Annotated in this window: 104 protein-coding genes, 1 tRNA gene, 1 other RNA gene and 1 pseudogene; 48 read left to right on the top strand and 59 right to left on the bottom strand. The window is 69.8% G+C overall.

Annotated features, from left to right (window positions below; genetic code table 11):
- Positions 1-517: 517 nt before the first annotated feature.
- Positions 518-1,645, bottom strand: coding sequence for a hypothetical protein (locus tag AC4F3Q_RS12530; protein WP_491040244.1), 1,128 nt, complete (start codon positions 1,643-1,645; stop codon positions 518-520).
- A gap of 964 nt (positions 1,646-2,609) precedes the next feature.
- On the opposite strand from AC4F3Q_RS12530, the gene AC4F3Q_RS12525 reads away from it, so the two are divergent.
- The 7 genes from AC4F3Q_RS12525 to AC4F3Q_RS12495 all read left to right on the top strand — a co-directional run bounded on the left by AC4F3Q_RS12525 (position 2,610) and on the right by AC4F3Q_RS12495 (position 8,895).
- Positions 2,610-3,704 (top strand): hypothetical protein, encoded by a 1,095-nt coding sequence (locus AC4F3Q_RS12525; RefSeq protein ID WP_491040243.1) that lies wholly within the window; start codon positions 2,610-2,612, stop codon positions 3,702-3,704.
- 256 nt (positions 3,705-3,960) lie between these two features.
- Entirely contained in the window at positions 3,961-5,643 is a 1,683-nt protein-coding gene (locus tag AC4F3Q_RS12520) for an AAA family ATPase (protein ID WP_491040242.1), read from the top strand.
- Positions 5,643-6,092: a hypothetical protein gene (locus AC4F3Q_RS12515; protein WP_491040241.1), complete on the top strand. Its 450-nt coding sequence runs from the start codon at positions 5,643-5,645 to the stop codon at positions 6,090-6,092. The genes AC4F3Q_RS12520 and AC4F3Q_RS12515 overlap by 1 nt, the downstream gene beginning before the upstream one ends.
- On the top strand, positions 6,089-6,298 hold the full coding sequence (locus AC4F3Q_RS12510) for a DUF2997 domain-containing protein (protein ID WP_491040240.1): 210 nt from the start codon (positions 6,089-6,091) through the stop codon (positions 6,296-6,298). The genes AC4F3Q_RS12515 and AC4F3Q_RS12510 overlap by 4 nt, the downstream gene beginning before the upstream one ends.
- A complete protein-coding gene (locus tag AC4F3Q_RS12505; RefSeq protein ID WP_491040239.1) occupies positions 6,282-7,157 on the top strand; it encodes a helix-hairpin-helix domain-containing protein in 876 nt (291 codons plus the stop codon). The genes AC4F3Q_RS12510 and AC4F3Q_RS12505 overlap by 17 nt, the downstream gene beginning before the upstream one ends.
- Positions 7,102-7,788, top strand: a complete 687-nt coding sequence (locus AC4F3Q_RS12500; protein ID WP_491040238.1) for a 4Fe-4S single cluster domain-containing protein — start codon at positions 7,102-7,104, stop codon at positions 7,786-7,788. Before AC4F3Q_RS12505 ends, AC4F3Q_RS12500 begins: the two co-directional genes overlap by 56 nt.
- A 189-nt stretch (positions 7,789-7,977) precedes the next feature.
- Complete coding sequence (locus tag AC4F3Q_RS12495) at positions 7,978-8,895, top strand: DUF3375 family protein (RefSeq protein WP_491040237.1); 918 nt, start codon at positions 7,978-7,980, stop codon at positions 8,893-8,895.
- 202 nt (positions 8,896-9,097) lie between these two features.
- On the opposite strand, the gene AC4F3Q_RS12490 is transcribed toward AC4F3Q_RS12495, so the two are convergent.
- From AC4F3Q_RS12490 to AC4F3Q_RS12415, 16 genes are all read right to left on the bottom strand, one after another.
- Positions 9,098-10,480, bottom strand: coding sequence for a hypothetical protein (locus tag AC4F3Q_RS12490; protein WP_491040236.1), 1,383 nt, complete (start codon positions 10,478-10,480; stop codon positions 9,098-9,100).
- Positions 10,481-10,654: 174 nt separating this feature from the next.
- Positions 10,655-12,226 (bottom strand): methyl-accepting chemotaxis protein, encoded by a 1,572-nt coding sequence (locus tag AC4F3Q_RS12485; RefSeq protein ID WP_491040235.1) that lies wholly within the window; start codon positions 12,224-12,226, stop codon positions 10,655-10,657.
- Between the two features lie 109 nt (positions 12,227-12,335).
- Positions 12,336-13,007, bottom strand: a complete 672-nt coding sequence (locus AC4F3Q_RS12480) for a DUF5701 family protein (RefSeq protein ID WP_491040234.1) — start codon at positions 13,005-13,007, stop codon at positions 12,336-12,338.
- A gap of 77 nt (positions 13,008-13,084) precedes the next feature.
- Positions 13,085-13,783: a type II toxin-antitoxin system HipA family toxin gene (locus tag AC4F3Q_RS12475; RefSeq protein ID WP_491040233.1), complete on the bottom strand. Its 699-nt coding sequence runs from the start codon at positions 13,781-13,783 to the stop codon at positions 13,085-13,087.
- Positions 13,770-13,916 (bottom strand): hypothetical protein, encoded by a 147-nt coding sequence (locus AC4F3Q_RS12470; RefSeq protein WP_491040232.1) that lies wholly within the window; start codon positions 13,914-13,916, stop codon positions 13,770-13,772. The genes AC4F3Q_RS12475 and AC4F3Q_RS12470 overlap by 14 nt, the downstream gene beginning before the upstream one ends.
- Positions 13,913-14,200, bottom strand: a complete 288-nt coding sequence (locus tag AC4F3Q_RS12465) for a helix-turn-helix domain-containing protein (RefSeq protein WP_491040231.1) — start codon at positions 14,198-14,200, stop codon at positions 13,913-13,915. The genes AC4F3Q_RS12470 and AC4F3Q_RS12465 overlap by 4 nt, the downstream gene beginning before the upstream one ends.
- 162 nt (positions 14,201-14,362) lie before the next feature.
- The gene (locus AC4F3Q_RS12460; protein ID WP_491040230.1) at positions 14,363-14,752 is read right to left on the bottom strand and encodes a hypothetical protein; all 390 of its coding nucleotides are present in this window, start codon (positions 14,750-14,752) and stop codon (positions 14,363-14,365) included.
- Positions 14,753-14,764: 12 nt separating this feature from the next.
- Positions 14,765-15,391 carry a nucleotidyltransferase domain-containing protein gene (locus tag AC4F3Q_RS12455; RefSeq protein WP_491040229.1) on the bottom strand — a complete coding sequence of 209 codons (627 nt, stop codon included), beginning with the start codon at positions 15,389-15,391 and terminating at the stop codon, positions 14,765-14,767.
- A gap of 32 nt (positions 15,392-15,423) precedes the next feature.
- Positions 15,424-16,254 (bottom strand): ECF transporter S component, encoded by an 831-nt coding sequence (locus AC4F3Q_RS12450; RefSeq protein WP_491040228.1) that lies wholly within the window; start codon positions 16,252-16,254, stop codon positions 15,424-15,426.
- Positions 16,251-17,942 (bottom strand): ABC transporter ATP-binding protein, encoded by a 1,692-nt coding sequence (locus AC4F3Q_RS12445; RefSeq protein ID WP_491040227.1) that lies wholly within the window; start codon positions 17,940-17,942, stop codon positions 16,251-16,253. Before AC4F3Q_RS12445 ends, AC4F3Q_RS12450 begins: the two co-directional genes overlap by 4 nt.
- Positions 17,939-19,081 (bottom strand): energy-coupling factor transporter transmembrane component T, encoded by a 1,143-nt coding sequence (locus AC4F3Q_RS12440; RefSeq protein ID WP_491040226.1) that lies wholly within the window; start codon positions 19,079-19,081, stop codon positions 17,939-17,941. The genes AC4F3Q_RS12445 and AC4F3Q_RS12440 overlap by 4 nt, the downstream gene beginning before the upstream one ends.
- Before the next feature lie 5 nt (positions 19,082-19,086).
- Positions 19,087-19,812 carry a hypothetical protein gene (locus tag AC4F3Q_RS12435; RefSeq protein ID WP_491040225.1) on the bottom strand — a complete coding sequence of 242 codons (726 nt, stop codon included), beginning with the start codon at positions 19,810-19,812 and terminating at the stop codon, positions 19,087-19,089.
- A complete protein-coding gene (locus AC4F3Q_RS12430; RefSeq protein WP_491040224.1) occupies positions 19,812-20,903 on the bottom strand; it encodes a prenyltransferase/squalene oxidase repeat-containing protein in 1,092 nt (363 codons plus the stop codon). Before AC4F3Q_RS12430 ends, AC4F3Q_RS12435 begins: the two co-directional genes overlap by 1 nt.
- Before the next feature lie 97 nt (positions 20,904-21,000).
- Positions 21,001-21,711, bottom strand: a complete 711-nt coding sequence (locus AC4F3Q_RS12425; RefSeq protein ID WP_491040223.1) for a lysoplasmalogenase family protein — start codon at positions 21,709-21,711, stop codon at positions 21,001-21,003.
- 77 nt (positions 21,712-21,788) lie between these two features.
- Positions 21,789-22,778: a GNAT family N-acetyltransferase gene (locus tag AC4F3Q_RS12420; RefSeq protein ID WP_491040222.1), complete on the bottom strand. Its 990-nt coding sequence runs from the start codon at positions 22,776-22,778 to the stop codon at positions 21,789-21,791.
- Between the two features lie 43 nt (positions 22,779-22,821).
- Positions 22,822-24,948, bottom strand: a complete 2,127-nt coding sequence (locus AC4F3Q_RS12415; protein WP_491040221.1) for a DNA gyrase/topoisomerase IV subunit B — start codon at positions 24,946-24,948, stop codon at positions 22,822-22,824.
- Between the two features lie 145 nt (positions 24,949-25,093).
- Between AC4F3Q_RS12415 and AC4F3Q_RS12410 the strand changes: the two genes are divergently transcribed.
- Complete coding sequence (locus tag AC4F3Q_RS12410; protein WP_286189404.1) at positions 25,094-25,318, top strand: DUF7455 domain-containing protein; 225 nt, start codon at positions 25,094-25,096, stop codon at positions 25,316-25,318.
- 235 nt (positions 25,319-25,553) lie between these two features.
- Here the strand turns inward: AC4F3Q_RS12410 and AC4F3Q_RS12405 are convergent, their stop codons facing one another.
- Both AC4F3Q_RS12405 and AC4F3Q_RS12400 read right to left on the bottom strand, forming a co-directional pair.
- Positions 25,554-27,089 (bottom strand): RNA polymerase sigma factor, encoded by a 1,536-nt coding sequence (locus tag AC4F3Q_RS12405; RefSeq protein WP_491040220.1) that lies wholly within the window; start codon positions 27,087-27,089, stop codon positions 25,554-25,556.
- A gap of 228 nt (positions 27,090-27,317) precedes the next feature.
- Entirely contained in the window at positions 27,318-28,406 is a 1,089-nt protein-coding gene (locus AC4F3Q_RS12400; protein WP_491040219.1) for a DUF4192 domain-containing protein, read from the bottom strand.
- A 144-nt stretch (positions 28,407-28,550) separates the two neighbouring features.
- Here AC4F3Q_RS12400 and AC4F3Q_RS12395 point away from each other — a divergent pair, with 144 nt between their 5' ends.
- Positions 28,551-29,657 (top strand): polyprenyl synthetase family protein, encoded by a 1,107-nt coding sequence (locus AC4F3Q_RS12395; RefSeq protein WP_491040218.1) that lies wholly within the window; start codon positions 28,551-28,553, stop codon positions 29,655-29,657.
- A gap of 19 nt (positions 29,658-29,676) precedes the next feature.
- Here AC4F3Q_RS12395 and AC4F3Q_RS12390 read toward each other — a convergent pair whose 3' ends face one another.
- Positions 29,677-30,084: an Rv2175c family DNA-binding protein gene (locus AC4F3Q_RS12390; RefSeq protein ID WP_168447259.1), complete on the bottom strand. Its 408-nt coding sequence runs from the start codon at positions 30,082-30,084 to the stop codon at positions 29,677-29,679.
- 86 nt (positions 30,085-30,170) lie between these two features.
- Between AC4F3Q_RS12390 and pknB the strand changes: the two genes are divergently transcribed.
- Positions 30,171-32,255: a Stk1 family PASTA domain-containing Ser/Thr kinase gene (gene pknB / locus AC4F3Q_RS12385; protein WP_491040217.1), complete on the top strand. Its 2,085-nt coding sequence runs from the start codon at positions 30,171-30,173 to the stop codon at positions 32,253-32,255.
- Between the two features lie 109 nt (positions 32,256-32,364).
- Here the strand turns inward: pknB and AC4F3Q_RS12380 are convergent, their stop codons facing one another.
- From AC4F3Q_RS12380 to AC4F3Q_RS12370, 3 genes are all read right to left on the bottom strand, one after another.
- Positions 32,365-33,714 (bottom strand): class II 3-deoxy-7-phosphoheptulonate synthase, encoded by a 1,350-nt coding sequence (locus tag AC4F3Q_RS12380; protein WP_491040216.1) that lies wholly within the window; start codon positions 33,712-33,714, stop codon positions 32,365-32,367.
- Positions 33,711-34,928 (bottom strand): pyrophosphate--fructose-6-phosphate 1-phosphotransferase, encoded by a 1,218-nt coding sequence (locus AC4F3Q_RS12375; protein WP_168447257.1) that lies wholly within the window; start codon positions 34,926-34,928, stop codon positions 33,711-33,713. The genes AC4F3Q_RS12380 and AC4F3Q_RS12375 overlap by 4 nt, the downstream gene beginning before the upstream one ends.
- Positions 34,929-35,021: 93 nt before the next feature.
- Positions 35,022-35,816: a lysophospholipid acyltransferase family protein gene (locus tag AC4F3Q_RS12370; protein ID WP_434060845.1), complete on the bottom strand. Its 795-nt coding sequence runs from the start codon at positions 35,814-35,816 to the stop codon at positions 35,022-35,024.
- Positions 35,817-35,875: 59 nt separating this feature from the next.
- Here AC4F3Q_RS12370 and AC4F3Q_RS12365 point away from each other — a divergent pair, with 59 nt between their 5' ends.
- A complete protein-coding gene (locus tag AC4F3Q_RS12365) occupies positions 35,876-36,442 on the top strand; it encodes a hypothetical protein (RefSeq protein ID WP_491040215.1) in 567 nt (188 codons plus the stop codon).
- Positions 36,443-36,501: 59 nt separating this feature from the next.
- Here the strand turns inward: AC4F3Q_RS12365 and AC4F3Q_RS12360 are convergent, their stop codons facing one another.
- Complete coding sequence (locus AC4F3Q_RS12360) at positions 36,502-37,452, bottom strand: ROK family glucokinase (RefSeq protein ID WP_168447256.1); 951 nt, start codon at positions 37,450-37,452, stop codon at positions 36,502-36,504.
- A 265-nt stretch (positions 37,453-37,717) separates the two neighbouring features.
- Here AC4F3Q_RS12360 and AC4F3Q_RS12355 point away from each other — a divergent pair, with 265 nt between their 5' ends.
- From AC4F3Q_RS12355 to AC4F3Q_RS12345, 3 genes are all read left to right on the top strand, one after another.
- Positions 37,718-39,532: an AMP-dependent synthetase/ligase gene (locus AC4F3Q_RS12355; protein WP_491040214.1), complete on the top strand. Its 1,815-nt coding sequence runs from the start codon at positions 37,718-37,720 to the stop codon at positions 39,530-39,532.
- A 101-nt stretch (positions 39,533-39,633) separates the two neighbouring features.
- Positions 39,634-41,604 carry a DEDD exonuclease domain-containing protein gene (locus AC4F3Q_RS12350; RefSeq protein ID WP_491040213.1) on the top strand — a complete coding sequence of 657 codons (1,971 nt, stop codon included), beginning with the start codon at positions 39,634-39,636 and terminating at the stop codon, positions 41,602-41,604.
- Positions 41,604-41,885, top strand: coding sequence for an Lrp/AsnC family transcriptional regulator (locus tag AC4F3Q_RS12345; protein WP_168447254.1), 282 nt, complete (start codon positions 41,604-41,606; stop codon positions 41,883-41,885). Before AC4F3Q_RS12350 ends, AC4F3Q_RS12345 begins: the two co-directional genes overlap by 1 nt.
- A 106-nt stretch (positions 41,886-41,991) precedes the next feature.
- On the opposite strand, the gene trpD is transcribed toward AC4F3Q_RS12345, so the two are convergent.
- A complete protein-coding gene (gene trpD / locus AC4F3Q_RS12340) occupies positions 41,992-43,032 on the bottom strand; it encodes an anthranilate phosphoribosyltransferase (RefSeq protein WP_491040250.1) in 1,041 nt (346 codons plus the stop codon).
- Positions 43,033-43,053: 21 nt separating this feature from the next.
- Positions 43,054-43,482, bottom strand: coding sequence for a response regulator (locus AC4F3Q_RS12335; RefSeq protein ID WP_491040212.1), 429 nt, complete (start codon positions 43,480-43,482; stop codon positions 43,054-43,056).
- Between the two features lie 293 nt (positions 43,483-43,775).
- On the opposite strand from AC4F3Q_RS12335, the gene ctaE reads away from it, so the two are divergent.
- The 6 genes from ctaE (at position 43,776) to AC4F3Q_RS12305 (ending at position 49,084) form a co-directional block, all read left to right on the top strand.
- Positions 43,776-44,435, top strand: coding sequence for an aa3-type cytochrome oxidase subunit III (gene ctaE, locus AC4F3Q_RS12330; protein WP_168447251.1), 660 nt, complete (start codon positions 43,776-43,778; stop codon positions 44,433-44,435).
- Between the two features lie 47 nt (positions 44,436-44,482).
- On the top strand, positions 44,483-45,265 hold the full coding sequence (gene qcrC / locus AC4F3Q_RS12325) for a cytochrome bc1 complex diheme cytochrome c subunit (protein WP_491040211.1): 783 nt from the start codon (positions 44,483-44,485) through the stop codon (positions 45,263-45,265).
- Positions 45,262-46,287, top strand: a complete 1,026-nt coding sequence (gene qcrA, locus AC4F3Q_RS12320) for a cytochrome bc1 complex Rieske iron-sulfur subunit (RefSeq protein ID WP_491040210.1) — start codon at positions 45,262-45,264, stop codon at positions 46,285-46,287. The genes qcrC and qcrA overlap by 4 nt, the downstream gene beginning before the upstream one ends.
- On the top strand, positions 46,284-47,966 hold the full coding sequence (gene qcrB / locus AC4F3Q_RS12315; protein ID WP_491040209.1) for a cytochrome bc1 complex cytochrome b subunit: 1,683 nt from the start codon (positions 46,284-46,286) through the stop codon (positions 47,964-47,966). The genes qcrA and qcrB overlap by 4 nt, the downstream gene beginning before the upstream one ends.
- Positions 47,967-48,125: 159 nt before the next feature.
- Entirely contained in the window at positions 48,126-48,749 is a 624-nt protein-coding gene (locus tag AC4F3Q_RS12310) for a superoxide dismutase (RefSeq protein ID WP_491040208.1), read from the top strand.
- A gap of 134 nt (positions 48,750-48,883) precedes the next feature.
- Entirely contained in the window at positions 48,884-49,084 is a 201-nt protein-coding gene (locus AC4F3Q_RS12305; RefSeq protein ID WP_491040207.1) for a hypothetical protein, read from the top strand.
- 87 nt (positions 49,085-49,171) lie between these two features.
- Here the strand turns inward: AC4F3Q_RS12305 and AC4F3Q_RS12300 are convergent, their stop codons facing one another.
- The 3 genes from AC4F3Q_RS12300 to ctaC are packed head-to-tail and all read right to left on the bottom strand — an operon-like array spanning position 49,172 to position 52,298.
- Entirely contained in the window at positions 49,172-49,570 is a 399-nt protein-coding gene (locus tag AC4F3Q_RS12300) for a cytochrome c oxidase subunit 4 (RefSeq protein ID WP_168447246.1), read from the bottom strand.
- Positions 49,567-51,378, bottom strand: coding sequence for an aa3-type cytochrome oxidase subunit I (gene ctaD / locus AC4F3Q_RS12295; protein ID WP_168447245.1), 1,812 nt, complete (start codon positions 51,376-51,378; stop codon positions 49,567-49,569). Before ctaD ends, AC4F3Q_RS12300 begins: the two co-directional genes overlap by 4 nt.
- Positions 51,378-52,298 (bottom strand): aa3-type cytochrome oxidase subunit II, encoded by a 921-nt coding sequence (gene ctaC / locus AC4F3Q_RS12290; RefSeq protein WP_491040206.1) that lies wholly within the window; start codon positions 52,296-52,298, stop codon positions 51,378-51,380. The genes ctaD and ctaC overlap by 1 nt, the downstream gene beginning before the upstream one ends.
- Before the next feature lie 190 nt (positions 52,299-52,488).
- Here ctaC and AC4F3Q_RS12285 point away from each other — a divergent pair, with 190 nt between their 5' ends.
- Together AC4F3Q_RS12285 and AC4F3Q_RS12280 are read left to right on the top strand one after the other, a co-directional pair.
- Positions 52,489-53,670, top strand: coding sequence for a cysteine desulfurase family protein (locus AC4F3Q_RS12285; protein ID WP_491040205.1), 1,182 nt, complete (start codon positions 52,489-52,491; stop codon positions 53,668-53,670).
- A complete protein-coding gene (locus AC4F3Q_RS12280) occupies positions 53,667-53,894 on the top strand; it encodes a sulfurtransferase TusA family protein (protein WP_491040204.1) in 228 nt (75 codons plus the stop codon). The genes AC4F3Q_RS12285 and AC4F3Q_RS12280 overlap by 4 nt, the downstream gene beginning before the upstream one ends.
- A 90-nt stretch (positions 53,895-53,984) precedes the next feature.
- On the opposite strand, the gene erpA is transcribed toward AC4F3Q_RS12280, so the two are convergent.
- Positions 53,985-54,335, bottom strand: a complete 351-nt coding sequence (gene erpA, locus AC4F3Q_RS12275) for an iron-sulfur cluster insertion protein ErpA (RefSeq protein WP_168447241.1) — start codon at positions 54,333-54,335, stop codon at positions 53,985-53,987.
- 143 nt (positions 54,336-54,478) lie between these two features.
- Positions 54,479-55,672 carry a glycerate kinase gene (locus AC4F3Q_RS12270; protein WP_491040203.1) on the bottom strand — a complete coding sequence of 398 codons (1,194 nt, stop codon included), beginning with the start codon at positions 55,670-55,672 and terminating at the stop codon, positions 54,479-54,481.
- Positions 55,673-55,740: 68 nt separating this feature from the next.
- Between AC4F3Q_RS12270 and nadA the strand changes: the two genes are divergently transcribed.
- The 3 genes from nadA (at position 55,741) to AC4F3Q_RS12255 (ending at position 58,200) form a co-directional block, all read left to right on the top strand.
- Positions 55,741-56,952 (top strand): quinolinate synthase NadA, encoded by a 1,212-nt coding sequence (nadA, locus tag AC4F3Q_RS12265; RefSeq protein WP_491040202.1) that lies wholly within the window; start codon positions 55,741-55,743, stop codon positions 56,950-56,952.
- 68 nt (positions 56,953-57,020) lie between these two features.
- Positions 57,021-57,551: an acyl-CoA thioesterase gene (locus AC4F3Q_RS12260; protein WP_491040201.1), complete on the top strand. Its 531-nt coding sequence runs from the start codon at positions 57,021-57,023 to the stop codon at positions 57,549-57,551.
- 40 nt (positions 57,552-57,591) lie between these two features.
- Positions 57,592-58,200: a DUF3043 domain-containing protein gene (locus AC4F3Q_RS12255; protein ID WP_168447238.1), complete on the top strand. Its 609-nt coding sequence runs from the start codon at positions 57,592-57,594 to the stop codon at positions 58,198-58,200.
- Between the two features lie 94 nt (positions 58,201-58,294).
- On the opposite strand, the gene AC4F3Q_RS12250 is transcribed toward AC4F3Q_RS12255, so the two are convergent.
- Genes AC4F3Q_RS12250 through AC4F3Q_RS12235 form a run of 4 tightly spaced genes read right to left on the bottom strand, consistent with a single transcriptional unit; the run spans position 58,295 to position 60,339 of the window.
- On the bottom strand, positions 58,295-58,513 hold the full coding sequence (locus AC4F3Q_RS12250) for a hypothetical protein (protein WP_491040200.1): 219 nt from the start codon (positions 58,511-58,513) through the stop codon (positions 58,295-58,297).
- A complete protein-coding gene (locus AC4F3Q_RS12245) occupies positions 58,510-59,520 on the bottom strand; it encodes a quinone-dependent dihydroorotate dehydrogenase (protein WP_491040199.1) in 1,011 nt (336 codons plus the stop codon). Before AC4F3Q_RS12245 ends, AC4F3Q_RS12250 begins: the two co-directional genes overlap by 4 nt.
- A gap of 29 nt (positions 59,521-59,549) precedes the next feature.
- On the bottom strand, positions 59,550-59,981 hold the full coding sequence (locus AC4F3Q_RS12240; protein WP_491040198.1) for a hypothetical protein: 432 nt from the start codon (positions 59,979-59,981) through the stop codon (positions 59,550-59,552).
- Between the two features lies 1 nt (position 59,982).
- The gene (locus AC4F3Q_RS12235; protein ID WP_168447234.1) at positions 59,983-60,339 is read right to left on the bottom strand and encodes a hypothetical protein; all 357 of its coding nucleotides are present in this window, start codon (positions 60,337-60,339) and stop codon (positions 59,983-59,985) included.
- A gap of 86 nt (positions 60,340-60,425) precedes the next feature.
- Between AC4F3Q_RS12235 and AC4F3Q_RS12230 the strand changes: the two genes are divergently transcribed.
- A complete protein-coding gene (locus AC4F3Q_RS12230) occupies positions 60,426-61,892 on the top strand; it encodes a leucyl aminopeptidase (protein ID WP_491040197.1) in 1,467 nt (488 codons plus the stop codon).
- Between the two features lie 90 nt (positions 61,893-61,982).
- Here AC4F3Q_RS12230 and AC4F3Q_RS12225 read toward each other — a convergent pair whose 3' ends face one another.
- A complete protein-coding gene (locus tag AC4F3Q_RS12225; RefSeq protein ID WP_168447232.1) occupies positions 61,983-62,336 on the bottom strand; it encodes an oxidoreductase in 354 nt (117 codons plus the stop codon).
- 135 nt (positions 62,337-62,471) lie between these two features.
- On the opposite strand from AC4F3Q_RS12225, the gene lpdA reads away from it, so the two are divergent.
- From lpdA to AC4F3Q_RS12210, 3 genes are all read left to right on the top strand, one after another.
- Positions 62,472-63,857, top strand: coding sequence for a dihydrolipoyl dehydrogenase (gene lpdA, locus AC4F3Q_RS12220; protein ID WP_491040196.1), 1,386 nt, complete (start codon positions 62,472-62,474; stop codon positions 63,855-63,857).
- A gap of 30 nt (positions 63,858-63,887) precedes the next feature.
- On the top strand, positions 63,888-65,639 hold the full coding sequence (sucB, locus tag AC4F3Q_RS12215) for a 2-oxoglutarate dehydrogenase, E2 component, dihydrolipoamide succinyltransferase (protein ID WP_491040195.1): 1,752 nt from the start codon (positions 63,888-63,890) through the stop codon (positions 65,637-65,639).
- A 103-nt stretch (positions 65,640-65,742) separates the two neighbouring features.
- On the top strand, positions 65,743-66,648 hold the full coding sequence (locus tag AC4F3Q_RS12210; protein ID WP_491040194.1) for a TIGR01777 family oxidoreductase: 906 nt from the start codon (positions 65,743-65,745) through the stop codon (positions 66,646-66,648).
- Here the strand turns inward: AC4F3Q_RS12210 and AC4F3Q_RS12205 are convergent.
- A complete protein-coding gene (locus AC4F3Q_RS12205) occupies positions 66,632-68,275 on the bottom strand; it encodes a hypothetical protein (RefSeq protein WP_491040193.1) in 1,644 nt (547 codons plus the stop codon). The genes AC4F3Q_RS12210 and AC4F3Q_RS12205 overlap by 17 nt on opposite strands.
- Before the next feature lie 67 nt (positions 68,276-68,342).
- Positions 68,343-69,392, bottom strand: coding sequence for a Gfo/Idh/MocA family protein (locus tag AC4F3Q_RS12200; protein WP_491040192.1), 1,050 nt, complete (start codon positions 69,390-69,392; stop codon positions 68,343-68,345).
- A 33-nt stretch (positions 69,393-69,425) separates the two neighbouring features.
- Between AC4F3Q_RS12200 and lipB the strand changes: the two genes are divergently transcribed.
- The 3 genes from lipB (at position 69,426) to AC4F3Q_RS12185 (ending at position 71,971) form a co-directional block, all read left to right on the top strand.
- Positions 69,426-70,097 (top strand): lipoyl(octanoyl) transferase LipB, encoded by a 672-nt coding sequence (lipB, locus tag AC4F3Q_RS12195; protein WP_491040191.1) that lies wholly within the window; start codon positions 69,426-69,428, stop codon positions 70,095-70,097.
- 105 nt (positions 70,098-70,202) lie between these two features.
- Positions 70,203-71,204, top strand: a complete 1,002-nt coding sequence (gene lipA / locus AC4F3Q_RS12190; RefSeq protein ID WP_491040190.1) for a lipoyl synthase — start codon at positions 70,203-70,205, stop codon at positions 71,202-71,204.
- Between the two features lie 20 nt (positions 71,205-71,224).
- The gene (locus AC4F3Q_RS12185) at positions 71,225-71,971 is read left to right on the top strand and encodes a DUF4191 domain-containing protein (protein WP_491040189.1); all 747 of its coding nucleotides are present in this window, start codon (positions 71,225-71,227) and stop codon (positions 71,969-71,971) included.
- An 87-nt stretch (positions 71,972-72,058) separates the two neighbouring features.
- Here AC4F3Q_RS12185 and AC4F3Q_RS12180 read toward each other — a convergent pair whose 3' ends face one another.
- Complete coding sequence (locus AC4F3Q_RS12180) at positions 72,059-72,493, bottom strand: RDD family protein (protein WP_491040188.1); 435 nt, start codon at positions 72,491-72,493, stop codon at positions 72,059-72,061.
- Positions 72,494-72,677: 184 nt separating this feature from the next.
- On the opposite strand from AC4F3Q_RS12180, the gene glnA reads away from it, so the two are divergent.
- Positions 72,678-74,102, top strand: a complete 1,425-nt coding sequence (gene glnA, locus AC4F3Q_RS12175; RefSeq protein WP_491040187.1) for a type I glutamate--ammonia ligase — start codon at positions 72,678-72,680, stop codon at positions 74,100-74,102.
- Positions 74,103-74,234: 132 nt separating this feature from the next.
- Positions 74,235-75,395 carry an AI-2E family transporter gene (locus AC4F3Q_RS12170; RefSeq protein ID WP_491040186.1) on the top strand — a complete coding sequence of 387 codons (1,161 nt, stop codon included), beginning with the start codon at positions 74,235-74,237 and terminating at the stop codon, positions 75,393-75,395.
- Here the strand turns inward: AC4F3Q_RS12170 and AC4F3Q_RS12165 are convergent.
- Positions 75,383-78,454, bottom strand: a complete 3,072-nt coding sequence (locus AC4F3Q_RS12165) for a bifunctional [glutamine synthetase] adenylyltransferase/[glutamine synthetase]-adenylyl-L-tyrosine phosphorylase (RefSeq protein WP_491040185.1) — start codon at positions 78,452-78,454, stop codon at positions 75,383-75,385. The genes AC4F3Q_RS12170 and AC4F3Q_RS12165 overlap by 13 nt on opposite strands.
- A 16-nt stretch (positions 78,455-78,470) precedes the next feature.
- Positions 78,471-79,808, bottom strand: a complete 1,338-nt coding sequence (locus AC4F3Q_RS12160; RefSeq protein ID WP_168447220.1) for a glutamine synthetase family protein — start codon at positions 79,806-79,808, stop codon at positions 78,471-78,473.
- A gap of 94 nt (positions 79,809-79,902) precedes the next feature.
- Between AC4F3Q_RS12160 and AC4F3Q_RS12155 the strand changes: the two genes are divergently transcribed.
- A complete protein-coding gene (locus tag AC4F3Q_RS12155; RefSeq protein ID WP_491040184.1) occupies positions 79,903-81,543 on the top strand; it encodes an NAD+ synthase in 1,641 nt (546 codons plus the stop codon).
- A gap of 55 nt (positions 81,544-81,598) precedes the next feature.
- Entirely contained in the window at positions 81,599-82,444 is an 846-nt protein-coding gene (gene panB, locus AC4F3Q_RS12150) for a 3-methyl-2-oxobutanoate hydroxymethyltransferase (RefSeq protein ID WP_168447218.1), read from the top strand.
- Positions 82,445-82,507: 63 nt separating this feature from the next.
- On the opposite strand, the gene AC4F3Q_RS12145 is transcribed toward panB, so the two are convergent.
- Both AC4F3Q_RS12145 and AC4F3Q_RS12140 read right to left on the bottom strand, forming a co-directional pair.
- Entirely contained in the window at positions 82,508-83,479 is a 972-nt protein-coding gene (locus tag AC4F3Q_RS12145; RefSeq protein ID WP_491040183.1) for a DUF6636 domain-containing protein, read from the bottom strand.
- A complete protein-coding gene (locus AC4F3Q_RS12140) occupies positions 83,472-83,672 on the bottom strand; it encodes an SPOR domain-containing protein (protein ID WP_350308779.1) in 201 nt (66 codons plus the stop codon). The genes AC4F3Q_RS12145 and AC4F3Q_RS12140 overlap by 8 nt, the downstream gene beginning before the upstream one ends.
- 57 nt (positions 83,673-83,729) lie before the next feature.
- Here AC4F3Q_RS12140 and map point away from each other — a divergent pair, with 57 nt between their 5' ends.
- Complete coding sequence (gene map / locus AC4F3Q_RS12135) at positions 83,730-84,605, top strand: type I methionyl aminopeptidase (RefSeq protein WP_491040182.1); 876 nt, start codon at positions 83,730-83,732, stop codon at positions 84,603-84,605.
- Entirely contained in the window at positions 84,602-85,369 is a 768-nt protein-coding gene (ppgK, locus tag AC4F3Q_RS12130; RefSeq protein WP_168447214.1) for a polyphosphate--glucose phosphotransferase, read from the top strand. Before map ends, ppgK begins: the two co-directional genes overlap by 4 nt.
- Positions 85,370-85,428: 59 nt before the next feature.
- On the opposite strand, the gene AC4F3Q_RS12125 is transcribed toward ppgK, so the two are convergent.
- From AC4F3Q_RS12125 to rnpB, 3 genes are all read right to left on the bottom strand, one after another.
- On the bottom strand, positions 85,429-85,806 hold the full coding sequence (locus AC4F3Q_RS12125; protein WP_491040181.1) for an STAS domain-containing protein: 378 nt from the start codon (positions 85,804-85,806) through the stop codon (positions 85,429-85,431).
- A gap of 118 nt (positions 85,807-85,924) precedes the next feature.
- Entirely contained in the window at positions 85,925-86,281 is a 357-nt protein-coding gene (locus tag AC4F3Q_RS12120; protein ID WP_491040180.1) for a hypothetical protein, read from the bottom strand.
- Positions 86,282-86,380: 99 nt separating this feature from the next.
- Positions 86,381-86,749: RNase P RNA component class A (rnpB, locus tag AC4F3Q_RS12115), an RNA gene on the bottom strand.
- A 113-nt stretch (positions 86,750-86,862) separates the two neighbouring features.
- Between rnpB and AC4F3Q_RS12110 the strand changes: the two genes are divergently transcribed.
- Positions 86,863-87,645 carry a YaaA family protein gene (locus tag AC4F3Q_RS12110; protein ID WP_491040179.1) on the top strand — a complete coding sequence of 261 codons (783 nt, stop codon included), beginning with the start codon at positions 86,863-86,865 and terminating at the stop codon, positions 87,643-87,645.
- A gap of 12 nt (positions 87,646-87,657) precedes the next feature.
- Here the strand turns inward: AC4F3Q_RS12110 and AC4F3Q_RS12105 are convergent, their stop codons facing one another.
- A complete protein-coding gene (locus AC4F3Q_RS12105) occupies positions 87,658-88,398 on the bottom strand; it encodes a zinc ribbon domain-containing protein (RefSeq protein WP_491040178.1) in 741 nt (246 codons plus the stop codon).
- Positions 88,399-88,513: 115 nt separating this feature from the next.
- Positions 88,514-89,377 carry a Nif3-like dinuclear metal center hexameric protein gene (locus AC4F3Q_RS12100; RefSeq protein ID WP_491040177.1) on the bottom strand — a complete coding sequence of 288 codons (864 nt, stop codon included), beginning with the start codon at positions 89,375-89,377 and terminating at the stop codon, positions 88,514-88,516.
- Between the two features lie 65 nt (positions 89,378-89,442).
- Here AC4F3Q_RS12100 and AC4F3Q_RS12095 point away from each other — a divergent pair, with 65 nt between their 5' ends.
- From AC4F3Q_RS12095 to AC4F3Q_RS12080, 4 genes are all read left to right on the top strand, one after another.
- Positions 89,443-90,822 (top strand): sensor histidine kinase, encoded by a 1,380-nt coding sequence (locus AC4F3Q_RS12095; RefSeq protein ID WP_491040176.1) that lies wholly within the window; start codon positions 89,443-89,445, stop codon positions 90,820-90,822.
- Positions 90,815-91,492, top strand: a complete 678-nt coding sequence (locus AC4F3Q_RS12090; protein WP_491040175.1) for a response regulator — start codon at positions 90,815-90,817, stop codon at positions 91,490-91,492. The genes AC4F3Q_RS12095 and AC4F3Q_RS12090 overlap by 8 nt, the downstream gene beginning before the upstream one ends.
- Positions 91,493-91,647: 155 nt before the next feature.
- A complete protein-coding gene (locus AC4F3Q_RS12085) occupies positions 91,648-92,583 on the top strand; it encodes an ABC transporter ATP-binding protein (RefSeq protein WP_491040174.1) in 936 nt (311 codons plus the stop codon).
- Complete coding sequence (locus tag AC4F3Q_RS12080; RefSeq protein ID WP_168447194.1) at positions 92,580-93,722, top strand: ABC transporter permease; 1,143 nt, start codon at positions 92,580-92,582, stop codon at positions 93,720-93,722. The genes AC4F3Q_RS12085 and AC4F3Q_RS12080 overlap by 4 nt, the downstream gene beginning before the upstream one ends.
- Positions 93,723-93,761: 39 nt before the next feature.
- Here the strand turns inward: AC4F3Q_RS12080 and AC4F3Q_RS12075 are convergent, their stop codons facing one another.
- A complete protein-coding gene (locus AC4F3Q_RS12075) occupies positions 93,762-94,613 on the bottom strand; it encodes an SDR family NAD(P)-dependent oxidoreductase (RefSeq protein ID WP_491040173.1) in 852 nt (283 codons plus the stop codon).
- Between the two features lie 28 nt (positions 94,614-94,641).
- Positions 94,642-95,478 (bottom strand): aldo/keto reductase, encoded by an 837-nt coding sequence (locus AC4F3Q_RS12070; protein ID WP_491040172.1) that lies wholly within the window; start codon positions 95,476-95,478, stop codon positions 94,642-94,644.
- Positions 95,479-95,614: 136 nt separating this feature from the next.
- Here AC4F3Q_RS12070 and AC4F3Q_RS12065 point away from each other — a divergent pair, with 136 nt between their 5' ends.
- Positions 95,615-96,043, top strand: coding sequence for a ScoMcrA-related endonuclease (locus AC4F3Q_RS12065; RefSeq protein ID WP_491040171.1), 429 nt, complete (start codon positions 95,615-95,617; stop codon positions 96,041-96,043).
- Positions 96,044-96,137: 94 nt separating this feature from the next.
- On the opposite strand, the gene AC4F3Q_RS12060 is transcribed toward AC4F3Q_RS12065, so the two are convergent.
- Entirely contained in the window at positions 96,138-96,770 is a 633-nt protein-coding gene (locus AC4F3Q_RS12060; protein WP_491040170.1) for a DUF3060 domain-containing protein, read from the bottom strand.
- Between the two features lie 352 nt (positions 96,771-97,122).
- On the opposite strand from AC4F3Q_RS12060, the gene AC4F3Q_RS12055 reads away from it, so the two are divergent.
- A complete protein-coding gene (locus tag AC4F3Q_RS12055; protein ID WP_491040169.1) occupies positions 97,123-97,398 on the top strand; it encodes a hypothetical protein in 276 nt (91 codons plus the stop codon).
- Positions 97,399-97,487: 89 nt separating this feature from the next.
- Here AC4F3Q_RS12055 and AC4F3Q_RS12050 read toward each other — a convergent pair whose 3' ends face one another.
- The 3 genes from AC4F3Q_RS12050 to AC4F3Q_RS12040 form a co-directional block, all read right to left on the bottom strand.
- Positions 97,488-101,948, bottom strand: a complete 4,461-nt coding sequence (locus AC4F3Q_RS12050; RefSeq protein ID WP_491040168.1) for an NACHT domain-containing protein — start codon at positions 101,946-101,948, stop codon at positions 97,488-97,490.
- Positions 101,945-102,268: an SNF2-related protein gene (locus tag AC4F3Q_RS12045; RefSeq protein ID WP_491040167.1), complete on the bottom strand. Its 324-nt coding sequence runs from the start codon at positions 102,266-102,268 to the stop codon at positions 101,945-101,947. Before AC4F3Q_RS12045 ends, AC4F3Q_RS12050 begins: the two co-directional genes overlap by 4 nt.
- A 411-nt stretch (positions 102,269-102,679) precedes the next feature.
- Positions 102,680-102,946: a hypothetical protein gene (locus tag AC4F3Q_RS12040; protein ID WP_491040166.1), complete on the bottom strand. Its 267-nt coding sequence runs from the start codon at positions 102,944-102,946 to the stop codon at positions 102,680-102,682.
- Between the two features lie 202 nt (positions 102,947-103,148).
- Between AC4F3Q_RS12040 and AC4F3Q_RS12035 the strand changes: the two genes are divergently transcribed.
- Together AC4F3Q_RS12035 and AC4F3Q_RS12030 are read left to right on the top strand one after the other, a co-directional pair.
- Positions 103,149-104,153 (top strand): IS30 family transposase, encoded by a 1,005-nt coding sequence (locus AC4F3Q_RS12035; protein WP_491040249.1) that lies wholly within the window; start codon positions 103,149-103,151, stop codon positions 104,151-104,153.
- A 32-nt stretch (positions 104,154-104,185) separates the two neighbouring features.
- Positions 104,186-104,914 (top strand): annotated as a pseudogene (locus AC4F3Q_RS12030) (recombinase family protein); the annotation flags it as partial.
- 462 nt (positions 104,915-105,376) lie between these two features.
- Here the strand turns inward: AC4F3Q_RS12030 and AC4F3Q_RS12025 are convergent.
- The 4 genes from AC4F3Q_RS12025 to AC4F3Q_RS12010 all read right to left on the bottom strand — a co-directional run bounded on the left by AC4F3Q_RS12025 (position 105,377) and on the right by AC4F3Q_RS12010 (position 106,863).
- Positions 105,377-105,604, bottom strand: a complete 228-nt coding sequence (locus AC4F3Q_RS12025) for a hypothetical protein (protein WP_491040165.1) — start codon at positions 105,602-105,604, stop codon at positions 105,377-105,379.
- Positions 105,605-105,854: 250 nt separating this feature from the next.
- Positions 105,855-105,931, bottom strand: a tRNA-Val gene (locus AC4F3Q_RS12020).
- Between the two features lie 36 nt (positions 105,932-105,967).
- Positions 105,968-106,432, bottom strand: coding sequence for a peroxiredoxin (locus tag AC4F3Q_RS12015; protein ID WP_491040164.1), 465 nt, complete (start codon positions 106,430-106,432; stop codon positions 105,968-105,970).
- Positions 106,432-106,863, bottom strand: coding sequence for a DUF3052 domain-containing protein (locus AC4F3Q_RS12010; protein WP_168447188.1), 432 nt, complete (start codon positions 106,861-106,863; stop codon positions 106,432-106,434). The genes AC4F3Q_RS12015 and AC4F3Q_RS12010 overlap by 1 nt, the downstream gene beginning before the upstream one ends.
- Positions 106,864-107,190: 327 nt before the next feature.
- On the opposite strand from AC4F3Q_RS12010, the gene aceE reads away from it, so the two are divergent.
- Positions 107,191-109,932 carry a pyruvate dehydrogenase (acetyl-transferring), homodimeric type gene (gene aceE / locus AC4F3Q_RS12005; RefSeq protein WP_491040163.1) on the top strand — a complete coding sequence of 914 codons (2,742 nt, stop codon included), beginning with the start codon at positions 107,191-107,193 and terminating at the stop codon, positions 109,930-109,932.
- An 87-nt stretch (positions 109,933-110,019) separates the two neighbouring features.
- Here the strand turns inward: aceE and AC4F3Q_RS12000 are convergent, their stop codons facing one another.
- Positions 110,020-110,721 (bottom strand): hypothetical protein, encoded by a 702-nt coding sequence (locus tag AC4F3Q_RS12000; RefSeq protein ID WP_491040162.1) that lies wholly within the window; start codon positions 110,719-110,721, stop codon positions 110,020-110,022.
- Positions 110,722-110,760 lie beyond the last annotated feature (39 nt).

Below are 110,760 nucleotides of genomic sequence, written 5' to 3'. Positions count from 1 at the left end.
GGTCTTGACAGACATAGGAGATTCAACGGCCGACTCGAACACCTACGCGGCTCAGCCCTCGGCTTCCGCAACCTCACCAACTACATCGCCAGGAGCCTGCTCGAGACCGGCCGCTTCAGACCGCGGCTACACCCTCATCTGCGATGAGCCCGGATGGGTCGGGATTCAGGCGTTGCCGATCGCGCGGAGCCCTGGATCGTCCACGCGAGGTGAACTCTGTCAGTTCAGGGGCGTTGCAGGAACGTCGCGCACGTCGAGATCTTATGTTTTGCGGAATCGGAGGAACCAAATCGGATGATCCGTCTCCGCCCGGCCATAAGCGATCACTCTCCACGATCAGAACAGCCCCGCCCTCGTTGGATTGGATGCACCTCTTAATCGAATCCACCGATGCGCCGGACCGAGGGGCTCCCTCAACTCCCCCAAATGAGGCGGGGTTCCGCCGCGAAGAAGTCTCTAGCACTACTGATCGGGGAGCAACCACGCGCCACTCAGCGTACACAAAATGCGGCTCCTGTTAGGAACGTCGAGCGATATCCACGGCAGCATCGGACGGCAGCGTAGACTCTCTCACGGCCGGGATTTCAGGGCGCCGCATCACATCAAGCACCGCGTCGCGCAGCCAGGCCGATGAAAGGTTGGCAATTTCGGACTGCGGAACAAGGATCGCGCCCACCTGGCGGGAGAGCACAGTGTTGACGACCTGCACGAGGCGACTCATTCGCGCAGCAAACTCGCCCATGTCGAGCCTGCCAGGGCTTGCGGGAGCTTCCACATCTGCTGCGATGAATAGACATATCGATACTGACTTTGCCATGGGCGGGCGTCCGACACGTTGTGTTTGAATTTTGCCTTCAGGAACATCGCGCGCCGCGATTGCCACGGCCAACATCGACTCACGCAGCGACATGATCATTTTGCTGCTAGTCGAGGCGAGCTTAATCTCCATCGCAAAGCTCGACCAACGCGATGGATCGTTTGCCCGTGCCACCAGGTCGATAATCGGAGAGTCCGGACCGCCGATCCTCACACCAGCCTCGACTGTATGTGAGTCGTCGAACGCCACGCGGAGCGCATCGCCCACGCGGTTTTCCGCTTCGGCAATGAACGCACGGCGCGCCCTGAATCTGTCGGCCGTAGAATTGAGGGATGCACCAGTTCGATAGGCGCTTGGCTTAGTGACTTCGGAGCCGTCGGCGACTCGCGAGATGACGCCCTCCGTATCACCATCCTCGCTTTGGGCTTCGCGATCGAGTTTCTGCTCACGATCGCCTTCGGAGGCTCGCGTTGTCTGACCGAGTTCTCTGCGCTGACGGTAGAGCTCATCCTCATCAGCATCCTGCTTTTTCTGGCGGCCATGCCAAGCTATTAACCCGTAGCCCGTAATGAGGCCGCCGACACCGAATAGGGCAAGCGACACCCACGGGTAGTTACGCACTATGAAAGCATATTGGTTCGCTCGCTCATCAAGTGCGACGTCAAACAACTGGGCCGCTCGTGTACCCGCGGGCGCCTCTGGGACAGATGCACGAAGGACAAACCACGGAAGCACCACCGATGCCGCAACTAGGACCAGACCGACGGAAGCTACGAACTTGTAAAAGCTGCTGAAGTCGAGTTTCATCGGCCCCAATGATCCGCTCATCTGCACTCATCTCCTCGGGCGGTGCTGTGAGCGAGAGCTACACGATCGCTCGTACGTATACAACTAGATGGGGACGTCGTCAGCGTGCGTCGCTACAGCACTGTCTCGCCGCGCAGGTTGTTGCCGGGCCAACCCTCGCCAAGACCCGGCACTCTCCCACTCCTACATCTTCGCCTGTCGTTGAACCCGAGCCTAGTACGGCTATACCCAGACGGAGGGCGCGACGGCGTCGAACTACGACTACAGCATCTACCATCCGACCGGGAGTCCCGCTGCAGAAGGACTACGTGCTTCCGATCTCCCGCGGTGGCCGTCGAGCAGCGCGTTGGCACGATAGTCCGCGGCGAGCTCCTGGCGGTGACGAGGGAGGCCAGCCAACGGTAGTAGGGCGCTCTGGCGAGCTTCGTACCCGGCACGTCACCGCGACCGGCACCTCGCACTCGGGCGCCGGTCGTGGCCAGCTCGCGCACGAGCGGGTGCATCATTCTCCCGGACCTGTGGCGCCGCTTTCCGGCCAACTGGCCCGACGGCCACTCCCGCCTGCTGCTGTGGTGAACTGACCCCGCCACCTGTTCACTCCGTTGCGCAGTTCAGCGCACCCAACACCCCTGCGGCGTCGACGTTCGACGAGAGCGCGTGGTGCAAGGGTCGCTGCCACCGCTCTCATCTCCTCGTGCACGCGCGGTCCAACGAACACCCTTCAAGTGAGACTGTGTGATCGACCGGGGACTCGACCGCGTTTCACCCCCCGGCGTCGTCGATGCTGTCATTGCCCTCATCCGCAGTGCATCGGGCAGCAACCGCCGGACTCGGCGCATCAATGTGCTTCGTGTCTGGCTCCTCGGTCCTGCACGAGCAAACTTGAGCCGGGTGCGCCTCTGGCCGATGAACAGGGTGGGATGTCACCACACCCTCGTACGCTCGAAGCCTCACGACAACAACCACTGACCAGGAGATGGACGACATGACCGACGACCCGTGCGCCGAGGGTGGCGACGACGCGTCGGCACCACGCTCCACGCCGGCAGGCACTGCCTCGCGTTCGGTGGATGAGGTCCTCGAACTGTCGACCAAAACGCCAGCAACCTCCGGGCGAGGGTCGCAGCGCGCCCGGAACGGACTGGCCGCCCGATTCGCAGACCCGAAGGTCATCTTCGCGCCCGGGGCACAAGCCGTCGAGAGACTCTTACGCACAGCACCCGCCTTCATCGAAGCGATCCGTGCCGCACGGCCGGTTTCCATCCTGGTCGCCGACGTCCCGGAGCACGTCTCGGAGCTCGTCGACGCAGGCATCTTGCACTTCTCGCGCGACGGCAACGGTGGCCTCCTTGCCACGCTCCGCAACTCCAAGGGGCACTTCGAGCACAGCATCAGGCTCAACGAACTCGATCTCACTCCTGAGCTCGGCAACGCCATCGTCGACCTTCAGCAGCAGCTGACCATGGGACAGATTCTCTCCGAGATGCGGGAAGTTCAGCAGGCGATCGACAGCATCCACGTTGGCCTTGTTGAGGATCGACTTGCGATCGCCGACTCCGCCTGGGACCAAGGCCAGCAGGCGATGCGGCTCAGCGACCCCTCCGTACGCTTGGCGAAGCTCATCGCCGCGCAGAGCCGCGCTACCGATGCCCGCGCGATCCACACGCGACACATCGCAGCGATCAAGACACAGTTCGACACCCGAGGTGGGCAGAACGCGCTGGAGCGCGCCAGAGACTCCTTCATGCACACGCGTTCCGCTGAGCGAAGCGCGGAGCTGTTCGCGCTCCTGAGCGGCGCCATGAAGTCGCTGCAAGTCGAGGTCAACATCTACCTCATGCTTGGTGAGACCGAGGCTGCTCAGACGTGCATCGCCCAGTTCGCCGACTTCCTCGAAGTCAACGGTCTCGACGACGAGGACGCGCTCCTAGAGCTCCACTCCTATGGCGAGACCGGGCAGGAGCAGTTGATCACGGCTCTCCTCACCATGTCCGCCTCGATGGGCGCGATCGCCGCGGCCGCGGATGATGGCCGCACCCACCTGGAGTATGACCCGACGGAGGAACACGATGGCGCCTAGGCACTGCACGAAGTGCGGCAAGCAACTACCCACGACTGAAAGTCACGAGGTCTGTCGTCGCTGCGCACTCAATACGGAGCAGACGTGGAAGAAGATCCTGACGGCGGTCGGGACAGTCGCTCTGGGCACCCTCGTCGCTGTAGCGTCGGCTTCCAAGAACTCTCGTGACCACTAGGCGCGCCGTGCCTCCAGCTCTCCGCAGCCAAGGCGCAGACCTCTGGACTAGGGAGCAAGGACGAGAGTCAGGGAACACACGATGACGGCCATCAAGCACTCCTCCTTTCGCGAGAACCTCGCGCTGCTCTTTCGTGCACGCTTCCCGGTGCTCTACATCGAGTCCTTTGAAGAGTCGCGTGTGCTTGGTGAGATCACCGCCGTCGCCAGCGATCCAGCACTCATGCGCACGGTTCGCCCGCTGTACAGGTGGAGCGCGACACGCGGCTTCGTCGGACCGGACGACTCGTCTCAGCCGGGGATGACCGACCCCCGCGCGGCACTCGAATGGGCACTTCGTCAGACCGGAGCTGGCGTCTTTGTCATGCTCGACCTCCACGCGCACATCGGTGACGCCCAACGCCCGGCCGATCCAAGACTCATTCGGACGCTTCGCGACGTCGCCACGGACTTTCAGACCGGCAATGCGGCACGGGTCCTCGTCATTGTGGCGCCGGTGCTCCGCATCCCGAGCGAGGTCGAAAAGGACATCACGATCGTCGACTTCCCCCTACCTAACGAGGAGGAAATCCGACTTGTTCTTGACAACATGATCGCCGCCAACACGGCGAACGAGCGGCTTCACATCGAGGTCGACCAGGTGGGACGCGAGCGACTCTCGAAGGCCGCCCTCGGCCTCACGCTCAACGAAGCCACGAACGCGTTCGCCCGCGCCATGGTGAACGACGGCAGACTCTCGAACGACGACGTGCACGTGATCATGGAGGAGAAGCGACAAGCCATCCGCAAGGCCGGGATCGTCGAGTTCGTTGATGTCGATCTCAACCTCGATGACGTTGGCGGCCTTCAGAATCTCAAGCGATGGCTCCGCAAGCGCAACAACTCTTGGCTCGCCGAAGCTGCCGCGTACGGAGTCCCCGCACCGAAGGGAGTCCTCATGACCGGGATCCCCGGTTGCGGGAAGTCGCTGACCGCGAAGGCCATCGCCGCCGCCTGGGAGCTCCCCCTCGTCCGCCTCGACATCGGGCGCGTGTTTTCTGGCCTCGTGGGGTCGAGCGAACAGAACATGCGTTCCGCCATCCGCACGGCCGAGGCAGCGGCACCGTGCATCCTTTGGATCGACGAGGTAGAGAAGGGCTTTTCCAGCACAGACGGCGGCGGGGACTCAGGGACCTCGAGCCGTGTCTTCGGCTCCTTCCTCTCGTGGATGCAGGAGAAGTCCGCGCCCGTGTTTGTCATCGCGACGGCCAACAAGGTCGACCGCCTCCCGCCGGAGTTTCTCCGGAAAGGCCGGTTCGATGAGATCTTCTTCGTCGACCTTCCCACCCGGCGCGAACGCCGAGACATCTGGTCACTCCACTTGATGAAGCGTGCGCGCTTGAATCAGGCCAACATATTCGAGGCCACCGAGACACTTCTTGAGCAGCTCGTCGGCATCACCGAAGGATACTCAGGGGCAGAGATCGAGCAGGCGGTCATCGCGGCACACTACGAAGCGTTCGCTGAGCGACGAGCGGTCAACGCCGACGACCTTGTCCAGGCCGTCACCAATATGGTTCCGCTCAGCGTGACGCAGGCTGAGGAGATTGCAGTGGTGCGCCAGTGGGCGTCCACCCGCGCAGTCGCAGCCACAGCTACCGAGGACCGCACCGGCTATGACGCCCCGCCCGCGGCGACTGCCGATCGACCCACGCCTACCGAGGCAGCGCCTCCCACGCCGGGACCGAACGGCATGTCCCGGGGTGGCAGGGTGGTGGACTTCTGATGAGCGTCTCTCTCGTACTCATCCCCCTCGCGATAGCAGCCGTGAGCGCCGTGCAAGCAGCCCGCGCGGAGAACCCGCCGTCCGGCGAGACCATCTGTCATGTCCAGACACGCATGAAGGACCCGACGCTCCTTGCTGCTGCGCTCCACGACACTCATGCGGCCGTCCGCTCGACTCCCGCTGAGCTCCACGCACAGTGGTCCGACATGGAGGCAGTCTTTCGCCGTGACGCGCAGGGCATCTGGCAAGCGCACTTCACCGGCATCACCGATGTGCAGCGTGCGACCGAGATCGTCGGCCACATTGACGTCGCATACGGCCGCCAGGTCCAGCAGGCAGTCATAGCCAAGCTCCGTTCTCGCGCCGGCAACGCAGGAATGTCCATCGAGTCCGAGACGATCGAGCCCGATGCGAGCGTCACTCTCGTTCTCAACGTGGGGCAGTCATGAGCGACGCGCAGATCGTCATCCACATCGGTGTCGACGGAAGCGTCCGCGCCGAGACCGTCGGCATCAAGGGACCGAGATGCCTGGAGTCCATCGAGCTCCTCGAAGCGATGCTCGACGCTGAGACCGCATCGAGCACGTTCACGCACGAGTACGCGGATACCACCACCAGGCACACCCATGAGGCCCGCAATGACCTATCCCAGTAGCCCAACCAACCCTCTCGCCGACAAGCGGTGGCGTAGACGGCACAGCCTTTGGCTGCTCGCGGTCTATCTCGGAGTCGGGATCTTCTCGTGGATCGGGTTCATCTACTGCGCGATCCGCGTCCGCACACGACGGTGGTGGATCCGGGCGGCAGCGACCGCAGCGGCCGGCGTCGTGTCCTTCGCCCTCATGGAGATTTTCACTGACTCCGTCACCAATCCCGATGGGACGACGACGCGCGTCGATGCTCCGGGTCCCGCTGATGACGTGGCCAATCTGTTCCTCGTGGCTTCCTGGATCGCCATGATCGTGTACGGGCACGTCGTCAACCGTGAGTACCTTCGGTGGCGCGCTTCGGTGACCGGGGCCGGCGCCTGGTATAACCAGTCACCCAGCACCCCCGCTTCCGTCGTTCCGCCGCACGCCTTCACGGCGAACCCTCTTGAGGCATCTGCCACTGCGATCGGCGACGAAGCCCGTGCCGAGATGAGCGCGTACTTCGAAGTCCCACCGCCGGTCGCTCAAACGTCACCGTCTCTTGCGCCGGCACCCCGCACCAGCGATTTCCCATCGCAGAGACTCGTCGATATCAATACAGCCGACGCCACGACGATCGCGGCAGCAGCGAGCATCGATGCGGGCTCTGCTGCACGCATCGTTGCCGCCCGCGCTCAGCACGGAGGCTTCCACGGCTTCGACGACGTCACGGTACGCGCGGGCCTTCAGCCGCACGAGCTCGTCAAGCTCCAGAGGATCGCCCGCTTCAGCGCTCCGAGTTCAGGCGAAGGGCCAGCCGCCCCCATCAGTGGCCCTTCGGGACCCACGTCGCTTCCACCGGGTGGGCGGATCCTTGACTACTAGCGGCCCCGCCAGCCTGCGGATCGGCGCCATCGTCCCCGTCACGGAGGCCGAAGGCCCAGGTCGCCGGTTCGCCATCTGGGCGCAGGGCTGCACGATCCGATGCAGCGGCTGTTTTAATCCCCATCTTTGGTCCAGTGCAGGGGGCGAGCGCGTCTCGGTGAGCGACCTTGCGGCCCAGGCGCTCTCTTCCGATGTCGAGGGTGTCACCCTCCTCGGCGGCGAGCCCTTCGACCAGGCGGAGGCGTTTGGCGAGTTCGCGAGCCAAGTCCGGATGGGAGGTCTGAGTGTCATGACCTTCACAGGACATGAACTCGAGACGCTTCAAAGCGCCCAAGCCCCTCCAGGCGCGGAGAAGCTGCTCGCGGAGACGGATCTGCTCGTCGACGGCCGCTATCACGCCGACGACCCCGACAACGTGCGCCCCTGGGTGGGCTCACGGAATCAGCGCTTCCACTTCCTCAGCCCGCGATACTCAACGCTCCAGAACCACCTCGAGTCTCTCGGAGACCGGCTTGAGATCAGAGTCACCTCAAGCGGCGACGTCCGCGTCAATGGCTGGGCCAACGTTGCCGCGCTCGACGAGCTGTTGGACGGCTCAACGCCACCAGTCGGGCGCGGGACGGTGCGGTAGACGGGACGACGGCAACCTCCGTCCTCGCCGAGCACTCCAACCGCACGCACCACCGGTCTCGGGATCTCCCGGCAAACGGCCCCCCACATCCAAAGCGAAAGTCCGAGGCGGACCGGACATCGCGCTGTGGAGGCCACGAGAGGCGCGGATTTGCGCCTCGGTGTCGGCCCCATCCGGCAGGATGCTCCCATGTCCTCTCTCGCCACCGCGCTCACCTACGCGCGCCTCCTCGACGAGAGCGCCGTCCTGCGCCTGCTGCGCTCGGGGAACGCCGCAGTCACGGTCGCACTGCTCTCGGAGCACCTGGCAGCTCCCGGCGCTCGGATCCCGTGCGACGAGCTGCACGAGCTCGTCGACATCGACCTCGAAGCGCTCCGTGACCACCTCGACCTCCCCCAGACGGGCAAGAAGTACTGCGATGACTGGCGCAACGCGGGCTTCCTCGTCCGCCGCCCGGCCGTCGACGCCCGCGGCGAGACGTACGAGCTCTCGGCCGACGCCCTCGTGGGTATCCGGCTGTTCCAGCAGCTCGAGTCGCCCAGGACAACAGTGACCGAGTCGCGGCTCGTGAGTCTGGCTTCTGCGGTCCGCCAGCTCGCCATCGACACCGATCCCGACGTCACGCGGCGACTCGAGGCTCTGGCCGCGGAGCGCGAGCGCATCGACGCGGAGGTCGCTCGCCTCGAGGCGGGCGAGGTTGCTGTCCTCGATGCCCGGCGGGCGGTCGAGCGCATCATCGACATCCTGCTCCAGGCTCAGGATCTCCCCGCCGACTTCGCCGGCGTCCGCGCGCGCTTCGAGTCCCTCAACCATGACCTGCGCACGAGCATCCTCGACACGGACATCTCGCAGAGCACGGTCCTGGACGACATCTTCCGCGGGGTCGACCTCATCGAGTCGTCCGACGAGGGCCGCACCTTCACCGCCTTCTCCGCACTCCTGCGCGACCCCGAACGCTCCTCCGCGCTCGACGCCGACGTCGCCGCCGTCCTGTCCCGCGACTTCACGCACGCGCCGCTGCACTTGTTTCCTGGTGCAGTAGACAAGATGGATCTCGGAAACAACGTACCGGCAGGCTCTGCCGACCGGACGATGCTGCGTCACTGAACCGTCTTCTTCCGTCGATGGGCGGGCTGCCCTTCGTCCGGCGCCCGCCTCACTCCTGTGAACTGGATCAACCTGGCGAGCGAGGAACAGTCACGCAGGTCGACCGCCGCGGGAGCACCGAAGGCGCTGCGAGTGCCATGTGCCAGCCACTGATCGTTGTAGACAAGCCCACGCACCGCATCGGTGCATGGCCATAGCTCAGTCACGCGCCGTCGGCTGGCCTACTGTCTTCCGAGTCTGGATCGCTCGCGGCGGCAATGCCCGGCAGGTCTTCCACCACTTCGTGCTGAGATCGTGCGCGCAGTGCACCGGCCAGTCGCCCCGCTACTCCCGTGGCACTGGACCTGGCGCGCCCGGCTGCCGCGCGTGCGTGTTCTACGGCAACGTCGGTATCCACAGCGCGCACCGTCTCCGCAACGCGATCAGCGGTCCCCCGCGTTGCGCGCTTGGCTGCGGCAGCGCCGCGCTCGCCCGTCGCCCGCGCGCTCTCCACCGCCTCGCCGAACGCATGGCCCCACCGCCGGACGCCTCCGTCGACCTGTACGGACTCAATCCCTAGCCGTTCCTGGAACTCAACGACGCCCTCGACGACGCTGGCGCTCGCCCGGACTGCCGCTGGGGAATCGATCGGGTTGAACAGGACCTTGGAGTTTGCAGTTCGCACCGTCTCTTCCATCTGGGCGAGCAGACGGCTCGTGCTCTCAGCGATGAGGTCGCGGCGGTTGCGCCTCGCGACCGTGAGCCCAGTGCGATGAGTCTCGAGCTCATTTGGCGATGCATCCTGAACACGCTCCAGCTCGAGGACCGCGAGCCCCTCTTGAAGCTGGAACGTGCGAGCGAGAACGGCGAGCCACTCGCGCACCCTCGGTTCGGCCTCGCGCGTCGCCTTCGCGATCGTGCCGACATCGGCCTTCCGTGCCAGCTTCTGCGAGAGTGCGTCCAGCTGCCGAAGGGCGTAACCCTGGGTGCGAGCGATCGGAATTGACGCTGCCTGGACCTTCGACCACGTGACCCCAGACACGCGCCCCACATGCTCCCGGACGGTCAGCGCCTCCTCGATGAGCAGGTCGACACCGATCATGTCCGCAAGGACAGCGTCCTTCTGGGCACGCAGGATGTCGTCGACCTTCTCGTTAATCTCCTTGAGGTAGTCGACAATTTCGTCCATCTGCTGCTGCATGGCGCGTTGCTGCAGCATCGTGGACAGGGACGTCAGCAGAAGCGGACTAGTCAGCAGCGCCGTCGGCCCCTGGACGATCTGAATCCATTGCTGGATGTTCCCCGGGTCGCCGATCATCGCGTGGCTCACACCAGGCGTCTTCGTCGGCATCAACCCGAACTTCCGAACAGACTCCGCGGACTGGGCTGTGAGCTTGACCCACCGCCCGGAGTTTGTGGCGATGTCTGCGCCAACCTGGGCTCCCGCACCCAAAGTCCCCGCGATCGACGAGAGGCGCTGCAGATCGAGCGGCTTGGACGGTGCCGTGTCCAGACCGGACGCCAGGAGGAACCTCTCGACCTCAGCTCTGTCCCCCATGACGGCCAGTCCTTCGCCGTCGCTCACAAGCTCGAGCACGTCACCCATCGTCACTCCCCTGGTCCTCCGTCGGAGCCGCTACCCGCGACAGTGCGAGCGTAGCCAGGAACCTGCAGAACGTTCGCGCCCACGCCGTCGTCCATGACACCGTGGTCCGCGCGCGTCCGGCCCGGGCCGTGTTCGAGGGCGCGCAAGCGTCGCGGAGACCAAGCGCGGCCTTGACTACCCCACCCGCGTGTCCACCACAGCCCGCACCGCCCCCACCTGGTGCGCAACAACCTCGCTGATGGTCTCCTGCGACTCGTTGATCCGGCCGACGGTCGCGCTGATGTCGGCGAGCGCCATCGTGATGCCGGTGACCTCGGTGTTGATGGCGGCGACCTTGCCCTCGACTTCCGCCGTCGCGCGGGCGGTCTGGGCGGCGAGCTCCTTGACCTCGTTCGCGACCACGGCGAAGCCCTTGCCGGCGTCGCCCGCGCGTGCGGCCTCGATGGTCGCGTTGAGGGCGAGGAGGTTGGTCTGCGCGGCGATCTCCTGGATGGTGCGCACCACCTGACCGATCTCCTGGCTGGCGTGGGCGAGCGCCTCGACGCGCTCGTTCGTCGCATCCGACAGGGTGCGGCCTTCGGCGACGACGGCGGTCGCGTCGGCAACGTTCGACTCGACCGAGCGGATGGAGTCGAAGAGGTCCTGCGCGATCGCGTTGACGCGCATCGTCGCCTGGAACCGCTCGAGGCTCTGCCCGATCATGAACGCCGTGTTCCGCAGCGCCGACTGCCGGTTCTCCGACAGCTCGATCGTGCGCGTGACGAAGAAGTCGAGCGTGCCGACGATCTCGCCACCCACCTCGACCGGCAGGCAGACGCCGGACTTCACGCCCGACCGTCTTGCAGCGGGCGCACGCACGCAGTCCGTGACCTCGCCGAGGTCCGGGACGATGAGCATGTCGCCGCGCGCCCACGTGCGGCCCGCCACACCCACACCCTTGACGAACGACGCCGTCCGCGTCACCTCACGGAACTCCGGGCTGACCGTCCCCGACTCCTGCGCGAACACGAGCGCGTCGCGCTCCCCGTCGATCGTCCAGTACGAGCCGTAGTCCCACCCGAACGCCGTGCGGATCGTCTCGAGCGCCGTGCCGAGCGCGTCCTCGATGCTCGTCGCCTTCGCGACCGCATGCACGACAGTCGTCAGCGCCGTGACGTCACGGTCGTGCTCGACTGCGATCTCCCGCTCCGCCGCCCGGTCGCACTGCCCCGACACGAGCATCCCCGCAGCGCGCATGATCGACTGCCGCGACTCCGACGGCGTCCCCACCCCCGCGTTGAGGAACTGCAGCACCGCGACGACCTTGCCGCGGCTACGCACCGGCAGCGCCACACCGCTCAGCAGACCCGAGCTCTCGATCCGCGACACGTCCACACCCGGCCCAGCCGTGCGCAGGTCGTGCAGCACGACCATGTCGTCACGCTGCCAACACGTCCCCGCCAGCCCCTCGCCCGGGCCCAGAGCCAAGCCCTGCGCGTACTCGCGGAACTCGCGAGGAGCAGTGCCGTCGTCGTGCACCAGACGCAGCCGCTGCGACTCCACATCCAACTTCCACACCATCGCGTACGTCCACCCGAACGCCCGACGGATCGCCACGAGCGCCTCCGTCATCACATCGCCCGCGCACGCCGCATCACTCGCGACCGCGAGGACACGGCTCAGCGCGCTCGCATCAGCAACACTCTCCGCACGCTCGCTCTCAAGCTGGGCACGCAGGTTGGCCGAACCGCGGGTAGTGGTGAGCATGGAAGACCTCCTGAAGGAGCCGACAGGTGCAGAGAGAACCTCACGGGCCTATCGGTTCACCAGGGTGAGACGTGAGGCATCGGCGCTGGTCGTGCGCGTCACAGCGCACTCACACGCGCCCCGCCGCCGACGCAAACCCGAGCCACGTGTGCCGGTTTCCCCACCAGCACCAGCCGACCTTCGGCGCGCCCTGGCGCGCGCGCCCGTCGCGACCCGTACCCGACGAGATCCACAACGCCGGCGTCCGCGTGTCCAGGTCGCCGTTCGGGTTGGTCTTGCGCGAGCCGATCGTCATGAAGCACGCGTTCGCCTCGATGATCCCTGGTGTCTGAAGCGCCCAGTGGATGCCCTCGACCAACGTCAGCGGCGTGCGGCCGGCGTCGGTCATGGCGGGGAGCGCCTCAGCAGGTGACCAGTTGCGCATCTCGTCACCGCGCGTCGGGTCGGCGACGACGTACACGTCAGCGTCCGGAAGCACCGCGTGCGCTGTGGGACGGAAGTCGTCGACGTCGGTCATGTCCTCGACGACGAACCCCTCCCGCACCTCCCCCGCAGCGCCCGCGCGGCCCGGCGCCGGGAGCCGCATGAGGTGCGCGAGCTTCGAGGCGGGAAGGACGCGCTCGTGGAGCACGAGAAGGGACCCCTCTGGGGTGGCGGTCGCCAGGCGCGACGCCTCGGCGCGCAGCGCGTCCGGGTCAGCGATGAGGCCCAGGGAGATGAGCCGCTCAGCCTGTGCATCGAGCGGCGGGAGAACAACGGTGGGTGAAGTGGACACGCTCATGAGACCTCCGGGGACGACGGCGGCTCATACCAACGCCGTCCGATGCCCGGATATTCCAGGCCTGGCTCCGGGACGTCTCAGACAGCCCCCCTCACAGCCTCCAGTCGCGGCTCGATCGACTCGGCCAGCAAGCGGATCTCACGCTCTGCGACCTGATTCCCGCGCGCCACGTCTCGCCAGCCCGCCAGAGCCGACGTAACCGCCGCGATCCGCTGACGCGCACCCTCGAGGCTCAAGCTGCAGCTCCCAGCGAACCCCAGCAGGCCGTCCACCTCGTCCGGGGGCGCGTCCGCTCCCATGATCGACGTCGACCGAGCTCGCAGGGGGTCCCCGGTGGGATTGACGTCGAACGCAGGGCTCAATGTCCACGCGCCTCGCCACGCGAGCAAGCCGTGGTTGCGCAGATGGTCGTCCGTGTTGCCGAGCGCGACACTCGCGACGACACGGTCGTAGAGCTCGTGCAGGTCCGCCCGGGGTGTCGCCGACAGGTCCCGCACTGCCTGCGCGACGTCGTCATAGTCACGATGTTCGCCGTCGGTCGACTCGGTCGCCGTCATCGCGCTGATGTAGCCGATACGGTCGCCCGCCGCCGAGCGATCAAAGCGACGAAGGACAAGGACGCTGCGCTCCCCCACCTGTGTGAGCCTGCGTTCCGGGGTCCGGATCCCGGCAGCAGCGAGCAGGTCGAGCGCTGTCGCCTCCCAGGCCATGACATCCCACTCGTCACTGGCATGCGGAAACTTCGCGATCGCGAGGCTGCCGTCATCGAGCCGCACCGACGCCTTGGGGCGCGCTCCAGCCAAACTGGAGAAACGTGGTCGACAACCGTCCGCGCTCCCGGGTGAAGTGCGCCTGCCCGACCAGCCGCGGAACCCCGGCCGAGTCCATCAGAACCTCGACGGTCGTCATCGGGCGCGCTTCTTCGTGAGGTTGCCGGCACGCAGGCGGCCGATGTCGCTGCGCAACGGGTCGACGGCGTCGACAGTCGCCTCAAGAACACCGAGCGCACGGAGCACCTGCGCCACGTTGCGGAACCTCACGCCCGGGTCCCCCTGCTCGATCTTGCGGAGAGTGTCCCGCGTGATGTCCGCACGCTCGGCGACCTGCTGCGCCGTGAGCCCCAGGACCATGCGCCAGCCTCGTACATGCTCGCCAAACTCTGTCATCTGCTTGTCGATCCGGTACCCGGCCATTGCACCTCCTCCTGGTATGACGACGATTCTAGCCACTACGCCCAGCAATGGCGAGATTCCCCGTCAGAACGCACGCCCCTGTTCGAGGGGAGCTCACGCCGCTGCTCTCCGACACTTCCCTGACCTGACTCTCCGGGATTCAGTGGCACGCGACCAGGGTTGCTAGGCGAGAGTGCCCGCCAGGGCGACCAGCTTCAACATGGCTCGCTGCGCCCGGACGAGAGCGGTCACCGACACAGAGGCCGAGGAGTAGGCGGCGTGAGTCTTCAAGCTCAGGAGCACTCGCAGTGACGCCGCAGCGTCGGTATCAGCCTGCTTCAGCAGCGCGACCGCATCATCGTGACTCTCACCTCGCGCATGCACGCCGAGCAGGGCGCAGCAGATGACATCCGCAGCAGCGATTCCGGCCGTGACTGCGAGCGTGACGAAGACGTCCGAGACGGCCGCCTCGTCATCAGCCAGGGCCAGCACATCCACGGCGGACGAGGCGAACTGCCGCGCCTTCGCGAGTCGTCCCGCGCGCGTCGCGCCGTCACACTCGGAAGTCCGCATCGGCCGTCACTCTCAGTCCCGCTCTCTTTGAGCCATCGCCCTGCGGAGCCGGACCGGATCTCCGGCTACGAACAGACCCTCGCGGACGATGTCATCGAGCACCCTCGCATAGCCGGGCTCGGCTAGGCGGTCTTCGTCGACGACGAAGGCACGAGCATCGTTGCCCGTCCATCGTGCGACCGCGCTCTCCAGGGCCTCCACCTGGGGAAACCAGACCTCATCCCGGGACTCTGTGGACCGCACCAAGAAGATGTCGACGTCAGACGACGTCGTCGCGTGCTGCCGCGCCATCGATCCGAACACTGCTGCGTAGACCGCTGGCTCCGCCCATGAACCGAGCCGTCCCTCGATCCGGGCGAACAATCTAGGGACCTGCGTCGCAAGCTCGATGATCGCATCTGCGGCTAGATGCTCGCGGTTGAGCGCATAGGCCCTGGCGGTCACCCCGGCGCTCGACATCGTGACGACCCCCTGCTCCGTCAGGCGTTTGAGGACTCGGCGGACACCCGCGACGGTTGCGTGGGGCATGAGTCGCTGAAGCTGACCGGGCGTGAATGCCGCGTCGGCGAGGGCAAGGTGGGTCAGTACATCGCCGTCAAGTGTCGGCGTCACGACAGCCAGCGGGTGAGCAGCATCCATTCACGAAGAATAGTTCACGTTTGCGAACTTTCCTATGTGGTTCGGGTCGAGGCCCGCGCCAGCGCCCCCAGCACCGGCCGCCCCAGCGCCAGCACCCCCGCGGCCGTCACGACTGCGCGCACCGTGTCGACCGACAGCGTCGACGTCGCGAGCGAGTACGCGAGGAACCGCGGCACGTTCTCCGCGAGGCCCGCGCCCGGCACGTAGGACAGCTGCGTCGCGCCGCCGAGCGCGAACGGCCAGAACCACAGGTTCGTCGCCAGCCCGTACACGTACGCCGCGACCACCGCGTATGCGGCGAGCGCGACGATCGCGCGCCTGCCCGGCCGCCCACGCCCACCAGGAAGCACCATCCGCCCCACGAGCCCGGCGCCAGCGCCGACCCACGCGGCCGCGAACGCCTGGAACGGCAGCCACGGCCCGACTCCTGCCGTGAGCAGCGCCGACACCAGCATCGCGAGCGCGCCGAGGGTGAACCCGAGGCTCGGCCCGAGCGCCGCACCGGCGAGCACGAGCAGCATGAACATCGGCTCGACTCCCCCGATGCCCGTCCCCATCAGCCGCAGCGCCGCCGTCAGCGCGGCCAGCACGCCGAGGAGCGCGAGCGAGCGCGGGTCCGGCCGGTCGCGCGTCACCGCGGCCAGCGCGGCGGCCAGCACGAGGGGCAGGAGCACGACGACGAGCCACGGCGCGCTCTGCCCGTCCGCCCGCGGCAGGGCCGCCCCGACGAGCGGCCAGCCGAGCATCACCGCACCGAGGACGCTCGTCAGCAGCACGAGCCCGCGCGACACCCACCGCGCGCTGTCCCGCGTCACCCGTGAGCCGCCCGCCGCAGGGGGCTCGGCAGCGGCCGGAGCACTCACGGCAGTCCCCCGCCCGCGAGCCCGAACGCACCTTCGCCAGCCGCCGCACCGTCCCGCGCCTCAGCACCGTCCCGCGCCTCAGCACCGTCCCGCGCCTCGGCACCCGCGCCCGCACCAGCCCGCTGCAACTCCCCCACCGTGAGCGCGGGCAGGGGCCGGACGACGCGCGCCACCTGCGGCGCCCCGGCCATCGACCCGGTGAGCACCTCGCGCGCAGGCCCGTCCGCGATGACATCGCCGTCGGCGAGCACCACGACCCGGTCAGCGGCCTCGGCGGCCGTCTCGACGTCGTGCGTCGCGAGCACGACCGTCGCTCCAGCCGCGGCCCGCGACCGCAACGCCGCGACGAGCGCGTGCCGCGCGGGCGTGTCGAGGCCGCGCGTCGGCTCGTCGAGCAGCAGCACGCCCGCGCCGGCGGCGAGCTGGATCGCGACGACGAGCGCGAGGCGCTCCCCCTCCGACAGGTCGCGCGGGTGCGCGTCCGCGGAGATCCCCGGCACGAGCGTGTCCAGGAGGCTCCGCGTCGTCCCGGCAGGCGCCCCGGCGTCAAGGTCCCCGGACGCGCACTCCGCCGCGACGGAGTCCGTGAACAGCAGCGCGCCCACCTCCTGCGGCACGAGCACGACGTGCCGCCGCGCCTCAGCCGCACCGAGCCGCGCGGGGTCCACGCCGTCAACCTCGAGCCGCCCCCGGTGCGGCAGCGCCCCCGCGAACGCGCGCAGCAGCGTCGACTTCCCTGCGCCGTTGCGTCCCATGAGCACGGTCACCTCGCCCGCGCGCAGCTCGAGGTCGAGCCCGCGCACGACGACGGCGCTCCCCCGCCGCACCTCCACGCGCCGCGCGCGCACCGCAGCAGGTCCCGGCGGCACCGGCGCCGCAGGCGTCCGCACCTCGATCCGCCCCGGCTCCGCGAGGAACGCGGCCCGCGCCTCGCGCACGTCGCGCGGCACCGCGCCCCACCCGGCGACGTCAGCGAGCCGTACGAGCGGCGGCGCCTGCGGCGTCCCGTGCAGAGCCTCGCGCCCGCCCGCCGTGAGCGTCCCGTCGCCGGGCAGGTGCCACACGCGGTCCGCGACGCCGAGCAGCCGCTCGAGCCGGTGCTCCGCGACCACCACGGTGAGCCCGACGTCCCGGGCGAGTCGCCGCAGCGCGCCCACCACGTCGTCGGCAGCGACCGGGTCGAGCGCCGACGTCGGCTCGTCAAGCAGCAGCACCGACGGCTCCGACACGAGCACCGCGCCGAGCGCGACGCGCTGCGCCTGCCCGAGCGACAGCGTGTCGAGCCGACGGTCGCGCAGTGCCGCGAGGCCGAGCAGGTCGAGCGTGTCCTCGACGCGGCGTCGCATCGTCGCGGGCGCCACGCCCTGCTGCTCGAGGCCGAAGGCGAGCTCCGTCTCGACGTGCGCCGTCACGAACGACGCGAGCGGGTCCTGCCCCACGTACCCGGTCACGTCCGCTCGGTCGCGCGCGGGCACGTGCAGCACGTCCCGCCCACCGACGCGCACGGCGCCCGCCGCGCGCACGTCCGTCCCGTCGCGCAGCCCCGCCAGGGTGCGCAGCAGCGTCGTCTTGCCGACGCCGGTCGGCCCGGCGAGCAGCACCACGTCGCCCTCGGCGACGTCCGTCGTGACGCCGTCGAGCAGCGTGCGGTCGCCGATCGAGACCGTCAGGTCCTCGAGCTGGATCACCGCGCCACCGCCACGGGACCGCGCAGGGGCGCGGCGCCCGTCGGCGCCTCCGCCTCACGCGCGAGGGGCGCGACGAGATCCGTGCGCGTCGGCCGCGCAGCCGTCCCACCCTCCGGCAGCACGAGTCCCACGAACGCCGGCACTGCCGCGACGACGACCCCGACGAGCAAGCCGCCCGAGAGCGCGAGCCACGCGTCCGGCACCGGCACCCGCACCGCGACCGACGCCGTCGCGACGAGCGCAGCGCCCACCGCCCCGCACGCGACGAGCCCGAGCGACACGGGCGTCCACCGCGGCGGCCGGTACAGCGTCGTGCGCCGCCCCTCGGCACCGCCGCGCAGCGCGAGCCACGTCAGCACGCCCGCGAGCAGCGCGAGCGCAGGCGCGGACCACCGCGGCCACGCCGGATCGAGCACGGCGAGCAGCGCCGCCCCCGCCGCCCCGACAGCCCCGACGGTGAGCGGCGCGGCGCCACGCGTGACAGCATGCGTCGCCCCGAAACCGCGCGCCTCCATCCCGGTCGCGATCGCGAACGACCGCTCGACGGCCCCCGCGAGCACGGGCACGACGACGCGCTCGAGCACGTGCCGGTCGCGCGCCCCGCGCCCGGTGAGCGTCACGCCGCGCAAGCGCAGCGCGTCGCGCGTGTCGAGGACGGACCGCACGAGCGACGGGAACGTCGACACGGCGATGACGGCCGCGGTGGCGATCGGCCCGAGCGCGGCGGGCGCGTGCCGGAGCAGGCCCGCGGCGTCAGCGATCGTGTGCGCCGCGCCGACGGCGAGGATCAGCACCGCGAGCTGCAGCCCACCTGCAGTCCCGGCGAGGAGCGCTTCTCGCGTCACAGGTCCGAGCAGGGTGAGCGGCCCGACGTCGAACGCCGGCAGGTCCACCAGCACGTGCACGCCGGGCGTCGCGAGCACGACGTGCGCGAGCACCCGCACCACGACCACGGCGCCCGCCACCGCGAGGTACACGCCGAAGCCCCGCGCGCCCTCCGGACGGTGCACCGCCACGGTGAGCAGCACGACCGCGCCGAGCAGCGCGAGCAGCAGCACGTTCGTCGTCGCCGTCGCCGCCACCGCCACGCCGGCCGCCCACAACCACCACGCGCCCGGGTGGACGCTCCTCAGGTGCACGGACGTCATCGTCGGCGCCGACGTCGCGCCGCGAGCACCACCGCGGCCCCGACGAGGACGAGCAGCAGCGCGCCACCGGCGTACACAGTCACCGCGGGCCCGTCACCGTCACCGTCCACGTCACCCGCGGGGACGCGCCCCTCCCAGCCGCTCGGCAGCTCGAGCCAACGCGCCTTCTCCGGAGACATGAGCGGCGGCAGCCCCTCGTCCCGTCCGACGGCGTACACGAGCGCGATCGCGTCCCGCGCACCCAGCTGGATGTCGCCAACTCCCGAGGTCGCGTACGTCCACTCGTCGGCCTGCGAGTCCCACGTCGCGACCCACAGCGACCAGTACGCGCTCGCGGGAGGAGTGCGCTGGCACGACTCGGTGCGCGTCGAACCGTCCGGCAGTGCGATGACCTCGTCGGCGGCTGGCCGCCCCTCGACGCGGCACACGAACGCGAGCCCCATCGAGGCGGTGCCTTCGAGCTTGACGCCCGCGGCCTGCAGCACGTCGAGGGCGCGCCCGGTCGTCGGCTCGCACTGGATCACGCCGCCGGGCTGCCCGTCAGCGTCCAGGTCGCCATGGTCGACGACGATCGTCACGCCCAGGCACCCCCCGTAGGTCTGACCGTCCGAGGCCGTGCGAGCGGGACCCGACGCCGTCGCGGCCACCCCAGCCGCGCCCGCGGCGGGCGCGAGCCCGAGCGCAAGCGCGGCCGTGAGCGCCGCGACGGCGAGCCTGCGCATCAGCCCTCAGCCCCCACGAGGTCGAACAGACCCGAGCCGAGCAGCGCGGGCACAGCCTGCGCGGACGCGCGGGCGTCGGGCGCGGTGCCGTCGAACGTGATGGCGAGGCCGTCGCCGGCCGCGACGGTCTGCGACGCGAGCCAGGCGCGCGCCTCGCCGACGACCGGGTCCGTGGACGCGGCGTCCGTGAGCGCGACGAGCGCGACGCCCGCCGAGTTCGTGTTCGCCACAGCCGGCTCACCGGTCACCCAGGCGCGTCCCCCGTCGACCTCGGTCGCCGCAGCGGCGAGCCACTCGGCGGCCTGCGTCGTGACGGCCTCGTCGAGGTCCGTCGCGCCCGAGCGGGTGTAGCCCGTGAGCGCGGAGAGCGCGAACGCCGTCGAATCCACGTCGCCGACGCACTCCTCGGCGTCGAGCACCGCGGGGAACGAGCCGTCGTCGCACTGCTGCGCAGCGAGGTACGACGCGGCCCGCGTCAGTCGCTCGGTGCCGCCGTCGTTCGCGAGGGCGACCGGACGGGCCAGCGCGAGCACGCCCCACGACTGGCTCACGGTCGACGAGTAGTCGTCGGCGCCCAGGTCGGAGATGCGGCCGGACTCCGTGACGTACGTGGCAAGGCGTGCATCCAGAGTGAGGGCCTGCGTGAGTCCGACAGCGCCCAGCACCACAGCGCCCTTCGCGGTCGATCCTGCATAGCCGGTCGTCTCGCCGTCGCCCGCGTACGTGTCGACCACGGGGGTGCTGAACGCGCCAGCGAGTTCATTGGCGAACGTGCGGTCACCCGCGGCGAGAGCGGCGACGAGCACGTCGAGCGTGAGGCCCTGGTCGGGGTAGGCCGTGCCGTCGAACTCGGTGACGAACAGCCCGTCCGTGAGCTCGGTCGCCGCGAGCCACGCGAGCGCGGCCTTCGCGACGTCCTCGGGCGCGTTCGACGCTGGTTGCGTCTCCGTCGCAGAGGGAGCAGGGGTGGCGGAGGTGGCCGACGCCGTCGGCTCCTGGGCGGACGAGTCGCCGCACGCGGCGAGCGGCAGGACGAGAGCGGTGGCGAGCAGGACCGCCGCGGTGCGGGCGGTCGGGCGCGAGGTGCGCATGGGTGGCCTTTCGGTGAGGGGTCGTCGAGGCGCGGGCGTTCGCCCGGCGGTGGCGCAGTCCCCCTCTGGGGCCATCGTCCTGCGTCCGACGCCGACTCTAGCGAGCAGCGCGAGCACGCGGCAGAGGTGTCCGCGTACCGGCCCTCCCCGGCTGCGCGTGCTGCGCGACGGCGTGCGCGAGGAGCACCTGCGCCGCGATGTACGTCGACATGATGAGGAATCCCTCCTGCGGCGGGTCGAACGACGGCGCGAACGCCCGCAGGCCGATCATCGCGTCGGACGCGAGGAACACGACACCGCCGACGCCCGCGACCGGCCCCGCACCCCATGCGAGGACCGACGTCGTCACGAGCGCACCCGCGTACACGAGCAGCGCCGGCAGCAGCGGGCCGGCCTCGCCGGCGCACAGCGCGACGATCATCACGAGCGCGGCCGCGTACGCGAGCAACGACCACGGGGCGCGCACCGCCGCGCTGCCCTGACGCAGCGGCCAGAACGCCGACGCGTACACGACCTGCGCGACGAGGAAGAACCCGACCATCGCGAGGAACCCCGCGTCACCGTCGAGGAACCGCGGCGCGGTGTCGCCGAGCCAGGAGAACCCGAGGCCCAGGAGGAAGCGACGCACGATCCGCGGCCGCGGCGCTCCCGACGTCCGGGCGGCGAGCCAGCCCGCGACGGTGGGCATGAGCATCACCTGCGTGACGTCAGCGAGCCCGTCGCGATCCGTGAGCTGGGCAGCCAGGTGGACGATCGACACGGTCGCGGCGACCGCCGCGGTGGTGCTGACCAGGGTGTTGGCGCGCACGGGTCCTCCTCGTCGTCGAGTGGGCCCACCTTACGTGACGGTCTGTCACCTGCTGAAGAGTGCGAGCGCGCCGGCCCTCACGCGCCGTCCGACGTCAGCGCGAGGTGCACGCGGCGGTGGTACGCCTCGAAGCCCAGCCGTTCGTAGAGCTGGAACGCGCCCGTCGGGTTCGCCGTGTCCACCGAGAGGGTCGCGTACTCGATCCCCTCCGCCGCATACAGCGCCATCGCCCGGGCGAGAAGAAGGCTCGCGACGCCTCGGCCGCGCGCCTCGCGCACCACCCCGAGGATGTCGACGTACGCGCTCGTGAAGCCCTGTGCGGGCCAGTCGTCCGGGAGCTTCTCCGACTTCAGGTAGCCCACGACCGGCGCCCCGGGCGCCTGCGTGTCGCGTGCGACGAGGCTCCACTCCCGCACGAACGCCCACCGCTGCTCGAGCCACCGCTCCGCGCCCTGCGGCTGCGACCCCCAGTGGTCGGCGAACGCGGCGTTGTGCGCGAGCCGCACCTCCTCCTCGACGTCCGCTGTCCACGGCTCGACGACGACGCCGTCTGCCGCCGCGACGTCTGGAAGCGCGACGGACAGGTCGCGGCGCAGCAGCGCGTAGTGCCGCAGCGGCGCGAGCCCGGCGCGCTCGTACAGGCGCCGTGCGGCCGCGTCGTCGACGCTGAGGAAGACGCCGATGCGCCAGGGCACCTGGTCGCCGGCCGGGTGCGCGGCGACGAGCGCCTGCGCGCGCTCGAGCGCCCACGGCACGAGAGCCCGCCCGATGCCGCGTCCCCGCCACTGCGGGTGCACCCCGCCGAAGACGAGCACGCGACGCTCCGACTCGTCGTCGGGCGGTGCGAGCAGCTCGATCCATGCGCGGGCGACGCCGTCGTCGTCGAGCCCGACGATCGTCTCCTCGGCCAGGTTGCGCCACGGCGCACCGAGCTCGTCCTCCATCTCGGCGAGCGACATCCGGTACGGCAGGTCAGCCGCTTCCTCGATCGCGTTCTCGAGCGCGAGCAGGGTCGTGGCGTCCTGGGGCGTGAGCGCGCGCCAGCGCAGCGACGGGTGCAGGTCCATGAAGCCCACCGTGCCCTGCGGACGGCCCGCCCGTCGAGAGATTTCAGGCGTCGATGCGCGTCCGGTCGAGCCCCTGCGCGCCCGCGACGATGAACTCCTTGCGCGGCGCGACGTCGGAGCCCATGAGCAGCTCGAAGACCGTCTCGGCGGCCTGCGCGTGCTCGAGCGTCACGCGGCGCAGCGTCCGGTGGCGCGGGTCCATGGTCGTCTCCGCGAGCTGGTTCGCGTCCATCTCACCGAGGCCCTTGTAGCGCTGGATGTCGTCCTTGTAGCGCTTGCCGGCCTTGTCGAGCTTCTTGAGCGTCGCCCGCAGCTCGGCCTCCGAGTACGTGTAGATGTACTCGTTCTTCTTGGCTCCCGCGCCGATCACCTCGATGCGGTGCAGCGGCGGCACCGCCGCGAACACGCGGCCGGCCTCCACGAGCGGTCGCATGTACCGGTAGAACAGCGTCAGCAGCAGGGTGCGGATGTGCGCGCCGTCGACGTCGGCGTCCGTCATCATGACGATCTTGCCGTAGCGGGCGCTCTCCAGCTCGAACGACCGACCCGAGCCCGCGCCGATGACCTGGATGATCGCCGCGCACTCCGCGTTGCGCAGCATGTCGGTGATCGACGCCTTCTGGACGTTGAGGATCTTCCCGCGGATCGGCAGGAGCGCCTGGAAGTCCGAGGACCGCGCGAGCTTGGCCGTGCCGAGCGCGCTGTCACCCTCGACGATGAACAGCTCAGAGCGTTCGACGTCGTCGCTGCGGCAGTCCGCGAGCTTCGCCGGCAGCGAGGACGTCTCGAGCGCGTTCTTGCGGCGCGAGATCTCCTTCTGCTTGCGCGCCGAGATGCGCGCACGCATCTCCGCGACGACCTTGTCGAGCAGGAGCGACGCCTGCGCCTTGTCGTCCCGCTTGGACGACGTGAGGATCGCGCCGAGCTCCTGCTCGATGACCTTCGCGACGATCTGGCGCACCGGCGCCGTGCCGAGCACCTCCTTCGTCTGGCCCTCGAACTGCGGCTCGGCGAGCCGCACCGTGACGACCGCGGTGAGCCCCGCGAGGATGTCGTCCTTCTCGATGCGCTCGGCCGCGTCCTTCGTCGACACCTTCAGACGGCGCGCGTTCGCCTCGACCTGCTTGCGCACCAGCTTGAGCAGGCCCGCCTCGAACCCGGCGAGGTGAGAGCCGCCCTTGGGCGTCGCGATGATGTTGACGAACGTCTTGACGTTCGTGTCGTACCCGCCGCCCCAGCGCAGCGCGACGTCGACCTCGCACTCGCGCTCGACGTCCTGCGGGTTCATGTGCCCCTTGTCGTCGAGGACCGGGACCGTCTCCGTGAACGTCCCCGAACCTGTCAGGCGCCACGTCTGCGTGACGGGCGCATCAGGCGCCAGGAAGTCGACGAAGTCGACCGTGCCACCGGTGTGCAGGAACGTCTCCGTGTGCGGGCCGTCGGCTCCGGGCGTGCCGGGCAGCCCGCGCTCGTCGCGCAGCGTGACCGAGAGCCCGGGGACGAGGAACGTCGTCTGGCGGATGCGCGCGACCAGGTCCTCGTAGGAGAAGACGGCAGTCTTCGGGAAGACCTGCCGGTCCGCCCAGTAGCGCACGCGCGTGCCGGTGCGGCCGCGCGGGACCTTGCCGGAGACCGTGAGCTCGGACTTCGCGACGAACGGCGTGAACTGCGCGTCCGGCGTCGGGCCCGTGCGAGGGTCGTCGAAGACGCCCGGCTCCCCGCGGTGGAACGTCATGCGGTGCGTCTTGCCGCCGCGGTCCACCTCGACGTCGAGCCGCGACGAGAGCGCGTTGACGACGGACGCGCCGACGCCGTGCAGACCGCCCGACGCCGCGTACGAGCCGCCCCCGAACTTGCCGCCCGCGTGCAGCTTGGTGAAGACGACCTCGACACCGCTCAGCCCCGTCTTGGGCTCGATGTCCACGGGGATGCCACGGCCGTCGTCGGCGACCGTCACCGACGAGTCAGCGTGCAGGGTCACCTCGATGCTCGAGCAGTGCCCTCCGAGTGCCTCGTCGACCGAGTTGTCGATGATCTCCCACAGGCAGTGCATGAGGCCGCGCGAGTCCGTGGAGCCGATGTACATGCCGGGACGCTTGCGCACCGCTTCGAGCCCCTCGAGGACGGAGAGGTGGCGGGCGCTGTATGACTCGATCGTGGCTGTCGACACGGTTCCCTACTGTAGGCGGTGGTGCGCCGTGCTCCGCGTACCCGCGCCGTCCAGACGCCGAGACGTGAGCGCCGTCATGTACGCCGGTGGCGAATATCGGCCCTTTCCGCCGGGCGGTCGCGCTGCGCTCTGGTTGACTGGACACATGAACATGACGACGACCACCCCTCTCACCGTGGCTGACCGTTGTGACCGGTGCGGCGCTCAGGCCTACGTGCGGGTCACCCTGCCCGTCGGCGAGCTCCTCTTCTGCGCGCACCACTCGCGCGAGCACGCCGCTGCGTACACCGAGATCGCCGTGGAGATCCAGGACGAGACGGACCGTCTCCTCGAGGAGCACGGCGCAGGCGCGGGCGCAGCCCAGCACTGACCCGGCACAGCGCGCGGGCGATGGTCCGCGCGCGGCCCCAGACGAGAAGGACCCCCGCACCGCTGGTGCGGGGGTCCTTCTGTCGTCCCCGGGACGACGCCGGGGCCTCTCGTCGTGAGGGCCCGCGGCGGCCACGCGCCGCACACCTGTCGTGGGGACGCTGGCCTGCCCCGGGAGACGCCGACGGCGCCCGCTGTGGTGGCGGGCGCCGTCGGGACGCTGGTCGAGCGGGTGCTCAGTCGAGGTAGTCGCGCAGCACCTGAGAGCGGCTCGGGTGACGCAGCTTCGACATCGTCTTGGACTCGATCTGACGGATGCGCTCACGAGTGACCCCGTAGACCTTGCCGATCTCGTCGAGCGTCTTGGGCTGCCCGTCGGACAGGCCGAAGCGCATGGACACGACGCCGGCCTCACGCTCGGAGAGCGTGTCGAGCACCTGGTGCAGCTGCTCCTGCAGGAGCGTGAAGCTGACCGCGTCCGCGGGGACGACAGCCTCGGAGTCCTCGATGAGGTCACCGAACTCGGAGTCGCCGTCCTCGCCGAGCGGGGTGTGCAGCGAGATGGGCTCGCGACCGTACTTCTGGACCTCGACGACCTTCTCGGGGGTCATGTCGAGCTCCTTGGCCAGCTCCTCCGGCGTGGGCTCGCGGCCCAGGTCCTGGAGCATCTGGCGCTGGACGCGCGCAAGCTTGTTGATGACCTCGACCATGTGCACCGGGATACGGATGGTGCGGGCCTGGTCGGCCATCGCACGCGTGATCGCCTGGCGGATCCACCACGTCGCGTACGTCGAGAACTTGTAGCCCTTGGTGTAGTCGAACTTCTCGACCGCGCGGATCAGGCCGAGGTTGCCTTCCTGGATCAGGTCCAGGAAGAGCATGCCGCGACCCGTGTAACGCTTGGCGAGCGAGACGACGAGACGCAGGTTGGCCTCGAGGAGGTGGTTCTTCGCGCGACGGCCGTCGCCCGCGATCCACTCGAGCTCGCGGCGGTGCTTGGGCTCGATCTCGCCGCCCTCGGCAAGCTTCTCCTCGGCGAACAGGCCCGCCTCGATGCGCTTGGCCAGGTCGACCTCCTGCTCCGCGTTGAGGAGCGCGACCTTACCGATCTGCTTGAGGTAGTCCTTGACCGGGTCGGCGGTAGCGCCGGCGGTCACGACCTGCTGGGCAGGAGCGTCGTCGTCGTCCGCGTCGGAGTAGACGAAGCCGGTCGCGCCGTCCTCGGGGGTCTCCTCCTTGGCGGCAGGCTCCTCAGCCTCGGGCTCCTCGTCGGGGGCTGCGACAGCCTCGTCGACAGGATCGGCCTTCTTGGCACGCGAACGCGTCGTCGTCTTCTTGGCCGCCGCGCGCGGCGCCTTCGCGACAGGCGCCTCCTCGACGTCGGCCTCGAGCACGTCGTCGAGGTCCTCGATCTCGGGCTCGACCTCAGGCTCTGCAGCGACGGTCGCCTTCTTCGCGCGAGTCGTCTTGGCCGCCGTGGTCTTGGCGGCGGTCGTCTTGGTCGCGCGAGCGGTCGTCGACGTCGCGCGCGGCGACGCCGCAGCGGCAACCTTGGCCGGGGCGACCGGCATAGCCACCTCGATGCCGATCATCGCGAGCGCGCGGTAGATCGCCTTGAGCCGCTTCGCGTCCGCGACGCCAGCGGCCTCGCAGGCCTCGCGGAAGCTCTCGGCGTCGATGCTGCCAGCACCGGAGCCACGGCGGACGATGTCCTGCAGAGCAGGGTGCTCGAACTCGCGCGGAAGTGCGGGATTCGAAGGTGTGGACGCCACAGAAGACCTTTCGGCATGGAGCACAGGAGCGGGGCAGGCGCGGTATCCCGCTGTGAATCGTGCGGGCGTCGCTACCTACCATTATAGCCCGAGGCACCTGGATCACGAGCCCCGACGGGGCCCGCGACCCTGGTACGGGGCGCTTTGACGGTCACGTCAACTCCCCCCGCAGCCCCGATATTCCCGCGCCCCCGGTCCTCCGCCGTCCTGCCCGCCCACCCTCGCCCGTCAGATCGGCCTGCTCGCTCGGACCCACCCCGGCGGCATCCCGGCGTCGAGCGCCTGGGAGATCAGCAGCGCGAGACGGTATCCGGGCTCGACCTCGAGCGCACGGTCGATCCAGATGCGCGCCTCCGCGCCGCCTCCTTCCCACCAGGCGATGACACCGAGGAGCGTGAGGGCGCCGGGCGAGCCGTCGCGAGAGTGCGACGCGACGTGCTTGAGGAGCGCGCGCGACGGCTCGCACACCTCGGGTGTCGGGGGGACGCCCACCGTCGGGTCGACGATCGCCGAGATCGCCCACGCGACCCGCTCGTCGTCGAGCGCCGTCCCGTACGAGATGTCAGGGAAGCCGTCAGCCTCCGGGACGAGCGAGATCAGGACGGCGTCCCGGACCGTCACGTCCTCGAGCGCGGCCGCGAGGCGGCCCCACGCCGTCGGGCGCCCCGGCGCGGCTGCAGGTCCGCCGTCGCGCCGCTGCTCGCGACGCCACAGCCGGACCGACTCTTCCTCCCAGGCCGGCTCCTCGCGGCGCGCGCGCCACTCACGGGCCGCACGTTCCGCCGTGCGCCGGGAGGACGCCGGGGCGACGGGCAGCCGCCCGAGCGCGGCCCGGTTCTCCGCGACCGCAGAGCCGAGGTACACCATCTCCGAACCCACCTGCGAGCCAGCGAGATCGTCGATCGGGAACGACTCGACCACGTCGAGGCCCCGCGAGAGCCGGTGGTAGCCCGAGGTGGTCACGGCCCACAGACCGTCCACGGGCGCAGCCTCCGAGGCGGCGTCAGCCAGCCGCCCGACCGCCGTCGCGGCCGTGCCCTCGAGACCGACCGCAAGGTCGTCGACGTAGAGGACGAGCACGACACCCACGGCGCCGTCCGACGCGAGGTGCGCGGCAAGGTTGCGGGAGAGCTGCTCCCCCATGCCGTCGGCCGCAAGGTCGGCGACGTCGGCGCGGGCCATCATGCCGACGCGCCTGCGCGGCGGGCGCAGGCTCACGAGCACGACCGAGTCGGTCGGGTGGAAGCCAAGCTGGAACGGGATGAGGGCGAGGAGCTCACGGGGCTCGGTCGCACGGATCGTCTTCGGGGTGGTCATGACCTCAGGTGACCCCGGTACGCGGTCGCAGCGCGCGGCCCCCAGGCCGAACGTGGACCTGGATCCCCCACCCCCGCCGCTGTGGGCAGGCAAGCGGCCACGTCGGACGCCTGCCGCGTCACGCTCCGCGGCTAGTGTGGGCGCATGAGCACCCTCGCCCTCGTGGACCGCGAAGACGTACGCCCCCGGGTCGACGAGATCGTCGCCGACTACCTGACCTCGGCCCGGTTCGACCACGAGGCCCAGCACGGGCCGGAGACGCTCCCCCTCTACGACGCGATGGGGCGCATGCTCTCCGGGGGCAAGCGCCTGCGCGCCGCGTTCGCCTACTGGGCGTGGCGCGGCCACGGCGGCACGCTCGACTCGTCCGAGCGTGAAGGCGTGCTGCGCATCGGCGCGAGCCTCGAGCTGTTCCAGGCCGCCGCTCTCTTCCACGACGACGTCATGGACAAGTCCGACACCCGCCGCGGCCACCCCACCGCGCACGTCCACTTCGCGCGGGTCCACCGCGCGCAGGGCTGGCCAGGCGACTCGAACCAGTTCGGCCTCTCCGCGGCGGTCCTCCTCGGCGACCTCGCGCTCGTCGCGAGCGACGACCAGCTCGTCGACGCCCTGACGCACCTGCCCGACGACGTCTACCCCGGCGTCCGCGCGATCTACTCCGAGATGCGCACCGAGGTCACGATCGGCCAGTACCTCGACGTCCTCAACCAGGTGAGCCCCTGGACCGAGGACGCCGCCGAGGCCGAGCGCCGCGCCCGCGCCGTCATCCGCTCCAAGTCGGCCCGCTACTCCGTCGAGCACCCGCTCACCCTCGGCGCCGCGGCCGCCGGCGCGGACGACGACCGGCTCGACGCAGTGCGCCGCTTCGGCCTTCCCCTCGGCGAGGCGTTCCAGCTCCGCGACGACGTGCTCGGCGTCTTCGGCGACCCGGCCGTCACCGGGAAACCCGCCGGTGACGACCTGCGCGAGGGCAAGCGCACCGTCATGCTGGCCCGCGCTCTCGCGGATGCGACCCCTGCCGAGGAGACCGAGCTGCGCGGTGCCCTCGGCGCCGACGCACTCAGCGACGCGGACGTCGCCTCGCTGCGCGAGATCTTCGAGCGGACGGGCGCGCTGTCCTACGTCGAGCACCTCGTCGCGGAGCTGAGCGACCAGGCCTTCGCGGCGCTCGACGCGCTCGAGCTCGACGCCGAGCCGGCATCGATGCTGCGCGCGCTGGGCTACGCGGCGGTCGAGCGTCGCGCCTGACCGGCGCGACGCCCGTCCATCACAGGAGGGCCTGGGCGACCCGTCGCACCTCAGACTTGCGTCCCTGACGCAGCGCGTCGATCGGCGCAGCGCCGATCGAGTCCTCGACCGTGAACAGCCAGTCGATGATCCCCTCGTCCGAGAAGCCCAGGTCCGTCAGCACGACAAAAGTGCCGGGCAGCGACGCGAGGACGACGTGCTTGACGTCCTCGGCGTTCTCGGGCGCCGGGCCGACGTCCGCCGGGTTCGCCATGTGCGCCGGCACGAAGAACTTGGCGGGCACCTGGAAGATCGACCGCTCCCCCCGCTTCACGCCGACGATCTTGCGCTCGTGCAGCAGGCCGCGCACCTTGCTGAGGTCCGTGTCGAGAAGCTCGGCGACATCAGGGATCGTGAGCCACTCGCCCACCGGGTCAGTTCCGTTCATGCCCCAACCGTAGACGCACGAGGCCTCGACCGACGTGCCGCGTCGCTTCACGGCTTCATCACACCCGGAGCCCTAGACTCGCAGGCGTGGGAGCCACTCTGACCGATCCGCTCGTCGGCAAGCTTGTCGACGGGCGCTACCGCGTCGTGTCCAGGATCGCCCGCGGCGGGATGGCGACGGTCTACCTCGCCACCGACCGCAGGCTCGACCGTGACGTCGCGCTCAAGGTCATGCACCCGCACCTCGCCGACGGCGCCGACGGCGCCGACTTCATCTCGCGCTTCCGCCGTGAGGCCCGCGCAGCTGCTCGGCTCACGCATCCCGGCCTCGTCGCCGTCTTCGACCAGGGGCTCGACGGCGAGACGAGCTACCTGACGATGGAGTTCATCGACGGGACCAACCTGCGCCACACGCTCGTGACCGAGGGGGCGCTCGAGGTGCGCCACGCGTTCTCGATCGTCGAGTCGGTGCTCGACGCGCTCGCGACCGCGCACCGCAGCAACCTCGTGCACCGCGACATCAAGCCCGAGAACGTGCTCATCGCCGAGGACGGGCGGGTCAAGGTCGCGGACTTCGGCCTCGCCCGCGCCGTCACCGAGGTGACGTCGACCGCGACGGGCACCGTGTTCGGCACGGTGGCCTACCTCGCCCCCGAGATCATCCTCACCGGTACGTGCGACGCCCGCACCGACGTCTACGCCGTCGGCATCCTCCTCTTCGAGATGCTCACGGGCAGCCAGCCACACACCGGCGACACGCCGATCCAGGTCGCGTACAAGCACGTCAACACCGACATCACCGCACCGTCGTCGCTCGTCAGCTGGCTCCCCCAGGAGATCGACGAGCTCGTGTGCGCGCTCGCCGCACGCGCTCCTGAGGACCGCCCGACCGACGCGACGGCCGCCCTCGAGCTCGTGCGCCGCACGCGTGCGAGCCTCGACGCGAGCGACCTCGACCGACGCGCCGTGGTCGCACCGCCGACGACGGCCCCGGCCGTCCCGTCGCCCGCGGAACCTGACGACGAGGACGACGACGCGGCCGAGACCCCCGCGTCGCCGTCCGACAGCTCGGACGAGACGGCGCTCCCGCCCGTGCCCCCGCCGCCCACCACGGGCGAGCAGCCCGCCGTCGCGACGAGCCCGCACGACGCAGTGACGCAGGCTCTCGCGGTCGGAGCCGCGGGTGCGGCGTCAGGCACGACGATCGCGCTACCCATCGGCGTCCCCAGCAACGCCGAGGACGAGGCCGCTGCCCCCGCGAAGGCACGCCAGCGTCGCCGGCACCGCATCCTCGTCGCGCTCCTCACGTTCGTGCTGCTCGCCGCGGTCGCTGGCGGTGTGACCGTCTGGTGGACGGGCTACGGACCTGGCGCCTACACGAACGTCCCGACCGGCCTCGCCGGTCAGGAGCAGCAGGCCGCCATCGACATGCTCACGGGCCTCGATCTCGACCACACCGTCACCGAGCGGTACGACGACGCGATCGCCAAGGGTGCCGTCGTCGAGACGAAGCCTGCCGAGGGCGAGGAGATCAAGCGCGGCGGTGCCGTCGAGCTCGTGGTGTCCCTCGGCGTCGAGACGTTCGTCCTGCCTGACAAGCTCGTGGGCATGTCCCGGGACGAGGCCGCCGCGGCGATCGAGGCGACCGGGCTCACGGTCGGCCCCGACGATCGCGTCTACGACGACAAGATCCCCGCCGGACAGGTCATGAAGGTCTCGCACCAGGGCGGGGAGGCGATCCCGCACTACACGCCCGTCGTGCTCACCGTCTCCGACGGCCCGGCGCCCGTCACCGTCCCTCAGGTCGTCAACTCGACCCGTGAGGACGCGACGACCGTGCTCAAGAACCTCGGCCTCAAGGTCAAGGTCAAGAAGGACTTCTCGGAGACCGTCGCCGAGGGCCGCGTCGTCGCACAGTCGATCGAGCCGTCAGCCCAGGCGAAGCGCACGGACACGATCACGATCACCGTGTCGAAGGGACGCCCCCTCGTCGAGGTACCCGACGTCCGCGGCATGGACACCGACGCCGCGCACGCCGAGCTCGAGAAGTACGACCTCGTCCCCGAGGACCAGTTCGCCTGGGGCGGGTTCCTCGGCAAGGTCCGTTTCCAGAGCGTCGACCCTGGCGTCAAGGTGCCCAAGGGCACGACCGTCTCGCTGACGATCTTCTGAGCCGCCTGACGCTCTCCTGAGTGAGCCACAGCGACGGTCGGGCCCAGCTCTCGTCGGAACATGACGAAGGGGCGCCGAGATTCTCGGCGCCCCTTCGTCGTGCGCTGGCTCAGCCGCGGAGCATCTCCGCGACCTGGAACGCCATCTCGAGGCTCTGCTGGTGGTTGAGCCGCGGGTCGACGAGCGTCTCGTAACGCAGCGCGAGGCCCGCGTCGTCGATCTCCTCGCTGCCGCCGAGCACCTCGGTCACGTCATCACCGGTGAGCTCGACGTGCAGGCCGCCGGGCACCGTCCCGGCGGCGCGGTGGACCTCGAAGAAGCCGCGCACCTCGTCGAGCACGTCGTCGAACCGGCGGGTCTTGTAGCCGCTGTCCGAGGTGATCGTGTTGCCGTGCATCGGGTCGGTCACCCACGTCACGGGCGAGCCGTGGTCGCGGACCGCTGCCACGAGCGGCGGCAGCGCCTCACGGATGCGGCCCGCACCCATGCGTGTGATGAACGTCAGGCGACCTGGCCGCCCGGCCGGGTTGAGCTTCTCGATGAGCGCGATCGCGTCGTCAGCCGACGTCGTCGGGCCGAGCTTCACGCCGATCGGGTTCGACACGCGCGAGAGGAACTCCACGTGAGCCCCGTCGATGTCACGCGTCCGCTCCCCGATCCACAGGAAGTGCCCCGACGTGTCGTACGCCTTGCCGCTGCGCGCGTCCACCCGCGTGAGCGCACGCTCGTAGTCGAGCAGGAGCGCCTCGTGACTCACGAACATCTCGACGGTACGCAGCGCATCGAAGTCGGCGCCGCACGCGTCCATGAAGCGGATCGCACGATCGATCTCGTCGGCCGTGCGCTCGTAGCGCGCGTACGACGGGTTGCGCATGAAGCCGCGGTTCCACTCGTGCACGCGGCGGAGGTCCGCGGATCCGCCGGTCGTGAACGCCCGCAGGACGTTCAGCGTCGCGGCGGAGATCTCGTAGCCCTCGACGAGCTTCTGCGGATCAGGGCGGCGCGCCTCGAGGGTGAAGTCGTGGCCGTTGACCATGTCGCCGCGGTATGCGGGCAGCGTCACGCCGTCCCGCGTCTCCTCGTCGGAGCTGCGCGGCTTCGCGTACTGGCCGGCCATGCGGCCCATCTTCACGACGGGCGTGCTCGCGCCGTGGGTGAGCACGACCGCCATCTGGAGGATCGTGCGGATCTTGTTGCGGATGCGGTCGGCGTGCGCGTCGGCGAACGTCTCCGCGCAGTCCCCGCCCTGCAGGAGGAACGCCTCACCACGACCAGCGGCCGCGAGACGTGTCGTCAGCAGGTCCGCCTCGGCGGGCACCACGAGGGGCGCCGCCGCCGAGAGGCGAGCAACCGCCTGGCCCAACGCTTCCGCGTCGGGCCAGGACGGCTGCTGCTTGGCGACGAGCGTGCGGAAGCGGTCGAGCCCGTCGACCGCAGCATCGTGCGCCACGAGCGTCATGACTTCGCAGGCACCGCGCTCTGGCCGATACCGGCGAGAAGGTCCTGGAACCATGCCTGCGAGACGTCGAACGCCTTGCCGCCGGCGATACGCGGGAACTCGATCGCGCGCAGGCGGTCGCCGTTCTCCTCGTCGTGACCGACAACGCCGGACTCGCCGCGCAGGGCAGCCTCGACCGCGAAGTCCGTCATGGACTTGATCAGGCGCAGGTCCTCGGGGTTCGCAGCCGCGGCACGCGAGTAGTAGCCCGACTTCTGGACCATGGTCTTCTCGGCGCCGAGGAGCTCCGCGAACTGCTTCGCGAACCACTGGCCCGGGTTGATCGTGTCGAGCTTGACGTGACCGAACGGGTCACGCTGGACCTCGGCGCCCGAGGCCTCGAGCTGCGCGACGATCTCGTGCATGCCGGCACCCTCGGACAGGAAGATGTTCACGTTGCCGACCTCGTCCATGACGGTGCGCAGGCGCTTCGCCTCGGCCTCGATGTCGAGCGCGAGCTCCGGCACGAAGACCGCGTGGACATCCCAGCGCTCGCGCGACAGGCCCAGGCTCGGCACCCACTCCTGCTGGTCGAGCCACTTGCGGTACTCCGCAGCCGCGGCGGCGGTCAGCCAGCCGCAGTGACGGCCCATGACCTCGTGCACGATCAGCATGCGCGGGCCCGATCGGTGCTCGCCGATGACGTTGGCCGCGAAGCCCGCAGCCTCCTCGGCAGCGGTCCATGCGCCGAGGGATTGGCGGATCGGCACGACGTCGTTGTCGATCGTCTTGGGCAGGCCCACGACCGTCAGCTCGTAGCCGTTCTCGTGGAGGTAGGCAGCCAGGTCGGCGGCGGTCGTGTTGGTGTCGTCGCCACCGATCGTGTGCAGGACGTCGACGCCGTCGGCCTTGAGCTGCTCGGCAGCGACCTTGAGCGGGTCCTGGCCCTCCTGGACGAGGCCGCGCTTGACGCAGTCGGCCGCGTTGGTGAGCTTCACGCGGCTGTTGCCGATCGGCGAGCCACCGAACTTGTGCAGGATGCCCGCCTTGGCGCGACCCTCGGCGTCGACGACGATCTTCGTCCCCGTCAGCAGGCCGTGGTAGCCGTGCTGGTAGGCGATGATCTCGACGTCGGGGGCGACCTCGGTGTATCGCTCGATCAGGCCGCCCACGGCGGAGGACAGGCAGGGGGCGAACCCGCCCGCGGTCAGCAGGGCAACGCGGCGTACCGCCATCACATCAACCTCTCATCGTGCCCGCGCTCTCAGCGGCGCCGGGGCGGGCGGTGGATCTGCGCGTGCGCCGCGACGTCGTCGCGCACACGCCCATCAGTCTACTGACGTGCCCGGTTCCTCCGACGGAGGTACCGGAACCTGGACGTCCGGGATCGGGCGCCCACCAGGAGCCTGCCCTGAGGTCGGCGCTCCGGCGTCGGTCTTTTGTCCCGCAGCGAGACGCGCCTTCTGGGTCGCGGCATAGACGTCGACGTACTCCTGGCCCGACAGGCGCATCAGCGAGTACATGATCTCGTCGGTCACCGAACGGAGGATGAACCGGTCCTCCTGCATGCCCTGGTACCGCGAGAAGTCGAGCGGCTCGCCGAACACGATGCCGATGCGCACCGGACGGGGCAGGACCTTGCCGAGGGGCTGCGCGACCTCGGTGTTGATCATGGCGACCGGCACGACCGGGACGCCGGACTCGAGGGCGAGGCGGGCCACGCCAGTCTTCCCGCGATACAGACGTCCGTCGGGGCTGCGCGTGCCTTCGGGGTAGATCCCGAAGAGCCCACCCTCACGGAGCCGCTTCAAGCCCGTGTTGAGCGCGGCCTCGCTCGCCTTGCCGCCCGAGCGGTCGACCGGGATGGTGCCGACGCCGCGGAAGAACCCGGCCTGGAGACGCCCCTTGATCCCGGTGCCCGTGAAGTACTCGGACTTGCCGATGAAGACGATCTCCCGGTCGAGCACGAGAGGCAGCACGAACGAGTCGATCACCGCGAGGTGGTTGCTCGCGAGGATCGCGCCGCCCTCGGCGGGCACGTTCTCGACGCCTCGCGTCCACGGCCTGAAGAAGAGCTTCAGCCACGGGCCCGCGAAGACACGCTTCATCAACCAGTAGAACAACCTGCCTCCTCGTGCGCCCTGCGTTCGCGAGGTGCATCACCGACTCTAGAGTGAACAGCATGTCGGAACCGAATGCAGCGCCCCACCCTGATGGCGAGGAACTGCCGCGCGACTCCCACGCGGACGAACCGGACGCACAGGACGTCGAGCCCGACGACGCTCCTGAGCCGCCCGACGAGCCTACGACCAGTGGCGACGCGGACGACACCGACGCGCGGTTCGCGAGCATCGTCGCCCAGCTGAGGTCTGACCCGATCTGGGCCGAGTCCGCGAGCCAGGCTGCCCCGAGGACGGAACCGAGGTTCCCCACGGCTCCCGGCGTCCGCCCCTTGGGACCGCGGGATCACCCTGCGACCGACGACGTCGTCGACCTCGAGGACGACCAGAGCCACTACGAGCCTCCCGAGCCGCCGCCTCTCCTCGGTGGCGACCCGTTCCTCACGCTCGGGTGGATCGCGGTGGTGCTCGCGATGCTCTCGCTCCTCGCGACCGTCTTCGGTCCCAAGCCCACCCCGACGCTGTGGCTCCAGGTGACGGGCGGCGTCCTGCTCCTCGGTGTGACGATCCTGCTCTGGCGCATGCCGCACCGGCGCGACCCGGACCACGTCCCCGACGACCAGGTCTGACGACGCGAGAGGCGCCGACGACTCCCGTCGTCGGCGCCTCTCGCGTCGTCAGGGGACCCTCAGTGGCGCGCGAGGTCGGCCGCGCCGACCATGCCCGCCTCGTTGCCGAGTCGCGCGAGCTCGATGCGAGCGAGCGCCGGGCGGTGGGTGCGCGCCGAGAGGTGCTTCTCGAACGACGCGACGGTCGGGTCGAGGAGGACAGCCCCGGCGTCGCACACGCCACCGCCGATCGCGATGACCTCGGGGTCCATGAACGCCGAGAGCGACGCGGCGCCCGCGCCGAGCCACTGGCCGAGGTTCGCGAAGATCTCGATCGCGAGGGCGTCGCCCTCGTGCGCCGCCGTCGTCACCATCGGGCCCGTGAGGTTCTGCGGGACGCCGCCCGCGAGCTCGAGGAGCCGCTCGGCGCGGTCCGCCTGGGCGACAAGTGCGGCGCGTGCGTCGGCGACGAGCGCGGAGCCCGAGGAGTACTGCTCCCAGCAGCCCGCCTGGCCGCAGCCGCAGAAGCGACCGTCGGGGACGACGCGCATGTGCCCCACCTCGGTGCCCATGCCGTAGCGGCCGCGCACGAGCTCGCCGCCGACGACGGCGGCGCCGCCGAGGCCGGTGCCGACCGTGAGCACGAGGAAGTCCGTCGTGCCACGCCCGGCACCGAAGCGGTACTCGGCCCAGCCGGCAGCGTTCGCGTCGTTCTCGACGACGACGGGGATGTCCGGGTTCGTCAGCTCCGCGACGCGGGCGGCGAGAGGGTAGTCGCGCCATGCGGCGATGTTCGTCCCGAACAGGACCGAGTCGCGCTTCGGGCTGCAGAAGCCGGCGGCAGCGAGGCCGATCGCGCTGATCTCGTACGACGCCGAGAGCTCCTGGTAGGCCTCAGCGATCGAGCGGTCGATGTTCGCGGCGTCGCGCGGGTCGGTCGGCTTGCGCACCTGCGCGAGCAGGGTCCCGTCCTCGTCGACGACGCCCGCCGCGATCTTCGTCCCACCGATGTCGACACCGAGCGCGTGCATATGTCTGTCCTCATGCTTTCCGGAGAGCTGTGCCCCGTGACGGGGTTGCCGCCCAAAGCCTGCCACACGCGAGGGCCCGTGAGACCTACCCGTCCGACCCTTGCGCGACCCGCCTCGCTCGGCATCGCGGCGCGCCCAGACTCCAGGGGGTGGGACCTAGGTCTCAACTCTGCGACGATCGAGACTGATATTGCCGCGAAGCCCCCACAAAGCACCTGATACCGCTAGTCTCACCTACACACGCCCACCTGCCACTGGAGTCAGCATGAGCGAAGCACGTACGCCGTTCCTCGTCGAGGTGGATCGGTCGACCAACATCAACAGCATGCTCGCGACCCGCGTCGCCGAGCGCGGCCAGCACGCGATCATCGAGGTCAAGCAGGGCGACGGCGCCCCGTGGCGTCAGATCACCGCGAACGAGTTCGAGGCGCACGTCGTCGCCGTGGCCAAGGGCCTCGTCGCAGCGGGCATCGAGCCCGGACAGTCCGTCGGCATCATGTCCCGCACCCGCTACGAGTGGACGCTCCTCGACTGGGCGATCTGGGCCGCCGGCGGCGTCACGGTGCCCATGTACGAGACCTCGTCCCCCAAGCAGGTCCAGTGGATCCTCTCCGACGCAGACGTGCGCCTCGCCGTCGTCGAGACCGCTCACCACGCCGAGGCTGTCGCCTCGGTCGCGAAGAAGGCCCCGTCGCTCGGCCGCACCCTCGTCATCGACGACGGAGCGATCGACACGCTCGTCCGCGAGGGCGCGGACGTCCCCGACGAGGAGATCGCACGACGCCGCTCGCTCGCCACCCTCGACGACCTCGCGACGATCATCTACACGTCCGGCACGACCGGCCGCCCCAAGGGCGCCGAGCTCACGCACGGCAACTTCGTCGAGCTGTCGCTCAACACCGTCGCGCGCCTCCAGGCGATCGTCGGCGTGCCCGGTTCCCGGACGCTCCTGTTCATGCCGCTCGCGCACGTGTTCGCGCGGTTCATCGGCGTGCTCACCGTCCCGGCCAACACCGTGCTCGGCCACACCCCCGACACCGCGACGCTGCTGCCGGACCTCGCCGTCTTCAAGCCGACGTTCATCTTGTCCGTCCCGCGCGTGTTCGAGAAGGTCTACAACAGCTCCGAGCAGAAGGCCATCGCCGGCGGCAAGGGCAAGATCTTCCACTGGGCCGCCGCGACCGCGATCGCCTACTCGCGCGGCCTCGACTCGCCGAGCGGCCCCGGGTTCGGCCTCAAGGTGCAGCACGCCGTCGCCGACGCCCTCGTGCTCAAGAAGATCCGCGCCGCGCTCGGCGGCCAGGCCGAGTGGGCCATCTCCGGCGGCGCCGCGCTCGGTGAGCGCCTCGGTCACTTCTACCGCGGCGTCGGGCTCAAGGTCCTCGAGGGCTACGGCCTCACCGAGACGACGGCGCCCGCGTGCGTCAACGTCCCCGACAAGCCGAAGATCGGCACGGTCGGCCCGCCCCTGCCCGGGGCGGCCTTCCGGATCGACGCCGACGGCGAGGTCCTCATCCAGGGCCCGCAGGTATTCCGCGGCTATCACAACAACCCGGAGGCGACCGCCGAGGCGTTCGTCGACGGATGGTTCCGCTCGGGCGACCTGGGCTCGCTCGACGAGGACGGCTACCTGCGCATCACCGGCCGCAAGAAGGAGCTCATCGTCACGGCCGGCGGCAAGAACGTCGCCCCCGCGGTGCTCGAGGACCGCGTGCGCGCGCACGCGCTCGTGAGCCAGTGCGTCGTCGTCGGGGACGCCCGGCCGTTCATCGGCGCGCTCCTGACGATCGACACCGAGGCCCTGCCCGGCTGGCTCTCCGCGCAGGGCAAGCCTGCGATGTCGCTCCAGGAAGCGCTCGCCGACGCGGACGTCCAGAAGTCGCTCGACAAGGCGATCGCCCGCGCCAACAAGGCCGTGTCGCGCGCCGAGTCGATCCGCAAGTACCGCGTGCTCGAGAACGACTTCACGATCGACAACGGCTACCTCACGCCGTCGCTCAAGGTGAAGCGCAGCCTCGTGCTCGAGGACTTCGCGCACGAGGTCGAGGCGCTCTACAGCGAGGTCCAGGCGAACGCCTGACCCTTTCGACGGCCGCCCGTTCGTGCGTCGAGCGGGCGGCCGTCGTCGCGCCAGAGGCGTGACGACGCTCGGTGTCAGGGGGTGCCGATAACGTCGCGCTCGTGCGACAGGACCTGGGCGCCCGGCCCCTCAACCACCCGGGGACGCAGCTGCGCCGACCCGAGGTGGTGCCGGGCGGGACGCCCGTGCAGCTCGGCCTCGACGAGCTCGGGACGCCGCTGCACGAGGTGACGTTCGTCGTCCTCGACCTCGAGACGACCGGCGGCAAGCCGGGCGCCGAGGAGATCACGGAGATCGGCGCCGTCAAGGTCCGCGGCGGCGAGGTGCTCGGCGAGTTCCAGACCCTCGTCAACCCAGGCGTTCCTGTGCCCCCGCGCATCGCCGTGCTCACCGGGATCACGACGGCGATGGTCGTCGACGCGCCACGCGTCCGCGAGGTCCTGCCGACCTTCTGGGAGTTCATCCACGGGGCCGTGCTCGTGGCCCACAACGCGAGCTTCGACATCGGGCACCTCAAGGCGGCAGCGTCCGCGATGGACCTCGCGTGGCCCGGCAACCGCGTCGTCGACACGGTCACGCTCGCGCGCCGCGTCGTCACCCGCGACGAGGCACCCAACCACAAGCTGTCGACCCTCGCGGCCCTCTTCCACGCGACGACGACGCCCGAGCACCGCGCGCTCGCCGACGCCCGAGCGACCGTCGACGTGCTGCACGCGCTCCTCGGCCGCCTCGCACCGTGGGGCATCACGCACCTCGAGGACCTGACGACCGCGACCGACCCGGTCCCGCCGGAGGTCCGGCGCAAGAAGGGACTCGCCGCCGGGCTCCCCTCAGGCCCAGGCGTCTACATGTTCCACGGGCCCGGCGACGAGGTGCTCTACGTCGGCACGTCTGTCGATGTGCGCAAGCGCGTCCAGAGCTACTTCACGGCGTCCGAGAAGCGCCGCCGCATGACCGAGATGCTCCGCATCGCCGAGCGCGTCAGCGCCGTGCCGTGCGCGACCCGGCTCGAGGCACGGGTGCGCGAGCTCCGCCTCATCACCGAGCACTCGCCCAGGTACAACCGGCGCTCGAAGTTCCCGGAGCGCATGCCGTGGGTGCGTCTCACCGACGAGGACCACCCCCGCCTGAGCGTGGTCAACCGCACCGTCCCCGAGCCCGCACCCACGGAGCAGCCCAGCGCCTCGCGCCCCGGCGCTGTACACATCGGCCCGTTCCTCTCCCGCCGCACCGCACAGCTCGCCGTCGAGGCCGTGCACGGTGCTCTCGACCTGCGACAGTGCACGCGCCGCCTCCCCCGGGTCGCGTCCACGACCACGAGCGCCTGCCAGCTCCTCGACCTCGGCCGCTGCAGCGGACCGTGCGTCGCCCTGCACGGCCCCGCGGGCGACCACGCTCGCGAGCAGCACGACGACGCGGCGAGGGCCGTCGTGACAGCTTTCACGACATCACCGGCTTCCGTCGTCGAGCCGATGCTCGCGCGCATCGCCCGCCTCGCGCAGGAAGAGCGCTATGAGCAGGCGGCGACCGAGCGCGACCGCCTCGCCGCGTTCCTGGAGGGCGCCGCACGCCGCGAACGCTTCCAGGAGCTCGCGCTGTGCGCCGAGCTCGTCGCAGCACGTCGCACCGAGCGCACGCAGGGAGCGAGCGCCTGGGAGATCGTCGTCGTCCGGTACGGGCGGCTCGCCGGAACAGCCGTCGCACCGGGCGGTACCGACCCGTACCTGACGATCGACGCCGTGACCGCGACGGCCGAGCACGTCGATCCGCCCGTCGCGCCCGCGACAGCCGCCCACCCCGAGGAGTCGCTCATCCTCCTCGACTGGCTCGCCGACCCGGACGTCCGGCTCGTCCGGACGACGCGTCCGGCGTCGTGCGCCGTCCACGGCGCGCAGTCGTACGCGACGGTGAGCGACCAGGCTCGCCGTGGGCGCGCCACGACAGCCACGATCGGCGACGACGACCGGACCCGCCGTGACCTCGCCCCCGTCCCCGGGGGCGCTCAGCCTGGCAGGATGGTCCTCGAGACAGCCGGCTCGGCACTGGCCGTAACCCACGAGAGGACACCCTGATGATCACCGCGTTCGTCATGATCGACGCCATCCCCGCACAGATCCCCGAGGTCGCGGCGGCCGTCACGGCGATCGACGGCGTCAGCGAGGTCTACTCGGTCACCGGTGACACCGACCTCATCGCGATCGTGCGCGTGCGCAACCACGACGAGCTCGCGGAGGTCATCGCCGACGGCGTCAACAAGATCCCCGGGATCACCCGCACGCTCACCAACCTTGCGTTCCGCACCTACTCGGCCGACGACCTCGACCACGCGTTCGACCTCGGGCTCGGCGACTGATCGCCCGAGGACGCCTCTCGCCAAGCCATCCTCGCGGGGAGCGCGCCTCAGCGCGTGCGGCCTCCGCCGCGAGGAAGCTCGTTCACGCCCCGCGGCGCGTCTCGCTTCAGCGGGCGCTCGCGCTCGACCAGCGATCGAGGACGTCGTTCGCCGCCCCAGAGTCGAGAGCAGCCTCAGCGTGGGCGTACGCCGCCGCCAGCCGCGTCGCGAGCGAGCCCTCGCTGGTACCTGGCAGGCTCCCGTCGGCGACGATCGCAGCTGCCGCGTTCAGCAGGACCGTCTCCCGGACAGGTCCAGCCTCGCCCGCGAGCACCGCGCGTGCCACGCCAGCGTTGTGCACGGCGTCGCCGCCACGCAGATCCTCGACCGTGATCCGCGCGAGGCCCAGGTCGGATGCCGGGTCGAGCTCGCTCTCGACGACGTCGCCGGCGCGCACCTCCCACACCCGCGCCGTCCCCGTCGCTGCGAGCTCGTCGAGACCGTCGTCGCCACGGAACACGAGCGCCGACGTGCCGCGCGCCGCGAAGACGCCCGCCATGAGCGGCGCCATCCGCAGGTCGGCGCAGCCGACCGCGGTCGCGTGGGGGCTCGCAGGGTTCGTCAGCGGTCCCAGGAAGTTGAACGCCGTGCCGATCCCCATCTCGCGCCGCGCGATCGCCGCGTGCCGCATCGCTGGGTGGAAGGTCGGCGCGAAGCAGAACGTGATGCCCGCCTCGGTGAAGATCTCCGCGACCCGCTCGGGAGCATGGTCGAGCCGCACACCGAGCGCCTCCAAGACGTCCGCCGAGCCCGAGGCCGAGCTCGACGCACGGTTGCCGTGCTTGACGACGCGCAGCCCCGTGCCGGCGATCACGATCGACGCCATCGTCGAGATGTTCACCGTGAACGCGCGGTCACCGCCTGTGCCGACGATGTCGACGGCGCGCGACGCGTCGACGTCGAGCGGTACCGCGTGCCCGACCATCGACTCCGCGAGGCCCACGAGCTCCTGCGTGCTCTCGCCCTTCGTCCGCAGCGCGACCAGGAGGCTCGCGAGCCGGACCGGGGACACGTCACCGTCCATCACGCGATCCATGGCCCAGGCGGCCTGCTCGCGGCTCAGGTCCTCGCCCGAGACCACGATGCTCAGAAGGTCGGGCCAGGACATGTCCACGAGCGTTTCCTAACGTCAGGCCGCGGTGGCGCCAAGCTGTTCGGCGACGACACGCTGCACGGTGATCGGGTCGAGAGGTCGCGACACGGTGCCGTCGGCGAGGGACCACGACGCCAACCAGCTGTCCTGGGGCCGACCGAGCAGCACCACGACGGGCGGGCACGCGTAGACCTCGTTCTTGAGCTGGCGGCACAGTCCCATGCCGCCGACCTTGTCGGCCTCGCCGTCGAGGATAACCAGGTCGAACGCGCCCAGGTCCTGGCGGTCCAGGATCGCGTCTGCGGTCGCGACCTCGGTCCACTCGATCGCCGGTGCGCCCGAGCGCAGACGCGGCCCGACCGCGAGACGCACCTGCTCGCGGATCGTCAGGTCGTCGCTGTGCAGGAGGATGCGCGGGGCGCGGTCGCTCGGAACGCTCGTGGACGTCTGGTCCTGGGTCGACATCGTCATCGCCTTTGCAGATCGGTCGGGCACCGCGCCACCCGGACGGGCTCGCGGATCGGTCGCAGGAGGGCTCTCCTGTCAGCATCTTGACACGTCAGGAAGCCCGTTCGGGCCCCGTGACACCCCGATAGAGACAGGCTGACACTATTCGTTGCTTCGTCACCAAAATCGCCGGAATCTCGCGGATTCCGCATGGTTTGGCGGGTTGCTAGACGCCTCCGCGCCCATTGTGGGCCACGTCCGAGCGGATCTCCTAGGTCCAATGGCCCCAACCTGCCTCGTTGTCGGCAATAATGGCTGCCGTGACGACTGCAACCGCTGCCTCCAGCACCCCGACGCCCACGGCTCACGCCGCGGTGAACCGACCGAACCCGGTCTCGGTGGGGACGATCGTGTGGCTCGCGAGCGAGCTCATGTTCTTCGCCGGCCTGTTCGCGATGTACTTCACGCACCGATCGGTCATGCCCGCCCAGGAGTGGGCGGAGAACTCCGCCCACCTGGCGATCCCGTTCGCGATCGCGAACACGACCGTCCTGGTGCTGTCGTCCGTGACGTGCCAGTTCGGCGTCATCGCCGCCGAGCGGTTCCAGCCCGAGCGCAGCGGTCGCCTGTTCCAGATCACCCGCTGGGGCATGAACGAGTGGTTCGTCCTGACCTTCATCCTCGGCTCGATCTTCGTCGCCGGCCAGGTCTTCGAGTACGCCGAGCTCGTCCAGCACGGCGTGACGATCTCCTCGACGGCCTACGGGTCGGTCTTCTTCCTCGCGACCGGGTTCCACGGCCTTCACGTCGTCGGCGGCCTCATCGCGTTCCTCTTCGTGCTCGGCCGCTCCTTCTCCGCGAAGAAGTTCGGTCACCACGAGGCCACGACGGCGATCGTCACCTCGTACTACTGGCACTTCGTCGACGTCGTCTGGATCGGCCTGTTCCTGGTCATCTACGGGCTTCGCTGACGCCTGCTCCTCCCCTTCCCCACCCACTGCGAGACGAGGATCATTCCGTGAAGGCACTCGCCGCCCGCCGCCACCACCGGTTCGCGCCGGTCGTGCTGCTGCTGCTGGCGCTGCTGGCCACCGGTGGCATCTACGCTGCCGTCGCCCCGAGCACCGCGCAGGCAGACAACTCTGCGAGCGTGGCTGACGTCGAGAAGGGCAAGCAGCTCTTCCAGGCCAACTGCGCCACCTGCCACGGTCCCAGCGCCGGAGGCACCGAGGACGGCCCGTCGCTCGTCGGCGTCGGCGCGGCATCGGTCAACTTCCAGGTCAGCACCGGCCGCATGCCGATGCAGATGAGCGGGCCGCAGGCCCCCATCAAGCCCGGCCAGTTCACGGACGAGCAGGTCGACCAGCTCGCGGCCTACGTCGCGACGCTCGGCGCCGGCCCCACGGTTCCGACCGCCGAGATGGTGGATCCGGCCCTCGGCAACTCGGCGAACGGCGCGGCCCTGTTCCGCACCAACTGCGCGATGTGCCACAACGCCGTCGGCGCGGGTGGTGCGCTCTCGGAGGGAAAGTTCGCTCCGGCGCTGTGGGACACCACGCCCACCAACCTCTACCAGGCGATGCTCACGGGCCCGCAGTCGATGCCCGTCTTCAACGACGCGAACCTCTCCCCCGAGGAGAAGCGTGACGTCATCTCGTTCCTCGTGGAGCAGCGTGAGGGTTCTGCCGGCGGCCTGACCCTCGGCTCTCTCGGACCGGTGTCCGAGGGCCTCTGGGTGTTCGTCATCGGCATGGGCCTCCTGATCGGAGCCGCAGTCTGGATCGGAGCGAAGTCCTCGTGAGCACGCACGACAACTCCCGCGACCTCACGGCGCAGAGCGCCTCGAGCGTCCCCGAGACCTTCGAGGACCCGGGGCTGCCCGAGCACAAGTACCGTCAGGCCGACCTCGACCCGAAGGCCGACAAGCGCGCGGAGCGCCAGGTCGTCGTCCTCTTCGCCCTCTCGGTCCTCGGCACCATCGGCAGCCTGGTCGCGTACTTCGTGATCACGCCCGGGGAGACGACGGCGTCCGTCCGGAACGCCAACCTCGCGCTCGGGCTGTGCCTCGCGATCTCCCTGCTCGGCATCGGCCTCGCGGCAGTCCACTGGGCCAAGACCCTCATGTCTGACCACGAGGTCGCCGAGAAGCGCAAGCCCATCGCGAGCGACAGCGAGACCCGTCGTGACGCGATCCAGGCGCTGGCGGACGGCGCCAAGGACTCCGGCATCGGCCGCCGCGGCGTGCTCAAGGGCGCCGTCCTCTCGGCCGTCGCGCTCTTCCCGCTGACGATCGCGGTGCCGCTCATCGGCTCCGTCGGCGGCGACTGGAAGATCTCCAAGTTCAAGCACACGATCTGGCGCAAGGGCACCCGTCTCGCCAAGGACCCGTCGGGCGACCCGATCAAGGCGTCCGACGTGACGATCGGCTCCGTCTTCCACGTCATCCCTGACGGACTGCGCGACCACGAGCACTGGATGGAGGAGAAGGCGAAGGCCGTCGTCCTCCTGGTCCGTCTCGACGAGCGCGACCTCAAGCACGTCCCGGGCCGCGAGAGCTGGGCCTACAACGGCATCGTCGCGTATTCGAAGATCTGCACCCACGTGGGCTGCCCGGTGGCGCTCTACGAGCAGCAGACGCACCACCTGCTCTGCCCCTGCCACCAGTCGACGTTCGACGTCGCCGACGGCGCCAAGGTCGTGTTCGGCCCGGCGAACCGGCCGCTCCCCCAGCTGCCGATCACCGTCGACGACGAGGGCTACCTGATCGCCCAGGACGACTTCGCCGAGCCCATCGGCCCGAGCTACTGGGAGCGTCTGCGATGACCACCACTGCACCCGAGACCAAGCTCGGCGGTGCCGTCGACTACCTCGACCAGCGCACCGGCGTCGGCAAGGCCGTCAAGGAGTTTGCCCGCAAGGTCTTCCCTGACCACTGGTCGTTCCTGCTCGGCGAGATCGCGCTCTACTCGTTCGTCGTGCTCCTCATCAGCGGCGGCTTCCTCACGATGTTCTTCGTGCCGTCCATGGGGCTCATCACGTACCCCGAGGACTCGCTGCCCGTCGCCATGCAGGGCGTCGAGATGTCCGAGGCCTTCGCGTCGACGCTGCACCTCTCGTTCGAGGTGCGCGGCGGCCTGCTGATGCGCCAGATCCACCACTGGGCCGCGCTGCTCTTCATGGCGTCGATCGTCACCCACATGATGCGCGTCTTCTTCACCGGCGCGTTCCGCAAGCCCCGCGAGCTCAACTGGGTCGTCGGCTTCACGCTCATGATCCTCGGCCTGCTCGCTGGCTTCTCCGGCTACTCGCTCCCCGACGACGTGCTCTCCGGCAACGGTCTGCGCATCGCCGACGGCGTGGCGAAGTCGATCCCGATCATCGGCGCCTATGCCTCGTACATCCTCTTCGGTGGGGAGTTCCCGGGCGAGCACATCATCCCGCGGCTCTTCACGGTGCACATCCTGCTGATCCCCGCGCTGATCCTCGCGTTCGTCGGTCTGCACCTGCTCATGGTCGTCGTGCACAAGCACACGCAGTACCCGGGCGGCGGCCGCAGCGACAAGAACGTGGTCGGCTTCCCGCTGTTCCCCGTGTACGTAGCCAAGGCTGGTGGCTTCTTCTTCGTCGTGTTCGGCGTGCTCGCTCTCATGGGTTCGACGCTCGCGATCAACAACGTGTGGAACTACGGTCCGTACGACCCCTCGCCCGTGTCCGCCGGCGCCCAGCCTGACTGGTACATGCTCTTCCTCGAGGGCGCGCTGCGCCTCATGCCGGGCTGGGAGTGGGTCGTGGGTGGGTTCACGATCCCGATCAACATCCTCGTTCCGGGTGTCGTGATCCCCGGCATCCTGTTCACGGCTCTTGCGCTGTACCCGTTCATCGAGGCGCGCGTCTCGGGCGACAAGGGCGAGCACCACGTGCTCGACCGTCCGCGCAACGTCCCGGTCCGTACCGGCCTCGGGGTGGCGCTGCTGACCGCGTTCGTGATCCTCGTGCTCGCAGGGTCGAACGACCTGATCGCGACGCACTTCCACATGTCGATCAACACGATCACCTGGACGTTCCGCGTCCTGTTCTTCGCCGGCCCCGTGCTCGGCTTCTGGATCACGAAGCGCATCTGCCTGAGCCTGCAGCGCAAGGACCGCGAGCTCGTGCTCCACGGTCACGAGTCCGGTCGCATCGTCCGTTTCGACAACGGCGAGTACGTCGAGGTGCACACCCCGCTCGACGAGCAGGAGCGCTGGCTGCGCGTCGGCCACCACGTCTACCGCCCGCTCGAGATCGAGCCGGCCGAGGACTCTCGTGGTGTCCGCCGCAAGGGCTACGCGGCCGACAAGCGGTGGCAGCGACTCTCCCGGTTCTTCTACGAGGACCGCGTCGAGCCGGTCACCCCGGCCGAGCTGGCCGCGGCCCACTCGCACGGCCAGCACGACGCGCTGCCCGGCTCCGACGAGCGTCCGCTGATCGAGAACGGTCCTGAGACGGACGTGCGGAATCACTGATCACGCGGTTGTGTTGAACCTATGACCCCGGGCCCTGCCCTCCGGTTCGCCGGCAGGCAGGGCCCGATGTCTTACCCTCGTGCGGCCCGTGTGCCGACGAGCAGCCATCCACAGCTCCGGCGCGACAGCCCGGGGCCCAGCACCACGGAGGAGACGACCATGGCGGACTACACCCTTCCCGACCTCGGCTACGACTACGGAGCTCTCGACCCGCACATCTCCGGCCGGATCATGGAGCTGCACCACTCGAAGCACCACGCGGCCTACGTCGCTGGCGCCAACACGGCCCTCGAGCAGCTCGCCGAGGCCCGCGCGAACGAGTCCTTCGGCACCGTGAACCTGCTCGAGAAGAACCTCGCGTTCAACCTCGGCGGGCACGTCAACCACTCGATCTTCTGGCAGAACCTCTCCCCCGAGGGCGGTGGCGAGCCTGACGGTGAGCTCGGCGCAGCGATCACCGAGTTCTTCGGCTCGTTCGACGCGTTCAAGAAGCACTTCGCCGCGAACGCCGTCGGGATCCAGGGCTCCGGCTGGTCCATCCTGGCCTGGGACACGCTCGGCAAGAAGCTGATCATCGTCCAGCTCTACGACCAGCAGGGCAACCTGCCGATCGGCATCGTGCCGCTGCTCCTCCTCGACATGTGGGAGCACGCCTTCTACCTCGACTACGTCAACGTCAAGGCTGACTACGTCAAGGCGTTCTGGAACATCGTGAGCTGGTCCGACGTCGCGGCCCGCTTCGCACGCGCACGGACGCAGGGCGAGGGGCTCCTCGTCCCCTGACGAACCCAGCACCGTGAGGGGACGCCGCCTGCCGCGGCGTCCCCTCACGTGCATCTGCTGCAAGGACCCCGGGCGCTCCCCAGCGCCACCGACCTGGTCGGGCGCCGGTGCGCGCGACTGAAGGAGGAGAGACGATGCACGACGCCGAGAAGGTGACCCGCGGCCGAGCGATCACCAACAAGCTCGCCAAGATCCTCGGGCCCGCACAGGTGGGCAACTACGTCGAGCCGCGACGGCCCGTCACAGACGCTCAGCAGACGAGCGCCGAGCAGATCCGGTCCGGGTACCGCCGCGTCGTAGCACCGGACGGCACCGTGCGCCTGGAGCGCGCGTAGAGGCACCCTCGTCCCAAACATGGCGAGAGGGCCGGTACCGACCATGTGGTCGGTACCGGCCCTCTTGCCGTGTCGTGGTGCGTGGCGTCAGTGGGCGTGCTGCCCGCGGGAGAACTCGAAGACCCAGCCGACGAGCGCGATCACGCTGACCGCGGCACCGATGTAGAAGACCCACCAGCCGACTGCGAGGCCCAGGAAGCAGATGCTCGCCGCGAAGGCGAGGACGAGCGGCCACCAGCTCCACGGGGCGAAGATGCCCTGGTCGCCGGCACCCTGCTCGATCTCACCGTGCGGGTCGTCCTCCGGACGGGCATCCATCTGACGTGCGGTCACCCGGAGATAGGCCGCGATCATGCCGGAGAGCCCCACGAGCAGCAGGAGGCAGACCGAGCCGACCGGCTCGAAGTCGCTCATGAGCGCGTAGACGGCCGTGACGACCAGGAAGAAGGGCGCGAGCCAGAAGAAGAGGTTGGTCTCGATCTTCACTTCGTGTCTCCTTCGTGGGGGCGCTCGGCGTCGATGACCTTGATCGACGACTGCTCCGGCTCCTGCTCACCGGAGGCCATCTTGTTGGCGAGGTCACCGTTCTCGCCGCGGCGGTCCGCGTCGGCATAGATCTGGTCGAGCACGTTCGAGCTGCCTTCCACGTGGTCCATCGCCGCGACCTCAGGGTGGTGGAGGTCGAAGGCGGGGCGCTCCGAACGGATGCGCGGCAGGGACGTGAAGTTGTGGCGCGGCGGCGGGCAGGACGTCGCCCACTCGAGGGAGGAGCCGAAGCCCCACGGGTCGTCGATCGCCACCTTGGGCGCCTTGCGCCAGGTGACGTACACGTTCCAGAGGAACGGGAGCGTCGAAGCCGCAAGAAGGAACGAGCCGATCGTCGAGACCTGGTTCATCCAGGTGAAGCCCTCCTCCGGCATGTAGTCCGGGTAACGACGCGGCATGCCCGCCACACCCAGCCAGTGCTGGACGAGGAACGTCATGTGGAAGCCGATGAACAGCGACCAGAAGTGGATCTTGCCGAGCTTCTCGTTGAGCATGCGACCGGTGAACTTGGGCCACCAGAAGTAGAAGCCGGAGAACATCGCGAACACGACGGTGCCGAAGACCACGTAGTGGAAGTGGGCGACGACGAAGTACGTGTCAGAGATGTGGAAGTCGAGGGCCGGGCTCGAGAGGATGACGCCGGTCAGACCACCGAAGAGGAACGTCACGAGGAAGCCCATCGCCCAGAGCATGGGCGTCTCGAACGTGATCTTCCCGCGCCACATCGTGCCGATCCAGTTGAAGAACTTCACCCCGGTCGGCACGGCGATGAGCATCGTCATGAGCGAGAAGAACGGCAGGAGCACGGCGCCGGTGACGTACATGTGGTGGGCCCACACGGTCACGGACAGCGCGGCGATCGCGATGATCGCGAAGACCATGCCCTTGTAGCCGAACAGCGGCTTGCGGCTGAAGACCGGGATCACCTCGGTGATGATGCCGAAGAAGGGCAGCGCGATGATGTAGACCTCAGGGTGCCCGAAGAACCAGAAGAGGTGCTGCCACAGGATGGCGCCGCCCGTCTCCGGGTTGAAGATCTGCGCGCCGAGGCGGCGGTCGGCCCCCAGGCCGAACAGCGCGGCCGCGAGCGGCGGGAACGCCATGAGCACGAGGATGCTCGTGACGAGCGTCGCCCACGAGAAGATCGGCATGCGGAACATGGTCATGCCCGGTGCGCGCATCGTGATGGCGGTGGTGATGAAGTTGACCGCGCCGAGGATGGTGCCGAAACCCGTCATGGCGAGGCCGAACACCCACAGGTCTCCACCGAGCCCCGGGCTGAAGGTCGCGTTGGACAGCGGCGCGTACGCGAACCAGCCGAACGAGGCGGCACCCTGGCGCGTGAAGAAGCCGGAGACGGCGATGATGCCGCCGAAGAGGTAGATCCAGTACGCGAACATGTTGAGTCGCGGGAACGCGACGTCAGGCGCGCCGATCTGGAGCGGCATGATGAAGTTCGCGAAACCGGCGAAGAGCGGCGTGGCGAACAGCAGCAGCATGATCGTGCCGTGCATCGTGAAGAGCTGGTTGTACTGCTCCTTGCTCTGCACGACCGAGATTCCGGGCTCGAAGAGCTCGGCACGGATCACGAGGGCCATGAGGCCCCCGATGCAGAAGAAGATGAACGACGTGATCAGGTACATGTACCCGATGGTCTTGTGGTCGGTCGACGTGACCCACTTGACGACCGTCCGACCCAGGGTCTGACGGGTCGGCTGGAGCCCGGGGACGTTCTGCTGGGCTTCCATCAGTGCTGCTCCTCCGTCTGGGTCAGGTCGGCGGCGTCCTGCTGCCGGTTCAGGTCGAGACCGAGAGCGCCCGTCTTGCCTGCGGCGCGCAGCTCGTCCATGTGGGCGTCGTAGTCGGCACGCGACACGACCGCGACGTTGAAGAGCATCCCGGAGTGGTGCTCACCGCAGAGCTCGGCGCACTTGCCGGCGTAGTAGCCGATGCGCTCAGGGATGATCTGCATGCGGTTCGTACGGCCGGGGATCATGTCGAGCTTGTCGAGGAACGCCGGCACCCAGAACGAGTGGATGACGTCGCGTGAGTCGAGGACCAGCTCGACCTGCTCGCCGACCGGGAGGTACAGCGTCGGGAGGGACACGTCGGTGCCCGGCTGCCCGTCGAGGCTCGTGTCGCCGCCGAGCACCGAGACGTCCTTCGCGTGCTGACCGTCGAAGTAGACGTCGTCGTCGAGGTAGTTGATGTCCCAGCTCCACTGCTTGCCGACGACCTGGATGGTCACGTCCGGCTCGGCGTCGAGCGAACGGATCTCGGTCATGTCGCGCTGCGTGTAGAAGAAGAACACGCCGATCATCACGAGCGGGATGACGGTGTACATCATCTCGAGAGGCACGTGGTAGCGCGTCTGGATCGGCAGCGTGTGGTCGTTCTTGCGCTTCCGGTAGGCGATCGCGCACCAGAGCATGAGGCCCCAGGTGATGAGACCGACGACGAGGAGCGCGATCCACGAGCCGACCCACAGCGACGTGATGCGGTCGGTGTGGTTCGTCACGGGGCCGTCGGAGTACCCGGGCATGAAGCCGCGCTGGGTCGCCTCGGAGCAGCCGGAGACGAGCAGCACGAGCGTGGCGGCGAGCGCAGGTGCGCTCAGCCGCCGGAGGATGCCGCGCTGCTGACGACTGGGAGAAGTGTGCGAGTGCAAGGGAGGCCTTTCACGTCACGTCCCAGGTCCGCGCCATCCGGCCGGACGGCACAGCACTGGGACCTTGGTCCTCGACAGTCCGAGCCTAGCGCCTCGGGAGGGACCTTCATCCCAGGAAGATGCCCGAGGTCATGGCGGTTGCCCGGTATTTGTCACCAAGGGACGTTCAGGCCCGGGTTAGCGTTGCGATGTGACCCGACCGACCACCCCTGACGCCTCTGCGAGCGCGCGACCCGCCGGGCGCTCCTACCTCGACGCCGGGGGTGCCGCCCCCCTCCACCCGCTGGCCCTCGAGGCCTTGCGGCAGGCGTCCGCCGAGGGGTGGTCGAACCCGGAGCGCCTGCACTCCGAGGCGAGGACCGCGGCGACGCTCCTCGGCGCGGCACGCGAGACGTTCGCGGCGCTCGTCGGCGCCCGCACGCAAGAGGTGCACCTGACGCCGTCGCACGTCGCGTCCCTGCACGCGGCCGTCACGGCGGTCGCACCCGCCAGACGCCGCGTCGGGCGGCGAGTCGTGGCGTCGGCGGTCGAGCGCGCCGCGGTCCTCGCGGCCGCGCGCCACGTCGCGGGCGACGACGGCGTGACGCTCGTCCCCACCGACCGCCTCGGTCGTGTCGACGCCCTCGCGATGGCCGACGCCGTCGCGCAGCCGGGCGTGGGCCTCGCGTGCCTGCAGCACGCGAACGGAGAGGTCGGGACGGTACAGCTGCTCTCCGTCGTGCACGAGGCCGCTCGCGCCGCGCGTGTGCCGCTCCTCGTCGATGCCGGCGCGTCGCTGGGTCACACGCACGTGCCGTCGTCGTGGGACGTGCTCGCAGCCGACCCTGCCGACTGGGGCGCGCCGCGCGGTGTCGGGCTGCTCGTGGTCCGGCAGGGCGTGCGAGTCGCGCAGACCGGGCCTGAGGACGCCGACCCGTGGGCACCGGGCGGCGTCAACGTCGCGAACGCCTTCGCGGCGGCCGTCGTGCTCAAGGCCGTCATGGCCGAGCGCCAGGAGACCGCCGCCCGGCTCTCCGTGCTCGTCGACAGGCTGCGGGACGAGGTGCCGAGGCTCGTGCCTGACGTCGAGGTCGTCGGCGACCCGGACGAACGGCTCCCCCACGTGCTCACGTTCTCGTGCCTCTACGTCGACGGCGAGGCGCTCCTGACGGAGCTCGACCGGCACGGGTTCGCGGTCGGCTCCGGCAGCGCGTGCACGTCGCTCACTCTCGAGCCGAGCCACGTGCTGCGCGCGATGGGAGTCCTCACGCACGGCAACGTGCGCCTCACGCTGCACCCCGGCGTCACGTCCGACGACGTCGACCGCTTCCTCGCGGTGCTCCCCGGGTGCGTCGCCCGTGTCCGGGACCAGCTGGGGGTGCGGGGCCTGTGAGCACCACACCCGACGTCGACGCCCGCGGGCTGCGCTGCCCGCTGCCGGTCATCCGGCTGGCGGCCGCAGCCGCCGAGCTCCCCGCGGGCACGAACGTCGCCGTCCTCACGACCGACCCCGCCGCGTCGACCGACGTACCCGCGTGGGCGCGCATGCGCGGCCACACCCTCGTCGTCGACGAGGACCACGGCGACTACCGCCGCATCGTCGTCGAGCTGGGCTGATCGTCGCGCCCGGGCCCGGGAACCCTCCCGGGACGCGAACGAGGCCGGACCCTGCGGGTCCGGCCTCGTCGACGTGCAGGGCTCAGCGACTCAGCTGAACGAGTCCCCGCAGGCGCACGAGCTGCCCGCGTTGGGGTTGTCGATCGTGAAGCCCTGCTTCTCGATCGTGTCCGCGAAGTCGATGGTGGCGCCCTCGAGGTACGGGACGCTCATCTTGTCCACGACGACCTCGACGCCGTCGAAGTCGCGCGTCGCGTCGCCGTCGAGCAGGCGCTCGTCGAAGTAGAGCTGGTAGATCAGCCCCGAGCAGCCGCCAGGCTGCACGGCGACCCGGAGGCGCAGGTCGTCGCGGCCCTCCTGCTCAAGAAGGCTGCGCACCTTCGAGGCGGCGACGTCGGTCAGCTCGACGCCGTGCGTGGTGGTCTCAGTGGTCTCGCTCATCAGGTCTCCGGCATTCACTGGGGCAAGGGCGGGCACATGGTCAACACAGCCCCCCTTCCGGTTTGTTCCCACCAGCGTACGCGGGACCGCCGTGTGCCGGGCGGATGGGTGAGCAATGCCACCGCTCTGCGGTACGGGGCAGGTCAGAGCACCCAGGTGCGGGCCACCCGCGCGACCCGCTCGGCGACCTCGTCGCCGCTGGTCCACCACGCGGCGTCGGCGTGACCGGTCTCGTGGACGCCCGCGACGCCGATCGCGGACCACTCGCGGCGGCCCGCCTCGCTCCCCCCGACGAGGGCGGCGACGGGCACAGCATGGTCGAGCGCGACCTCGGCGACGGCGGGAAGGACGCCGTCGTGCACCTCGGCCGCGTCGATCGCGGGCGCGACGACGACGACGAGGTCGCTCGCGGCGATCCTCTCGCGGAGGTGCGCGAGGTCGGCGACGACGTCGATCGCGCGCCGGACGCGCGCGCCGAGCGCGGCGAGCATGAACCCGACCCCACCGCCCGCGGCGGCTCCGGGGGTCGCGGCCAGCGCGCGGGCGAGGTGATCGGGCGAGGAGGTCGCGACGTCGACGGGCGCGCCCAGGAGGTCCCGGCCGACGAGCGAGCCGGAACGCGCACGCCCCACCGCGAGGGAGAGGTCGCCGAGGTTGCGCTCGAGCCGCTGTGTCGACGCAGCACACACCGCGTGCTGGGAGAGCCCGGCGGCGAGGCCGCCGAGCCCGAGGAGGGTCCGGTCCCCGCGCTGCGCCACGACGACGTCGCGTCCTGCGAGCGCGTCCCGCAGGGCGAGGAGGTCAGGCAGGTCGTGCGCGTCGACCCCCGCGAGGGCACCGGCGCCCTGGCGCAGCCGGTCCGAGGCACCGGGGACGCCGAGGCGCTCCGCGAGGGCCGCGAGCATCCCGGCGCCACCGTCGGCCCATGCCGTGTCGGCCCCGAGACCGTCGCCAGCGCCGACGACGATCGTGCGTGCGTGAGTCTCGAGCGCGGCTGCGAGGAGCTCGCCGACCGGCGCGGACGAGCCGTGCTCGGCGAGGACGTCGGCCGCCCCCTCCCCGGTGCGGTCGCGGACGGCCGCGGCCTCGGCGGCTGCGACCGAGGCGGTCTCGAGGAAGAGCGCGGCGCCGTCGGCGGCAGGGTCTGCGAGGTGGCCGCGTGCGGTCTCGGCGAAGCCGGCGGAGCCGTCGCTCAGCAGGACGGTCTGCACGTCGGCGTGCGGGACCGCCCGGGCCCACGCCGTAGCGACCTGCCGGGCGACAGCGTCGGCGACGTGGGCGCCCGGGGCCCCCGCCGTGGAAGGCCAGGCGGTCGAGGGGATGACAAGAACCTGCATGCCCACATGGTGCCACCGCGAGACCCTGGCCCTGCCCGGCGCCGACGGGTTGTGGGACAATTCGAGGCGTGAGCACGCCGACGATCCCCGCCTCCCCCGCGTTCAACGAGCCTGCCCCGAGCGGAGCGCTGCTCCTGCTCGGGCAAGGCGTCGACCTCGACTCCGAGCGTGGTGTCGAGTGCACGGGCGCGCTCCCCGCCGCGAGCGATCCGAACCTCGTCGAGCGGGCGCGCGCCGCCCGTGCGGCGCTCGGTGACCGCGTGTTCGTCCTGGGGCACCACTACCAGCGCGACGAGGTCATCGACTTCGCTGACGTCACCGGCGACTCCTTCAAGCTCGCCCGCGAGGCCGCCGCACGCCCGGACGCGGAGTTCGTCGTCTTCTGCGGCGTGCACTTCATGGCCGAGAGCGCGGACATCCTGACCTCCGACGCGCAGCAGGTCGTGCTGCCCGACCTCGCCGCGGGCTGCTCGATGGCTGACATGGCGACGATCGACCAGGTCGAGGACGCCTGGGACGTGCTCGAGGAGTTCGGCATCGCGGACCGGACGGTCCCCGTGACGTACATGAACTCGACCGCGGCGATCAAGGCGTTCACCGGTCGCCGTGCCGGGACGGTCTGCACCTCGTCGAACGCGCACGTCGCGCTCCGCTGGGCCTTCGACAAGGTCGGTGGCGTCGAGGGCGACGGCAAGGTCCTCTTCATGCCGGACCAGCACCTCGGCCGGAACACGGCGCTCCGCTACCTCGGGATGAAGCCTGAGGACTGCGTCGTCTTCGACCCGCGCAAGCCGGGCGGCGGCCTGACCCGCGAGCAGCTCGTCGCGGCGCGCATGATCCTGTGGCGCGGTCACTGCTCGGTGCACGGTCGGTTCTCCCCCCAGAACGTCCACGACATCCGGGCGGCGGTCCCGGGCGTCAACGTCCTCGTGCACCCCGAGTGCAAGAACGAGGTCGTCGAGCTCGCAGACATGGTCGGGTCGACGGAGTACATCATCAAGGCGCTCGACGCAGCCGAGCCGGGCTCGTCGTGGGCGATCGGCACGGAGCTCAACCTCGTGCGCAGGCTCGCGGCCGCCCACCCGGACAAGAACGTGCACTACCTGGACTCCACGGTGTGCTTCTGCTCGACGATGAACCGGATCGACCTCCCGCACCTCGTGTGGGCGCTCGAGTCGCTCGTCGCGGGAACCGTGGTCAACCGGATCGTCGTGGACAGCGACGACGCGTACTGGGCGCGTGTGGCGCTCGACCAGATGCTTGCGCTCCCCGGCCACTGAGCCGCGGCAGCCCTCTTGTCGAGCGCGGGCGATACCCGATACCGACGGTCCGGGTTATCCTGCGTCCCATGACCCGGACGATCCAGCTCGCGTACGCCACCCGATTCCCCCGCCGCGCGGTCCCCGGGATGGCTCCCCTCGACGAGTCGGTCACCCGGATGCGCGTGCACCCCGGCGACCTCGACCTGTACCGGCACGTCAACAACGGCGTGTACCTCCAGATGATGGACGTCGCGCGGATCAACCTCATCGCCGACATGGGGATCGCGCGCGAGCTCATCCAGCGCGGCTGGTACCCGGTCGTCGCTGCGTCCACGATGAGCTACAAGCGCTCCCTCACGCTCGGGCAGCGCTTCGAGGTGCGCAGCCGCGTCCTCGGCTGGGACGCACGGTGCGCCTACCTCGAGCAGCGTTTCGTGCGCGACGGCGACCAGATCGCCCGCGGCATCGTCGCCGGGCGCTTCCTCACCACGTCCGGCGAGCGCCTCGACCCGATGCAGATCCTCGAGCTCACCGGCCATCCCGTCGAGAGCCCCGAGCTGCCCGACGACGTGGCCGCGTGGGCCCAGGCGTTCGACGTCGCGTTCCGCGCACGCTGACGCGCGCGGCACCACCTCGCTGTTCGACTACCCTGGGACCGTGTTCTCGAAGAAGACCCGTCAGGAGCCGCAGGCAGCCGAGCCCGCGCCCGAGCTCGACCACTCGGCCCCGGTGAACGACAAGACCAAGTCCGGTCCGACGCCCAAGCGGCGTGAGCGCGAGGCCGCGAACCGCGTCCCGCTCGTCCCCGGCGACCGCAAGGCTGCCGCCCGCGCCGAGCGCGCCGCGATGCGCGTGCAGCGCGACCTCGAGTACAAGGCGCTGCAGACCGGCGACGAGCGCAACCTCCCGCCGCGTGACAAGGGCCCCGAGCGTCGCTTCGTGCGCGACTTCGTGGACGCACGCTGGAACCTCGGTGAGCTGTTCCTCTTCGTCGCGCTCGCGATGATGGTGATCATCATGGTCGTCGGCAACACCGGCAACCCTGTGCTGATCGGCTACACGACGCTCGCGCTGTACGCGGTCGTCCTCGTGACGATCCTCGACGGCTTCCTCATGTGGCGCCGGCTCAAGAAGGCGCTCCTCGCGAAGTTCGGTACGAGCCTGACGATCAAGCCGCTGCGCTGGTACGCCGTCGCTCGTGCGTTCCAGATCCGCCGTGCTCGCCTTCCCAAGCCGATGGTCCGGCACGGGCAGTACCCGTCCTGACGGACCGCACCCGGCTCATCGACAGGCATCACCCCACCGGGTGGTGCCTGTCGTCGTCTCGGGACGCGCCCAGCCAGCGCGCGGCCCGCAGTCCCTACGACGCGGCCGGCAGCTCGACGTCTGCCGCCGGGACGCGAGCGCCGTCGCCGCGCTCGAGCCGCGCGGTCGCGACACCGTCGGCAGCGCGCTCGCGCCATACCTGACCGAGCCACACCTCGGCGTCGAACCGCGAGGTGAACGCAGGGCTCAGCGGACCCTCGGCAGCCGCACCGCGGCGGTCTAGCCAGGTCCAGGTCCACGACGGGACGCTCACTGGGCGCTCAGGACCTTGTTGACGCGAGACGCCCAGAACGGGCCCTCGTAGATGAGCGCGGTGTACGCCTGCAGGAGGTTCGCGCCAGCCGCGAGATAGCGCTGCGCGTCCTGCGGGTTCGAGATCCCGCCCACGCCGATGATCGTCGGACCTTCGCCGAGCCGCACCCGCAGCCGCGCGACGACGTCGACACCACGCTCGAGCTCGGGAGGGCCGGAGAGACCACCCGGGCCCAGGTCGTGCGCGATCGTCGTGTTGACCGCGACGACACCGTCGAGCCCGAGCTCGGTCACGAGGTCCGCGACGGCGTCGACGTCCTCGTCGGCGAGGTCGGGCGCGATCTTCACGAGGAGCGGCACGCGACGCTCCGGGACGGCCTCGTCGGCAGCCTCGCGGACGGCGACGAGGATAGGGCGCAGCGCGTCGACCGACTGCAGGTCGCGCAGGCCCGGCGTGTTGGGCGAGGACACGTTGACGACGAGGTAGTCGGCGTAGCGTGCGAGCTGCGACGCGCTGAGCGCGTAGTCCGCTGCCGCGTCCTCGGGCGGCGTCACCTTCGTCTTGCCGATGTTCACGCCGACGACGGCGCGGCGCCCCCACGAGCGTGAGCGCAGCCTGCGCAGCTCCTCCGCTGCGACAGTCGCGCCACCGTTGTTGAAGCCCATGCGGTTGCGCAGGGCGCGCTGGTCCAGGTGCCGCCACAGGCGCGGCTGCTCGTTGCCCGGCTGCGGGTAGGCGGTGATCGTGCCGACCTCGACGAACGAGAAGCCGAGCATCGTCAGCCCCTCGACCGCGCGAGCGTCCTTGTCGAACCCGCCCGCGAGCCCGAGCGGCCCCGGGAGCGTCCGCCCGAACGCACGCACCTGGCCGGGCGCACGCAGCACCGAGCCGACGACGTCACGGACCACAGGAGTCCGGCCGGCGGCGCGGATCCACCCGTAGGCGAGGTGGTGCGCGGTCTCAGGGTCCAGCCGGGTGAAGAACTTCTCGAACAGCAGGTGGTACACGACTCTCCTCGTTCTCGGGCGTGGGACGGCTAGCGGACGGGCCTGGTCCGGGCGAGCCACCACAGCCCGACGAGCGGCAGGACGAACGGGACGTACCCGTAGCCCTGGCCGAGGTGGGACCACACGGACGGCTCGGGGAACAGGTCAGGTCGCGCGAAGGAGACGATGCCGACGCCGACCACACCGACGAGCTCGATCGTCACGGATATCCACGCGACGCGACGCGACAGTGCGCTCGAGCGGGCGAGGGACACGGTCGCGACGATGTAGAGCACCGCAGCGACCCCGGAGAGCGCGAACGAGAGCGGGGCGTCGTCGAAGCGCGCGAGGATCTGGTACGTCGCCCGGGCGGTCGCGGACACGGCGAAGATCGCGTAGACCATGACCATCACACGGCCGAAGCCGCTCGAGGTCGAGGCTGGCGCCGCCTGCGTCTGCGGGAGTGCGTCGTCGGCCGTCATGTCAGGCACCCCAGATCTGCAGCAGCCGGTACTCGAGGAACATCACGGTCAGGGCGGCGATCGCCAGCACGACCGAGCTCCAGCGCGTGCGCTCCGCGAACGCCCACAAAGCGGCGAACGGCAGGATCAGCAGCACCGTCACGAGGTAGCCCCACAGGGACACCGGGTCCGCGACGTCGGCGCCGCGCGCCACGAGCACGCCGGCGACGACGATCTGGACGACGAGCACGGCCTCGACGACCGATGCTCCCCAGAGCTGCTTGAGGATCACGGCACGGTCCTTGACGACGAACCACACCGCCCAGAGCAGGAGGAGCGCTGCGAGCGCGACGACCAGGAGCGCGAGCGGGAGGAGCACAGGCCGAGACTACCGGTCCGCCAGGAGCTGGCGGTGCGGTGCCCAGGTCCCGGCCCCCCGGACCAGGCGCGGGATAGCATCGTCGGGTGGCTGAACTGACTCTCACCGGCAAGGATCCCCTCTCCCTCCAGGCTGACGCGCTCGTCGTCGCCGTCGCGAGCTCCGACGACGGACCTCAGGTCCTCGAGGTCGACCTCCCCGAGGCGCTGCTCGCGAGCCTGACGTCGTCCGCGAAGGTGCTGGGCCTGACTGGCGCTGCCGACGAGGTCGTGCGCGTCCCGTCGCTCGGCGCGGTCGGCGCGCCGGTCCTCGTGCTCACGGGCGTCGGCAAGGCGAGCACCGACGACGCTGAGGCGCTGCGCCGCGCCGCGGGCGCGGCACTGCGCTCCCTCGCTGGCGCCGAGCACGTCGTCGTCGCGCTCCCCGCCGCGACGCCCGCCCAGGCCGCGGCCGTCGCGGAGGGCGCCCTCCTCGGCGCCTACACCTTCACGACCTATCAGACCTCCGACCCGAAGACGTCGACCGCCAAGATCGAGCTCGCGTCGACCGCCGCGCGCAGCAAGACGACGAAAGAGGCCGTCGAGCGCGCCGTCGTCGTCGCGGACGCCGTCAACGCGACGCGCGACCTCGTGAACGCCGCACCGAACGACCTGTTCCCCGCCGCCTTCGCGGACGCAGCCAAGGCTGCGGCGAAGGGCACGGGCGCCAAGGTCACGGTCCTCGACGAGAAGGCCCTCGAGGCCGGCGGCTACGGCGGGCTCGTCAACGTGGGCAAGGGTTCCGCCCGCGGCCCTCGCCTCGTCAAGGTCGCCTACTCCCCCGCCCGCCCGGCCGCGCGCGTCGCGCTCGTCGGCAAGGGCATCACGTTCGACTCGGGCGGCATCTCGATCAAGCCCGCCGCGGGCATGGAGGAGATGAAGTCCGACATGGCCGGCGCTGCCGCCGTCCTGCACACAGTCCTTGCGGCCGCGCGCCTCGGAGGCCCCGTCGCCGTGACCGGTTGGCTCTGCCTCGCCGAGAACATGCCGTCCGGGACCGCCCAGCGACCCTCCGACGTCATCACGATCCGCGGCGGCAAGACCGTCGAGGTGCTCAACACCGACGCGGAGGGGCGGCTCGTGCTCGCGGACGGCCTCGTCGCTGCGACGGAGGAGAAGCCCGACGTCGTGCTCGACATCGCGACCCTCACCGGAGCGCAGATCGTCGCGCTCGGCAACCGCGTCTCCGCGGTCATGGGCTCCGAGGACGTGCGCGACGAGGTGCTCGCCGGTGCCCGCACCGCGGGCGAGTCGTTCTGGGCGATGCCGCTGCCCGAGGACCTGCGCCCCGGCCTCGACTCCAAGGTCGCCGACCTCGCCAACATCGGCGGGCGTCCGGGCGGCATGCTGAGCGCCGGCCTGTTCCTCAAGGAGTTCGTCGGGGACACGCCGTGGGCGCACCTCGACATCGCCGGGCCTGCGTTCAACGCGTCGTCGGCGCACGGCTACACGCCGGTCGGCGGGACCGGCCACGGTGTGCGCACGCTGCTCGCGGTCGTCGAGGGACGTGCCTGAGAGCTGAGCGGCTAGGCGACGATCTGCGCGACGGCGCGGTGCTGACCCAGGTCGGCACCGCGCCGTCGTCGTTCGTCTCCGGCGCGGGTGTCAGTCGTCCGTCGTCAGGCGACGGCCGCGTGCGCGCGAGTTCCAGTCGCGGTAGCGCTGCGGGTAACCCGTGAACTGGACGTTGTACACCGGGACGCCGAGACTCTCGGCGACCTTCCACGCGGACCGCTCGTCCGGGGCCGCCCGGCGCGTCCACTCGCCCGTCGTGGCGACGAGGAGGATCGAGGGCGGCGTGTCCGTCACGGGCGGCTCGACGTAGGCCTCCACGCCGACCTTCTCGCGGACGAACGAGGTCAGGTGGGCGACGGTCGCACGCCGACTCCCGGTGCCGTCGGAGGCGCGGGCAGGCTCGTCCGTGGTCGTGCGTCGCCTCAGGCGAGAGAACAGGCCCATGCGCGACATCCTAGGTGGGCGATGTTCTGAGAGTCACATCCCGTCGGGCGGCCTGGTGTTGGGACCTTTGTCATGCAGGTGCCAAGATGGGATGGATACGTCCTGGACCCCCTCCGCGCACCTAAGGAGCTGCACGTGGCCGACACCAACGGCACTGAATTCGACATCGTGGTCCTCGGAGGTGGCAGCGGCGGTTACGCCACCGCGCTCCGCGGCGCTCAGCTCGGCCTGTCGGTCGCGCTGATCGAGTCGGGCAAGCTCGGCGGCACCTGCCTCCACAACGGCTGCATCCCCACCAAGGCGCTGCTGCACGCGGCCGAGGTCGCGGACACGGCGCGCGAGGGTGCCCAGTTCGGCGTCCACACGCAGCTCAACGGCATCGACATGGCCGGGGTCAACGCGTACAAGGAAGGCGTCATCTCGCGCCTGTACAAGGGCCTCCAGGGCCTCGTGAAGTCCCGGAAGGTCACGCTGATCGAGGGCCACGGCCGTCTCGTCGGCCAGGACACCATCGAGGTCGGCGGCCAGCTCGTCAAGGGCAAGAACATCGTGCTCGCGACCGGCTCGTACGCCCGTTCGCTGCCCGGTCTGGAGATCGGCGGCCGCGTGGTCACGTCTGACCAGGCGCTGCACCTCGACTACGTCCCGAAGTCCGTCGTCGTCCTCGGCGGCGGCGTCATCGGTGTCGAGTTCGCCTCCGTCTGGAAGTCGTTCGGTGCGGACGTCACGGTCGTCGAGGGTCTCCCCCACCTCGTGCCCGCAGAGGACGAGGCGCTGTCGAAGGCGCTCGAGCGCTCGTTCCGCAAGCGCGGCATCGCGTTCTCCGTCGGCGACCGCTTCGCCGGTGTCACGCAGGACGACCACGGCGTGCACGTCAGCCTCGAGTCCGGCAAGACGTTCGACGCCGAGCTCCTGCTCGTGGCCGTGGGTCGCGGCCCGCGCACCGCCGACCTCGGTTACGAGCAGCAGGGCATCACGCTCGACCGTGGCTTCGTGATCGTCGACGAAAAGCTGCACACCGGTGTCGGGAACATCTACGCCGCCGGCGACATCGTCCCGGGCCTGCAGCTCGCGCACCGCGGCTTCGCCCAGGGCATCTTCGTCGCCGAGCAGATCGCGGGCCTCGACCCGGCCCCGATCGTCGAGTCGGGCATCCCGCGCGTCACCTACTGCGAGCCTGAGGTCGCGTCCGTCGGTGTGACCGAGGCGAAGGCCAAGGAGCTGTACGGCGCCGACTCGGTCGAGACCCTCGAGTACAACCTCGGCGGCAACGGCAAGAGCCAGATCCTCGGCACGACCGGCTTCGTCAAGCTCGTGCGCCAGAAGGACGGCCCCGTCGTCGGCGTGCACATGATCGGTGCGCGCGTCGGCGAACTCATCGGCGAGGGCCAGCTGATCGTCAACTGGGAGGCCTACCCGGAGGACGTCGCGGCCCTCGTGCACGCGCACCCGACGCAGAACGAGGCGCTCGGCGAGGCCCACCTGGCCCTCGCGGGCAAGCCCCTGCACGCGCACAACTGACCCCAGCCGGAAACCAAGGAGAACGCAGAGATGTCTGAATCCGTGAAGATGCCCGCGCTGGGCGAGTCTGTCACCGAAGGAACCGTCACCCGCTGGCTCAAGGCCGTCGGCGAGCGCGTCGAGGTCGACGAGCCGTTGCTCGAGGTCTCGACCGACAAGGTCGACACCGAGATCCCGTCGCCCGTCGCTGGCATCCTCGAGAAGATCCTCGTCGAGGAGGACGAGACGGTCGAGGTCGGCACGGACCTCGCGGTCGTCGGCGACGGATCCGGCTCGAGCGCCGAGCCGGCCGCACCTGCTGCCGAGCCTGCGCCTGCCGAGGCAGCCCCGGCTCCCGCCGCTGAGGCCCCTGCCGCTGAGGCCCCCGCCGCAGAGGCGCCCGTCGCCGAGGCCCCGGCCGCGCCTGCCGACGCCCCTGCGGGCGAGGGCGAGCAGGTCGTCATGCCTGCGCTCGGCGAGTCCGTCACCGAGGGCACCGTCACCCGTTGGCTGAAGTCGGTCGGCGACACCATCGAGGTCGACGAGCCGCTGCTCGAGGTCTCCACCGACAAGGTCGACACCGAGATCCCGTCGCCCGTCGCGGGCACGCTGCAGCAGATCCTCGTCCAGGAGGACGAGACCGTCGAGGTCGGCACGGCGCTCGCCGTCGTCGGCTCCGGCTCTGCCCCGGCGGCAGCTCCCGCTGCCCCGGCCGCCGCACCCGCCCCGGCGCCGGCTCCGGCCCCCGCTGCCGCAGCTCCCGCCGCTCCGGCCCCGACCGCGCCGGCCCCCGCCGCAGCCCCGGCTGCGCCGGTTCAGCCCAAGGCCGACGCTCCGTCGGTGGCCGCCCAGGCGAGCGGCTCGTCCTACCTCACCCCCCTCGTCCGCAAGCTCGCGGCCGAGAAGGGTGTCGACGTCGCGACGCTCGTCGGGACGGGCGTCGGCGGTCGGATCCGCAAGGAAGACGTCATCGAGGCTGCCGAGAAGGCTGCGGCCGCCGCTGCAGCAGCGGCCACGCCTGCCGCGGCTCCGGCCGCGCCGGCGGCCGCCCCGGCGAAAAAGACCGCACCGCTCGAGGTCTCGCCGCTGCGCGGCACCACCGAGAAGGCGAGCCGCCTGCGCAAGATCATCGCTGAGCGCATGGTCGAGGCCTTGCACACGCAGGCCCAGCTCACGACGGTCGTCGAGGTCGATGTCACCAAGGTCGCACGCCTGCGCGCCAAGGCGAAGTCCGGCTTCCAGGCTCGTGAGGGTGCCAACCTCACGTTCCTTCCGTTCTTCGCACTCGCCGCAGTCGAGGCGCTCAAGGCGTTCCCGAAGATCAACGGTGTGCTCGAGGGCGACACGATCACGTACCACGGCCAGGAGAACGTCGGCATCGCGGTCGACACGCCGCGAGGGCTCCTCGTGCCCGTGATCCACGGCGCCGGCGACCTCAACCTGGGTGGCATCGCACGCAAGATCGCCGACCTGGCGACGCGCACGCGCGACAACAAGGTCACCCCGGACGAGCTCGGTGGCGCCACGTTCACGATCACGAACACCGGCTCCGGCGGCGCGCTCATCGACACGCCGATCGTCCCCGGCGGCACGTCGGCGATCCTCGGCACGGGCACGATCGTCAAGCGTCCCGCGGTCATCCAGGACGAGGACGGCCAGGACGTCATCGCGATCCGGTCGATCTGCTACCTGTCGCTGTCGTACGACCACCGTCTGGTGGACGGCGCCGATGCCTCGCGCTACCTCATGGCGATCAAGCGTCGCATCGAGGAGGGCGCGTTCGAGTCCGAGGTCGGCCTCTGACGCACGCGTGAGGCGGTCGGCTCCGCCAGCACGGACAGGGTCCGTCGCCTCCGGGCGACGGGCCCTGTCGCATCTGCGGCCTCGTCAGGCTAGCGTCAGGATCGTGCCGAACTCACAGACCGTCCTCGTGTCCGGAGCCAGCGGGCTCATCGGGTCAGCGTTGGTCGCGCACCTGCGGTCGCGCGGAGACACCGTCCTGCAGCTCGTCCGCGGCACCGGCGCTCCGGCGCCAGGGACGCTCCGGTGGAACCCGCAGACCGGGGACATGCCCGGGGCCGGCCTCGACGGCGTCGACGTCGTCGTGAACCTCTCAGGAGCACCGATCGGTACCCGACGGTGGACGAGCAGCTACCGCACGACGATCGTCGAGTCCAGGACCCGCACCAGCCACGTCCTGTCGACCTGGATCGCCGCCCAGCCGGAGCCCCCGGCACTCGTCCAGGCGTCCGCGATCGGTCGTTACCCGGACAGCGGTGCGGTACCGCTCGACGAGTCGGCCCCCGTCGACGATTCCTTCCTCGGCCACGTCGTGGAGACGTGGGAGTCGGCCGCGACGCCGGCCAGGCGGGCAGGCGCGCGCGTCGCGTTCGCCCGCACCGGGATCGTGCTCACACCCGACGGTGGCGCCGCGCCGCCCCTGCTCCGGCTGCTGAGGCTGGGCCTGGGCGGGCCGATGGGACCTGGTCACCAGCTGTGGAGCTGGATCACGATGGTCGACGAGATCCGGGCCCTGACACATCTGATCGACTCCGACGTCGACGGGCCCGCGAACCTCGTCGCCCCCGCCCCCGTGTCGAACGCCGAGCTCACGCGCGCCCTGGCGCGCGCCCTGGGTCGACCGGCAGCCGTCCGGGCCCCGGCGTGGGGCCTGCGGCTCGCGCTCGACGGTTTCGCGTCGGAGCTGCTGTCGTCGCGCAACGTCGTTCCCGCGGCCCTCCTCGGCTCAGGCTTCACGTTCGAGCACCCGGATCTCGCGAGCGCGATCCGCTGGCTCATCCCGCCGCGCTGACGGTCTCGACCAGCCAGGCGTCGTTCTCCCAGACGAGCGTCAGGCGCACGCTCCGCTCCTGAGCCGTGCCCCACGGGTCGACGATCCGGTAGTCGACGGCGACCGTGGCCGCGTCCGAGGTCGTGTCGACGACGGTGGTCCCGACGACCTCGGTCGTCACCTCGGGCACGGTGCTCTGCCCGTCCAGGAGTCGGTCGACCAGCGCGAGGTCCGCCGCGAGCGAGGGTCCGTCGGTGTGGACCGCCCGGAGCGCGGTCACCAGCTCCGACCGCCGCACGTCGGCGCTCTCGGCACCGGTCGGGCGTACGGCTGCGAGCAGCTCAGCCCTGTGTGTCGTGAGCGCAGCGGCCGCCGTGCTGGGATCGGGGCGGTCCGCGGACGGGACGTCCGCTGCGGTTGTGGCGCCCTCGCCGGTGGCGCCCCGGCCCCCGTTCGTGCCGGGACCGGGCGTCGGGAGGGCCACGGGCGTCCCGGACGAGGCTGGCGCTTCCGCCACCTGGGTGCCGCTGGTCCCGTCCGCGGGGGCGGAGCCGCGGAGCTGGAGCGCCCCGACGGCGGAACCGAAGGCGAGCACGGCGGCCGCGCCGAAGAGGAGCCTGCGCCGCGACCGCCCTCGGTTCCTCGGCGCCGGGAGCATCGTGCGCAGCGAGCCGACGGCACCTGCGGCAGACCTGTCCGAGTGGGGTTCCGCGCGACGCGTCCGTGAGGGCGCGGGTGCGACGGCGCGTCGGCGACCCTGGGCAGGCGCGGGCTGCTGCTCGATGTGCTCGCGCCACGTGCGCGCGGACACGTCGACCTGGTCGAGCGTCAGCGCGGCCTCGGCAGGCGGTGCGACGAGCGGAGCAGGCGGCTCGGGCTCCGGCTGCGGCGCGACCAGCCGAGCCCAGTCTGCTGCGAGCGCGGGGAGGTGGATCTCGAGGCACATGGCCGCGAGCGTGCCGGGAGCCGGCGGCTCGGTCTGCGGGTCGAGACCCGTCGCCGCGAGGAGGTGGGCGAGGTCTCGCGCCGCGCCGTCGGGCGTGACCGCGCGTGCAAGGAGGCCGTGCCCGGCGCGGGCGAGCGCTCGCACGGTCTCGCCTCGCGACTGCGGGTCCTCGGAGACCGGCCGCGAGGTGAGTCCTCCGTCGGGAAGGTGCCGGACGTTGCCGTCCTCCCCCACGCGCAACGCGGCGAGGAGGTCGCCAGGCCCGGCCGCGAGGTCGTGCGCGTGCAGCGCAGCGATCGCGCGGCCTGCGGCGACGAGCGCACCCACCACGTGCCCGAGCGCCAAGCCGGAGCGCTCGACGAGCTCGTCGAGGCGCAGCCCGGGACGTTCCCAGACGAGCGCGGCGCCGCGGGGATGCTCGGTGTCCACGCCCGGGACCGGTGCTGCGGCGAGGAGCGGCGCGAGGTGCTCGTGCTCGACAGACATGAGCCGCGTGACCCGGTCTCGCAGGACGTCCCACGGGACGTCCTGCGTCGCGGGGGCGTACGTCACGAGGAAGCGGTCGCCGTCGGCCTCGGCCTCGGCCTCCCATCCTGTCGGCGTGCTTCCGACGACGCGCAGCCCGAGCGGCGCGATCGCACCCGCGAGGTCGTCCGGAGAGAGGTCGGGTTCGTCGGCGGAGCGCCGGGTCTGCTGGTCCACCCGTCCATCGAAGCCGAGGCGGGCGCCCTGCGGACGTTGTCCACAGGCTCGAGACGGCGAGGTGGGGTCAGACGTGGATGCGCGCCCTCGTCGAGGCGCTCTCCCGTGCGGCGTCGAGCACCCGCGCGGTCCGCACAGCGTCCCACGGGTCGACGGGCACGGGGCCGTCCTCCGTGAGCCATCGCGCGACCGCCCGGTAGAAGTCTGCGTGCCCGCCTGGGGCCTGCAGCACCGGCTCGAGCTCGCGACCGGTCGCGATCCATCCGAGGTGCCCCTCGGGAGCGGCGGCGTCGAGCCGTTCGAACGGCGAGGCGTCCGACTCGAACGACGTCACGAGGAACGCCCCTCGGTCACCGAGCACGCGCGTCCGCGGTCCCGGCGCCCCGACGAGCGAACCAGCCCACAGGTGCGAGACGACGCCGTCGGTCCCCTCGCCCGTCCCCGAGGGCTCGTGGCGCAGCGAGAGGAAGACGTCGTCCTCTGTCGGCGTCGTCAGCGCCCGCAGCTCCGCGTACACCGAGACGACGGGGCCGAAGAGCTGCGTCGCGCTGTCGACGAGGTGCGGCCCGAGGTCCAGGAGCAGGCCGCCGCCGTCGAGGTCGTTCTCCTTCCACCGCTCCTGCGGTACGGGCCGCCACCGCTCCCACCGGCGCTCGAAGCGGTGCACGCGCCCCAGACGCGGGAGCACGGACGCGAGCGTGAGCTGCTCGGGGTCCCACCGGCGGTTCTGGAACACGGTGAGCGGGACGGCTGCGGCCTCGGCGATCTCGACGACCGACTGTGCGGCGTCGGCCGTCCGCGCGATCGGCTTGTCGAGCACGAGGGGCACGCCCGCCGCGACGATCGTCGCGGCGTGCTGCTCGTGCAGACCGCTCGGGCTCGCGACGACGACGAGATCGAGGGTGGCGGCGTCGAGCATCTGCTCGAGCGAGTCGTGGAGGCCCGCACCGGGCCAGTCCGCGGCCGCCGCCGCGCGTCGTGCAGGATCACGCACGACGACGTCGTGCACCGCCATCCCTGCCTCCCGCAGGAGGCGCGCGTGGATCCCACGCCCCGCGCCGCCGTAACCGACAAGTCCGATGCGCAGGCCGTCGCGCGACCCGTGGGCTTCCGTCATGCGTCCAACCTAGCCGGGGTTAGCCTGAGGCCCATGGAGCTGCTTCCTCTCGACCTGGGCCGCGCCCTCCTCGACTACGAGGAGACGTGGGAGCTGCAGCGCCGCGTGCACGCCGAGGTGCTCGACGGCGGCCCGGACCGGGTGCTGCTGCTCGAGCACGCGGACGTCTACACGGCGGGGCGCCGGACCAACCGTGCCGACCGGCCGACCGACGGCACGCGCGTCGTCGACGTGGACCGCGGTGGCAAGATCACGTGGCACGGCCCCGGGCAGCTCGTCGCCTACCCGATCGTGCGGCTCGCGGACCCGGTCGACGTCGTCGCGTTCGTCCGCGCGATCGAGACTGCCGTGATCGAGCTGTGCGCCGACCTGGGCCTGGCGACCGAGCGCGTCGAGGGACGCTCTGGCGTCTGGGTGCCCGCGTCCGAGGGGCGGCGGGCGGCGAAGGTCGCGGCGATCGGCTGCCGCGTCGCGAAGGGCGTGACGATGCACGGCGTCGCCGTCAACGCGTGCCCGGACCTCACGGCGTTCGACCGGATCGTGCCGTGCGGTATCAGTGACGCCGACGTCACGTCGTTGTCGGCCGAGCTGGGCCGGACGATCACGCCCGTCGAGATCGCCGAGCCGCTGGGACGCCTGCTCCAGGTGCACGTCGGCCCGATGACGGCGGCGGCGCGGCCGGAGCCTGCGACGGTCTCCCCGTGACTGCAGCATCATGACCGACGTCACGTCCGGTGGGCGGGCTCCGGGCATGACCCGGGTTGCTTCCGGCATAGGCTGGGGACAAACCGTCCACGAGGGAGCAGGCACGTGACGATCGCACCAGAAGGCCGCCGCATGCTGCGGATCGAAGCACGCAACGCAGCCGTGCCGATCGAGAAGAAGCCCGAGTGGATCAAGACTCGCGCGACGATGGGCCCCGAGTACACCGAGCTCAAGAGCCTCGTGCGTTCCGGCGGCCTGCACACCGTGTGCGAGGAGGCGGGCTGCCCCAACATCTTCGAGTGCTGGGAAGACCGTGAGGCGACGTTCCTCATCGGCGGTGACCAGTGCACGCGCCGCTGCGACTTCTGCCAGATCGACACGGGCAAGCCTGCCGACTTCGACGCGGACGAGCCGCGCCGGGTCGCGGAGTCCGTGCAGCAGATGGGGCTGAAGTACTCGACCATCACGGGAGTCGCCCGTGACGACCTGCCCGACGGCGGTGCGTGGCTCTACGCCGAGACCGTCCGGCAGATCCACGCGACCACGCCGGGTACCGGCGTCGAGCTGCTGATCCCCGACTTCAACGCTGATCCCGACCAGCTCGCGGAGGTCTTCTCGTCGCGCCCCGAGGTGCTCGCGCACAACCTCGAGACGGTCCCTCGCGTCTTCAAGGCGATCCGCCCCGGCTTCCGGTACGACCGCTCGCTCTCCGTCATCACGTCGGCGCGCGACGCCGGCCTCGTGACGAAGTCGAACATCATCCTCGGCATGGGCGAGACGACGCAGGAGGCCGAGGACGCGCTGCGCGACCTGCACGACGCCGGCTGCGACCTCGTGACGATCACCCAGTACCTGCGTCCCTCGCCGCGGCACCACCCCGTCGACCGGTGGGCTCGCCCCGAGGAGTTCGTGCACCTGTCGGAGTTCGCGGAGAACCTCGGGTTCCTCGGGGTCATGTCGGGCCCGCTCGTGCGGTCGTCGTACCGTGCCGGTCGGCTGTGGGGCCAGGCGATGACGCGCCGAGGCCAGGAGATCCCTGCCGCGCTCGCGCACCTCGCCGAGCCGACGACGTCACGTCAGGAGGCTGCGAGCCTTCTGGTGCGCTGACGGGCACTAGACTCATCCCCATGGCCCGCAAGAACGATGACGCCGCTGTGCCCGCAGGCGCTGTGACGGCGAAGACGAAGAAGACCCGGAAGCCGAAGAAGCGCCGTTGGTATCACCAGGTCTGGGACGCGTACACGATGACGCGTCAGCAGGACCCGGCGGTCGTCTGGTGGATCCTCGGCACGTTCCTGGTGATCCTCGGGATCGCCCTCGGCGTCGGGTTCGTCTGGGGCCACCCGATCTACATGACCGTCCTCGGCCTGCCGACGGCGGTGCTGGGCGCGATGTTCGTGCTCGCCCGCCGTGCTGAGAAGGCGGCGTACGCGCGCATCGAGGGCGAGAAGGGCGCGACGCTCGCTGCGGTCGGCACGATCCGCCGCGGGTGGACGTTCGACGAGTCCCCGGTCGCTGTCGAGCCACGCTCGCAGGACATGGTGTTCCGCGGCGTCGGCCGTGCGGGCGTCGTCCTGATGACCGAGGGCCCGATGAGCCGGGTCCGCAAGCTCGCTGAGCTCGAGCGGAAGCGCACCCAGCGCGTCGTCCAGGGCGTGCCGGTCACGGTCATCCACGTGGGCCGCGAGAACGGCCAGGTCCCCCTGCCCGAGCTGACGAAGAAGATCCAGAAGCTCAAGCCGGTCCTCAAGAAGCACGAGATCGCTGTCGTCAACAAGCGGCTCACCGCGCTCGGCGGCGCGAAGCTCCCCATCCCCAAGGGCGTGGACCCGATGCGCGCGCGTCCCGACCGCAAGGGCATGCGCGGACGCTGACAAGCACCCTGCTCAGGTATACGACGAGGGCGCGACCTGCTGGTCGCGCCCTCGTCGTATACCTGAGCGCTGGCGCGCCCCGGGCGGTCAGCGCCGGACGAGGACCGTCCGCGCCGCCTTGTCGTGGAGCCCGCGACCGTCGCGGTCCCAGATCACGGCGGGGATCACGAGACACAGGAGCGCCGCGCGCAGGGCCGCAGGTCCGAGTCCGACGAACGGGCGGTCGCCGCCGAGCCGGCGGACGACGAGGCCGAGAAGCCGGTGACCGAGCGTCGAGCCGACGGTCGCGACCAGCAGCAGGTTCTCGACCGCGAAGACGCCGAGCGTCGCCCAGGAGCTCCCGTCGAAGAAGAGGTAGGACACGCCCATCGAGGCGAACCAGTCGAGGAACAGGGCGGGGATGCGGCGGCCGAGCGTCGCACGCGACCCGCTCCCCTCGGCGGGGAGGCCGAGCGTGGAGCCGTCGCCGTCGGGCCGGACCCCGCCGTCGAGCCAGGAGCTGATGTCTTTTCTGTCAACCACGGCACCAGCCTAGAGGCCGTGGACGACGACGCCGCTCACCCGCTTCCAGGTTCGCGACTCGCAGTCGTCACGCACGAGCCCCAGACGTAACACGACCGAAACAATGGGTACATGGTCGGGAAATCGCCCTCCCCTAGCCTGGAGGCAGTCCGATCGAAGGACCCACCCGACCAAGGAGCAACGGATGTTCAAGACCGCCGAGGAAGCAATCGCCTTCACTCGCGACGAGGGCGTCGAGTTCGTCGACGTGCGATTCTGCGACCTGCCTGGAGTGATGCAGCACTTCAACATCCCCATCTCGCAGTTCGAGGAGTCCGCCTTCACGGACGGCATGATGTTCGACGGCTCGTCGATCCGCGGCTTCCAGGCGATCCACGAGTCCGACATGAAGCTCGTCCCGGACGTCACCACGGCCTACATCGACCCGTTCCGCAAGCGCAAGACGCTCGTCGTGAACTTCTCGATCGTCGACCCGTTCACCGACGAGTCCTACTCGCGCGACCCGCGCAACATCGCCTTCAAGGCTGAGGCCTACCTGCGCAGCACGGGCATCGCCGACACCGCCTTCTTCGCCCCCGAGGCGGAGTTCTACATCTTCGACGACGTTCGCTTCGAGACGACGCAGCACTCGGCGTTCTACTCGCTCGACTCCAAGGAGGCTGCGTGGAACACCGGCCGCGAGGAGGAGGGTGGCAACCTCGGCTACAAGACCCGCTACAAGGGCGGCTACTTCCCGGTGTCGCCCAACGACCAGATGGCCGACCTGCGTGACGAGATGTGCGCGGTCCTCGGTCAGGTCGGTCTCGATGTCGAGCGTGCGCACCACGAGGTCGGCACCGCGGGTCAGCAGGAGATCAACTACCGGTTCAGCACGCTGACCGCCGCCGCCGACGACCTGATGAAGTTCAAGTACGTCATCAAGAACGTGGCATGGGAAGCCGGCAAGACGGTCACCTTCATGCCGAAGCCGCTGTTCGGCGACAACGGCTCGGGCATGCACTCGCACCAGTCGCTGTGGAAGGACGGCAAGCCCCTCTTCTACGACGAGGCAGGCTACGGCGGCCTCTCCGACCTGGCCCGCTGGTACATCGGCGGCCTGCTCAAGCACGCTCCCGCGCTGCTCGCGTTCACCAACCCGTCCGTGAACTCGTACCGCCGCCTCGTGCCCGGCTACGAGGCCCCGGTCAACCTGGTCTACTCGGCTCGTAACCGCTCGGCCTGCATCCGCATCCCGATCACGGGCTCGAACCCGAAGGCCAAGCGTGTCGAGTTCCGCGTGCCGGACCCGTCGGCGAACCCGTACCTCGCCTTCGCGGCTCAGCTCCTCGCGGGCATCGACGGCATCAAGAACCGCATCGAGCCGCCGGAGCCCATCGACAAGGACCTCTACGAGCTGCCGCCGGAGGAGCACGCGCTCATCCAGCAGGTTCCGGGGTCCCTCAACGAGGCTCTCGCGGCACTCGAGGAGGACCACGACTTCCTGACCGTCGGCGGTGTCTTCACCCCCGACCTCATCGAGACGTGGATCGACTACAAGCGCTCCAAGGAGATCGAGCCGGTGCAGCTGCGCCCGACTCCCCACGAGTTCGACCTGTACTTCGACTGCTGAGCGCCTGACGCTCGACCGGAGGCCCGTGCGCTCAGCGCACGGGCCTCCGTCCGTCTGCGGCGGGTCCGTGGTCGGGCCACGGACGTATGAGATAGGTTTCACCATGCTCGACCCCGGACCGCAGGAGGCACAGTGACCACGCAGGACCTCAACCACGTCCCGCCGGTCCTACCGGACCCTGCCACGCAGCCGCCGCGCTGGCTGCCGAAGGCCTTCGTCATGGCCGTCGTCACGGTCTTCGTGGGGATCTTCGTCTGGCGCTCTCTCGGGATGCTCACGGGCCTGATCATCAACCTCGTGATCGCGCTGTTCATCTCGCTCACGCTCGAGCCGCTGATCGTGGCGCTCGTGCGCCGCGGCTGGAAGCGTGGGCTCGCGACCGGCGCGGTCATGGGCGGCGCGTTCCTGACGATCGTCGGGATGATCGCGATGTTCGGGACGATGTTCGTCCAGCAGGTCATCGAGTTCGGCAAGAACCTCCCCGCGCTGTACGAAGACATCCGTGGCTGGGTCGAGAAGACCTTCGACACGCAGCTGCCCGACCAGAAGAAGCTCGTCGGCCAGGCGCTCGACGGCTGGGGCGACGACGTCGCCCAGGGCGTCGTCGGCGTCGGGACGTCGCTGCTCGGCGGCGTGTTCGCGGTCATGACGATCGGCCTGGTCGTCTACTACCTGTGCGCGGCCGGCCCACGCTTCCGGGCCGCGATCTGCCGCTGGCTCGCACCGAAGAACCAGGCGACGGTCCTGTCGCTGTGGGACATCACGCAGTCCAAGGTGTCCGCGTTCATCAACTCGCGGCTGGCGCTCGCGTTCCTGTCGACCGCGTTCACGCTGATCTTCCTGCTGATCCTGAAGATCCCGTACTCGTTGCCGCTCGCGCTGTTCACGGGCATCGTCTCGCAGTTCGTCCCGACGATCGGCACCTACATCGGTGGCGCGCTGCCGATCCTGCTCGCGCTCGCGGAGAGCCCTGTCAAGGCCCTCGCGGTGCTCATCTTCATCGTCGTGTACCAGCAGATCGAGAACTATCTCTTCGCGCCGAAGATCTCCGAGAAGGCGCTCGAGATGAACCCGGCGGTCGCGTTCGTCGTCGTCATCGCGTTCGGCGCGGTGTTCGGGGCCCTCGGCGCGTTCCTCGCGCTGCCCGTCGCCGCGACCATCCAGGCGGTCATGTCGACGTACCTGCAGCGGCACGAGCTGATCGACGAGACGCTCCTCGACGAGTCTCAGCCTTCCGCGGCTGCGGCGGAGACGACCACTCCCACGACCGACGCCTCGGCTCAGGACTCGTAGAACACCCGCTCGACGACCTGACGGCAGCGGCGCGACGCCCGGAGGTAGTCCTCCTCGAGGGCTGACGCCTCCCCGGCCGGGTAGTCGAGTATGCGCGACACGCCTGCGAGGTCGAGACGATCGCTCGGCAGCATGTCGCCGTGCGCCCCGCCGACCCGCCCGGACCACAGCACGACGGCGTTGCGGATGCCCGACGCGAGGACCCAGGCCTCGCGGAGCACGACGGCGTCCGCCTCCGTGACGAGGCCCGCCTCGGCGAGGGCGTCGAGCGCCTCGAGCGTCGACGTCGTGCGCAGGGCCGGGATCTCGTGGGCGTGCTGCAGCTGGAGGAGCTGCACGGTCCACTCGACGTCGCTGATCCCGCCGCGGCCGAGCTTGACGTGGCGAGCAGGGTCGACGCCGCGCGGCATGCGCTCCGACTCGACGCGCGCCTTGATCCGTCGCACCTCGCGCACCTGCACGGTCGTGAGCTCTGCCGGGTATCGCACCGTGTCGATCAGCGCGGTCATGTCGGCGCACAGCGCCTCGTCGCCAGCGACGGTGCGCGCACGCAGGAGCGCCTGCGCCTCCCACACCTCGGACCATCGCTGGTAGTACTCGGCGTACGAGTCGAGGGACCGCACGAGCGGGCCCTGACGGCCCTCGGGGCGCAGGTCGGCGTCGACCTGGAGGCCCGGCTCCGGTCCCATGTCTCCCAGCAGGGAGCGAAGCCGCGAGGCCACCGCGAGCGAGTATGCGCCTGCGTCGGCGTCCGTCGCCCCCGGGGCGGCGCGATGCACGAACATCACGTCGGCGTCGGACCCGTAGCCGGGCTCGCGGCCGCCGAGGCGGCCCATCGCGACGATCGCGAGACGGGCGGGTGCCTCGGCGATGCCACGCTCGCGCCGGACAGCGGCCTCCGCGATCCGGAGCGCCCCCTCGAGGGTCGCGTCCGTGACAGCGCTGATCGCCTCAGCAGCGCGCACAGGGTCACTGATGCTCAGCACCTCGCCCACGGCGGTGCGCGCGAGCTCACGGCGCCGCAGCGCCCGCAGCAGCTGGGTCGCCTGCTCGACGTCGTCGGAGCGCGTGAGCATCGCGTCGACCTCACGGCGCAGACGCTCAGCGCCCAACGGGACGAGCTCTGCGTCGTCCGCGAGCCACGACACCGACTCGGGCGACAGCGCGAGCGCGTCCGCAGCGAACCGCGACGACGACAGCAGGCGGGCGAGTCGCTGCGCTGCCGAGCCGGAGTCGCGCAGCATCTTCAGGTACCAGTGAGTCGTCCCGAGCGTCTCCGAGAGCCTGCGGAACGCGAGGAGCGCCGAGTCCGGGTCCGCGCCCTCACCGAACCAGCCGAGCAGGACAGGAAGCAGCTGCCGCTGGATCGCTGCCCGTCGCGAGACGCCCTCCGTGAGGGCCGCGATGTGCCGGACCGCGCCGCGAGGGTCGCGGTAGCCGATCGCGGCGAGCCGCGCCTGCTGGTTCTCCGGGCTCAGGCTCGCCTCGGCACGGGAGAGCTGTGCGACGGCAGGCAGCAACGGCCGGTAGTAGAGCGCCTCGTGCATGCTGCGGACGTCGCGCCGCGTCTCCTTCCACCGGTCGAGGAGACCCGCCGCCCCCTCCTCGCGCATCCCTGCGGTGCGGGCGAGCCGGCGCAGGTCGGCCTCGTCCGTCGGCAGGAGGTGGGTGCGCTCGAGCCGGAACATCTGGATGCGGTGCTCGAGCACCCGCAGGAACCGGTAGGCGACGGACATGCGGGCGGCGTCGTCACGCGCGACGTATCCGCCGGCCGTGAGAGCGGCGAGGGCCGTGAGCGTGTGCGCGCTGCGGATCGTCTCGTCGGTACGGCCGTGCACGAGCTGCAAGAGCTGCACCGTGAACTCGACGTCCCGCAGACCACCCTTGCCGAGCTTGAGCTGACGGTCCGCCTCGGGGGCCGGGACGTGGTCCTCGACACGGCGTCGCATCGCCTGCGAGTCAGAGACGAAGTTCTCGCGGGTGACCGCCTGCCACACCATCGGACCGACCGCATCGAGGTATGCGCGGCCGAGCTCGCGGTCCCCCGCGACCGTGCGCGCCTTGAGGAGCGCCTGGAACTCCCACGTCTTGGCCCAGCGCTCGTAGTACGCACGATGGCTCGTGAGGGTCCGGACGATCGGCCCGTCCTTGCCCTCGGGCCGCAGCGCAGCGTCGACAGGCCACAACGGCGGCTCGTTCGACGGCGCTGAGCACGCCCGCGTCAGGCCCGTCACGAGCCGGGCTCCGACACGCATCGCGACCGACTCCTCGACGCCGTCGGCAGGCTCCGCGACGTAGATGACGTCGACGTCGCTCACGTAGTTGAGCTCGCGCCCGCCACACTTGCCCATGCCGAGGACCGCCAGGCGCACCTCGAGCCCGTTTCCCTCGATCCCCGTGCGCGCGATCGCGAGGCCCGCCTCGAGCGAGGCTGCCGCGAGGTCGGCGAGAGCAGCGCCGACCGCCGGCAGGATCGACAAGGGCTCGGGCGACGTCAGGTCGGACGCCGCGATCCGCAGGAGCCGCGAGCGATACGCGCGGCGCATCGCACCGGTCGCCTCGTCGACAGGCATGCCCGCGATGGGCACGGCCGCTTCCGGGTCGGCCCCGACCGCGCGGAGCAGCTCGGCACGCACCTCGCCCGCGTCGACCCCGATGCCCGGCGTCAGGTCGGCGAGGACGTCGACGAGTTCGGGGTGACGGATGATCTCGTCGCCGAGCGCCGCGGACGCGCCGAGCACCGCAGCGGCCCGGGTGAGACCGGGACCGGGCTCCCCGACGAGCGCCGCGAGACGCTCCGACCACGACGTGCCACGGACGGTCGAGCACAGCCGCACGAGCGCGAGCAGCGCGAGGTCCGGATCGGCAGCCCCGCCCACGGCGCCGACGAGAGGAGACGTCGGACCGACCGAACCCAGCACCTCGACGAGGTCCTTGTCCTCGAGAAGGTTCTGGGCGCGCGTCGTGTCGACGAAGCCCAGACGGCGCAGCCGGCTGCTCGCCGACTCTCGGCGCGTTCCGCGCGGGCCGGGCTCTGCCACGTCCTGCACCGAGCTCATCGCGAGGAGGCCCGCGTCACAGGACCGGCAGGAACCGGTCCAGCTCGAACTGCGTCACCTGCGAGCGGTAGACGTCCCACTCCTGGCGCTTGTTGCGCAGCACGTAGTCGAACACGTGCTCGCCGAGCGTCTCGGCGACAAGCTCGGACTGCTCCATGAGCTCGATCGCCTTGTCGAGCGACTGCGGGAGCGGCTTGATGCCCGCCGCCTTGCGCTCCGCGTCCGTCAGCTCCCAGACGTCCTCCTCCGACCCCTCGGGGAGCTCGTAGCCCTCCTCGATGCCCTTGAGGCCCGCGGCGAGCAGGAGTGCGAACGACAGGTACGGGTTGGTCGCGGCGTCGAGCGCGCGGTACTCGACGCGCGACGAGTTCGTCTTGCCCGGCTTGTACATCGGCACGCGCACGAGCGAGGAACGGTTGTTGTGGCCCCAGCAGATGTAGCTGGGCGCCTCGGCGCCGCCCCACAGGCGCTTGTACGAGTTCACGTACTGGTTGGTGACGGCGGTGATCTCGGCAGCGTGCGTGAGCAGGCCCGCGATGAACGACCGGCCCGTGCGGGAGAGCTCGTACTGCGCGCCCGGCTCGTGGAACGCGTTACGGTCCCCCTCGAAGAGCGACAGGTGCGTGTGCATCCCCGAGCCAGGGTGCTCGGCCATCGGCTTCGGCATGAACGACGCGAACACGCCCTGCTCGAGCGCGACCTCCTTGATGACCGTGCGGAACGTCATGAGGTTGTCTGCGGTCGTCAGCGCGTCCGCGTAGCGCAGGTCGATCTCGTTCTGCCCGGGCCCGGCCTCGTGGTGCGAGAACTCGACGGAGATGCCCATGGACTCGAGCATCTGGATCGCCGCGCGGCGGAAGTCGTGCGCGTTGCCGCGCGCGACGTGGTCGAAGTAGCCCGCCTGGTCGACCGGGACGAGCGGGTCCTTCGGCGACGCCTGCGGCCGGAACAGGTAGAACTCGACCTCGGGGTGCGTGTAGAAGGTGAAACCCTTGTCAGCCGCACGGTCCATCGCGCGCTTCAGCACGAAGCGCGAGTCGGCGAGCGAGTGCGTGCCGTCCGGGTTGAGCAGGTCGCAGAACATGCGCGCCGTGCCGTTGCGCTCACCGCGCCACGGGAGCACCTGGAACGTCGACGGGTCAGGCCGGGCGATCATGTCCGCCTCGTAGACCCGCGTCAGCCCTTCGATCGCGCTGCCGTCGAAGCCGATGCCCTCCGCGAACGCCTGCTCGAGCTCCGCCGGCGCGATCGCGACCGACTTGAGCATCCCGAGCACGTCCGTGAACCAGAGACGGATGAACCGGATGTCTCGCTCCTCGACGGTGCGGAGCACGAAGTCCTGCTGCTTGTCCATGGACCTATCCTGCCTGAACTCTTGTTTCATCCGGATGACCTGCTCGGGTGTCGCTGCGGGCTCGCGCCCACGCCGAACACTCTAGGCTGAACTTATGGCTGAACTGCGTATCGCCCTCGCACAGATCGACACGTGCGTCGGCGACCTGACCGGCAACGCTGCGGCGGTCGCCGACTGGACCCGGAAGGCGGCGGACGCGGGCGCCCGGCTCGTCGCGTTCCCGGAGATGACACTGACGGGCTACCCGATCGAGGACCTCGCGCTGCGGGCGTCGTTCCAGCGTGCCGCTGACAGCGCCGTGCGCGCCCTCGCGACCGAGCTCGCCGAGACGGGTCTCGGCGACGTCACCGTCGTCGTCGGCTCGGTCGGCACGGGTGGCGGGAGCCGCCCGACGAACCGCGCCGTCGTGCTGCGCGGCGGAGAGGTCGTCGCGCACTACGACAAGCACCACCTGCCTAACTACGGAGTGTTCGACGAGGCACGCATCTTCGTGCCGGGTGAGGAACCCGCGGTCGTCGACGTCGACGGTGTGCGCGTCGGGCTCGCGATCTGCGAGGACATCTGGCGCGAGGGCGGGACCGTCGAGCAGCTCGCCGAGCACGGCGTCGACCTGCTTCTCGTCATCAACGGCTCGCCGTACGAGGAGGGCAAGACGCACCTTCGCCTCGAGAGCGCGGCCGCGCGCGCCGCGCAGGTCGGTGCGCCCCTCGCGTACGTCAACATGGTCGGCGGTCAGGACGACCTCGTGTTCGACGGCGGCTCGTTCGTCCTCGACAGCGACGGCACGGTCCTGGCGAGCGCCCCGCAGTTCGTCGAGCACCTGCTCGTGTGGGACGCGACGACGACCGGCGCTCAACAGCCTGGTCCGCAGGTCCAGGCGCTCGACGCCGACGAGGAGGTCTACCGGGCTCTCGTCACCGGGCTGACGGGCTACGTCCGCAAGAACGGCTTCCGGTCGGTCGTGCTCGGACTGTCGGGCGGCATCGACTCGGCGCTCGTCGCCGCGATCGCTGCCGACGCGATCGGTGGCGAGAACGTCGTCGGCGTCGGCATGCCGTCGCGCTACTCCTCAGACCACTCGAAGGACGACGCCACGGACACGGCGAAGCGCATCGGCGCGGACTACCGGGTCGTGCCGATCGGACCGATGGTCGACGCGTTCGAGAGCAACCTCGATCTCGAGGGGGTCGCCGCCGAGAACCTCCAGGCGCGCATGCGCGGCGTCACCCTCATGGCGCTGTCCAACATGGAGGGCCACCTCGTCCTCGCGACCGGCAACAAGTCTGAGCTGGCCGTCGGCTACTCGACGATCTACGGCGACGCCGTGGGCGGGTTCGCGCCGATCAAGGATGTCGACAAGTCCCGCGTGTGGGCCCTCTCCCGGTGGCGCAACAACCACGCGATCGACCGCGGCGAGATCCCCCCGATCCCCGAGAGCTCGATCACGAAGCCGCCGTCTGCAGAGCTTCGCCCTGGCCAGGTCGACCAGGACAGCCTGCCCCCGTACCACCTGCTGGACGAGGTCATCGACGCGTACGTCGAGCGCAGCGAGGGGCGCGCCGAGCTGCTCGCTCGCGGCTTCGACGCGGACGTCGTCGAGCGCGTCGTGTCGCTCGTCGACCGCGCCGAGTGGAAGCGTCGGCAGTACCCGCCGGGCCCCAAGGTGACGGGAGTGGCTTTCGGCCGTGACCGCCGCCTGCCGGTCACGAACCGGTGGCGCGAACCCGCCGAGTGACGCCCCCGGACCCCCGAACCCAGCACGCCTGCCGAAAGACCCAGGAGCCATCAGGATGACCACCCACACCCCTGCCGAGCAGCCCCAGCACGCGGCCGCACCCCGTCGCGTCCGCGTGCACCACCTTCGCGAGGCCAAGTCGACCGGCCGCCAGCTGACGATGCTCACCGCCTACGACGGCCCGACCGCCCGCATCTTCGACGCTGCCGGCGTCGACATGCTGCTCGTCGGCGACTCGATCGGCGACAACATGCTCGGCCACGACACGACCATCCCGGTGACGGTCGACGAGATGGTCGTCGCGACCCGCTCGGTCGCCCGTGCGACGGCGCGGGCGATGGTCGTCGCGGACCTTCCGTTCGGCTCCTACGAGGCCTCCCCCGCACAGGCTCACGCGACGGCGGTGCGGATGCTCAAGGAGGCTGGTGCGCACGCCGTGAAGTTCGAGGGTGGCCGTCGCGTCGCCGCGCAGGTCGAGCTGTTGTCCGGCGCCGGCATCCCGGTCGTGGGCCACCTCGGCTTCACGCCGCAGTCCGAGAACATGCTCGGCGGCAAGCGCATCCAGGGCCGCGGGCACGAGGCCGCTGAGCGGCTCAAGGAAGACGCCCTCGCCCTGCAGGAGGCTGGCGCGATCGCGATCGTCCTCGAGATGGTCCCCGCCCCGGTCGCTGCCGCGATCACCGAGATCCTCACGATCCCGACGATCGGGATCGGCGCGGGCTCGGAGTGCGACGGCCAGGTGCTCGTGTGGACGGACATGGCGGGCATGGGTGACTGGTCGCCGCGCTTCGCCCGCCGCTTCGGCGAGGTGGGCCAGGCGCTGCACGACGCCGCCGCGAGCTTCGTCTCCGAGGTGCAGTCCGGGGCGTTCCCGACCGCGGAGCACTCGTACGACAGCTGAGCGACCGCTGACACGCCGACGGCGCGGTACCCGCGAGGGTCCCGCGCCGTCAGCGTCTGCACCTCAGAAGAGGAGGTACGCCTCCGAGCGGAGCCAGAAGCCGTGTCCCGTCGCGTCCTCACGGCAGGCGACGCCCTGGGGAGACGCCGCGCACGAGAAGCCTCCGGCCCGTGTGCTCTCGCCGTACCCGAGCACGGCCGGCATCTGGGGCAGCTCACGCTCACCCGCGCACACGGCCTGCGCGCCCCCTGCGGTGACCTGCATCGCGAGGGCCCAGCCGGCGTCGCACCCTTCGGGCGCGTCGCTGCGGTCGTACACGGCCGCCGAGATGTCGCAACGCGCCTGGCCGCCCGCGATCGTGCACACCACGTTGCCGGACGGCAACGCGAACGCGGCCACGTCCGACGTCGCAGCCTCGCCCACGAGCAGCTCGGGCGGTACGGCGGCGGCGAGCTCGTCGCGCTCCTGTGCGGCGTCGACGGCGGACCGCAGGCCGCCGTTGCGCACGTGCGCTTCAAGGACCCCCTGCACCGCAGCCGGGACGTTCGTCGCGGTGACGGCCTCGGTCGCGTAGACCGAGCCGCAGCGCACGGCGAGCTCCTCGAACGGGACGCCGACGAGCGGCTCGACCGCGCCGTCGGCGATCCACCTGTCGGGCGTGAGGGCTGAGGTCGCGAGAGTGACGATCGCCTGGCCGTCGCCGGCCGAATCGTTGCACGCGCTCGCCGTCGCATGGCCCTGTGCGGCGACGACCGCGGCGCCGAGGTCACCGGACGCGGCCGCGAGCGACGTCGCCGCGTCGGCCACCTCGCCGACGCCCTCGGCTGCGGCCTCGGCCCCGGGGGCCTGAGCATCCGCGGCGGCGTCGTTCCCGTCGCGCGGCGCACGCCAGAGGAGCACCGCTGCGACGACGACGCAGACCACGACGACGAGCGACGTGAGGAACACCGCCGTCGCGACGATCGGGCTCGGACCTCGCGGCACGACGGCGCGCTGCTGGCCCGTGCGGGGGCCACGAGTCATGGTGTCAGGCATCGCCGTCCCGTTCCGCCGCTTCACGGCGATCCTCTGCGTCCCACGCGTCGGAAGCCGCGCGCGCCTTGTCGAGCGCGTGCTCCGCCTCCTCGCGGGTCTTGTACGGTCCCATCCGCGTCGACCAGGCGCCCTGCTTGCCCTGCGTCACCTGTCCGGTCGCGGTGTCGAAGTAGTACTCGCCGTCGTCGGCCACCACATCTCCTTCGGCTTCCCGGCACGAACTCGGTCGCGACAAAAGTACACTTCAACCATGCCCACGACGACGCGCCACACCCGAGACCCGCTGCAGCCGGGGGTGGTCGGCGCCCCGCGGGCGGTCCCGGCGGGCATCGCTCGACCGGAGTACGTGGGCCGTCCGGGGCCCGCACCGTTCTCGGGCTCCGAGATCAAGACGCCGGAGACGATCGAGCGCATCCGTGTCGCCGCGCGGCTCGCTGCCCAGGCGCTGCAGACCGTCGGCGAGGGCGTCGCACCCGGCGTGACCACCGACGAGCTCGACCGGATCGGCCACGAGTTCCTCCTCGACCACGGCGCGTACCCGTCGACGCTCGGTTACCGGGGCTTCCCCAAGTCCCTGTGCACGTCGCTCAACGAGGTCATCTGCCACGGGATCCCCGACTCCACGGTGCTCGCCGAGGGCGACATCGTGAACATCGACGTCACCGCGTTCATCGGTGGTGTCCACGGGGACAACAACGCGACGTTCGCCGTCGGGGAGATCGCACAGGAGGACGCCGACCTGATCGAGCGCACCCGTGAGGCGCTCGCCCGCGGCATCGCCGCCGTCAAGCCGGGCCGCGAGGTCAACATCATCGGCCGGGTGATCGAGAAGTACGCCGCTCGATTCGGCTACGGCGTGGTCCGGGACTTCACGGGGCACGGCGTCGGGGAGTCGTTCCACTCCGGGCTGATCATCCCGCACTACGACTCGGCCCCGGAGTACTCGACCGTGATCGAGCCAGGCATGGTCTTCACGATCGAGCCTATGCTCACTCTCGGGACGCACGAATGGGTCATGTGGGACGACGGCTGGACCGTCCTCACGAAGGACGGGTCCCGTACGGCGCAGTTCGAGCACACCCTCCTCGTCACCGAGACCGGAACGGAGATCCTGACTCTCCCATGAGCACAGACCTCGAGCACGAGATCGCGTTCGGCATCGACATCGGTGGCAGCGGCATCAAGGGCGCCCCGGTCGACCTGCGCACCGGTGAGTTCACGGCGGAGCGGCTGCGCATCCCGACGCCGGGCGTCTCGACGCCAGCAGCCGTCACCGCGGTGGTCCGCGAGCTCGTCGACCACTTCGACCTTCCGGCAGCTACTCCCGTGGGTGTCGCGTTCCCGGGGCCGATCCATCACGGCCGCATCCGGTTCATCGCGAACCTCGACGAGTCCTGGGCGGGGATCGACCTGGACAACCTGCTGGCCGCGGAGCTCGGCCGTCCGATCCGTGCGGTCAACGACGCGGACGCGGCAGGCTTCGGCGAAGCGCTCTACGGCGCCGCCGCTGGCGCGAAGGGCACGATCCTCGTGACGACGCTCGGCACGGGCATCGGCTCGGCGATCATCGTGGACGGTCACCTGCTGCCGAACACCGAGCTGGGTCACATCGAGATCGACGGCTTCGACGCCGAGTCCCGTGCGGCCGACTCGGCTCGCACACGCGAGGACCTGTCGTTCCCGCAGTGGGCGGAGCGCCTGCAGCGTTACTACGAGGCGGTCGAGATGCTCTTCTCCCCCGACCTGATCGTCGTGGGCGGTGGCGTGTCGAAGCACCACGAGAAGTTCCTGCCGCTGCTCGAGCTGAGCGCACCGATCGTCCCGGCGCAGCTGCGCAACCGGGCAGGGATCGTGGGTGCCGCGGCGCTCGCGGCGGGACGCGACCTCTAGGCTCGAACGACGAAGCGCGCCCGCCGGGTAACCCGGCGGGCGCGCTTCTGTCGTCTGTGTCAGCTCGCGAGGGTGGTGCGGCCCTCGGGAGCCGGGTCGCCGGTCAGGCCGAGCAGCTCGGCGATGCCGAGCATCTCGATGACGTCGCGGACGAGCTGAGGAGGCTTGCGGACGACGACGTCGATGCCCTCGTCCGCGCCGATCGTGCAGAACTGCACGAGGAACGCGATGCCGGTCGAGTCCATGAACGTCACGGACTCGAGGTCGATGACGACGGGGAGCTCACGCTCGAGCGCGCTCGCGAGAACCCCGCTCGCCTCGCTCCGCAGCGCCCCATCGATCTCACCCCACAGGACGACGCGGCTCTTGACCTCGGAGACCTCCATGTTGATGCCGCCGACGGGATCCCCGTTCCGGCCACCATGTTCGTCGCTCATCACGAGCCCCTCTTCCTCTGATTGCGCACCGCAAAGCTGCGGCCACGGCCGAGTCCTACTCTGGCACAGCCACCTAGCACCCGCACGACAAGGCCTTTGCGTTGACCAGAACCGTTGGTTACCTGGTTTCTGCGGTCTCGGACGCTCCCGTGGGCACGTCGACGAGAGCGCTCGCACGCCAGGTCGCGTCGACCTGGACCGCCATCGCACGGACACCGCACAGCGCGACCACGAGCGCCGCGATGCTAGAAACACCCGACGCGGAGAGGAGCACAGGGCTGTCGATCGCCGAGGCGACGAGGCCGAGCACGAGGCTCCCGACGAGGAGGCCGATCGCCCACGTGAAGAACGGCACGCCGCTCAACGTCCCGGGACGACGCCGGCTCGCAGCCCAGCGCGTGCCGTCGCTGTACCGCTCCCGGTCCGGGTTGGACGGGTCGTCGTGCCAGCCGCGCGCGGCAAAGCTCTCGCTCATGTGGATCTCCCCTGGTCATCGCGCCCTGGCGCGCCCTGTACTGCCGTCACGCTAGCGGGGCCTGGCAGGCGCGTCCACGGGGACGGCGAGCACGGAGTGCGGATGAGTCGGTCTGTACGCCGGGTTCTGTCCACGGGCGAGTTGCCTCGCTCCGATGGGCGGCCATCCATCTACGACGTACGTTGCCGCACGCCTCCAGCGACCTACCCGGGTGCTCGGGCGAGCAGCCCTCGAACGCACCCTGTCTGGTCTTGCTCCAGGTGGGGTTTACCTAGCCGCGACAGTCGCCCGCCGCGCTGGTGGTCTCTTACACCACCGTTTCACCCTTACCCGTCCGAGGACGGGCGGTCTGCTCTCTGTGGCACTTTCCCGCGGGTCACCCCGGGTGGGCGTTACCCACCACCTTGCTCTACGGAGCCCGGACGTTCCTCGGTGCACCAGGTGCAACGCGGCCGCCCGACCGACTCATCCGCCCGGCAATCGTACCGTCGCACGGGGCTGCGTCCGACACGGGTGCGACGTCGGTCACGGCGGGCGTCCAGCGCCCGGGCCGGCGCGAAGGCGGCGGCTAGGGTGGGCGCGTGCTGATCCTGCTTCCCCCGTCCGAGGGCAAGACCGCCCCGTCTTCCGGCAGGCCCGTCGACCTGCACGGCCTCGTCCACGCGGAGCTTGCTCCGGCACGGCGCAAGGTGCTCGACGCGCTCGCGGCGACGTCGGCTCAGGTCGACGCTCTCGAGGTGCTCGGCGTCGGGGCCAGCCTCGCGGACGAGGTCGCGCGCAACACGGCGCTGACGACGGCTCCGGCAGCACCGGGGGCGCGGGTCTACACGGGCGTCCTGTATGCGGCGGCGGACCTCGCCGCCGTGCTCGACGGTGATGACGACGTGGCGCGCGCCCGTCTCGACGACGTTCTGACGTTCTCAGCGTTGTGGGGTCTCGTCCGGCCGACGGACCACGTGCCGGCCTACCGGCTGTCGATGTCGGTGGACCTTCCGGGCATCGGCCCGCTCGCACGGTTCTGGCGTCCCGAGCTCGCGGTGCTCGACGCGCGCGCCGAGGGCGATGTCGTCGTCGACTGCCGGTCGTCGAGCTATGCCGCTGCGTGGCGCGTGCCCGCGGGCGCGGAGCACGTGCAGGTCAAGGTGCTGCGCGAGCTGGCGGGCAAGCGGACGGTCGTCTCGCACCACGCGAAGCACACGCGTGGCCTGCTCACCGGGCACCTGCTGCGCCGCCCCGCCGACCCTCCGCGTACGGCGGCCGAGCTGCTCGACGCCGCAGGCGAGATGGTCGGTACCCGGCTCCACGACGTCTCGCTCGTGCCGGGCACGAAGCACAGCACGCTCGAGCTCGTCGTCACTGACTAGCTCGGCGAGACCTCAGAACGCGTCGTTGCCGCGCACGAGGATGCGGCCCGTGTCCTCGCAGTAGACGATCTCGTCCTCGCTGAGCGCCTTGATCCGCGAGAGCTCGGCAGGGCTGATCGGCATGCCCGACGCCTCGGACCGTCCGTGGCGGAGCGCCGCGACGGCGACGCCGCCGAGGCGTCCGCGCAGCCGCTCGTAGATCGTGACGAGGCCGTCGTCGATCCCGACGACGGTCTTGGCACGCTCGTCCGCGACCGCGTCGCGGAGCCGGTCGAGCTCGACGAACGCGGCGTCGCGCTCCGCCTCGACCTCGGTCTTCGCGGCGACGAGCTTCGCGTGCGCGGCCTCGATCTCGGCGAGGGCCGTCTCGTGCGCCTCGAGGCGCTCCATGACGTCGAGCTCGACCTCTTCGAGGTCACCCTGTCGCTTCGCGAGGGACTCGAGCTCGGAGACGAGCGCCTGCGCATCCTTCGCACCGACGGCACCCGAGTCGAGGCGCGCCTGGTCGCGCTCGGCACGGGCGCGCACCTGCTCGACGTCTGTCTCGGCCTTGGCGAGCTCGCGGCGCAGGTCGCTCGCGGCGGTGCGGGACGCGACGAGGGTCGTCGTCAGGTCGGCGAGCTGGCTGTCGAGCTCGACGAGGCGCGCGAGGGTGGGGTGCTTCGCACGCTGGTGCGCGATCTGGTCGAGGCGGGTGTCCAGCGCCTGCAGGTCGAGCAGACGTCGCTGGTCGTGAGCCGGTGCAGTCGCCATGGGGGGTGCCTCTCGATCGTGTGCTGTTGTCGGCGGCCCGGGAGCGCGCCCGGGTACCACGGTATCCGGTCCGCGCTGCATCGCGGCTCCGCGACCCGGCGCCGTGCGGGTGCGGTCAGTCGCGTGCCGGGCTCGCGAAGCGCGCGGTCCACGGGTCGGTGCGCACCGTGCTGACCCACGCCTCGATCGCGCCTCCTGCGCCGGCGACGTCGGCGACGAGGTCGCCGGCTGCGTACCGCAGCCACGGCCACTCGCTCGCGAAGTGCGCCGTGTCGATCAGGAACGGACGGCCGTCGCCGCGCAGCGCGTCGAGCTCGCGTGCGTCCGAGACGGGATGGTGCTTGAGGTCGCTCGTCACGTACACGTCGGCGCCCGCAGCGCGGGCCGACCCGATCTCCGAGTCACCGGACCCGCCGAGGACCGCGACCGTCTCGACCTGGGCGTCGAGGTCGCCCGCGACTCGGACGCCCTGCGCTGTCGCCGGCAGGACCCGGGCGACGTGCTCCGCGAAGTCGCGCAGCGAAGTCGGGGCGGAGAGGCGACCGACCCGGCCGAGGCCTGTGCCCGTCGCGGACGCAGGTGCCGGGACGAGCGGGCGTGTGTCGACGACGCCGAGGACGTCGGCGAGGGCGTCCGCGACCCCGCGCTTCGCGGCGTCGGCGTTCGTGTGCGCCGCGTAGAGCGCGCAGCCGGCGCGCACGAGCCTGTGCAGCAGGGCGCCCTTGGGCTCGTCTGCGGCGATCGAGTGCACACCGCGCAGCAGGAGCGGGTGGTGCACGACGACGAGGTCGGCGCCCCGTGCGATCGCCTCGTCGGCGACCGCCGCGACCGGGTCGACCGCGAACAGGACCGTGCGCACCGGCTGTGCGGGGTCGCCTGCGACGAGGCCGACGGCGTCCCACGGCTCGGCGGTCGTCGGCGGGTACCGACGCTCGAGGTGCGCGACGACGTCGGACAGCGTGGGCGTCTGGGGGCTCATGCGAGCAGGCTACCGACCTCTCGGGTGCCGGGCTGCGGCGCGGGCGTCCGTGACAAGATGCCGGGGTGAACACGCTGCCTCCGGCCGACCCCGATGCCCCGGGCTGGGCGCGGACCCCGGTCACCGACACGGACGTGCGCCGCGACGCGATCGCCGCCGTCGCCCTCTTTGCGGGGTCGCTGCTGTCGATGGTCCTCTGGACGATCGCGGGCCTGTACGACGACCCGCTGACAGGCCCGGGCGCCGCCGCCCTGCTCGCGGCGACCACCCTCCCCCTCGCGCTGCGTCGCCGCTACCCGGTCCCCGTGCTCGTGGCCGTGTCCGTCGCCTTCATCGCGACGGTCAGCCTCGAGGTGTCCGAGACGCTCATCCTCAACATCGCACTGTTCACGGCGTTCTACTCGGTCGGCGCGTGGGAGCCGCACCGCAAGCGGGCGACATGGGCGAGAGGCACGGTCGTCGTCGCCATGCTCGTGTGGCTCGCGATCGGCCTGGTGCAGGCTGCGACCGACCCGGAGACGATCAAGAAGTTCGAGGAGGACGGCGGTGTCGCGGGCGGCATGTTCTCGCCGCTCGTCGCCTACCTGCTCATCCAGATCCTCACGAACGTCCTGTACTTCGGTGCTGCGTGGAGCTTCGGCGAGCGCGCGTGGACCTCGGCGCGCGACCGCGCGCGCAACCGGTGGCGCGACCATCAGCTTCAGGTCGAGCGGATCCGTTCGGAGGCGCAGGCGATGACCATCGCGCGGCTCCAGCTCGCCCGTGAGCTGCACGACGCCGTTGCGCACCACGTGTCCGTCATGGGCCTGCAGACGTCGGCCGCCCGGGCGCTGCTCGAGGCCGACGCGGAGCAGGGCAAGGTGACGGCCGCGCTCGAGCACGTCGAGGACTCGGCGCGGCAGGCGATCGACGAGCTCCACACGCTCATCGGCACGCTCCGCGACGAAGCGACGAGCCCGGTCTCCACGGACGGTCCCGGCGACCGCACCGAGGCACTCGCGTCGCTCGGAGTCGAGAGCATCCCGCAGCTCGTCGACGACACCCGCGGCACCGGGACCGGGGTCGACTTCCAGGTGATCGGCGAGCCGTTCCCGCTCACGCCGGTCACGTCGCTCAACGTCTACCGGATCGTGCAGGAGGCGTTGACGAACGTGCGCCGTCACGCGGGTGCGGGCGCCCGCGCGGACGTGCGGTTGCGCTACCTCGACGACGCGCTCGAGATCGAGGTGTCCGACGACGGTGCGGGCGCGTCCTCGGCGCGTCGCTCCGGCCCGGGTGGGCTCGGCATCGTCGGCATGCGCGAACGCGTCGCGGCCGAGGGCGGCACGCTCCACGTCGGCGCCGCGCTGCCGCGCGGCTTCGTCGTCCGCGCGCACCTGCCGCGCAAGTGCACGGGCGTCGACGGGACGCGCACGGCGGTGCGCGTCGGAGGTTCCGATGAGTGACGTCCGTGTCCTGATCGTCGACGACCAGGCGCTCGTCCGTGAGGGGATCGCGACGATCCTCGACGCGCAGCCCGGCATCACGGTCGTCGGGCAGGCGGCCGACGGCGCGGCGGGGCTCGCGGAAGCGCGCCGCCTCGATCCTGACGTCGTCTGCATGGACGTGCAGATGCCCGACATGGACGGCCTCGAGGCGACACGGCTCGTCGTCGCCGACCCGACCATCCGTGCGGGCGTGCTCATCCTCACGACCTTCCAGCGTGAGGACTACCTCGTGGCGGCGCTCCGGGCGGGCGCAGCGGGCTTTCTCCTCAAGAACGCCCGCCCCGCGCAGCTTGCCGAGGCGGTCAGGTCCGTCGCCGAGGGCGATGCGCTCCTCGCGCCCGAGATGACCCGCGCCGTCCTCGAGAGAGCGGTGCTGGGCGCTCCGGTGCCGCAGGTCGAGGCACCCGAACCGTCCCTCCCCCGTGAGGTCGAGTCGCTCACCGAGCGCGAGCTCGAGGTCCTCGACCTCATGGCGCAGGGCCTGTCCAACGACGAGATCGCGGCGCGCCTCTTCCTCGGGCGCGCGACGATCAAGACCCACGTGTCCAACCTCCTCGCGAAGCTGGGCCTGCGCGACCGCGTGCAGGCCGTGGTGTTCGCGCACGAGCACGGCCTCGTCCGGCGCTGAGCCGTTCGCGCGGCCCGCTGACCTGCGCTGCGACGCCCAGGACCACGTCGTTCATCCTCGCGGACTAGCCCGTTCCACCTCGCGGCGGAAGCGTCGGGGACAGCGCCGTCCCTAGGCTCGAGCCAGGCGACACCGCCACCGACGAGGGAGTGAACGTGCTGAGGCTCGACCACATCAACAGGTCCTTCGGGGACCTGCGCGCGCTGGACGACGTGTCGTTCGGCGTCGCGCCCGGCCGACTGACCGGGTTCATCGGCGCGAACGGCGCCGGCAAGACGACGACCATGCGCATCATCCTCGGCGTGCTCGCCGCGGACTCGGGAAGCGTCACGTTCGACGGCGCCCCGCTGAGCCACGCCCAGCGCCAGACGATCGGATACATGCCCGAGGAGCGCGGGCTGTACCCGAAGATGAAGGTCATCGACCAGCTCGTGCACCTCGCGAGGCTGCACGGCTACGACCGTGCGGCCGCGCGACGGAACGCGAGCACGCTCATCGAGAGCCTTGGGCTCGCGGAGCGCGCCGACGAGCCGCTCGAGAAGCTGTCGCTCGGCAACCAGCAGCGCGTCCAGATCGCGGCCGCGCTCGTGCACGAGCCGACCGTCCTCATCCTCGACGAGCCGTTCTCCGGGCTCGACCCGATCGCGGTCGACGTGGTCGTGCGCGCGCTCGCGGAGCGCGCCGCCCAGGGCGTACCCGTCCTCTTCTCGTCGCACCAGCTCGACGTCGTCGAGCGCCTGTGCGACGACGTCGTCATCATCTCGGGCGGCAAGATCCAGGCCGTGGGCACGCGTGACGGCCTGCGCGACGAGTTCGGGGGCAGCCGCTTCGAGATCGCGACGGGTGGGGACATCGGCTGGCTCCGGGGCGTCCCGGGCGTCGAGGTCGTCGAGTTCACCGGAGGCGACGCGGTGTTCGACGCGTCCCCCGAGACGGCTCAGGCCGTCCTGGCCGACGCCGTCGCCCGTTCGTCGGTCGCCCGGTTCGGCAGGCTGCGCCCCACGCTCGGCGAGATCTTCCGCGAGATCACGAGCGAGGCCGCCAGCGTCGAGCAGTCGTCCACCCAGAGCATCGAGGAGACCGTCCGATGAGCACCGAGCACCCCACCCCGCCCAGCTCCACGAGCGCCGCGCTGATCGTCGCGGAGCGGGAGATCATCAGCCAGGTCACGACGAAGTCGTTCATCGTCTCGACGATCATCACGCTCGTCCTGGTGCTCGGCAGCATCATCGCGTCGAGCTTCTTCGCCGACGACGCCTCCGACGTCCTCGGCGGTGGTGACCCCTCCGAGCGGACGCAGGTCGCGGTCGTCGCGGCGACCTCGCAGACGGTCGGCGCGGTCCCCTCGCTCAGTCCGGTCGTCGCCGCGTCCGAGGAGGAGGCTCGCGCTCTCGTCGCCGACGAGACCGTCAAGGCGGCCGTCCTGCCGGGGCCGGAGCCGTCCGGGCTCCTCGTCGTGACCCTCACCGGGGTCGACCACGAGATCATGGACGCCCTCGCCGTCACGCCGACGACCGAGGAGCTCGAGCCGGCCACGACGTCGGAGGGCGTGCGGTACATCGTCGCCCTTGCGTTCGGGCTCGTGTTCATGATGATCGGGGCAGGCTCCGGCGGCATGATCGCGCAGTCGACGGTCTCCGAGAAGCAGACGCGTGTCGTCGAGATCCTGCTCGCGACCGTGTCGGCCCGGGCCTTGCTCGCGGGCAAGATCCTCGGCAACACGGTGCTCGCGCTGGGCCAGGCGGCGGCGATCGCCGCCACAGCGGTGCTCGGGCTCGTGCTCACGGGGCAGGACGAGCTCCTCGGCATGCTCGGCACGCCGATCCTGTGGTTCGTCGCCTTCCTCGTCGTCGGCTTCCTGCTCCTGGCTGCGGTCTATGCGGCAGGTGCGTCGCTCGTCTCCCGCGTGGAGGACACCGGGTCCGTGATCATGCCGGCCATGATGCTCACGATGATCCCGTACTTCCTCGTGGTGTTCCTCAACGAGAACGAGGTCGTCATGACCGTGCTCTCGTACGTCCCGTTCTCGGCGCCGGTCGGCATGCCGGTGCGCCTGTTCTTCGGCGAGGCGCAGTGGTGGGAGCCGCTCGTCGCGATCGTGATCCTGCTCGCGTCGGCGTACGCGGTCATGGCGGTCGCGGCCCGGATCTACTCGGGTTCGCTCCTGCGGACCGGTCCGCGGGTCAGCGTGCGCGACGCGCTCGCGTCGAGCTCGCGTGAGGCCGTCTGACGGCGACGCGCAGCACCGGTCCGTGAGAGCCGGGGGTGGTCAGGCGTGCGGGCTCGTGCCCGTCCCGGACCGCCCCCGGAACTCGTCCATGGTGTTGTAGACGTGGAAGCCCTTGTCGGCGACGACGTCCCACACGCGCGGTGGGAGCACTCCGCGGAGTGCGCGCCCGAGCGGGACCGTCCACGGAGTGGATCGCACGGGACGGCCCGCGAGCATGGCTCGCCAGGCGCGGTCGGTCGCGGTCTGCGGCGTGAGGATCGGGGTCAGCAGCGGGCCGCGCACCCCGTCGAACATCCCGGTCGAGACGTAGCTCGGGCAGAACGTCGTGACGCGCACGTGGCTGTTGCCTGTGCGCTCTAGCTCGAGGCGCAGCGAGTCTGACCACCCGATCAGCGCCCACTTCGAGGCTGCGTAGACGCTCATCCTCGGGTTGGCGATCGTTCCGGCCGCGGACGCGATGTTGAGGATCCGGGACGGCCGGCGGCCCGCGATCATCGCAGGCAAGAGCTCGCGGGTGAGGACCATGGGTGCGACCGTGTTGACCTGCATCGTGCTCTCGATGTCGCGGACCTCGTGATCCCAGAAGAGCGCACCGCGCACGACGCCAGCGTTGTTGACGAGCACCTGCGGCGCCCCGCCGTCCGCGAGGTGCTCCTGCGCGCGGTCAACGATCGACTGCGTGTCCCCCAGGTCGACCTCGGTCCCGACGACGGTGGCGCGCGGGTGACGGGACGCAAGCTCCGCGACGGTCCCGGCGAGAGCCGCGCCGTCGCGGTCCCACACGGCGACGTGCGCCGCCCCCTCGCGCAGGGCTCGTTCGGCGTAGAGGCGGCCCATGCCGCCGGCCCCGCCCGTGATCAGCACCCGGGCGCCGTGCATACGGAAGCTCATGCGCACATCCTCCTCCTCGCCATGCTGGTCAGGGGATCCAGGCCATCGTGTCGGGGTGCGACCCCGTGCGCTCTCCCCGGTCGAGCGCGGTGATGGCCGCCATGTCGTCGTCTGTCAGCCGCAGGTCGAGCGCGCGGAAGTTCTCCTCGATCCTCGCGCGGCTCGAGGCCTTGGGGAACACGACGTCGTCGCGCTGCACGTGCCACCTGATGATGACCTGCGCGGGTGACGCGTCGTGGCGGCGCGCGATCTCCGCGATCGTGGGGTCGCCGAGGACGGTTCCGCGGCCGAGCGGCGACCACGCTTGCGTGACGATCCCGTGCTTCGCGTCGAACGCACGCAGCTCGTCCTGCACCAGGTAGGGGTGGATCTCGATCTGGTTGACGGCGGGCACGATCTCCGTCTCCTCCATGAGCCGGACGAGGTGGTGCTCCTGGAAGTTGGAGACGCCGATCGCTCGCGCGCGGCCGGAACGGTAGATCTCCTCGAGCGCCTTCCAGCGGGGGACGAAGTCGCTGACCGTCGCGAGAGGCCAGTGGATGAGGAACAGGTCGACGTGGTCAAGACCCAGCTCGTCGAGCGACCGGTCGAACGACGCCATCGCGGCGTCGTACGTCAGCTGGTTGTTGTTGAGCTTCGTCGTGACGAACACGTTCTCGCGGGGCAGCCCGCTCTCCCGCACGGCTTGCCCGACCTCGCGCTCGTTGCCGTACATCTGCGCGGTGTCGACGTGCCGGTAGCCGATTTCGAGAGCCTCCCGCACGACCGCGACCGCGTCCCCAGGCTCGACCTTGTAGGTGCCGAAGCCGAGCTGGGGGATCGCTACGCCGTTGTTCAAGACGAGGTGCGGGGTCTGCTGGTCCACGTTGTGTCTCCTTGCTGGCCGGTCCTGGTGCTTACCCTGCCACGCGCGTACGGCGGGTGCCGAGAGCAGCGCCGTCTTCGTCACACGGGCCCTCTGGGCGGCGAGGGGCGTCGTGCGCGCCGACTACCCTGGCGGGGTGGCTACCTTCTCCTCCGTGACCCGTCAGCACATCCTCCAGGCGATCGCCGAGCACGACTCCCGTGGGAGCGAGAACTTCCTCGGCGTCTACGGTTTCGAGGCCTCAGGAGGGCCGACGATCGTCCACGAGGGCGCGAGCTACGACTGCGCCGCGGTCATCGGCGTCGCGCACCGCTATGCGACCGGCCGAACGGCTCTCGCCGAGGAGTTCGACGACGGAGCGATCAAGGTCGTCCGCAACCGCGGCTTCGACGTCGTCGAGCCCGGCGCCGCACGGGCGCCGCGTCGCGCGCCCGCACCCAAGCGCACCCCCGCCGCGAAGCCTGCCGCGACGCGTCGTCCCGTCCAGCCCGAGCGTCCCACGGTCATGTGCCCCACGTGCTTCATGACGCTCCCGGCGACGGGGATCTGCGACAACTGCGCCTGATGCGCCGAGAGGCGCCCCGGCGCGTGACCGCACGTGTGACGAACGAGGGCCTCGCGACTGAGTCGCGAGGCCCTCGTTCGTGTGCGGACGATCGTCAGCGCGACGTGCGCACCTTGATGACGTTGTCGGTCCCGGTGACCTTCACGGTCTTCGCCTTGCCGGTCGCCGCCTTGACGTAGTTGTTCGCCCCGACGACGCGGAGGCTGCGCAGGCTGGTCACCTTCACGTGGTTGCCGCTGCCGCGCACGACCAGCGTCGTGGTCTTCCCTGCACGGAGCTTGGTGTTCGCACCTTCGATGCGGGCCGTCTTGAGCTTCTTCTTCACGGTGATGCTCGCGTTGCTCGCGTCAGTCTTCAGCGTCCCGAGCGAACCCCCGACCTTGAGGTTCACGCCGGTACCGGTGATCGACGCCTTGCCGACGTTCTTCGCGACACGAACCTTCGCGTTGCTGCCCTTCACGCTGAGCGCCGTGGCCGAGGGCAGCGACACCGTCACGCCCGTTCCCGTGATCGTGACCTTGCCGCACGCGCCCTTCAGCCGGTACGTGCCGAACGACCGAGAGATCTTCACGGTGCCGCGGCTGCAGTCGATCGTCGTCGCGCTCGCGACGACGGGCGAGGCTGGCGCAGAGACAGCTGTCGCGCTCGACCCGAGCGCGAGAGAGCCGGGAACGCCGAGCGAGGCGGCGATGGCGAGGGTGGACAGGCGGTGAGAGAGACGGCTCATGGATGCTCCTGAGGCAGGTCGGGGAATCTCGGCTCGAGGTCATGTCGACCGTAACCGCGCGCTTCGAGGCTGTCCTGTCGAACGTCCGTCTCCGGTCCCTGCACGACCAGTCGCCGTCGCACGTGTGCGCGGTCGACCTCCCGAGGAGACGAAAGGCGCCCCGTGTGCTCGGGGCGCCTTGGTGGGGCTCCTAAGGATTCACTGCAATCGAAACGAGACAACCCGTCAAATCGATGGTCTGGTCGCAGAAGCCAGGGGGCAGATCGGGGGTACGGCACCGCTACGTGCGCCCGGGCCTCCGCGGCCAGCCCGAGCAGGGAAACAGCTGCCTTCCGAGACGGAACGGGCCATCGTGGCCGAGTACCAGGCAGGGCACACGATGAAGCAGATCGCTGCAGGGCATGGCGTCCACAGAGTCACGGTCAGCGAGGTGCTTGACCGCACAGGCACAGCCAAGCGACCACGAGGCATGAACGCCACCCAGGTGTCGCTCGCCGCCAAGCTGTATGAATCCGGAGAGTCACTGGCAACTGTCGGGGCCCAGCTCGGCTTCAACGCTACGACGGTCCGTATCGCGCTCATGGGTGTCGGTGTTCGGATGCGCGACCCGCATGGCCGCCTCCGCTGAGGCGCTTCGCTACTCAGCCGCCTCGGCGATGATCCGCGCCGCTTCAAGTGTCACCTACTCGCCCAGCAGACCCCGAGCCTGACCTGGGATCACTGTCGTTCGGCAGCCGAAATCGCATCATCGACACCGTAGACACCGATCTCAAGCATGCTGTCCAGAACGTCTAGCAATGCACCACGATGCTCCTTGTCGCGAGACTGTGCAAGGCCACGGACTACGAGCTGACTGATGTAACGCGCATCTCCAGCCGCGCCAGTCCGGAGATCGCTTGCTTCAGCTCCAAAAAAAGATAGGAACCGTCGGGCGACCCGCAAAACAAGCTCGTCGACTTTGTCTGGTGCGTGCTGCAACGTAATCAACAGCTGCGGTGTCGCGTGTTCATACGCAGGCGAGTCGGTAAGCGCCTCGAGCAGATCGGAGAACGGACGAAGCGGCTGGTCACGTAGGTGCGCTGCTAGTTCCGCTACGGCTTCTCGTACCTCGAGCTCTTCGTCAAGCATCAGGCGCTTCAGGGTGGAGCTTGCGAGCTGGACGTTCGACGTTCGGTCGATGCGATTCGCGCAGACCTCGGCAGCGCCCTTCCGGGTGCCTGTGTCGCCTGCTAGTGCGCACGTCATCAGTTCGTTGCGGCCCCATTCAAGGGCGGCGAACGCAGCGAGTCTTCCGCCCTCCTCGCGAGCTTCCGCGTCTGACGAACTGAGCATTCGCTCAATGATTGGAACGATGATCGCGGAGTCGACGTTGCCTATGTAGAGCATCAGTTGCTGGACAAGGTTAGTCGCCAGGATCCGATCATCGGCGTCGATCAGTCGATGGAAGGCCGCGACGGCTTCCGGTCGTGCGTGCCGAAGGGAGGCCGCCACGGTGTGCGCAACCGACGTTCGGACGAAGATGACGGGATCGCTTGCCAATGAACCAAGATGAGGTCCAACGAGCGCAGTCCGATCACCATCTGCGTCGTAGACGAGCAGGTCGCCCAGAGCTTCAGCCAAGCTCCCCCTCGCAGTATTGATGGAGTTCTGCCGCATATCCGCAGCACCTCTGCCATCGTCTCCGTCGCGCGTGAAGATTGGAGTGTCATCTTTTGGATCGGAAGAGTGCAGGGCGCGATCGAGGATCAACTCGACCAGGTCGAGCGGAACCTCACGGTAATACCGACGAAGTGCACCGCCGAGCCACCGGTCGACGTCCTCATGACCAAGCGCAGCGATGTGCCGAACCGCGTCGTACACGAGCGGTGCCGCCTCTACTGAATGTTCCGCGTCCGCAAGGCCCATCAGCACGGCGTCAGCGTAGGCCGCGTTGAGCTCCGAGGTCAGCCGCAGCGCAAACCGCGCGAATCGAACTGGATTTGTGGCAACCTGAGCGCGAAGGACATGCGACAATTCGCGCGCGCCTCCTGTGAAACTATCCCAGTCAGTTTCGTCGGAGGCATATCGACTCATGGCTCGTAGCCATTGATCGTCACTCATCTTGCTTGCCGCATCCGAGGCGATCGGAGAACCTATTATCCCGCCGACAATTCCACGTGGTTTGGACGGCACCGTTTCGTTGAACTTCCGACGATATTCCGCGAGCTTGCGAACGCCTGTAGGGCTCAGCCGCGCTTCTTCCATCGCCGAGAGGAACGTGAATGCTGAGCGGCCCAAGCTACGTTGCGTCTCGTAAGGATTACGCAAGTCCCGAACCAGGATCTCCAACTCTTCATGGACCTTGTCACTTACAAGCGGCGCGACTGCGTGAAGAAGCTCACGCGCAACCCAGCGCGGGTCCGACATGTAGCCGCAATCAAGGCGCGCACCTCCGACCAGTAGAAGACTCGCTGCCCAGTCCGCAAAATTGGCGCTTCCCGAAGTGAGCGCACGGTAAAGCAAGAATTGCGCTGCATCGTGCGGGTCTCCCGCAAGCGCGTCGAGCAACGGGCGGATTTCGTCTGGCTTGGTGACCGCTACGACTTCGAGCGCACTGAGTGATCCAGCGAACAGCGCATCGTCCAAGTCGCGATCGTGCAGGTTGTCCGGTTCCATGCGGGGGCAGAAGTGTCGGTCAGGAATCGGGTTATCTGGGCGCGGTTCGTAAGCCGTCGCGGCCATGACCCGCAGGAGATAGGGCACGACAGTCTGGGCAAACGCGAGGGGTTCGGCAGTGGCAGCTTCGCGAACCAATTCAGATGCACTGTAGTCGTGGAGCTTAAGGAGGCCAACGCTGCCATCATCGGTGAGCTGAAGACCCTCGGGATGATCGGCAATGCGCGCCTGAATCAGCTCGATCGCCCAGAGAGGCTCGTGTTTCGCGAGGTCATGAACGGTCAGCCACAGTTCAGTCCCAGCATCATCGAAACCCCCAGCTCGGACTGCTTCGAGCAACTCATCAAACAACTCGCGGCTGCGGTGTGCGTCAGCCCGCCCAACTGTCCATCGCACCCAATCGAGGTACTGCGGCGTTGACCGACGCGCGTGCAAGAGTCGGGCAACCCTGGCTGGCTCATCCTTGGTGCCGCTGAGCATCAGATTGAGAGCGTGCGCTTGTAGCGCCGGGTCACCACCATCAAGCCACGCGTCGACATGGCCGTCCTCGTGGAATTGTCTAAACCACGGCGCCCGGCGTGTGTTCAGCCATAGCTGCTCGGCGATACTCGGCGCAATTTTGACTAGCTGGAGGATGACCTCAGTGTCCTCCTTGGTGGGAGCGCTGAGGTTGGAGAGCACGGCAAGTACTGTCTGCTTGATATGAAAACGCACTCGAGCGCTCGCGAGAACTGCCGTCACCTCACGTCGAAAGCGATCGGGGTCACGTTCTGACAGGTGCTGCAAGATCTGCCGAACCTGCGCACGACGAAACAGTTCCTGCTCATCGTGAAGCAAGAAGTCCACCAACGACCCCGATCGTGATCCCCACTGACGGGCGAAGGCATAGTCGAAGAAGGTCTCGTGAAAGAACGCGATTCGGTCGCCGTCGCGTGCCAGTACATGCTCTGAGATGAGCACGTTGGCATCCTCGATCAGGTCATCCTCGTCCAGAACTTCTGCTGGGATGGATAACGTCTGCCGACTACTCGCTTCTGTTGCGACACGAGCGACTACTTCGTTGAATCGCACTTGGCTCCGTCGCGCACGCGACGCCTGTCGCTTTCGCTCCCAGTACGCTTCGAAAAGGGAGCCCCTTGATTGAAACGCCAAGGCTCCAGCTTGGCCAGCGATCGTCTTGAGAAGGACGAGGTGCATCGGCGTCTGCAAGATTGATCTTTGAGAAGTCGACAGCTGCGTCGAATCGAGCCCCATCTTCGTCACCGCAGCTTCGACCGTAACGTCGGGTAGGAGGCCGACAGAGATCGTTGCCGTGTCGCGTTTGCCCGCCAACGATCGAATCCGATGATCATTCTCGATGTCGAATGCGCGACAGGCAAGAACCACTTTGACGCCAGTTAGGGAAAGCGCCTCGCCGATGAGATCGACAATGACATCGAACCTCTCCGGCATACGTCCTGAAGCGAGGCTGACGGCGTCGAGCTGGTCGATGACTAGGTATGCATCTCGATCTTCAGCCGCCAACGCCAGCGCTGCTGCAGGCGAAGTCTCCAGCCCTAGCTGCCTACCGAGCTCCGTTGTCGAGGCGAATGCGTCAAGTCGGTCGAGCCGGATGGCGAGCACCTCCGCACCGGTCGCCTCGAGCAGTTCAACAGCCTGTTGCAACACGGAGCTCTTACCGCCTCCGGCAGATCCAGCCACGAAGCTCGTTCGGTGGGAGTCAAGTGTCTCTACTAGCTGCGACGCCTCGACGCGCTCAATGCGAGGCTCGAGCAGCTCCCGCTTGACGGAATCGCGCCAACTCTTTGAGGCTTGGCGCACTTGTTCACGAGCGTTGCTGCGAGTGGAGGCTTCTATAGGAGCGATTCCGCGCAGGGCGAGTGATGCCAGCAGGTCGGTTCGAGTCAGCGTCGTTCCGAGGTTATCGAGAAGAATATCTCCGATGGCGAGCGCAATCATATGCCCGTCCGCGCCGCTGAGCTGGTTTGCCGCAAGCATTGCGTTCGTCTGGATCATGTCGCGCTCGTCTTGAACGGAGAACCACATGCCTCGCAAGGTTTCCCACGCGCTTTGCGAGCCGCCGAGGATTTCTTCGGCAGTTAGCTGGTCGAAGAAGGGACGAAGTTCAGCGGTGAGCTGCGAGTGCGTGAATTGTGCTAAGTCTGATGAACGACGCGCGCGCTCCGCGAGCTCTTGAAGAGGACGGCAAGGTACGAGAGAGACGAAATGGTACTCGCGACCTGCAGCAACATGTCCTGCAGCCGCATCGAATACTTTAAGATCGGCGAGAGCCTTCACGGTCCAACTATTACTGTTTCCATTTTGCCGCTTCAGCTGGTGGACTTCAGTCGTCGCACTGCTCCGATAGGTGAACTCCGAACCCCTGCCGATAGCGGCGTCTAGCTCTTCAAGTGTGAACGAGTTCTTATTGTCGATGATGCAGAAAAGCGCATGCCGTATCGCCCAGGCTGCTTCATACCTGTTACCGAGCTTGTCGGCTTCGCCGCCCGGCCTTGGACTCATGCCAGCAGCTCCTGCTTCCACTGCTGACGCAAGCTCGACGGCGCGATGATCAGGATGCGCCGCTTGCGTTCAGCCCAGTACTGGGAGATGACGATGCCCGCCTCGATCGTCTTGCCGAGGCCGACCTCGTCCGCCAGGATCACGCCCGGCAGGAACGGGGTTTGGAGAGCGAAGAGCGCCGCGTCGATCTGGTGCGGCTTCGGCTCAACCTGCGCGTCGAACAGCAGGCCGGCGAGCTTGCCGACGCGGTCGTTAGCGTAGCTGCGCTGCAGCTCGTGGGCGAAGTACTTCGCCTGGTAGTCGGTGAGGAGAGCCGTCATCGGCGGCCCTTCCGGGTGGGGCAGGGCAGACACATGGAAGCTGCGGCGGCCGGGCGGCCGTCGCAGCGGATCGATCTGGCCGCTTTGTGCTCCATCAGGTCATGCTCCTCCGCGCCAGCGGCGCGATCTTAAGTTGTGCTCATAGTGCCGTGTCCAACGGTACCGGGGACCTCCGACACGTCGAGCGTGGCGCGTCCACCCGGGCGGGTTGGGATTCGGGCGGCCGCAGGCGGGAGCCGGACGGCTCGACCGGGACACTGCGATCTACCCCCATTTTCGCACACTTATGCATTCAAAGGAATATCACTTCATTGGCTGCCGCGACGATAGAGGCGACGAGCGCGTTGGTGGCAGCAGCCGTGCCGGAGGAGAACTTGCGTTCTCGACTCCGTGCACGGCTGCCGGGGTTGTTCAGGAGTCCGAAGACGCCTGCTTGGTGGAACAAGTCGACGGCTTCGCACCCTTGGCGTTACCGCCAAGAACTGCCTCGATCGCGCTGCGCCGGGTGGCTGCTTCGCGTTCGATGTCGGCTCGTACTTGCTCGGCACGCTTGAGCACAGCCGGGTCGGACTTGGACTTGTCGACCCAGTACTCCAGCGCGTACCGCGTCTCTTCGGTGAGAGAGCGGTCGTTGAGCTGCGCGAGGATCTCGAGCTGCGCTCGGGTTCCATCGCTCATCGGACGGAGAGGGGACGGAGTGGCCCCATCCCGTTCTCCGTGATGCCGCCTGTTCCGACGGCAGACTTCTCGCTCATAGCGAGACCTCCTTCGTGCGAGCAGCCCGCGATCCTGGACGGATCACGTTCAAGCCGCAGGGCACGGGCGGTGTCATAGCGTCGTAGCAACAGTGGTGGTGGCGACAGGACGTGCGATGCGCAGGATGCTGACGGTGAGCGACCGGGCGGAGATCGCTTCGGGGTTGAAGGCTGGATGGTCGATCCGTGCGATTGCGACGCTCATCGACCGGGCGCCGTCGGTGGTCTCGCGCGTGATCCGGCGCAACGCGCTTGCCTCTGGCCGCTACGCGCTGGTGCACGCGGACTGCCAGGCCGAGCGTGCCCGTCGCCGTCCCCAGGAGCGTAAGGTCGCCGCCGATGAGGTGCTCCGAGCGCGGGTGCTGGCTGATCTTGGCCGTTCGCGAACCCCGCGTCAGATCGCCGGTCGCTTGCGCTTGGAAGCCCAGGACGACACCGTGGGCCTGATGAGAGCGTCTCCGCCTGCTCAGGGGCGCACCGTGTCCCACGAGGCGATCTACCAGTACATCTACGCCCTGCCCAAGGGTGAGCTCGCCGCGCACGGGATCCTGCTGCGATCCAAGCGCACCCGCCGGCGCTCCACACCCGCCGCTGGGCGCCGCGGCGCGCCGATCGTGGCGATGACGAGCATCGATGCGCGCGAGGACATCACCGACCGCAAGGTCCCCGGCCACTGGGAGGGCGACCTGATCATCGGGGCCCACGGCAAGAGTGCTGCGGCGCCGCTGGTCGAGCGCACCACGCGCTTCACGGTGATCTTGGGCCTGCCCTACGGCAAGGACGCCGAGCATCTGGCTGACGCGCTCATCGACCACGCCCAGGCCCTGCCGGAGATGATGCGTAAGACATTGACGTGGGATCAGGGCTCGCAGATGGCCAAGCACGCGGCGTTGACGCTGGCGACCGACATGCCGGTCTACTTCGCCCACCCCCGCTCACCGTGGGAGCGACCCACCAACGAGAACACCAACGGTCTCCGTGAGTACCTGCCCAAGGGCACCCACATCACCGACCACCAGCCCTACCTCACCGCCATCGCCGAAGAGCTCAACGAACGACCCCGAGCGATCCTGGGCTTCCTGACCCCACGCGAAGCCTTCGAGAAGCTCCTCGTTGCTTCGACTCCTTGACACCGCCCCTGCGCGTCTCGTCCAAAGGGCAGGTGAACACCGACTACGACCCCGAGGGCATCTCCATCCCCGCGCAGCGCACGTCGTGTCAGCGCAAGGCCGAAGCCCTCGGGCTCACCATCGTGCACGAGTACATCGAACCCGGCCGTTCGGCCACCGAGATGACCAAGCGCGTCGCGTTCCAGGAGATGCTCGAACGCATCCGCCGCGACCGCGACGTGGACTACGTCATCGTCTACAAGCTCTCCCGCTTCGCCCGTAACCGCACCGACGACGCAATCGTCATCGCCGATCTGCACAAACGCGGAGTCACCCTGGTCTCCGCGACCGAACAGATCGACGCCACCCCGGTGGGGCAGCTCATGCACGGCATCCTCGCCGCGTTCAACGAGTACCGCTCCCGTGAAGACGGTGCGGACATCGCCTACAAGATGGGCCAGAAGGCCAAGAACGGCGGCACCCTCGGCCGCGCACCGATCGGGTACCTCAACGTCACCGAGAACATCGACGGCAGGAAGATCAACACCGTCAAGATCGACCCCGAACGCGCCCCGTTCGTGAGACTCGCCTTCGAGCTGTACGCCACACGCGACAAGACGTTCCAGGACATCGCCGAAGAACTCACCGACCGGGGGCTTCGCACCCGCCCCACCCAGCGACGTCCAGCCGGGCCGATCTCGGATTCCAAGATCCAGCAGATGCACCGCGACCGCTACTACCTCGGAGAAGTCCGCTACAAGGGCGAGACCTACCCCGGTAGACACGAACCCCTCATCGAAGAGGATCTGTTCAACCAGGTGCAGCAGCTCATGGACGAACGCGGCTACGCCCGCGAACGCCGCAAGCGCCACGACCACTACCTCAAAGGCACCATCTGGTGCGGGCAGTGCCGCCTCGAACAGCACATCAACAGGCGCATGATCCTCATGCGCACCACCGGCAGGCACGGCAACGCCGACTACGGCTACTTCTTCTGCCGAGGCGTCCAGGACCACCTCTGCGACGCGCCGTACTCCTCGATCGACCGAGTCGAGGACGCCGTCGCCGAGCACTACAGGACCATCCGCCTCAGCCCCGCGTTCATCACCGCCGTCCGCCGCCACATCGAGACCGCGCTGGACGACCAAGTCGCTGCCCAGCAGCTGCTCCGCAAGAACCTCGAAGACCAACTCGCGCAACTCACCGTCAGGGAAGACAACCTCCTCGACCTCGCCGCCGACGGGTCACTCCCCCAAGACCGCATCCGCCAGCGCCTTCGGGAGATCTCCCGCGACCGACAGCGCATCACCGACCAGCTCAGCCAGGTCCACGGCGACCTCTCCAGCGGGCGAGCGTTCCTCGACGCTCATCTCGATCTGCTCGAGAACCCTCACGAGCTGTACCTCCACGCCAGCGAAGCCACCCGCCGCAAGCTCAACCAGGCGATCTTCGGCCACGTCTACATCACCCACGATGAAGTCGTCGGCGACGACATCCGCTCACCCCTGCGTGAACTCCTCGCCGCCGAACGCGGCTGGGAAGCACTCACAGCGGACGCAACGCCCGAAGCCGCCTGCACGGCGACCCAGGCCGCGACAGCGCGCCACAGCGGCCCAGAAACGCCAGAAGCCGCCCCGAAGGGCGGCTTGGCTGAGCTAACCAACCTGTGGCTTGGCCTGCCTGGCGGCGTCTACGAGGACACCGATTGCAGTAAGCCTCTTATGGTGGGCCCGGAGGGACTCGAACCCCCGACATCCACGGTGTAAGCGTGGCGCTCTAACCAGCTGAGCTACAGGCCCTGGTGAACAGGCAGCCGTCAGACTACCTTGTCGCCGTCACAGGAGCGTGAGCGCCTCACGGTAGCCGTCGAGGTCCCTGCGCTGCCCGCGCGGGTTGACGACCGCCCAGCGGACGATCCCCTCCGCGTCGATCAGGAAGCTGCCGCGCACAGCGAGGCCGTGCTCGTCGTCGAACACGCCGAACGCCTGCGCGGCCTCGCCGTGCGGCCAGAAGTCCGACAGCAGGTCGAAGCCGAAGCCCTCCTGCTCTGCCCACGCCTTGAGCGAGAAGACAGGGTCGCACGAGACGGCGAGGAGCGTGACGCGGGCGTCCTCGAACTGATCGAGGTTGTCCCGCAGCTCGCACAGCTCCCCCGTGCAGATCCCCGAGAACGCAAAGGGGAAGAACACGACGAGGACGGGCCCGCCGCGCAGCGCCGACAGCGTCACGGGCGTGCCGTGCGTGTCCTGCAGGGTGAAGTCAGGCGCGACGTCACCGACCGCGAGCGGCACCGTCTCCATCAGCGGCCGCGGCCTCGCGTGCCGAGCTTCGTCGCCGACCAGTCGCGCGCGATCGAGAACGTGCTCGTCACGTGCAGGCCCGCCGTGCTCGCGGCCTCCTGGATGTCGTTGTGGCCGACATGGCCGTCGCGGCCCGGCTTCGGGGTGAAGACCCAGATCGCACCACCGTCGTCGAGGACGGTCTGCACGTCCACGAGCAGGTCCGTCAGGTCGTCCTCGCCGTCCCGGTACCAGACGACGACGCCGTCAGTGACGTCGTCGTAGTCCTCGTCGACCAGGTCCGTCCCCGTGATGTCCTCGATCGCCGAGCGCAGGTCGTGGTCGACGTCGTCGTCGTACCCGAACTCCTGGACGACCATCTCCCGGTCGAATCCCAGCTTCTCCGCCCCCGCGGCGCTCGTCGCGTCCTGGGGGTCCGTGCTCGTGGCCACCTGTGGTTCCCGTTCCTTCCGAAAAGACTCCAGCGGGCACCGCCCGCGCGTTGTCACCTGTGTCACAACGCCGCCCGCAGTACCGGCACCCCGCGACGAGGCGCCCACTGGCAAAGGTAGTGCACGGCAGCCGCCGACACCCACCTCGGGTGTCACGAGGATCACGGCAAAGATCGGTGGACACGGTGTGACTTTGCCGCGACTTTGAGAACACAATGGTCATCAGGACCCGTGCGGCGCCACCGCGCCACGAGCTCAGGGTCCGGACTGGGAGCACCGGGGCGCCAGCCCCTCGGAAGTGCTCATGACGAGATAAAGAGGTTGCTGGTGGCTTCGCACGACGAGACCCGACCGCTCATCAACGGTCTGCTCAGCCAGGTACCGGACATCGACCCCGCCGAGACAGGTGAGTGGGTCGAGGCGCTGGACGGCCTGATCGACGAGCGTGGCGGACCCCGCGCCCGATACGTCCTGCTCAACCTGCTCAAGCGGGCGCGCGAGCGCAACGTCGCCGTCCCGACGTCGCTCAACACCCCCTACGTCAACACCATCGGTGTCCACGAGGAGCCCTACTTCCCGGGCGACGAGGTCATGGAGCGGCGCTACCGCTCGTGGATCCGCTGGAACGCCGCCGTCATGGTGACGCGCGCGCAGCGTCCCTCGGTCGCCGTCGGCGGGCACATCTCGTCGTACGCCTCCGTCGCGACGCTCTACGAGGTCGGCCTCAACCACTTCTTCCGTGGCAAGGACCACCCGGGCGGCGGCGACCAGGTCTACTTCCAGGGCCACGCCTCCCCCGGTGTCTACGCGCGCGGCCTCCTCGAGGGTCGTCTGGACGAGCACCAGCTCGACGGCTTCCGCCAGGAGATGTCGCACCCGGGCGGCGGCCTGCCGTCCTACCCGCACCCGCGCCTCGCCCCCGAGCTGTGGGAGTTCCCCACGGTCTCGATGGGCCTCGGCCCGGCCTCGGCGATCTACCAGGCATGGACCAACCGCTACCTGCACGAGCGCGGCATCAAGGACACGTCCCAGCAGGACGTCTGGGCCTTCCTCGGCGACGGCGAGATGGACGAGCCGGAGAGCCGCGGCATGCTGCAGCTCGCCGCGCAGCAGCAGCTCGACAACCTCACGTTCGTGGTCAACTGCAACCTGCAGCGCCTCGACGGGCCGGTCCGCGGCAACGGCAAGATCATCCAGGAGCTCGAGGCGCAGTTCCGCGGCGCCGGCTGGAACGTCATCAAGGTCATCTGGGGCCGCGAGTGGGACGTCCTGCTCAACGCCGACAAGGACCGCGCGCTCGTCAACCTCATGAACCAGACGCTCGACGGCGACTACCAGACGTTCAAGGCGAACGACGGTGCGTACGTCCGTGAGCACTTCTTCGGTCGCGACCCGCGCACCAAGGCGCTCGTCGAGAACATGACGGACGACGAGATCTGGGAGCTCAAGCGCGGCGGCCACGACTACCGCAAGATCTACGCGGCGTACTCCGCGGCACGCGCCCACACGGGCCAGCCGACGGTCATCCTCGCGCACACCGTCAAGGGCTACGGACTCGGCTCCGGCTTCGCTGGTCGCAACTCGACGCACCAGATGAAGAAGCTCAAGAACGAAGAGCTCAAGGCGCTGCGCGACTCGCTGCACATCCCGATCACGGACGAGCAGATCGACGCCGAGCCCTACCTGCCCCCGTACTACAACCCGGGACCCGAGGACCCGACGGTCCAGTACATGCTCGAGCGCCGCCGCGCGCTCGGCGGGTTCGTCCCCGAGCGTCGCGAGAAGTACGAGCCGCTCAACCTCCCGGGCGACAAGACGTACGAGCTCCTCGCGAAGGGCTCCGGCCAGCAGGAGGTCGCCACGACGATGGCGCTCGTCCGGCTGTTCAAGGACCTCGTCAAGGACAAGGAGATCGGCAAGCGCATCGTGCCGATCATCCCCGACGAGGCGCGCACGTTCGGTCTCGACTCGATCTTCCCGAGCGCGAAGATCTTCAACACGCTCGGGCAGAACTACCGCGCGGTCGACGCCGACCTCATGCTCTCCTACAAGGAGTCCGAGGCCGGGCAGATCATGCACACGGGCATCAACGAGGCAGGCTCGGCCGCTGCGTTCCAGGCGGTCGGTACGTCGTACGCGACCCACGGCCAGCCGCTGATCCCGTTCTACTTCTACTACTCGATGTTCGGGTTCCAGCGGACGGGCGACCAGTTCTGGGCCGCAGGCGACCAGCTCACGCGCGGCTTCCTCGTCGGTGCCACGGCTGGCCGCACCACGCTCACGGGCGAAGGGCTCCAGCACGCTGACGGCCACTCGCCACTGCTCGCCGGCACCATGTCGCACGTCGTGCACTACGACCCCGCGTACGGGTACGAGATCCGCCACATCGTGCGCGACGGCCTGGAGCGCATGTACGGCGAGGGCGACCGGGACCCGAACGTCATCTACTACCTCACGGTCTACAACGAGCCGATGCAGCAGCCGGCCGAGCCGGAGAACGTTGACGTCGAGGGCATCCTTCGCGGCATCCACCGCATCCACGAGGCGCAGGGAGAGGGGCCGCGGGCGCAGATCCTCGCGTCCGGTGTCGGCGTGCTGTGGGCGCTCGAGGCAGCCAAGCTGCTTGCCGAGGACTGGGGGGTCCAGGCGGACGTCTGGTCCGTGACGAGCTGGCTCGAGCTGCGCCGCGACGGCCTGGCCGTCGACGAGCACAACTTCCTCAACCCGGGAGCGGAGAAGAAGGTCGCGTACCTGACCACCAAGCTCCAGGGTGCGGAGGGGCCGTTCATCGCGACGAGCGACTACGACAAGCTCGTGACCGACCAGATCCGCAAGTGGGTCCCGGGCGACTACGACGTGCTGGGCGCCGACGGCTTCGGCTTCTCGGACACCCGTGCCGCCGCTCGCCGCCACTTCAAGATCGACGGTCCGTCGACCGCGGTCCGCGTCCTCCAGTCGCTCGCTGCTCGCGGCGCGGTCGCGCCCGACGCTGCAGCACAGGCGATCGCGAAGTACAGCCTGCACGACGTGCGCGCTGGCACGTCCGGCACGGCGGGTGGCGACTCCTGACCGGTCGGACCCACCGATGACGAAGACCCCGTCACCCGATTCCGGGTGACGGGGTCTTCGTCGTTCAGGTCCGAGGGAGGAAGAGTGTCAGGCTCCCCCGCCGACGCCCGACTCGCTCATCGCGATCTTCGTGCGCAGCTCGGCGGTGATCCGCTCGACAGCCTCCTGGTCAGTTGCGAGGGCGAGCGACTCGAGGTGATGCTTGGCCTCGCCGAGCCTGCCAGCGTCGAGCGCCGCGAGGATCAGCTGGCGCCCCGCCTCGACGGTGTGCTCACGAGGACGCCAGTGCCCGACGCCGAGGCCGCTCGCCTCGGTCGCGTGGCCGGACTCGCGGAGCATGACGATCGCGGCTGTGAGCCCGTCACCGGACGAGTCGCGCTCCGCTGCGGTCGCGAGGCGGCGCATCGCCCCCTCGAAGTCCTCGTCGATCGACAGCCGCGCGAGCTCGATGAGCGGGTACCAGGCGCGCGGGTTGCCGGCCAGCTCCTCGGCGAGCGCCCAGACCGCCAGGTCGCCCTGACGGCGACGCTCGTCCTGGTAGCTCTCGTCCACGTGCTCGGCGGCGAGCGGGTCCTCGTGGTGCCCGGTCGACGCCGCGCGCTGGCGGACGATCTCGACGAGCGCGCGGAAGGCGCGCTCGTTGTTCGGGTCGTCGGTCAGCATCGCGCGGAGCGCGTCCTCGTGCGGCCGGTCGCCCGGCCGTGCAGCAGTGGTCGGGCGACGCGTCCCCACGGTCGAGGCGGAGGTCGTCTTCCTCATGAGCTGGCGGAGCTTGGGCAGGAGACTCATGAACCCACCTTAGGCGTCTCTTGACGATTCCTCACCCGG

It is taken from the genome of Flavimobilis sp. BM9, from assembly GCF_058313055.1.
The sequence above is the reverse complement of the archived record's forward strand: the minus strand, read 5'-3'. Positions and strand labels throughout refer to the sequence as shown.

Bases quoted from the DNA above. Each gene is read 5' to 3' on its own strand.
- AC4F3Q_RS12090 (WP_491040175.1), top strand. From the start codon at position 90,815: ATGAGTGACGTCCGTGTCCTGATCGTCGACGACCAGGCGCTCGTCCGT.
- AC4F3Q_RS12430 (WP_491040224.1), bottom strand. From the start codon at position 20,903: ATGCGCACCTCGCGCCCGACCGCCCGCACCGCGGCGGTCCTGCTCGCC.
- AC4F3Q_RS12420 (WP_491040222.1), bottom strand. From the start codon at position 22,778: ATGGACCTGCACCCGTCGCTGCGCTGGCGCGCGCTCACGCCCCAGGAC.
- AC4F3Q_RS12335 (WP_491040212.1), bottom strand. From the start codon at position 43,482: ATGTCGACCCAGGACCAGACGTCCACGAGCGTTCCGAGCGACCGCGCC.
- AC4F3Q_RS12050 (WP_491040168.1), bottom strand. From the start codon at position 101,948: ATGAGTCCAAGGCCGGGCGGCGAAGCCGACAAGCTCGGTAACAGGTAT.
- AC4F3Q_RS12490 (WP_491040236.1), bottom strand. From the start codon at position 10,480: ATGGGTGACGTGCTCGAGCTTGTGAGCGACGGCGAAGGACTGGCCGTC.
- qcrB (WP_491040209.1), top strand. From the start codon at position 46,284: ATGACCACCACTGCACCCGAGACCAAGCTCGGCGGTGCCGTCGACTAC.
- AC4F3Q_RS12365 (WP_491040215.1), top strand. From the start codon at position 35,876: ATGTCGGAACCGAATGCAGCGCCCCACCCTGATGGCGAGGAACTGCCG.
- AC4F3Q_RS12390 (WP_168447259.1), bottom strand. From the start codon at position 30,084: ATGAACGGAACTGACCCGGTGGGCGAGTGGCTCACGATCCCTGATGTC.
- AC4F3Q_RS12465 (WP_491040231.1), bottom strand. From the start codon at position 14,200: ATGGCCGGGTACCGGATCGACAAGCAGATGACAGAGTTTGGCGAGCAT.
- AC4F3Q_RS12225 (WP_168447232.1), bottom strand. From the start codon at position 62,336: ATGGGCCTGTTCTCTCGCCTGAGGCGACGCACGACCACGGACGAGCCT.
- AC4F3Q_RS12485 (WP_491040235.1), bottom strand. From the start codon at position 12,226: ATGCTCACCACTACCCGCGGTTCGGCCAACCTGCGTGCCCAGCTTGAG.
- AC4F3Q_RS12165 (WP_491040185.1), bottom strand. From the start codon at position 78,454: ATGAGCTCGGTGCAGGACGTGGCAGAGCCCGGCCCGCGCGGAACGCGC.
- AC4F3Q_RS12200 (WP_491040192.1), bottom strand. From the start codon at position 69,392: ATGACGGAAGCCCACGGGTCGCGCGACGGCCTGCGCATCGGACTTGTC.
- AC4F3Q_RS12120 (WP_491040180.1), bottom strand. From the start codon at position 86,281: ATGAGCGAGAGCTTTGCCGCGCGCGGCTGGCACGACGACCCGTCCAAC.
- AC4F3Q_RS12155 (WP_491040184.1), top strand. From the start codon at position 79,903: ATGGCTGAACTGCGTATCGCCCTCGCACAGATCGACACGTGCGTCGGC.
- AC4F3Q_RS12260 (WP_491040201.1), top strand. From the start codon at position 57,021: ATGACCCGGACGATCCAGCTCGCGTACGCCACCCGATTCCCCCGCCGC.
- AC4F3Q_RS12040 (WP_491040166.1), bottom strand. From the start codon at position 102,946: ATGAGCGATGGAACCCGAGCGCAGCTCGAGATCCTCGCGCAGCTCAAC.
- AC4F3Q_RS12060 (WP_491040170.1), bottom strand. From the start codon at position 96,770: ATGAGCCGTCTCTCTCACCGCCTGTCCACCCTCGCCATCGCCGCCTCG.
- AC4F3Q_RS12380 (WP_491040216.1), bottom strand. From the start codon at position 33,714: ATGACGCTCGTGGCGCACGATGCTGCGGTCGACGGGCTCGACCGCTTC.
- AC4F3Q_RS12460 (WP_491040230.1), bottom strand. From the start codon at position 14,752: ATGCGGACTTCCGAGTGTGACGGCGCGACGCGCGCGGGACGACTCGCG.
- AC4F3Q_RS12035 (WP_491040249.1), top strand. From the start codon at position 103,149: ATGCTGACGGTGAGCGACCGGGCGGAGATCGCTTCGGGGTTGAAGGCT.
- AC4F3Q_RS12360 (WP_168447256.1), bottom strand. From the start codon at position 37,452: ATGCACGCGCTCGGTGTCGACATCGGTGGGACGAAGATCGCGGCGGGC.
- AC4F3Q_RS12435 (WP_491040225.1), bottom strand. From the start codon at position 19,812: ATGCGCAGGCTCGCCGTCGCGGCGCTCACGGCCGCGCTTGCGCTCGGG.
- AC4F3Q_RS12355 (WP_491040214.1), top strand. From the start codon at position 37,718: ATGAGCGAAGCACGTACGCCGTTCCTCGTCGAGGTGGATCGGTCGACC.
- glnA (WP_491040187.1), top strand. From the start codon at position 72,678: ATGTTCAAGACCGCCGAGGAAGCAATCGCCTTCACTCGCGACGAGGGC.
- AC4F3Q_RS12400 (WP_491040219.1), bottom strand. From the start codon at position 28,406: ATGACCACCCCGAAGACGATCCGTGCGACCGAGCCCCGTGAGCTCCTC.
- AC4F3Q_RS12075 (WP_491040173.1), bottom strand. From the start codon at position 94,613: ATGAGCTTCCGTATGCACGGCGCCCGGGTGCTGATCACGGGCGGGGCC.
- AC4F3Q_RS12505 (WP_491040239.1), top strand. From the start codon at position 6,282: ATGACCTATCCCAGTAGCCCAACCAACCCTCTCGCCGACAAGCGGTGG.
- AC4F3Q_RS12000 (WP_491040162.1), bottom strand. From the start codon at position 110,721: ATGAGTCTCCTGCCCAAGCTCCGCCAGCTCATGAGGAAGACGACCTCC.
- panB (WP_168447218.1), top strand. From the start codon at position 81,599: ATGACCACCCACACCCCTGCCGAGCAGCCCCAGCACGCGGCCGCACCC.
- AC4F3Q_RS12375 (WP_168447257.1), bottom strand. From the start codon at position 34,928: ATGGCGGTACGCCGCGTTGCCCTGCTGACCGCGGGCGGGTTCGCCCCC.
- trpD (WP_491040250.1), bottom strand. From the start codon at position 43,032: ATGTCCTGGCCCGACCTTCTGAGCATCGTGGTCTCGGGCGAGGACCTG.
- AC4F3Q_RS12395 (WP_491040218.1), top strand. From the start codon at position 28,551: ATGAGCACCCTCGCCCTCGTGGACCGCGAAGACGTACGCCCCCGGGTC.
- AC4F3Q_RS12520 (WP_491040242.1), top strand. From the start codon at position 3,961: ATGACGGCCATCAAGCACTCCTCCTTTCGCGAGAACCTCGCGCTGCTC.
- AC4F3Q_RS12495 (WP_491040237.1), top strand. From the start codon at position 7,978: ATGTCCTCTCTCGCCACCGCGCTCACCTACGCGCGCCTCCTCGACGAG.
- AC4F3Q_RS12125 (WP_491040181.1), bottom strand. From the start codon at position 85,806: ATGAGCGACGAACATGGTGGCCGGAACGGGGATCCCGTCGGCGGCATC.
- AC4F3Q_RS12185 (WP_491040189.1), top strand. From the start codon at position 71,225: ATGGCCCGCAAGAACGATGACGCCGCTGTGCCCGCAGGCGCTGTGACG.
- AC4F3Q_RS12480 (WP_491040234.1), bottom strand. From the start codon at position 13,007: ATGAGCGTGTCCACTTCACCCACCGTTGTTCTCCCGCCGCTCGATGCA.
- AC4F3Q_RS12305 (WP_491040207.1), top strand. From the start codon at position 48,884: ATGCACGACGCCGAGAAGGTGACCCGCGGCCGAGCGATCACCAACAAG.
- AC4F3Q_RS12470 (WP_491040232.1), bottom strand. From the start codon at position 13,916: ATGACGACCGTCGAGGTTCTGATGGACTCGGCCGGGGTTCCGCGGCTG.
- AC4F3Q_RS12240 (WP_491040198.1), bottom strand. From the start codon at position 59,981: ATGACGGCCGACGACGCACTCCCGCAGACGCAGGCGGCGCCAGCCTCG.
- AC4F3Q_RS12145 (WP_491040183.1), bottom strand. From the start codon at position 83,479: ATGCCTGACACCATGACTCGTGGCCCCCGCACGGGCCAGCAGCGCGCC.
- AC4F3Q_RS12525 (WP_491040243.1), top strand. From the start codon at position 2,610: ATGACCGACGACCCGTGCGCCGAGGGTGGCGACGACGCGTCGGCACCA.
- ctaD (WP_168447245.1), bottom strand. From the start codon at position 51,378: ATGGAAGCCCAGCAGAACGTCCCCGGGCTCCAGCCGACCCGTCAGACC.
- AC4F3Q_RS12100 (WP_491040177.1), bottom strand. From the start codon at position 89,377: ATGAGCCCCCAGACGCCCACGCTGTCCGACGTCGTCGCGCACCTCGAG.
- AC4F3Q_RS12515 (WP_491040241.1), top strand. From the start codon at position 5,643: ATGAGCGTCTCTCTCGTACTCATCCCCCTCGCGATAGCAGCCGTGAGC.
- AC4F3Q_RS12530 (WP_491040244.1), bottom strand. From the start codon at position 1,645: ATGAGCGGATCATTGGGGCCGATGAAACTCGACTTCAGCAGCTTTTAC.
- AC4F3Q_RS12510 (WP_491040240.1), top strand. From the start codon at position 6,089: ATGAGCGACGCGCAGATCGTCATCCACATCGGTGTCGACGGAAGCGTC.
- AC4F3Q_RS12045 (WP_491040167.1), bottom strand. From the start codon at position 102,268: ATGACGGCTCTCCTCACCGACTACCAGGCGAAGTACTTCGCCCACGAG.
- AC4F3Q_RS12015 (WP_491040164.1), bottom strand. From the start codon at position 106,432: ATGGAGACGGTGCCGCTCGCGGTCGGTGACGTCGCGCCTGACTTCACC.
- ctaE (WP_168447251.1), top strand. From the start codon at position 43,776: ATGGCTGCCGTGACGACTGCAACCGCTGCCTCCAGCACCCCGACGCCC.
- AC4F3Q_RS12270 (WP_491040203.1), bottom strand. From the start codon at position 55,672: ATGCAGGTTCTTGTCATCCCCTCGACCGCCTGGCCTTCCACGGCGGGG.
- AC4F3Q_RS12410 (WP_286189404.1), top strand. From the start codon at position 25,094: ATGAACATGACGACGACCACCCCTCTCACCGTGGCTGACCGTTGTGAC.
- map (WP_491040182.1), top strand. From the start codon at position 83,730: ATGCCCACGACGACGCGCCACACCCGAGACCCGCTGCAGCCGGGGGTG.
- AC4F3Q_RS12105 (WP_491040178.1), bottom strand. From the start codon at position 88,398: ATGGCGACTGCACCGGCTCACGACCAGCGACGTCTGCTCGACCTGCAG.
- AC4F3Q_RS12160 (WP_168447220.1), bottom strand. From the start codon at position 79,808: ATGGACAAGCAGCAGGACTTCGTGCTCCGCACCGTCGAGGAGCGAGAC.
- lipB (WP_491040191.1), top strand. From the start codon at position 69,426: ATGGAGCTGCTTCCTCTCGACCTGGGCCGCGCCCTCCTCGACTACGAG.
- AC4F3Q_RS12455 (WP_491040229.1), bottom strand. From the start codon at position 15,391: ATGGATGCTGCTCACCCGCTGGCTGTCGTGACGCCGACACTTGACGGC.
- AC4F3Q_RS12310 (WP_491040208.1), top strand. From the start codon at position 48,126: ATGGCGGACTACACCCTTCCCGACCTCGGCTACGACTACGGAGCTCTC.
- AC4F3Q_RS12080 (WP_168447194.1), top strand. From the start codon at position 92,580: ATGAGCACCGAGCACCCCACCCCGCCCAGCTCCACGAGCGCCGCGCTG.
- erpA (WP_168447241.1), bottom strand. From the start codon at position 54,335: ATGAGCGAGACCACTGAGACCACCACGCACGGCGTCGAGCTGACCGAC.
- sucB (WP_491040195.1), top strand. From the start codon at position 63,888: ATGTCTGAATCCGTGAAGATGCCCGCGCTGGGCGAGTCTGTCACCGAA.
- ppgK (WP_168447214.1), top strand. From the start codon at position 84,602: ATGAGCACAGACCTCGAGCACGAGATCGCGTTCGGCATCGACATCGGT.
- AC4F3Q_RS12345 (WP_168447254.1), top strand. From the start codon at position 41,604: ATGATCACCGCGTTCGTCATGATCGACGCCATCCCCGCACAGATCCCC.